Origin of the sequence: Mesorhizobium sp. M9A.F.Ca.ET.002.03.1.2 (assembly GCF_003952365.1) — a bacterium.
Lineage (GTDB): Bacteria > Pseudomonadota > Alphaproteobacteria > Rhizobiales > Rhizobiaceae > Mesorhizobium.
Genome location: NZ_CP034443.1, coordinates 563,522 through 670,000, shown reverse-complemented (window position 1 = coordinate 670,000; position 106,479 = coordinate 563,522). Strand labels below are relative to the sequence as shown.

Here is a 106,479-nt window from a genome sequence, read left to right as displayed (position 1 = left end):
GGGAAAGGATGTGAGGATCCCAAAACAACCAGGATGTTGGCTTAGAAGCAGCCATCATTTAAAGAAAGCGTAACAGCTCACTGGTCTAAATAAGGGTCTTTGCGCCGAAAATGTAACGGGGCTAAAGCCATACACCGAAGCTTAGGGTTCGTAGCAATACGAGCGGTAGCGGAGCGTTCTGTAAGCTGATGAAGCCATACCCGTGAGGGGTGGTGGAGGTATCAGAAGTGCGAATGCTGACATGAGTAACGTAAGGGGAGTGAGAGACTCCCCCGCCGAAAGTCCAAGGGTTCCTGCTTAAAGCTAATCTGAGCAGGGTTAGCCGGCCCCTAAGTCGAGGCAGAAATGCGTAGACGATGGGAACCACGTTAATATTCGTGGGCCTGGAGGAAGTGACGGATCATTGAGGTAGTCCAATCTTATCGGATTGAAAGGGCTGCTGCGTGGTTCCAGGAAATAGCTCCTCCTTATAGACCGTACCCGAAACCGACACTGGTGGACTGGTAGAGTATACCAAGGCGCTTGAGAGAACTATGCTGAAGGAACTCGGCAAATTGCACGCGTAACTTCGGAAGAAGCGTGACCCTTTCATGCGCAAGCATGGGAGGGTGGCACAGACCAGGGGGTAGCGACTGTTTATCAAAAACACAGGGCTCTGCGAAGTCGCAAGACGACGTATAGGGTCTGACGCCTGCCCGGTGCTGGAAGGTTAAGAGGAGGGGTGCAAGCTCTGAATCGAAGCCCCAGTAAACGGCGGCCGTAACTATAACGGTCCTAAGGTAGCGAAATTCCTTGTCGGGTAAGTTCCGACCTGCACGAATGGCGTAACGACTTCCCCGCTGTCTCCAGCATAGACTCAGTGAAATTGAATTCCCCGTGAAGATGCGGGGTTCCTGCGGTTAGACGGAAAGACCCCGTGCACCTTTACTATAGCTTTACATTGGCATTCGTAGTGGCATGTGTAGGATAGGTGGTAGGCTTTGAAACCTGGGCGCCAGCTCAGGTGGAGCCATCCTTGAAATACCACCCTTATCACTATGGATGTCTAACCGCGGCCCGTTATCCGGGTCCGGGACAATGTATGGTGGGTAGTTTGACTGGGGCGGTCGCCTCCTAAAGAGTAACGGAGGCGCGCGATGGTGGGCTCAGAACGGTCGGAAATCGTTCGCTGAGTGCAATGGCATAAGCCTGCCTGACTGCGAGACTGACAAGTCGAGCAGAGACGAAAGTCGGTCATAGTGATCCGGTGGTCCCGCGTGGAAGGGCCATCGCTCAACGGATAAAAGGTACGCCGGGGATAACAGGCTGATGACCCCCAAGAGTCCATATCGACGGGGTTGTTTGGCACCTCGATGTCGACTCATCGCATCCTGGGGCTGGAGCAGGTCCCAAGGGTATGGCTGTTCGCCATTTAAAGCGGTACGTGAGTTGGGTTCAGAACGTCGTGAGACAGTTCGGTCCCTATCTGCCGTGGGTGTAGGAATATTGAAAGGATCTGTCCCTAGTACGAGAGGACCGGGATGGACGGATCTCTGGTGGACCTGTTGTGGCGCCAGCCGCATAGCAGGGTAGCTATATCCGGACGGGATAACCGCTGAAGGCATCTAAGCGGGAAACCCACCTTAAAACGAGTATTCCCTGAGAACCGTGGAAGACGACCACGTTGATAGGCCGGGTGTGGAAGAGCGGCAACGCTTGAAGCTTACCGGTACTAATAGTTCGATCGGCTTGATCGTTCTCATTCCTTATGCCCATTTCTAGTGACAATCCTTTGGATTGCGCCGAGATGGATGGCACAGAAAACAGCTTCTCGAGCAACGTGCGTTTTGCCGACCTGGTGGTTATGGCGGAGCGGCTGCACCCGATCCCATTCCGAACTCGGCCGTGAAACGCTCCAGCGCTGATGGTACTTCGTCTCAAGACGCGGGAGAGTAGGTCGCTGCCAGGTCTGCCAAGCGCACGTTGTTGAAATCTTCTCCTTACGAACAGGCCCGCCACCGGGATTTCGGGCCGCGCAAGCGGCCCTTTCATTTGGCGAAAGCTTGAATCCAGTAAGTAAAGGCTTACTTCTAAGGTTGACGCGGGGTGGAGCAGCCCGGTAGCTCGTCAGGCTCATAACCTGAAGGTCACAGGTTCAAATCCTGTCCCCGCAACCAAAATCCAAAAAACGGCCCGCCCTGTGCGGGCCGTTTTTGTATTTGGGCTGTGCTGGCCGTTTGATTCTTGTCCTGGTCGGAAGACCTACAGGAGGCCAAGCCAACGCAGCGGACAGAGAAAGTCAAATCCCGTCCCCTGCAACCGGCCTCGACACAACCCCCAGCAAATCTCAAATGGTTGCTGGGGTTTGTTTTGGCGCCCCCCTGTGTAGACTGCTTGCATGGAGATGGACACCGACAAGATCGACGATGCCGTTCTGGGCCTGCTTTGGCTAACGCTGCATGATGAGCGGCGCGCCTGGAAGGGGTTGGACTGGGATGCTCTGGATCGCTTGCACCAGAAGGGGCTGATCGCCAATCCTGCAAGCAAGGCGAAGTCGGTGGTCCTGTCAGATGAAGGCCTGCGGCGTACGGAGGAGCTGTTCCGCACCCTGTTCACGCGGCCGGCGCCGTGAGCGCTGGGTTGCGTTGCTGTTTCACGGCAAGAGTGGCGCAGACAAAATCGATAGCTTGAACCGCAGGTCCACCTTGCAACAATTGCGAGTTTGGCAAGCGACCGCCGACCACTATCTGGCGATCTCTAGAGCGGGATTGCGTTCAAATTGAGCTGCGCATCCCACTCTATCTATCTGTTTTCGCAGCAGTTCTGCGACGCCAGGCGATTCCACTTGGCTACAAAATGCTCTAGCGGCCGAGTTTCAAGACGAAATCGTACCGTCGGCGCCGCCATGCGGGGGACCGATCAATTCACACGGTTTTCCGACCCCGCCGTCAGCGGTATCTCAAGCCCCCGCCGCAATCCCGTGGCAACGACAGACACCCTGAATTTTCCTGCCAGCGCCTTGTCGAAAATAGCACCGACGATGATATCTGCATCGGCGTCGACTTCCTCGCGGATGCGGGTGGCGGCCTCGTCGACCTCGAACAGCGTCATGTCGGTGCCGCCCGATATCGAAACAAGGACACCCTTGGCGCCCATCATGGACGCTTCGTCGAGAAGCGGATTTGCGATTGCCGCTTCGGCCGCTTTCCTGGCGCGCTCCTCCCCGGTGGCTTCACCGGTCCCCATCATCGCGCGACCCATGTCGCGCATCACCGACTTCACATCGGCAAAGTCGAGATTGATCAGCCCTTCCTTGACGATGAGATCGGTGATGCAGCCGACGCCAGAGTAGAGGACGCGATCGGCCATCGCGAACGCATCCGCGAACGTCGTCTTGGCATCGGCGATCCTGAAGAGGTTCTGGTTCGGGATGACGATGACGGTATCGGCGCTTTCGCGGAGCCGCTCGATGCCCTCGTCGGCCGCATGCATTCGACGGTTGCCCTCGAAGACGAACGGCTTGGTGACGACGGCCACGGTCAGTATTCCCGCGTTCCGCGCGGCCTGCGCTATGATCGGCGCGGCACCGGTTCCAGTTCCACCTCCCATGCCCGCGGTCACGAAACACATATGCGTTCCCGCGAGATGGTCCATGATTTCATCGATCGATTCCACGGCCGCGGCATGGCCGACCTCGGGCAGGGATCCTGCCCCAAGGCCTTCCGTGACGTGAGCTCCCAATTGGATCAGCCGCGTTGCCTTCGACATGGTGAGCGCCTGGGCATCGGTGTTGGCAACGATAAACTCTGTGCCCTGCAAGCCTTCCGCGATCATGTTGTTGACGGCGTTACCGCCTCCGCCGCCAACCCCGATGACGGATATCTTGGGCCTCATCTCCGAGATTACCGGCCTCGTTGCGGTGTTCATTTGCCGTCTCTCCCCTTGATGCGCCAGCGCAGCGGTCGGTGGAAGGCTTGTTCCCGGCGCACTGCAAAGACTTTGGACAGTGAGCGAATCAGGACAGCCGAGCGTGACCAAGGGAATCAGACGGTTGACTCGGCTGCAAGTGCACTATGCGCACTTACCGCGTGTTACGCGGGCATTGGCTCGCCGTGCACACGAAAAACGCCGAGCATCGCCGATGAGGCCGATGCGTGCCGGCAAAGCGAATGCCGACACCTCATGACGGAAGTCGCGCGACCAACCGGTCCAGGCTGTCGGCATGGACTCTCCACAATTGACGCGGATCAAGGTGGTCGCAGCCGGTCTCTGTTTGGGTCCGGGCGGATCAAGACGACGAAACGGTGTTCACTGGTACCAAAGGCCAATGATGAAAATCTCACAGAGGACGTGGCCGATCGTTGGCCTTCTAATCGCTCTTGGCGCGGGCGGTTATTATGCATGGCAGCAATCCAGGGATGGCGATCTGCCGGAAGGCATAGCCAGGGGGAATGGCCGCATAGAGGCGGTCGAGATCGACGTGTCGACGAAAGCGCCGGGGCGGATCAAGGAAATCCTTGTCGGTGAAGGCGATTTCGTCAAGGCCGGCGACGTGCTTGCCCGCATGGACACCGCGCAGCTCGAGGCTCAGCGCCGGCAGGCCGAAGCGCAGTCGCAACGCGCTATAATTGGCGTGGAGACAGCCAACAGCCTGGTCACGCAGCGCGAAGCCGAAAGAACGGCCGCGGCCGCTGTCGTCGCGCAGCGCGAAGCCGAACTGGATGCCGCGGAGCGCACGCTGGTGCGCACCAAGCAGCTTGCCGCGAACAACACCATTTCCCAACAGATTCTCGACAACGACCGGGCAGCCGAGCAGGGCGCAAAGGCTACGGTGGCCGCGGCACAAGCCCAGCAAGCGGCAAGCGATGCCGCCATCAGCGCTGCAAAGGCACAGATTATCGACGCCAAGGCGGCAGTCGCTGCGGCCCACGCTGCGATCGAGGCCGTCGACGCCGACATTGACGACGCCACGCTCAAGTCTCCACGCGATGGACGTGTGCAGTACCGGGTGGCAGAGGCTGGAGAGGTATTGTCCGCCGGCGGGCGCGTGCTCAACCTCGTCGATCTCGGCGACGTCTACATGACCTTCTTCCTGCCGACGGCCCAAGCAGGCCGCGTGGCCATCGGCACGGAGATCCGGATCGTGCTCGATGCGGCGCCGCAGTACGTGATCCCTGCCAAGGCCAGTTATGTCGCCGCCGTCGCCCAGTTCACGCCCAAGACGGTCGAGACCGAGGAAGAACGCCTCAAGCTCATGTTCCGGATCAAGGCGCAGATCTCGCCGGAATTGCTCCGCAAATACATCCAACAGGTCAAGACCGGCCTGCCGGGCGTTGCCTATGTCCGGCTTGATCCGCAGGCCGCGTGGCCGGCCAGCCTCCAGGGAAAGCTGGTGCAATGAATGCTTGGTCCGCGGGCGTTGCAAATCTAGCGCCGCAGCCCGTCGCACGTCTGGAGAAGGTCGGCCATAGCTATGGAAAAGCACGGTCGCTGGACGCCGTTACCCTCGAAATACCTTCCGGCTGCATGGTTGGCCTGATCGGGCCGGACGGCGTCGGCAAGTCCAGCATGCTGTCCCTGATCGCCGGAGCGCGGGCGCTGCAGGAAGGACACATCGAAGTGCTTGGCGGCGATATGGCCGACGCCCGCCATCGGCAGACCGCGTACCCCAGGATTGCGTATATGCCGCAAGGCCTGGGAAAGAATCTCTATCCGACGCTTTCCGTCTTCGACAATATCGACTTCTTCGGCCGTCTGTTCGGGCATGACCGGGATGAGCGGGAACGCCGCATCGGCGAACTTCTGCAAAGCACAGGACTCGCACCCTTCGCGGATCGGCAGGCTGGCAACCTCTCCGGCGGCATGAAGCAGAAGCTCGGTCTCTGCTGTGCCCTCATCCACGATCCCGACCTCCTCATCCTGGACGAGCCAACGACCGGCGTTGATCCTCTGTCACGCCGTCAGTTCTGGGAGCTCATCGATCAAATCCGCGGCAATCGTGGCGGCATGAGCGTCATCGTTGCTACCGCCTACATGGAAGAAGCAGCCCGCTTCGACTGGCTGATCGCCATGGACGGGGGGCGCGTGCTGGCCTCGGGAACGCCGGCGGAGCTGCTTGAACGGACTGGCGCGCCCGACATCGACGCTGCCTTTATCGCACTGCTTCCGCAAGAAAGGCAGGACGGACACGAGCAGGTGGTGATCCCGCCCCGGTCCGCGGGCGTCAACGGCGAAGTTGCCATAGAAGCGGATCATCTCACCAAGCGCTTCGGCGATTTCGTTGCCGTCGACGATGTGAGCTTCCGTATCGGGCGTGGCGAGATCTTCGGCTTCCTGGGCTCGAACGGCTGCGGCAAGACGACCACCATGAAGATGCTGACCGGGCTGCTTCAGGCAAGCGAAGGCAAGGCCCGGCTCTTCGGGCGCGAGATAGACCCGAATGACATCGAGGTTCGGCGGCGCGTCGGCTACATGTCCCAGGGATTTTCCCTCTATTCCGAGCTGACAGTGCGTCAGAACCTCGAACTCCACGCCCGGCTCTTCGGCATGGATGCAGCCGCCATACCGCAAAGGGTCGAGGACGTGGCGAAGCGCTTCGGTCTCGTCGGCGACATGGACACGCTTCCCGATGCCCTGCCGCTCGGCATCCGGCAGCGTCTGTCGCTCGCGGTGGCGATGATCCACTCCCCCGATATCCTGATCCTCGACGAGCCGACATCCGGCGTCGACCCGGTCGCCCGCGACGGATTCTGGCAAATACTCTGCGAACTCTCCCGCAAGCAGAACGTGACGATCTTCGTCTCGACACACTTCATGAATGAGGCGGAACGTTGCGACCGCGTCTCGCTCATGCATGCGGGCAAGGTTCTTGCCACCGACATGCCGGCCGCGATCGTCCAGAATCGCTCCGCGGCAACGCTGGAAGAGGCTTTCATAGGCTATCTGGAGGATGCCATCGGCACGCGGCAGACCGAGCTCCCGAAAGCCGGCGAGGAGAGCCTAACCGCCGCCGCGCATGCCCGAGGGAAACCGGGCAGGTTGAAGCGGTTCTTCGATCCCCGGCGCATGTTCGCCTACACGCGGCGGGAGGCGCTCGAACTTCTGCACGACCCGATCCGTGCCACGCTCGCCACGGTCGGCACTCTCATCCTGATGTTCGTCGTGGGTTACGGCATCAACATGGACGTGGAGGACCTCTCCTTCGCCGTCCTCGATCACGACGACACGGCAATCAGCCGTGACTACGTGCTGCAAATTGCCGGTTCGCGATATTTTATAGAGAAGGCGCCCATCTTGGACCACGCCGATCTCGACCGGCGCATGGAGAACGGCGAACTCAGCCTGGCGATGGAAATCCCGCCCGGATTCGGACGCAACCTGGCGCGTGGCCGCGACGTCACTATCGGCGCATGGATCGACGGTGCCATGCCGACGCGCGCCGAGACCGTGCTCGGTTACGTCGAAGGCATGCATGCCGGCTGGCTGACGCAGAAGGCACGCGAAATCTACGGCAATGCCGCAGCAGCTCCCGATTTCCAGCTGGCGATCCGCTACCGCTACAATCCCGATGTCCGGAGCCTCGATGCCATCGTGCCGGCGGTGATCCCGATGCTTCTCCTGTTGATACCGTCGATGCTCGCCGTGCTGAGCGTCGTGCGCGAAAAGGAACTCGGCTCGATCATCAATTTCTACGTCACGCCGGTCACCAGGTTCGAATTCCTACTCGGCAAGCAGATCCCCTATGTCGTGCTTGCGATGCTGAACTTCCTGCTGCTGACAGCCTTCGCCGTCTTCGTTTTCGGCGTGCCGTTCACCGGCAGTTTTGCAACGTTCGCCGCTGCCGCCTTTCTCTATGTCATTGTCACGACGGGGATGGGGCTGCTGCTCTCGACCTTCATGAGCAGTCAGATCGCGGCGATCTTCGGAACCGCATTGATCACCATGATCCCGGCATCTCAGTATTCGGGCATGATCAATCCGGTATCGTCGCTCGAGGGCGTGGGCGCCTTCATCGGCCAGATCTACCCGATGACCTATTTCGTCATCGTCTCGCGCGGCACCTTCTCGAAGGCACTCGGCTTTGGCGATCTGTCCAGCGCATTCTTGCCGCTCCTCATCGCCATTCCCGTATTGCTGGGCCTCGGAATAGTCCTTCTCAGGAAGCAGGCTCGCTAAAATGCGTTTCGTCAATATCTTCCAGCTTGGTCTCAAGGAACTGCGCGGTCTCGCCAGGAATCCGATGCTGATCGTGCTGATCGCCTATGCCTTCACGTTGGCGATCTACACAGCATCCAAGGCGATGCCCGAAACCCTCAACCGCGCTCCGATCGCGATTGTCGACGAAGACCAATCGCCGGTATCCTCGCGCATCGTAACCGCGTTCTACCCTCCCTACTTCACGGCGCCGCGGCTTATCTCTCAGCCCGAAATGGACAGCCGCATGGATTCCGGCTCGGATACATTCGCACTCGACATTCCTCCGAACTTCCAGCGTGATCTTCTGGCCGGCAGATCGCCTATGATCCAGCTCAATGTCGATGCGACCCGCATGTCGCAGGCTTTCGCCGGCGGGGGATATGTTCAGTCTATCGTATCGGGGGAAGTGAGCGAATTCCTCGATCGCTACCGCTCCGAGACTTCCCTACCGGTCGCTCTCGACTTGCGTGCGCGGTTCAATCCCGAACTCAACAAAGGCTGGTTTGGCGCAATCTCCGACATGATCGATTCGATCACGATGCTGTCGATCATCCTGACCGGCGCCGCACTCATCCGCGAGCGCGAGCATGGAACGATCGAGCACCTGCTGGTCATGCCGGTAACGCCGTTCGAAATCATGCTGAGCAAGGTCTGGTCGATGGGTCTCGTCGTGCTGGTGGCTTCCGGCCTCTCGCTGGGCTTCGTCGTGCAAGGCCTGCTCGCCGTGCCGACGAACGGATCCGCACTGCTGTTCATGACAGGAGCGGCGCTGGACATATTCGCCATGACCTGTCTGGGGATATTCCTCGCGACCATCGCGGGCTCGATGCCGCAATTCGGGCTGCTGCTGATGATGGTGCTTCTTCCGCTTCAGTTGCTGTCCGGCGGCGTCACGCCGCGTGAGAGCATGCCCGAGATCATCCAGGCCATCATGTTCGTCGCGCCAAACACGCACTTCGTCATGTTGGCCCAGGCCGTCCTGTTCCGCGGCGCGGGCCTCGACGTTGTCTGGCCGCAGCTTGCGGCGCTGCTGATTATCGGAACGGCGCTGTTTGCTTTTTCGCTTCGCCGCTTCCGTCAATTCCTGAAATAGACGCTAACCGCTCAAACGTGGCGCAGGCGCTACCTCACGCCGATACCGGCAGTCAGGCCGCCATCGATCCTGTAGTCCGCACCGGTGCAGAACCCGGCTTTCGACGAACAGAGGAAGGCGATGAGTTCCGCTACTTCTTCCGGCTCGCCGATGCGCCCGATGGGATGGGCTTCGCCGAAGCGCCTGTAGGCCGCCTCGACATCGGCATCGGTGCCATTCTCGCCGCGGGCTGCCTTTTCCAGGATCGGGGAGCGGATCGAGCCTGGGCTGACGGAATTGACGCGGATGCCGGAGCGCGCATAGTCGAGCGCCAGAGAGCGCGTCAGCGTGTGGATAGCGCCCTTCGTCGTGGCATAGGCGGCGACGTTCTGCTGACAGGCAAAGCCCTGCACCGAAGCCACGTTGACGATCGCCCCGCCGCCCCGCATGATCATTTCGGGGATGCCGAAATGCGTGGTCAGGTAGATCGAGCCGACATTGACGGACATCGCCTGGTTCCAGGTGTCGAAATCGGTGCTGGTCGCGGTTCCATACGGATGGATTGCCGCGGAATTGACGATGATATCGAGGCCGCCGAAGCGCTCGACGCCGGCCGCGACCGCGTCGCGAACCTGATCCTTTACGGAGACGTCGACGGCCATGACCAGCGCCTCGGCGCCGGAGCTTTCCAGTTCCGCTCTCATCGCCGCATTGGCCGCGCGGTCGATGCCGCAGGCGATGATCGCCGCGCCGCCTGCCGCGAGACGTCTGGCGGTTGCCAGCCCGATCCCGGTCGTCCCCGTCACCAGAGCGATCTTGCCGTCGAAATCCTGCATTGCTCAAACTCCCTCATTGGCCGTCGGAAGCCGGCTTTGGTTTGACTTCCATTGTGGCCCAACAATACGGTTCTGTTTTATCGCAAAGGGAAAGCCTCAATGGAACAATGTTGGCGATGGTATGGACCGGATGATCCGGTGACGCTCGATCATGTCAAGCAGGCGGGCGCGACGGGTGTGGTGACGGCCTTGCACGACATCTATGACGGGCGCGCGTGGCCGCTCGACAGCATACTGGAGCGCAAGCGGATCATCGAGGCCGAAGGGCTGACGTGGTCTGTCGTGGAGAGCATTCCCGTCCACAATTCGATCAAGACCGGTTCGGCGGAAAGGCAGCGTTACGCGGACTGGTACAAGGATACCATCCGCGCGCTGGCGAAAGCCGGCATAAGGACCATCTGTTACAACTTCATGCCTGTGGTCGACTGGACCCGCACCGATCTTGCCTATCGACTTCCAACGACGGGCTACGCCCTGCGTTTCGACGCGATCGATTTTGCGGCATACGACCTGTTCGTCCTGAAGCGCAGGAATGCCGAGGCCAGCTACAGCGCGGCACGTATCGCGGAAGCGGAATTGCGTTTCAAGGCGCTGAGCGACGAGCGGATCGACAGGATCGAGCGCAATCTCATTGCTGGCCTGCCGGCGACAGCGCAGCTATAATCGTGACAGTTTTCGCGAGGCATTGGCGGAATATGACTCGATCGGGCCGAGGGAGTTGCGCGACAATCTTGCCTGGTTTTTGCGCGAGATCATTCCAGTGGCCGAGCAGGAGGGAGTGCGCATGTGCATCCATCCCGACGACCCGCCATTCTCGCTCTATGGCTTGCCACGGATCGTTTCGACCGCCGAGGACGCCCGTTTCATCCTCGGCGCCGTCGACAGCCCGGCGAACGGCCTGACATTCTGCACCGGCTCGTACGGTACGCGTGCAGACAACGACATTGTCGGCATGGTCAAGGAATTCGCCGACCGGATCCATTTCGTCCATCTGCGCAATGTAACCATTGAGGATGACGGCTCCTTCTATGAAGCCGAGCATCTGGAGGGCGGCACCGACATGGCGCATGTCATCCTCGCTTTGATGCAGGAAGAGACGCGTCGCCGCAAGGAAGGCCGCGCCGACTGGCGGATCCCCATGCGTCCCGATCATGGCCATCTGCTCGCCGACGATATCGGCAAGACCAGGATCAATCCCGGATACTCGTTGATCGGCCGCCTGAAAGGCCTCGCCGAGCTGCGCGGCATCATGCGCGCCGTGGAGCGTTTCGGGCTGGCCTGAGGATCGCCAACCGGGAACGAGAACTTGGGATTTTCGTATGTAACCGGTGCCCACTTTTGAGTCTGATGTTTGGGCGTCACGCCCGTGTCGGGTGGTGCTAAGGTCGATGGCTTGATGAAACAAGCTCGGCCTTGCGCCGTGCCGTCTCCAGCCCGATGGCGATGAAGCGGCGCGCATGCCGGGCCAGCTCCATATTGTCGGTCCACAGATTGCGCCAGATGGCGGTTTTCTTCGACAGCTTCTCGTCGACGATCTCCGACGAGAAGGACTCGAAGCTGAGGTCGTCGCCATAGCCGACCGCCGTCAGCGCATCGAAGATCGCAGCGAAGTCGATGTTGCCGGTGCCGAGGAAGCCGCGATGGCTCTCGCCGATATGGACATAGCCGATCTTCTTCGCGGCGTGGCGGATGGCCAGTCCGACATCGGCCTCCTCGATGTTCATGTGGAAAGTGTCGAGATGCAGGAAGATGTTGTCGGAGCCGGTGTCCTCGATGAAGGCCAGCCCTTGCGCGGCGGTGTTGAGCAGATTGCTTTCGAAGCGGTTGACGATCTCGAGGTTGAGCGTGACGCCGGCGGCCTTGGCCGTCTCCGCGACCTGGGCAAGCGTGCCTGCACTGCGGTTCCATTGATCGCGCGTCGGCGCCTCAGTCTGCAATCCGTGGCTGGTCGAGAGGATGCCGGCGACCTTCCGGCCGCCGAGATCGCGGGTGAGCGCGATCGTGCGTTCCAGGATTTCGACGCCGTGCGCGGCAATCGCCTTGTCAGCGCTTGAAATGTCGCCGTCGGCCGGTAGCCCGATGCTGATCGCCACGCCGAGATCGAGGTCGTCGATGCGCTTGGCCAGCTTGGCGATGTCGACATTGGCAGGGTCGAGGTAGGAGAATTCTATCAGGTCGAAGCCGGCCTCTTTGGTGTTGGCCAGCGTGCGCTCGAGGTCGCCTTGCGCCGAACTCGCCGACCAGACGAAAGAATGGATTCCAATGCGCGACATGATCGTCTCCACGTGCTGCAGGTGAGAGCATCGGATGTGAACCGATTCCGATGCTCAAACAAAAAGTGGTGCGGCCGGTCCTCCCGGCCGCACCAGCCTTGGGAGGCTTAGCGGGCCGCGGTCCAGCCCTTGTAGTCCTTCAGGTTCTCGGCTGTGATCAGCTGCGGGTCGAGCAGCACCGTCGCCTCGGCCGGCTTTTTGCCGGCGAGCACTTCAGCCGCCATCTGCAGCGACTGGCCGGCCATCACATAGGGGTCCTGCGAAGCCGAGGCCTTGATCATCGATGTCCCGGACGAGAGTTCCTTCTCGATGTCGGGCGCGCCGTCGACCGCGGTGAAGATGAATTCGGAGCGGTTGAGCTGCTTGGCCGCAAGCTGGGCGCCGATCGCCGTCGGATCATTGATGGCAAACACCGCGTCGATCTTGTCGAAACGGGTCAGCAGCGACTGGAATACCTTCAGCCCGCCGTCGCGCGAGCCTTCAGCATTCTGGTCGTCGGAGAGGATCTTGATATCCGGGTGCTGCGCAAGCACGTCCTTGCAGCCTTTCACTCGCTCCAGGATCGACGACGATGCCGGGCCGTTCAGGATGACATAGTCACCCTTGCCGCCGGTCTGGTCGACCAGATACTGGCAGGCCGCTTCGCCGGCCTTGACGTTGTTGGTCATCACGGTGACGTCGGCACCAGGCGCCGAAACGTCGAAGGCGGCAACCACGATGCCCGCGGCTTGCGCCTTCTTCACCGCCGGCGCGATCGCCTTGGCATCGACGGCGTTGAGCATGATCACGTCGACGCCGGCGGCGATGAACGAATCGACTTGCGAGACCTGCTTGTTGAGGTCGTAGTCGGCCGACACCGACGTCACCTCGACATTCGGATTGATCTTCTTGGCGGCGTCCTCGATGCCCTTGATGGTGGCGACGAAGAAGGGGTTGCCGAGCAGGCCGACCGAGATGCCGACCTTGTTCAGATCCTTGGCCGAAGCCGGTGCGATGGCGACGGCCGCGAGGACAACGCCGCAGAGCAGTTTAACGATAGTCTTCATTGCTTTCCTCCTGATGCCCCGCGCCTCTCACGGTGCGTTACATGAAACCGGGTCGTTGACGCCGGCGACTAAGGCCAATCACGTTCTTGCTCCTGCTTGGAGCCTGTAGCGGTCGAGGGCGACCGCCACGATGATGACCAATCCCTTGATGATGTACTGCCAGATGTCCGAAACACCGGCCAGGATGAGCCCGTTGGAGAGCACCGCTATGATCAGGCCGCCGATCAGCGTGCCCCAGATCGAGCCGACGCCGCCGACGAAGCTGGTGCCGCCGAGAATGACCGCGGCAATGGCATCGAGTTCGTAGGACTGCCCAAGCTGCAGCCCGTTGGCCGCGTAGAGCCGGGCCGCCGACATGGCGCCGCCAAGGCCGGCCAGGAGGCCGGAAACGCCATAGACGAAGAGCAGCACCAGCGGCACCTTGATGCCGGTGAGGCGGGCGGCCTCGGCATTGCCGCCGACGGCGTAGATCCAGGTGCCGAGCACGGTGCGCTTGAGCACCAGCCAGGACAGCACCACGACCGACAAAGCGATGATGACCAGCCAGGGGATGCCGAACAGCGAACCGTTGCCGATGAAGTCGAACGGCAGGTCCGAGTTGAACACCGTGGTGTCCTGGCCGAGCAGGCGGGCGACGCCGCGCACGGCGGTCAGCGAACCCAGCGTGACGATGAAGGGCGGCAGCTTGATGTAGGCGACGAGCAGCCCGTTGATGACGCCGAAGCCGAGGCCGACCAGAATGGCCGCCGGCACGCCGAGCATGCCCCACTCCGGCACCAGCGACACAATCACCGCCACCATCGCCGACGCGGCAAGGATCGAGCCGACGGACAGGTCGATGCCGCCGGTGAGGATGACGAAGGTCATGCCGGCCGCAAGCACGATGTTGATCGACGATTGCTGCGTGACGATCAACAGGTTGGTCTCGGTGAGGAAGCGCGGGTTGATGAACTGGAAGCCGGCCGCCAAAAGCATCAGGACCGGCAGCATGCCAAGGGCGGCGAAGGCGGTGCGCAGCCGCCGGTTCCTGCCGACAGCCTGGTCGCTCATCTCGGTTGCCTTGTCGGTCATCCCTTGGCCGCTCCCGTTGCAAGTTCCATGATTTTCTCCTGACTGAGCGGCTGGCCTTCGGATGCCGTCACCTTGCCGGATATGGTGCCGTCGCGCATCACCAATACGCGGTCGGCGACGCCGATCACCTCCGGCAACTCGCTGGAGATCATCAGGACGGCGATGCCTTTCTTGGCGAGATCGTCGATCAGCCGGTAGATTTCCGACTTCGCCCCGACATCGACGCCGCGGGTCGGTTCGTCGAGGATGAGGACCCGCGGCTCGGTTTCGAGCAGGCGAGCGAGCAGCACCTTCTGCTGGTTGCCACCCGACAGCGAGCCGGCATTGGCCTGCACCGACCTGGTGCGGATGGAGAGGTCGGAAACGGCCTTGGCGGCTCGCCTCTCTGCCGTCGCGAAGTCGCGCCAGCCGCCGGCCCGTGCGTCCTTTGCGAGCACGCCGACGTTGATATTGTCTGAAATCGACATGTCGAGGAACAGGCCGAGTTCCTTGCGGTCCTCGGTGAGATAGGCAATGCCGGCATCCAGCGCCTCGCGCGGCGAGCCGATGGCGATCGGCCTGCCGTCGAGTTCCAGCGTGCCGGCGGTGCGTTTGTCGGCGCCGAAGATCAGCCGTGCGAGCTCGGTGCGGCCCGAGCCGACCAGGCCCGCCAACGCCAGCACTTCGCCCTTGTGCAGGTCGAAGGTACAGTCCTTCAGGAGATTGCCGTCCGACATGCCCCGCACCGATAGCGCGATCGCGCGCTTCTCGTCCGGCGGGCGGTGGTCCTTCTTGTAGAAGGCGGACAGGTCACGGCCGACCATCATCGAGACGAGACGCGAGGCGTTCAGGTCGGCGCGGTCGAGCGTGCCGACATAGCCGCTGTCGCGCAGCACGCTGACACGGTCGGCAAGCTGATAGACCTCTTCCATGCGGTGGCTGATGTAGATGATGGCGATGCCTTGCGACTTCAGCGTCGCGATGACCTCGAACAGCCGGTCGGTCTCGCGTGAGGTCAGCGAGGTGGTTGGCTCGTCCATGACGATGATGCGTGCGCTGGTCGACAGCGCGCGAGCGATCTCGACCAGCTGGCGTTCGCCGAGCGACAGGCTGGAGACGGAGGCGCGCGCCGAGAAGGAGACGCCGAGCCGCGCGATGATCTCCTTGGCGCGCCGGTTGCACTGGTCGCGGTCGACGATGCCGAACCGTCTCGGCTCGTTGCCGAGGAAGATGTTCTGCGCAACCGTCAGGTTGGGCGCCAGCGACAGCTCCTGATAGATGACGGCAATGCCGTTGGCGCGTGCCTTGATCGGGTCGCCGGTGGCGGCTGGTATGCCGTCGATCAGGATCTCGCCGCCGGTATCAGGCCGATAGGCGCCGGACAGCACCTTCATCAGCGTCGACTTGCCGGCGCCGTTTTCGCCCATCAGCGCATGCAGTTCGCCGGCGTGGACGGTCAGCGACACATCCTGCAAGGCGCGGATCGGGCCGAATGTTTTCGAGATGTGCCGCATCTCCAGCACCGGCTGGCGCGCCGTCTCGATTTGGGCCGCGGCGGTCATCGCGCATCTCCCGCTGCTACGCCGGCGGCGCCCCGATCGGCGGCAAGGCCGCGCCAGCTGTCGCGATACCGGGCAAGTCCGGTGAAGCTCGATGCACGAACAGGCTCCGGCGCCTCGGCGGCAAATTCGTGTCCGACGCTCTCGAAGGCAAGAGCCGCCGCTCCGGTGGCGCTGCCCTCCAGCGTGGCGCCTTGCATGAAGGCCTGGCCGGGGCGAAGCTCAGCCAGCAGGCTGGCAAGCATTCCGCCGCTGTTCAGCCCGCCATCGACGATTACGGTGTTGCTCGAGTGGATCAGGTCGAGACACAGATCGACCATCAGCGCGACATAGAGCAGCGCCACAGCCGCACGCTCGTTCGCGCCGGGTGTGCGTCCGACCAACTCGCCGGGATGGCCAGGCATCGGCCCACCCGGCGCGAAGCTCGGCAGCGCCATGATGCCGGCGTCGATCACCTGCTGAAGCGTGGAGCGGGCGATCGCGCCCTGCCAGCCGGCGCTGATCGTCGCGAATTCACGCCCGCCCATGAAGCGGATGGTCGGCACCGGGTCGCCATCGACATCGACATTGACGAGCATGTCGCGGTCACGATCGAGCGCGTCGAGAGGGCAGTCCGGATTGAGCACGACGACCCAGGTGCCGGTCGAGACGACGGTGACCGGGCCAAGCTCCTGCCGACGATAGGCATGGAGCGCCGCATTGCTGTCATGGACGCCGTTGTGGACAGCGATCGGCCGTGTCGACTCGCCGAAGCGCTGCTCGCCGATGACCGCGCCGGCACGCTCGAAGGCGGGCATCTGGCCGCGCCAGCCCTCGGCGTCGACCAGCGAACTGAAATCACTTTTGCGCGGCGCCCACAGATGCGAGTGGCAGCCGAGATAGGACACTTCCGAGACTGCCCGGCCGGCAAAGCGCCAGCTCCAGTATTGCGGATAGCCGAGGATCGATTTCGCCGCAGCGAACGCGCTGGGTTGCACCGTCTTCAGCCACAGCATGTGGCGACCGTAGTTGAAACCGAGCGGCAGGAGCGGCGAGAAGGTTTCGGCAAAATCCGGAATGCGGCGATCGATCTGCGCGGCAATCTCAGCCGGCGGCTCCTGCTCGTAGTCAAGGATCGGATGCGTCAGCGACGCATCGTCAACCAAGGCAAAGGTGCAGCCATGGCCCGAAACCATCAGCCCCTCTACGCCATGGATGTCGACCGCCTCGCCGACGGCGCGAGCCGCCCAATCGTGAAGCGCCGTCTCGTCGAGCACGCTGAAGCCGCCCTTGCGCGTCCAGTTCGGCTGGGTCCGGCGCTCGCAGAGGATACGCCCGTCCTGACCGAAGACGAACAGCTTCGAATTGGTCTTGCCGAAGTCGAGGACGGCCACCTTCACTGGAGGGCTCCCGAGGAGGAGGCGATCCGCACCGTGACGCCGGCGTCTTCCAGCATGCGTGCGTCGGCATCGGACAGGTCGTCGTCGGTCACCAGCGTGCCGATGCGGGACAGGGGCAGCGCGACATTGCGCGCGTGGATCGACAGTTTGCGGCTGTCGGCCAGCACCACGATCTGGTCGGCGCAGAGACTGAGTTCGACGATGGAGCGGACCAGCAGCGGATGCGATTCCAGCACGCCTTCCTGGCCGATGCCTTGCGCGCCAAGAAAGAACTTCGATGCGTAGAAGGGCACGGCCTGGGTAAGCGAATGGATGATGCCAGGCTCGCGATGCAGTTCACCGCCGGCAACCGTCAGGCTGCAATGGCCGTGGTCGCTCAAATAGGCCACGAGCGGCATCGAGTTGGTATAGAGCCGGATGTTGCGGTCGGCGAGCTTGGCGCCGAGATGGAAGCAGGTCGAACCGCCATGCACGATGACGGCGTCGCCATCGCGTACCAGGGTCGCGGCGAGAGCGGCGATCTGCCGCTTGGCCTCGACCGCGAGATCGCGGTTCTCGTCATAGGGTCTGGCATAGGCGACACTGGCCTGTGAAGCGCCATCGAGCGCCGAGATGCCGCCGTAGACCTTCCGTGCTTCGCCGGCCTCATCGATCTTGTCGATATCGCGACGCACCGTCGCAGCCGACACGCCGAGCCGCTCCTGCAACTCGCGCACCGAGGCGAAAGGGCGATCCCGCAACAACTCGACGATCTGACGCTGGCGGCCGGAGTCGCTCAACGGATACCCTCCCGGAATGCCATTTTGCCACGGCAATTGGTGCAACTTACTCAACACATCGCAGATTGCAAGCTCGATTTGACGGGATAAGATCACTGTTGACGTAACTTACTCGTATCTGCGATACAAGCGTCAGTCGTTATCCCGGCAACGGGACATCCAAAGCCGTGGCCACGCGGCCGGTTTGTGGAGGAATTTCGATGGCAACCTATGCGGATGCGCAGGAACTGGCTGCCTTGCGGTCGCTCTCGGCCAGCATCGGACGCGACCCGCATTTGACCCAGGCCGCTGGCGGCAACACTTCGCTGAAAGCTGGCGAAACGCTTTGGATCAAGGCTTCCGGTACTTGGCTGAAGGATGCGCTCGCGCAGGATATCATGGTTCCCGTGGCGATCCCCCGCTGCTGAGCGCCGTCGAACAGCGCGACCCGGCCGCCGATCAGCCGCAGGCCTTCGCCATCGAGAACCTCAACATCCGCAAGCTGCGTCCCTCGATCGAGACCACGGTTCACGCCCTGATGCCGCAGCGCGTCGTTCTGCATGTCCACTGCGTCGACACCATTTCGCTCGCCGTACAGGCCGACTGCGAGGCTCAGGTCGCCAAGCGCCTCGATGGCCTCGAATGGGCGTATGTCCCTTATCGCCGACCGGGCCTGCCGCTTGCCCAGGGCATTGCCGAACGCCTTCGGCAGGGGGTCGATGTGCTGATCCTTGCCAATCACGGCCTGGTCGTCGCAGCCGAGACCGTCGCCGGCGCCGAGGCGCTGCTCAATCGCGTCACACGACTTCTGGTGCGGCCGCCGCGCGAGGTGGCGGAGCCCGACATTGCGGCATTGACGGCGCTCGCCGGTAACCCCGGCTACAGACTGCCGATGGACGTCGAAGCGCATGCGGCCGCGATCGATCCCGAAAGCTGCCGCATGGCGTCTGGGGGCAGCCTCTATCCCGATCACGTCATCTTTCTCGGCCAGGGTTCGGTCGTGGCGAGACCCGGCGAGGACGTGAAGCGCGTCACCGAACGGTGCGGCACGGCACCCGTGGCGATCCTGTTCCCCGGGCTTGGCGTTCTGATGCGCGGCGACGCCAGCGCCGGCGCAGACGCCATGCAACGCTGCCTTGCCGACGTGACGGCACGGGTCGACGTCGCGGCCAAGCTGAACTATCTCACCGCCGCCGAGAATGACGAACTGGTCAACTGGGACGCCGAGCAATATCGCCAGAAACTCAATGCAGCCGGCAGCTGACATGGCGCTTTCGGTCGGCCCGCTTTCGATCGGCATCGACATCGGCACATCCGGTGCGCGCGCCGTCGCCATGCGCCCGGACTTTTCGATTGCCGCGCATTCCGCCGTTCCACTCGACAGATTTGGCCAGAACGCCCGCGATCCCTCAGCGTGGTGGTCAGCGGTCGGCGCGGCGCTGACGGAACTGCTTTCGCGCATCGATCGGGCGGCGGTGCGGTCGATCGCCGTCGACGGCACTTCGGGCACGCTGCTGCCGGTCGACGGCGCCGGGCGGCCGCTGGCCGAACCGCTGATGTACAACGACAAGGTTGACGACGACGCCATTCTGGCCGTGATCGCGCGCGAGGCGCCGGCAGCGAGCGCAGCTCTTGGGGCGACGTCCGGTCTCGCCAAGGCGCTGTGGTTCCAGCGCCTGCCTGGCGTCGCCGCGGTGCTGCACCAGGCCGACTGGATCGCGGGGCAGTTGTCCGGTCGCTTCGACATCAGCGACGAGAACAATGCCCTGAAATCCGGCTACGACGTCGAGGCACGTCGCTGGCCGGACTGGATCGCGGCGACCGGCATGCGCATGGCATTGCTGCCTGGTGTCGTCAGGCCGGGCGATGTCGCCGGCACGCTAACCGCAAGCGCCGCTGACCTGTTCGGCCTGGCGCGCGACGTCGCTGTGGTCGCAGGGACGACGGATGGTTGCGCCTCGTTCCTGGCGACGGGTGCCGCAGCAGTTGGCGACGGCGTCACCGCGCTGGGGTCCTCGCTGACCATCAAGATCCTGTCCGACCGGCCGATCTCGGCACCGCAGTTCGGCATCTACAGCCATAGGCTGGGAGATGCCTATCTGGCGGGTGGCGCGTCGAATTCCGGCGGCAAGGTGCTGGCACAGCATTTCCCTCTCGCGCGCATCATCGAGTTGAGTGCGACGATCGACCCCATGACGGAGACGGGCCTCGACTACTATCCGCTTCCTGCGGTCGGCGAACGCTTCCCCGTAGCCGATCCTGCCCTGCCGCCACGACTGACGCCGCGGCCTGCTGACGACGCCGACTATCTGAAAGCGATGTTGGAGGGCATTGCTGGGATCGAGGCGCTCGGCTATCGCCGGCTTGCCGAGCTCGGCGCGCCTCGGCTGATCTCGGTCAGAAGTGTCGGCGGCGGTGCGGCAAATCCCGTCTGGACCGCGATCCGGCAGCGCAAGCTGGGCGTCGGTTTTCTACCTGCGCTTTCGGACGAGGCCGCCGCCGGCACCGCGCGGCTGGCGCTGATGGGCGCAATCGAAGCGGGGCTTTTGTGAGCACGAAAACAATTGAACATCTCGACGGCATCGGAGCGCTAGTTGAGCGCTATCAGGTGTTCCTGCTCGATCAGTTCGGCGTGCTGCACGACGGCACAAGCCCCTATCCAGGCGCTGTGGAGGCCTTGTCGGCGCTGAAGCGTGCAGGCAAGACGATTGTGCTGGTCTCGAACTCCGGCAGGCGTGCGCGGCCCAACGAGACTCGCCTGCAGAAGCTCGGTTTCGAACCGGGAAGCTGGGATCACTTTGTCTCTTCCGGCGAGATCGCGTGGCGCTCCTTTCAAGAAATGGCGGTATCCGGAAAGCTGCGCCCAAACACAAAGTGCCTGTTGATCAGCCGTGAAGGCGACCGCTCGGCGATTGAAGGTCTGCCTATCGCGTTGACCGGCGACGGCGACGATGCCGAGCTGGTGCTGATCGCCGCCAGTGAGGGCGACCGCTACGACATCGACCACTATCGCAGACTTTTTGCACCGGCAGCGGCGCGGCAGGTGCCATGCTTCTGCACCAACCCCGACAAGATCATGCTGACGGCAGTGGGGCCTCGCTTTGGCGCCGGCCGATTGGCGGATCTCTACGAGAGCCTCGGTGGCAGCGTCACCCGCATCGGCAAGCCCTACGCGCCGATCTTCGGCGCCGCGCTGGCGGTGGCGGGCAACCCTGACCGCAGCAGCGTGGTCTGTGTCGGCGACAGCGTCGAACACGATATCGCCGGTGGGATTGGTGCCGGCGTGGCGACGGCGCTGGTCTTGTCCGGAATATTGGCGGACACCCCTGACCTGGCCGGCCTTTTCGACAGTCTGGACGCATACCCGGACTACACCACGGATCTTTTCAAATTCGCTGATTGAGCCCGGAAATTTACAAAGGGTCTAGCGCCGCCACGGTGATCGTGCTGTCGGTCATGCTGCCCGGTGGCACAGCTCTTTGGCCGCCGCCGCCAGTTCACATCTGCTTCATCGGAGGCTATTGATCCTGCATGCGTGATTTTCAATTCCCCGGACGGTCGCCGGTTCGTGCGACGGAAGCAATGGCCGCGACATCGCACCCGCTGGCGACGCTGGCGGCGGTCGAGATGCTGCGGTCCGGCGGCAACGCGATGGACGCAGCCGTGTGCGCGGCTGCGGTGCAGGCAGTCGTCGAACCGCAATCAACCGGCATCGGCGGCGACTGCTTTGTCCTCTACTGTCCAAACGGCCAGGGCGAGGTCGTCGCTTTCAACGGCTCGGGCCGTGCACCCGCCGCGGCGACGGCTGAATGGTATCTGGAAAGGGGGCATGACGCGCTGCCCGAATCCGGGCCGCATGCGGTCACCGTGCCGGGCGCCATCGACGCCTGGTGCCGGCTGCTCGAGGATTATGGCAGAAAGGGCATCGACGCCGCGCTCGCGCCCGCCATTCGCTACGCCGAGCAGGGCTATGTCGTCCAGGACCGCGTGGCCTTCGACTGGGCCGAAAGTGCTGCCTTGCTTGCCGCCGACGAACATGCCGCGCGGATCTTCCTGCCGGATGGCAGGGCGCCGCTGGCCGGCGAGCTGCACCGGCAGCCGCAACTGGCCGATACGTTGCGCATCGTCTCACGCCGCGGTCGCGCCGGGTTCTACGAGGGTGAGGTCGCCGATGACATCGTATCGCGTCTGCGTGCGCTTGGCGGGCTGCATGCGCTCGAAGATTTCGCGGCCACCAAGGGCGACTATGTCAGGCCCGTCGGCACGTCCTACCGAGGCTACGACATCCATCAGATGCCGCCGAACAACCAGGGGCTGACGGCACTGATCATGCTGAATGTGCTGTCGGGCTTTTCGCTCGGCTCGCTGGAACCGAACGGCGCCGAGCGGCTTCACCTCGAAATCGAAGCCGGGCGGCTTGCCTATCAGGATCGTGACAATTTCATCGGCGACCAGGATGTCGTCCATGTTCCCGTGGAGCAGCTGCTGTCCAGATCCCATGCGGACCGGCTACGCGCCGAGATCGATCCGGCGCGCGCGATGACGCATCTGCCTCGCCTCGAGCTTCAGCCGAGCGACACCGTCTACATCTCCGTGGTCGACCGCGACCGCAATGCGGTCAGCTTCATCAATTCCACCTTTGGTTCGTTCGGCAGCGGCGTTGTCGGCCCCAGGACCGGGGTCGTCCTGCAGAACCGCGGCAGCAGCTTCCGCCTGGCGGCGGATCACCCAAACCGCATCGCACCGGGAAAGCGCCCGATGCACACCATCATGCCGGGCATGATGACAGCCAACGGCCGGGCGGTCATGCCGTTCGGCGTGATGGGCGGCGGCTATCAGCCTTTTGGCCATGTCCATCTGCTCACCAACATGATCGATTTCGGCATGGACCCGCAGGAGGCGCTGGATGCGCCGAGGGTGTTTTACAGACAGGGCATGGTGGAGGCCGAGCGTGGCGTTTCGGCCGATGCGATCGCCGGCCTGCGCGAGCGAGGCCATCAGCTGTCCATCGCGGACGAGCCGCATGGCGGCGGCCAGCTGGTGCTGATCGACTGGGACAAGGGTACGCTTACCGGCGCGTCCGATCCGCGCAAGGATGGTTGCGCGCTGGGTTACTGACGATCAGCCGCGTCTGAGCTTCACGAGGTTTCCAACCCGCTTGTCCTGGTCAGCTTTGGCGCTGCCGCCACCAGCGCCTTGCCGATCGCCGACTGCGGCGCGTCGATGACAGTACGGGCATCGCCGCTCTCGGCGATCCGCCCTGCGTCGAGGACGACGATACGATGGGCGATGGCGCTGATAACGCCGAGATCATGCGAAATGAACAGATAGGCGATCCGTTCCTCGCGCTGCAGATCGAGCAGCAGTTTGAGGATCTGCCCGCGCACCGACACATCGAGCGCCGACACCGCCTCGTCGAGCACGATCAGCGACGGCTTGGTCGCGATGGCGCGAGCAATCGCGATGCGCTGGCGCTGGCCGCCTGAAATCTCGTGGATGGCGCGGCCGGCGAGATCGGCGCTCAGGCCGACGCGCTCCAGCAAGGCAGCGATGCGACGCGGGCGCTCTCGCCGGGATGTGACGCCATGGATGCGCAGCGGGTCGTCGAGAACGCGCTCAACGGTGGCGCGCGGGTTGAAGGCTGCGAGCGGATCCTGGAACACCATTTGCAGATGCGCGCGCCGGGCACGCAAGGCGGCGCCGTTCAAGGCCAGGAAGTCGCCGCCTTCGAATTCGATCCGGCCGGCGTCTGGTTCGATCAACCGCAGCATCAGCCTTGCGATCGTCGATTTGCCGCTGCCGGAAGGCCCGGCCAGCGCCAGTGTCTCGCCGGGCTCGATGTGGAAGGAAACGTCATCGACAGCGGCGATGGTCTTGCCGCCGCGCCGGTATCGTTTGGTCAGCCCCGAGACAGTCAGCAATGGACCGCTCATGGCGACGTTCCAACCCGCAGCAGCGGTTCGACATCGAGGCCGAGATGGGCGTCGAGCAGCGCTGTTGTATAGGCGTTGCGCGGGGTATTGATAACCTGCGCGGTCGTTCCGGTTTCCACCAGGTCGCCATGCCGGAACACGGCGATGCGTTCGGCAAGTTCTGCGGCCAGCGCGATGTCGTGGCTGACGAACAGCAGCGTCATGCCGTCCTCGGCCACCAATTGCCGGATCAGTGCTGCGATCTCGGCCTGCACGATGGTGTCCAGCGCGCTGGTCGCCTCGTCTGCTATGAGCAGTCTCGGACCGGCCGCGATCGCCGCGGCGATCGCCACGCGCTGCTTCTGGCCGCCGGAAAGCTGATGCGGATAGGCGCGCATGGCGACGTCCGGGTCGGGCAGGCGGACGCGATCAAGCAGGGTTTTTGCCTTGGCATAAGATTCTGTCCAACCAAGGCCGAGATGCGTGCGCGCGACTTCCGCGATCTGTTTGCCGACCGTCATTACCGGATCGAGGCTGGCTGAGGGATACTGGAAGACGAAGCCGATGTCGCGGCCACCGAGGGGCGTGAATTTGGGTTTGGCAGCAGCGGATTCGGACCTGGGCTGGCGCTCCGTCACACCCCCCTCTGTCCTGCCGGACATCTCCCCCCTTGCGCGGGAGGTGTCCGGCAGGACAGAGGGGGATGCCTTGGCACCCGAAGGCGACTGCAAAAACCAATCGATGCGGCCGTCAATCCTGGCGGAAGCCGGCAGCAGCCCGGCAATGGCCAGCGCCAGCGTACTCTTGCCCGAGCCGCTCTCGCCGATGATAGCGAAACGTTCGCCGGCGGCGACATCGAGACTGATATGTTTCAACGCCGCCACCTCGCTTCCGTCGCGGCGATAGGTCACCGTCAGATCGCGGATCGAAAGCAGCGCCGTCACGACAGGCTCCTTCTGACCGCCGTCGTCTCGACGACGCCTTCGCCGGCGAGATAGACCCCGAGCACGGTCAGCACGAGTGCGACGCCCGGAATGATCGACAGGAACGGCGCGGTGCGCAGCACGGCGCGGCCTTCGGCGATCATGCCGCCCCAGGTCACGCGGTTGGGATCGCCGAGGCCGAGAAACGAAAGTGCCGCTTCGGTAAGGATCGCGGCGGCGACGATCACCGACGACAGTGCCAGCACCGGCGGCAATGCGTTGGGCAGCACTTCGCGAAAGGCGATCTCCAGCGGATGCATGCCGATGACGCGGGCGCCGGCGACAAAATCGCGCTCGCGGATCGACAGCACTTCGGCGCGGGCGACACGTGCCGGCCCGGTCCAGGCGCCGAGCGCGATCGCCGCGACGACGACGCCGAGCGACGGCCCGACGACACTGACGAAAGCCAGCGCCAGAAGGAAGCTCGGTACGGTCTGGAAGGCGTCGGTGACGCGCATCAGCACTTCGTCGAACAGGCCGCCGGCAAAGCCGGCCAGCGTGCCGATTATCGCACCTATGACAAGGGCCGCGGCTGCCGCCGCGAGCCCGACCGCTAGCGAGGTGCGGGCGCCGTGGAAAAGCTCGGCCGTTACGTCGCGGCCGAGCCGGTCGGTGCCGAGCGGCAGCAACCAATCCTGGAAAGGCGGCAGCAGCGCCGGCCCGGCAATGGCTTGCGGGTCGCCGGGAAAGAACAGCGGCGCTGTCAGCGCCATGGCGAACAGCGCTACCAGGATGATCGCGCCGGCGACCGCTTCCGGCGTGCCAAGAAAGCGACGGAGCGTGTTCACGGGCTCGCCTCGCTGGCGCCGACGCGCGGATCGAGGACAGCGTAGGCGATGTCGACGAGAAGGTTGATGACGATGACCAGAACGGCGCTGACGAGGATGATGCCGAGCAGCAATGGTGTGTCCCGCGCGGCCACCGCTTCCTGCGCCAGCCGGCCAAGGCCGGGAACCGAAAAGACGCTTTCGATGACCACGCTGCCGCCCAGCATCTGCGCCGATTGCAGGCCAAGCATGGTGACCAGCGGCAACAGTGCGTTGCGGGCGACGTGAGCGAGCACGATGCGGCGGCGGGACAGTCCCTTGGCGCGGGCGGCGAGGACAAAATCCTGTCGCCAGACCTCGGCCATGCCGGCGCGCATCATGCGCAGATAAAGTGCCAGATAGATGAAGCCGAGTGCCGACACCGGCAGGACGAGATGGCGGGCGACATCGGCGGCACGGTCGAGGCCGGCCTTACCCGAGGCGATGCTTTCGATGCCGCCGATCGGAAACCAGCGCAGGTCGACGGCAAAGACGATGATCAGCACCAGCCCGAGCCAGAAGCCCGGTACGGCATAAAGCGCCAGCGAGCCGAGCGACAGGAAGCGGTCGCGAAAACTGCCGGGCCTGGCGCCGGCATAGATGCCGAGCGCCGAGCCGAGCCCGAAGGAGAGTGCAGTGGCGCTGCCCATCAGAAGCAGCGTGTTGGGCAGGCGTTCGAGGACCACGTCGCGGATCGGCCGCGAGAAGGTGACGGACTGACCGAGGTCGAGATGCAGCAGCGCCCAGAGATAGTTGGCCAGCCGCGTCAGCGCCGACTGGTCGAGGCCCCAACGATGGCGCAGCAATTCGATCATGCCGGCATCGCCGCCGGTCGAGACGATATAGGCGTCGACCGCGTCGCCGGGTGCGGCTTCCAGCAAAAGAAAGGTGCCGATCACGACGATCAGCAGCACGAAGATGCTGCCGACGAGGCGACGGCGGATGAGGGTGAGGGCGCGGGTCATGGGGGCGCCGACTGCTTGGAACTGAACCAATTAGGAGAAAAGTCGCGCTTGAGCACCCCCCTCTGTCCTGCCGGACATCTCCCCCTCAAGGGGGGAGATCGGCCCTCACATGCCGTTGTGCCAATCGCAAAAATTGCTGAAGGAAAAGCCGGAGTCAAAGCAAGCCAATCTCCCCCCTTGAGGGGGAGATGTCCGGCAGGACAGAGGGGGGTATCGTCGAGCACGGACATTACCAACTTCACCTGTTGGCGAAGGTCAATCTCAATCTACCGCAGCTTCAGCCCACCAGATATGTGTCCGCCCAGTTCGAAACCGCCCAGCGCGGGTTGTCGGCGATATTCTTGACCGTGTCGCGGGCGACGCTGATGAAGCTCCATTCGGCGACGTTAATCAGCGGCAGGTCTTCAGCAACTTGTCTCTGGAACTCCTTGTAGAGTTCGGTGCGGGCCGCCGTATCGAGTGTCTCGGATGCCTTGGCGATGAGGGCGTCGAGTTCGTCGTTCTTGTAGCTGCCCTGGTTGGAGAAAGGCACGCCGTCCGGAATGCCGCTCTGCACCAGAATGGTGGTCGAGATTGCCGGATCGCCGCGAAACACCGGCGGCCCGACCGCAAGGTCGAAGGCGTGGTCGGTGTAGACGGCCTTGATGTGCGCGGCCGAGTCGTTGTTGACCAGCTGGGCATCGATGCCGATGGCGGCGAGCGCCTGGCGCAGATAGTCGCCGAATTGCTTGGTCTCGTTGAAATAGGGCGCCGGCAGCAGCTTCAGCGAGAAGCGCTTCCCGTCGTCGCCTTTGCTGTAACCGGCTTCGTCGAGCAAAGCGTTGGCCTTGGCCACGTCGAAGGCATAGGTCGGCACATCGGCCGTATAGAACTGCGGGTCGTTTTTCGGCACCGGGCCGGTGGCCGTGGCGGCGTAGCCGAGGAACACTGTCTTGACGACGAAATCCTTGTCGACGGCGTGAGCGATCGCCTGGCGCACTTTCAGGTCGGCCAGCTCCTTGCGGCGATGGTTGATTTCGACGACGAGCTGATAGGTCAGCCCCTCATAACCCTTGGTGATCACCTTGAGGCCTGGTACCTTGGAGATGCGGTCGAGATCGGCCAGGGGCACGGCGGAAAAGGCGGCGAGCTGGATTTCTTCGGCCTCAAGCGCGCTTGCTGCCGAGGTGCGGTCCGGCAGCACCTGATAGATGATCTCGTCGAGGTAGGGTTCGTCCTTGCCCCAATAGTCGGCATTCCTCGCCAGCCGGTAATATTCGCCGGGTTTGTGTTCGGCGAATTTGAACGGGCCGGTGCCGACCGGCGCGTTGTTGGCCAGGTTCTCTTCGACCTTTCCGGTCTCGTAGATGTGCTTGGGCACCACACTGCTCAGCGCCGGCAAGGCGTTGCGGATCAGCTGGAACGGCGTCGGCTTGGCGAATTTGAACACGGCCGTCAGTTCGTCCGGCGTGTCGACCGCCTCCAGATCCTTGAACACCGTGCGGCCGAGATTTTGCAGCGGCTTCCAGATCTGCAGCGCCGAGAAGGCGACGTCGGCGGAGGTGAAGGGTTTGCCGTCATGCCATTTGACGCCCTCGCGCAATTTGAATGTCACCGACCGGCCGTCGGCAGCGCCTTCCCAACTGAGCGCGAGGCGCGGGTCGAGCCCGTCCTTGCCGTCGAAGGAGGCCTCGGCCAGCGTTTCCACGATCTTGCTCGAGATGAAGAACACGCCGTTGGAGGCGACGATTGCCGGATTGAGGTTACGCGGCTCGGAATCGGCGGCGACGACCAGCCGCCCGCCTTTCCTCGGCGTCTGCGCCAGACCTATGGTCGGCAGCGCCGTCGAGGCCAGAAGCAATGCCGAACCGGCAAGCACCGTGCGCCTGGAAATCGTGAACTCTGACATGCTCGAACTCCGTCCCCCTCAGCCACCCGGTCGGGGTGGGCCGATACCCTCGGATGCCAGACAGCATCCTTACAAGAGTGATTATGAGCCTTGCCGAGGGTTTCGCCAGAGACGGATTTGGCGCATCCTCTTGTGGCTTTGAAAATTTCGTCCGCTGGACCAGTTACAGGAAAGCGGTTCAATCCGAACTTATTTGGTAGGACCAGATTGGGCTGAATGTTGCGGTGTATGACGACGGACTGCGCTGACGCCGCCGTTCCACCTATTTCTGGCTGGACCAGACTGGAAAAAATAGTGCAGATTTGACCGATGCCAGAAGATCAGCATCGAAAATAACCGGCGATCCGACCGACCGGCCAAGGAATTCAGGGAGAGAGAAAGATGAACGTCGCCCCGGGCAAGAATGCCGTCAGCGCCATCCCGTTCGATCATGCCAGGGTCGATCGGCTGATGGAGGAGGCCGGCATCGATGTGCTGCTCGCCACCTCCAAGCACAACACGCAGTACCTGCTTGGCGGCTACAAGTTCATCTTCTTCGCGGCCATGGATGCGATAGGCCATAGCCGCTATCTGCCTGTTGTCGTCTACGAGAAGGGCGGGCCGGACCACGCCGCCTATATCGGCAACCGAATGGAGGGAGGCGAGCACCAGAACCACCCGTTCTGGACGCCGACCTTCCACGCCGCCTGCTGGGGCACGCTCGACGCCGCCAACCTTGCCGTCGAGCATCTGAAGAAAATCGGCAAGGGCGAAGCCCGCATCGGCATCGAGCCTGCCTTTCTGCCTTCCGACGCCTATATGCTGATCCGCAAGGCGCTGCCCGACGCCACGCTGATCGACGCGACCGACATGCTGGAGCGGATGCGGGCCATCAAGACGGACGAAGAGCTTGCCAAGCTGCGCGCCGCCTCCGAGTTGATCACCGATTCCATGCTGGCAACCATTGCCTGGGCGCGCGAAGGCACGACCAAGAGCGAGATCATCGAGCAGTTGCGGCGCGAGGAGACCAATCGTGGCGCGCATTTCGAATATTGCCTGTTGACGCTGGGCTCCAGCCACAACCGGGCCGCCTCGCCGCAGGCGTGGAAGAAGGGCGAGGTGTTATCGATCGATTCCGGCGGCAATTATCACGGCTATATCGGCGACCTCTGCCGCATGGGCATTCTCGGCGAGCCGGACGCCGAGTTGGAGGATCTGCTGTCCGAGGTCGAGACGGTGCAGCAGGCGGCCTTTTCCAAGGTCAGGGCGGGCACGTTGGGGGCCGACATGATCTCCCACGCGGAAGGCGTGCTTAGGAAATCCAAGGTCGCGCCCTATACCGATTTCTTCGCCCACGGCATGGGACTGATCACGCATGAAGCGCCGTTCCTGATGACCAACCATCCGGTGACCTATGAAGGCACCTATGCCGAAAGGCCGCTGGAGAAAAACATGGTGCTCTCGGTCGAGACGACGATGCTTCACCCGACGCGCGGCTTCATCAAGCTCGAGGACACACTGGCGATAACCGATAGCGGCTATGTGATGTTCGGCGACCGGGGCAGGGGTTGGAACAGGGGTGGGGATTCATAATCGGATGGTAGACGCTGCCCCTCATCCGCCTGCCGGCACCTTCTCCCCGTATAGTGACGGGGAGAAGGGTGGACGGCCGCACCCTCGACGCGGCTTGCAACGTCGAAAATTGGCGAAAGCGTTGATGACAGCGTCTTTCTCCCCGCCACTATACGGGGAGAAATGTCCGGCAGGACAATGAGGGGCGGCGCTGCTTTCGACGAAGAATCAAATTCACCCTTTACCTGGCGGCAGCAGCCTGAAATCCGGTAACTCCCGCAACGCCAGCTCAGGCCCGGCCGGCGAGTAGACGACGAAAAGCTGCATGGGCCCGTCACCTGTGTTCAGTGTCGAGTGGAAGCGGCTTTCCGGCACGTAGATGGTGCAACCGGGCCCGACCTTCTCAACGACCGGATTGCCGTTCTCGTCCTCGACCATCTGCTCGCCATTGCCTGATATGACGAAGATGATCTCTTCCGCGCCCGGATGGTTGTGGCGCGTGTGGCCCTTGCCGGACGGCAGGTCGACGACGCCGCCGGAAAAGCGCGTCGCGCCGTTCACTTCGGGAGCCACTGTCAACGACAGCCTGCCCCAGTCGAAGCCGAAGGCGCTGACGTCCTTCGGATACACGAACACCTTGCTCTTGTCGGTCATCGTCTCATCCCTTCTTTTTCTTTGCACTCATTTGGGCGCCAAGTGTCACGGCCTTGAAATCGGCCGTCTGCCTGGCGATCGCCGCTTCCGCCGGCAGCCGCTCCATCGAGCTGGCGCCATAGAAACCGTGCAGGCCCTTGCAGCGTTCGAGGATGTAGCGGGCGTCGTCCGGCATCGAGATCGGTCCGCCATGGCAAAGCAGGATGACGTCCTTTCGCACCGAGCGCGCTGCCGCGGCGATGGCGTCGATTTCCGTCACGCAGTCGTCCAGTGACTTGGCCGATGTCGCGCCGATCGAGCCGCCGGTGGTCACGCCCATGTGCGCGACGATGATGTCGGCGCCGGCCTTGGTCATGGCGCGCGCCTCGTCGGGGTTGAACACATAGGGCGTCGTCAGGAGGTCGAGCTTGTGCGCCTCCGCGATCATGTCGACCTCAAGCCCGAAGCCCATGCCGGTTTCCTCGAAACTCTGCCGCATCTGGCCGTCGAACAGGCCGATGGTGGGAAAGTTCTGCACGCCGGAAAAGCCCATCGTCTTCAGTTCGACCAGCAGCAGCGGCATGATAACGAAGGGATCGGTGCCGTTGACGCCGGCCAGCACCGGCGTCTTCTTGACCACCGGCAGCACCTCGTAGGCCATTTCCTTGACGATATCGTTGGCGTTGCCATAGGCGAGCAAGCCGGCGGCCGAGCCGCGGCCGGCCATGCGGTAGCGGCCGGAATTGTAGATAATGATCAGGTCGATGCCGCCGGCCTCTTCGGCCTTGGCCGACAGGCCGGTGCCGGCGCCGCCGCCGACGATCGGCACGCCGCCGGCAATCATCTTGCGGAATTTTTCCAGGATCTTCTTGCGCGGTATGGCGGGCATGATCTCGTCTCTCACTGTCTGGCGATGTCAAGGAAAGCCGCAACCGCAGCCTTGGCGAATTCGGGATCGTTGATGTGCAGCGGCAGGCGCGTCACGCGCCGCGTGTCGTTGGGCATGATCGTGCGCTCGATGGCCTCGAAGAGTGCTGCATCGGCTTCTGGGTCGAAGAAGGCGCCGCCTTCGATGTCGAGCGCCGAGACACCCTTTTCAGGAATGAGGAACCGGACCGGTCCCTCGCAGAGGCTCAGTCTTGTGCCGATCCATTCGCCGATCCTGCGGCTTTCGTCAGGGGTCGTGCGCATCAGCGTCACGTTCGGATTGTGCTCGTAGAACAAGCGTCCGCGATAGCGTTCCGGAACGGTTGGCCGCGCCCAGAAATTCACCATGTCGAGCGCGCCGACCGAGCCGACATAGGGCAGCTTGGTGCGGGCGATCGCGCCGAAGCGGTCTTCGGTCGCCGGCAGCACGCCGCCGAACAAGAGGTCGCAGACCTCGGTCGTCGTGATGTCGATGACGCCGGACAGCAGGCCGCTGTCGGCCAGCTTTTCCATGGTGCGGCCGCCGGTGCCTGTGGCGTGGAAGACCATGCAGTCATAGGTCGAGCGAAGCTCATTGGCGATGGAAGTCACGCATGGCGTGGTCACGCCGAACATGGTGAGGCCGATCGACGGTTTGCCGTCGGGCGGCGGCGCCGGTTTCGCAGCCATGCCCGATATCGCCTGGGCGGCATTGTGCAGCACGATACGGGACAGCCGGTTCAGGCCGGCCATGTCGGTCACCGACGGCATCATGACGATGTCGGAGACATCGACATAAGGAGCCGTGTCGCCCGAGGCGAGCGTGGAGATCATGATCTTGGGCAGGCCGAGCGGCAGAGCGCGCATGCCTGATGTGACGATCGAGGTTCCGCCGCCGCCGCCGATACCGATCATGCCTGACATGTCGGTGCGCGATTGGACAAACCGGGTGAAGGCGATGGCCATTGCCGCGACGGCGGTGCCGCGGTCGTCGATGCCCAGCACGGCACTGCCGCCATTGGGATGGTGGCCGGCGACCTCTTCGGCCGAGACATCGACCGACACGGTCGCGCCACGCGTTCCGATATCGACGCACGTAACAATGGCACCGGTGGCTGCGACCGCATCGGCAAGAAAGGCGAGTTCTTCGCCCTTGGTGTCGGCGGTGCCCACCACATAGATGCGCTTCATTGCGTTTCCCCGGTCTTCGGCGCGCTCGGCGTTGCCGCCTGCCGCTCTTGCCCGGCCGTTCGGCAGCGCCAAGGCCATTGCAATTTTTTGAGACGCGCGTATCGTATTGATATGGATGTCTCACGTCAACAAGCGGTGAACGATGACGCCGACCCCGGAGCCGCGCGTGGGGGAGCCGCACGCGGGCCGCGCGCACGTACAAGGCGGCTGATGCTGGAGACGGCGACAAGGCTGATGCAGGCGGGCGCCACGCCCTCGGTCAGCGAGGTCGCGGAAGCGGCACAGGTTTCCCGCGCTACCGCCTATCGCTATTTTCCGAGCCAGGCGGCGCTGGTGCAGGCGGTGGTCGACGAAGGGCTGGGGCCGATCCTCACCTGGCAGTCGAGCTCCGCCGATGCCGAACGCCGGGTCGCCGAACTGTTCGACACGGCCATGCCGCGTATCGAGGCTTTCGAGGCGACCTTCAAGGCGGCGCTGAAGCTGTCGCTCGACCAATGGGCGCGGCGGCAGGCCGGCACGCTGGGCGGCGAGCCGGCCTTCACGCGCGGCCATCGCGTCGATCTGCTCAAGGACGCGATCGCACCGCTCAAGGACCGGCTGCCGCCACGCGAATTCAAGCGCCTGGCGCAGGCCCTGTCATTGATCTTCGGCGTCGAAGTGCTCATCGTGCTGAAGGACATATGGGGGTTGGACAGCCGCAAGATGATGTCGGTGGCGCAATGGGCAGCCGGCGCCCTGGTACGGGCTGCAGTGGTGGAATCGATGACCGAAGGAGACAGAAGCGCACGGGCGACAGCCACGGAATAGTATCGATCTGGTTCGACCAGATGAGGATGCCGACTACTGACAATAGTCGCAATGCTGTAGCGCAAACAAGGCCCTTGCGTATCAAGGAGTAGGAAAATTTAGGAAAAACAGGCAGATGTTGCTGGAATCCGCTTGTCTAGGGCTCCGCTATCGTCCAAGAAAGAGCTTGACGTGCGTCCGAAATTGGTAATACCAGATCAGGACAATAAAGCGGATTAAAAGTGAGGGCTGCGATCCATTCTGGCCGGGCGAGGAGGCTCCCGGAACGATGCCATCACGGGAGGAATTACCCGGGCCCGCCTCGCCGCTGGCTCGCATGACACGGTAGAATGAGCACAAGGGAGGAAATCATCATGCGCAAGACAATGACCAGCATGCTTGCTGGTATCGCGATGACGCTTGCCAGCGGAACGGCGGCGTATTCGCAGGAGCTTACGATTTTCTGGGCGGAATGGGATCCGGCCAATTACCTGCAGGAACTCGTCAACCTTTACGAGGCCGAGACCGGCGTGAAGGTCACTGTCGAAACCACGCCTTGGTCCGACTTCCAGACCAAGGCATTCACTGAGTTCAACGCCAAGGGCAGCGCCTACGACATGGTGGTCGGCGACTCGCAGTGGATCGGCGCCGCATCCGAGGCGGGACACTATGTCGACCTCACCGACTTCTTCAACAAACACAATCTGAAGGAGGTGATGGCGCCAGCGACGGTCAAGTACTACGCCGAATATCCGTCGAATTCTGGCAAGTACTGGTCGATCCCGGCCGAGGGCGACGCGGTCGGCTGGTCCTACCGCAAGGACTGGTTCGAGGACCCCAAGGAAAAGGAAGCCTTCAAGGCCAAGTATGGCTACGATCTCGACGTGCCGAAGGATTTCAAGGCGCTGCGCGACATCGCCGAATTCTTCCACCGTCCCGACGAGAAGCGCTACGGCGTCGCCATCTACACCGATAACTCGTATGACGCGCTGGTGATGGGCGTCGAGAACGCCATCTTCTCCTTCGGCGGCGAGCTAGGCGATTACGCGACCTACAAGGTCGACGGCGTCATCAACTCTGAGCAGAACGTCAAGGCGCTCGAGGCCTACAAGGAGCTCTATTCCTTCACCCCTCCTGGTTGGGCCAAGAGCTTCTTCATCGAGGACAACCAGGCGATCACCGAGAACCTGGCGGCGATGAGCATGAACTACTTCGCCTTCTTCCCGGCGCTCATCAACGAAGCCTCTAACCCGAATGCCAAGGTCACCGGCTTTTTCGCCAACCCTCCAGGACCGAACGGCGACCAGTTCGCCGCGCTCGGCGGCCAGGGCATCTCCGTCATCTCCTATTCCCAGAATCAGGAAGAGGCGATGAAGTTCCTGGAATGGTTCATCAAGGACGAGACGCAGAAGAAATGGGCGGAGCTCGGCGGTTACACGGCAAGCGCCAAGGTGCTCGAGTCGCCTGAATTCCAGAACGCCACGCCTTACAACAAGGCCTTCTACGAAACCATGTTCAAGGTGAAGGACTTCTGGGCGACGCCGGAATATGCCGAGCTGCTTATCCAGATGAACCAGCGCGTCTATCCCTACATCACCGGCAATCAGGGCACGGCCAAGGAAGTGCTTGATTCGCTGGCCGCGGACTGGAACGCGACGTTCAAGAAATACAACCGCGCGAAGTAAACGGCACTAACGCTCGGAGGGGGCGGGAGCCCGCCCCTTCCGTTTTCTTTTCCGGACCAAAGAGGAACGGGCCTTGGCCACTGCAGTCATGACCACGCTGGATCCCAACTCGCGCTCCGCCGCCCGCGGCATGAGCGACCTCACGATCCGCAATCTCTTCATCATTCCGACGATCGTTTTCCTGATCGTCTTCAACATCTTTCCGCTGCTCTATTCGCTCGGCTATTCGTTCACCGACTTTCGAGCGTCGAGCCCCGCGGCGGCCAATTTCGTCGGACTGCAGAATTACCGCGAGCTGCTCAACGACCCGTTCATCTGGTCGAATTTCGCCATCACCGCCAAATATGTCATCGTCTCCGTCGTCGGCCAGGTCATCGTCGGCTTCGGCGTGGCGTTGCTGCTCAACCGCGATATCCCGTTGAAGGGCCTGCTGACGACACTGCTGCTGTTGCCAATGATGCTGTCGATGGCCGTCGTCGGACTGTTCTGGAAACTGCTCTACGATCCGTCCTTCGGCATCATCAACTATACGCTCGGCCTCGGCTCCTTCGAGTGGCTGTCCAACCCCGACATGGCGCTCTACGCGGTTGCCATCACCGACATCTGGATGTGGTCGCCCTTCGTGATGCTGCTGTCGCTTGCCGGCCTGTCGGCAGTGCCGAAGCACCTTTACGAGGCGGCGGCGATCGACCGCGCCGGCTCGTTCTATACCTTCTTTCGCATCACGCTGCCCTTGGTCGCGCCGATTCTGATGATTGCGATCATCTTTCGCACCATGGAGGCGTTCAAGACCTTCGATCTCGCCTACATCCTGACCAGCCAGCCAACCACCGAGGTGATCTCGATCCGGCTCTACAAGATGGCGTTCCAGGAATGGCAGACTGGGCGCTCCTGCGCGCTCGCCTACATCGTGCTGATCATGATCCTGGCGATCACCAACATCTACGTCAAATACCTGAACAAGGTGAAGGAGCGCTAGAATGGCCGCTGTCACCACCTCTACCGAGCGTTCGCTCAACAAGCTCGCCATCGTCGGTGTGCTGATCGTCACGATCATCTTCCTGGCGCCGATCTACTGGATAGCCTCGACGGCGTTCAAGCCGCGCAACCTTGCCACCACCATTCCACCGACGGTGATGTTCCAGCCTGAGATATCGCCCTTCGTAAAGCTCTTCACCAAGCGGTCGCAGTTGCGCACCGCGCCGACGCCGGAACAATACGCCGCCGCTCCGTGGTGGGAGCGGCTGGTGTTTGACGGCGGCGAGAAGGTGGTGCGCTCGGGCAGGGGCGAGGTGCAGTGGTCCGGCTATCCGAACCGCTTCATGAATTCGCTGATCGTCGCCATCACCTCCACCGTCCTGGCCGTCGGCATGGGCACCTTCACGGCTTACGGCTTCTCGCGCTTCAAGATAAAGGGGGAACAGGACCTGCTCTTCTTCATCCTGTCGACGCGCATGCTGCCGCCGGTGGTGGTGGCGATCCCGATGTTCCTGATGTACCGGGTCGTCGGCCTCAACGACACGCATTGGGGCCTGATCATCCTCTACACCGCCTTTAACTTGTCCTTCTCTGTATGGCTGATGAAAGGGTTCATGGACGAGATTCCGAAGGAGTACGAGGAGGCGGCGCTCGTCGACGGCTATACGCGCATGGAGGCCTTCTTCAAGATCGTGCTGCCGGAGGCCGCCACCGGCATCGCCGCGACCGCCGTGTTCTGCTTCATCACGGCTTGGAACGAATATGCCTTCGCGCTGATCATGACCAATCGCCGCGCCCAGACGGCACCGCCCTTCATCCCCAGCCAGGTCGGCTCCGGCCTGCCGGACTGGACGGTGATTGCCGCCGGAACCTTCCTGTTCCTGCTGCCGGTCGCCATATTCACCTTCCTGCTCCGCAACCACCTCTTGCGCGGCATGTCCTTCGGAGCGATCCGCAAATGATCCGCCATGCTACAATCCAGCGCACGGCCGAGATCGTGATGGTGTGCGGCATCATCGCGCTCTGCCAGCCGTGGAATCTCTTCCTGCACCGCTATGGGGTGACGATCATCTTGATCGGGCTCGTCACCTTCCTGTGCACCAACTGGTTCGGCAAGCCGGACGATGGAACCGAGAGAACAGACGGGGTCTTCGACGTCTCCGACCATAATGAGGGCCGCACGTGACCCAGATCGAGCTTCGCGGCGTCCAGAAATATTTCGGCGCCGTCCAGGTCATCAAGGACCTCAACCTCAAGATCGACGACAACGAGTTCATCGTGCTGCTCGGCCAGTCGGGCTGCGGCAAGACGACGACGCTTCGCGCCATCGCCGGGCTGGAGACTATCGACGGCGGCGATGTCCTCATCGACGGCAAGCCGGTCCAGCATCTCAAGGCGGCCGACCGCGACATCGCCATGGTCTTCCAGTCGTTCTCGCTCTATCCGCATATGAGCGTCTACGAGAACATCGCCTTCCCGCTCAGGGCGACGCGCAAGAGCAGGGCCGAGATCGACAGCGAGGTGCGCTCGGTCGCCAAGACGCTGCAGATCACCGATCTTCTCGCCAAGAAGCCGTCGGCGCTGTCAGGCGGCGACATGCAGCGCGTGGCCATCGGCCGGGCGCTGGTGCGGCGGCCGAAGGCGATGCTGATGGACGAGCCGATCGGCGCACTCGATGCCAAGCTGCGCGAGGAGATGCGGGCCGAGATCAAGCGCCTGCACATCAAGCAGGGCTCGACCACCATCTATGTCACCCATGACCAGATCGAGGCGATGAGCCTCGCCGACCGCATCGTCATCATGCATGAAGGCGTACTGCAGCAGGTCGGTTCGCCGGACGAAGTCTATTCGCGGCCGGCCAATCTGTTCGTTGCTCAGTTCGTCGGCAGCCCGGTGATGAACGTCGCCGACGCGGCGGTGGCGGAAAAAGCCTCGTCGGCCTCGGTGACGGTCGGAGGGGTGGCTACCGGCTTTGAGTTTCCGCGCGCGTTGCTGTCGAAGCTCAACGGCCATGCCGGCGACAAACTTGCTCTCGGCATCCGGCCGGAAGGCGTCATCGTTCGCCGCGAAGCGGCGGAAGGGTTCTTGCCGGTCGAGGCGCAGATCGTCGAGCCGCTCGGATCCTTCGACATCGTCGACCTCAAAGTCGGCTCCAAGATGCTGCGCGCCCGCACCAAAAGCGGTTTCATCAGCGGGCCCGGCGTGAAGGTCTTTGCCAGGATCGATCCGGCCCAGGCGCACTTCTTCGATACGGCGAGCGGCAAGTCACTGGGGGTGAGACTCTGATGGCCCATATCCAGCTCAAGAATATCTCCAAGACATTCGGCAATCACACCGCATTGACCGGGCTCAATCTCGACATCGCCGACGGCGAATTCTTCGTGCTGCTCGGCGAGACGGGCGCCGGCAAGACGACGACGCTGCGCATGATCGCCGGCCTGGAGAAGCCGACCGAAGGTCAGGTCTTCATCGACGGCGTCGATGTCGCCAGCTGGGGTGCGGCCGAGCGCGATGTGGCGCTGGTGCTGCAGCAATATTCGCTCTATCCGCGCTACACGGTGCGCGAAAATCTCGAATTTCCGCTGAAGCCGAAGATACGCCGGCTGCCCGACGCCGAGATCAAGGATCGCGTCGACCGTGCCGCCAGGACGCTGCGCATAGAGCATCTGCTCGACCGCAAAACCGACCGGCTTTCGGGCGGCGAGATGCAGCGCGTCTCGATCGGCCGCGCCATCGTGCGCAAGCCGCGCGTGTTCCTGATGGACGAGCCGCTGTCGGCGCTCGACGCCAAACTGCGCGAGGCGCTGCGTACCGAGCTGAAGAACCTGCAGATGCAGCTCGGCGCGACCTTCCTGTTCGTGACGCACGACCAGATCGAGGCGATGTCGATGGGCGACAAGGTCGGCGTGCTCAACCATGGCCACATCGTCCAGACCGGCACGCCGTATGAGATCTACAACAATCCGCGCGACACCTATGTGGCAAGCTTCGTCGGCTCGCCACCGATGAATCTCATCGACGGCAAGCTCGTCGACGGCCGCGCTGTGATGGCGCCGCTGAATTTCGAGCTGCCTTTCGCGGGGGGTGCCAAGACGGGCGGTGCGACCGACGGTCGCCCGCTCGTCTTCGGTATTCGTCCCGAAGACGTCTATCTCGAGAGCGGGGCGCCGGTGGAAGCACGCATCCACGATGTCGAAAACCATGGCGTCGAAAAGATCCTGACGCTGCGGGTCGGCGACGCCATGCTGCGAGCCACGGTGCCGGCCAGAACCGATGTCGAGATCGAGCAGCCGGTGCGCTTTGCCTGGGATCCGGACAAGGTGGTGCTGTTTGACAAGGGCAGCGGAATCAATCTCCGCCACGCCGGATGAGGTGCGTCGGTGCATGCCGCAAGAGCACTGCCGGCTCGGCCTGAATCACCGAGAAATGAGTATCTTGGCCAGGCTTAGCCAGCTTGACGGACCTCAGCCTGTTCTTCGGCGCGAAAATGGCTAGGAGCCGATCCGATGACGCGCTTGAACGCGCGACTGAAGGACGCGTCGGATTCATAACCCAGGCGTGCGGCGACGACGGAAATCTTGAGCCGGTCGCGGACCAGCCATTGCCGTGCCTGGTGCATTCTCACCTGGGTGACATATTTCGCCGGCGTTTCGCCGACGATCGTCGCGAAGCGTTCGGCAAAACCCGATCGCGAGGCGCCCATCATCCTGGCCAGGGTCTCCACCGTCCAGTCGCGGTTCGGTTCGAGATGGATCGCAGCCAGTACGCGTCCGATCTCACGATCTCTCACCGCAGCGATCCATCCGGACGAGTCGCCGCAGCCGCGCTCGACCCATGACCGGATGACGATGGCGGCCAGCACATCGGCAAGCCGTGCCAGAATGCCGCCGGAGCCGACGCGCTCCATAGTCACTTCGCGCGCCATGCTCTCCAGCAGATGCGGAATGCCCGGCTCATACGCTTCCAGTTCGTGGGTGCGCATCACATCCGGCATCATGCCAAGCAGCGGGTGCAAGCCGTCGAGATTGAAATACATGCTGCCGAAGAATAGCAGCGTTCCCGGGCGGCAGCCTTCGTTGGACATGCAATAGACGCCCTTGCAGACCTCCGCGACCTGGTAGCCTTGGATCGGCGAAGCCTCGATGCCTGGCTCGCTTGCCAGGACGTGTTCGGCGCCGCGCGGCAGCAGCACCGCGTCGCCTGCGTTGAGTTCCACCCATTCGCCGGACGGCTGCAGCAACCAGCATCCTTTGCGGCCGATAAAATGAAACCGCGCCGCCGGCTGAGCCGGGAACTGGATGCCCCAGGGCTCCTTCATTTCGCACCGGCCATACTCGACGCCATCAAGACGCAACCCGCGCAATATGTCTGTCAGCGGATCGCCGGTGATCGGAACTTTGGACGAATGGTCAAGCATGATGGTGTTTCTAGCATGGAAACTCCAGATGGTCACTCCCTATGTTGCACTGCAGCCAAATGTTGCGCTGCAACCAGACCGGAGACACATCATGACCGAACCCGCGACAGGCGTCATCGACGCCGCTGTTCTCGACTCCTCCGAATCCGAAGAACGATCCGAGCCGGCATGGGGGGCGGTCGTATCGCTAGCGCTTGGCGTGTTTGGACTGGTGACCGCGGAATTCCTGCCCGCCAGCCTGCTGACGCCGCTGGCGCAGGATCTCGGTGTCACGGAGGGCACTGCCGGGCAAGCGGTGACGGCGACGGCCGTTGTCGGCGCGATAGCCGCCCCGACCATGGCCATCGTCACCAGACGACTGGACCGCAGGCTGGTCATGTGGGCGCTGACGGTGTTGCTAATCCTGTCAAATCTGCTGGCGGCGTTTGCCTCTTCGCTTCCGGTTCTTCTGATCGCCCGCATCATGCTCGGGATCAGCCTCGGCGGCTTCTGGTCGATGTCGGCGGCCATGGCGATGCGGCTTGTTCCGATGCGGCTGATGCCACGCGCCATGTCGATCATCCTCACCGGCGTTTCGGTAGCGACCGTGTGCGCAGCCCCGGTCGGAGCCTATGTCGGCGACATCTGGGGATGGCGAACGGCCTTCATGATCGCGGCTGTTGTCGGCGCTCTGGCGCTGCTGGTGCAGGTCGCCACCATTCCGAGGCTGCCGCCGGCCGGCGTGGCAAGCTTTCGTACCTTGCTGGAGGTGCTGAAGCGACCGATGATCAGGGTTGCGCTTCTGGTGGTCCTGCTGGTTGCCTCGGGACACTTTGCCGGCTTCACCTATGTTCGACCGTTTCTCGAGAAGGTGCCGGCACTGGATATCGAAACGATCTCGCTTGTGCTGCTTGCCTACGGCATCGGTGGCTTCTTCGGCAATTTCGCCGGCGGCTTCATGGCCGAGCGCAGCCTCAAGACCGCCGTGGGCATGGCGCCTCTGCTGATTGCGGTGGCGGCGCTCTTGCTGCTTAGTGTCGGCGCCTCGCCGGTGGTGGCGGCGATAGCCGTGGCCGCCTGGGGCTTTGCCTTCGGCGCGGTGCCGGTCGGGCTGCAAACCTGGCTGGTGCGGGCCGCTCCCGACCAGGCTGAAAGCGCCGGCGGGCTGATGGTCGCCACGTTCCAGGTGGCCATCGCGCTGGGCGCCGTTTTCGGCGGCCTGCTGGTCGACAATGCCGGCGTTGCCAGTGCTTTCGCCTATTGCGGGATCGCGACGTTGCTGGCGGCCTTGGCGGCGTTCCTGCTTGGCCCAAAGGCAACCGACAGTTGAGGGCCCGTCAAACCGCGCGGCCGTCGAAGTCGAAAATCGGCACCGTGGCGAGGTCCAATCCGTCGATGCAATGGATATTGACGTAGGCGCTTCGTTCGCTCCCTTCGCTGACGTCCTCGGCGAAGGGGTGAATGCCGCAGGCTCGGCAGAACCGGTGGGCGATGACATGATTGCCGAAAGTGTAGCTACCAAGATCGTCGCGCCAGGCAAGCACTCGCAACGCCCCATGCGGCACGGCCCATAGCAGCGCGCCCTTGCGCGAGCAGATCGAGCAATTGCATCGCACGGCGCCGGTCAGGTCGCCTTCGACCTCGAAGGCGACCTTGCCGCAGTGGCAGCTGCCTTTGTAGAGCATCGGGTCTCCTCCCTCGGTCCAGCAGGGGTGCAAATCCGCCCATACCGGGTTATGTGTTCGCGGGCCACGTGATGGCTTCCAACTGTAAGACGTTGCAGCCGTCCGGAGTCCGACACCGAAATGCAATCCACCCGCGACCGCCTTGAAGCTGTTCTTTCCCGTCTCGCTGTCCGAGCGGGCGACCAAAGCGTGTTCACAAAACTCTATCCGGAAGCTGCGCGGGCGGCGGCGGACGCCGCTGATGCACGGCGCAAGGCCGGCGTGACGCTCGGGCCGCTCGACGGTGCGATCGTCTCGATCAAGGATCTGTTCGATGTCGCCGGCGAGCCGACCACGGCCGGTTCGCTGTTGCTCAGCACCGCGGCGCCGGCGCTGCGAGATGCCGTCATCGTGCGGCGGCTGCGGCAGGCGGGCGCCGTCATCTTCGGCAAGACCAACATGACCGAGTTCGCCTTCACCGCGATCGGCGTCAACCCGCATTACGGCACGCCCGGCAATGCCACCGACGCCAGCCGGATTGCGGGCGGTTCATCCTCCGGCGCCGGTGTTTCCGTTGCGGAAGGCACGAGCGAGATCTCGATCGGTTCCGACACCGGCGGTTCGGTGCGCATCCCGGCATCGCTGAACGGTGTCGTCGGCTTCAAGCCGACGGCACGGCGCGTGCCGCGTGACGGCGTTTTCCCGCTGTCGGCCACGCTGGACTCCATTGGCCCGCTTGCCCGCACGGTCGCCGAATGTGCCGTGGCCGACGCGGTGATGGCGGGCGAGGAGCCTGCGGCGCTTATTCCGCTTCCGCTTGCCGGACTGCGCATCGGCGTGCCACGCGGCGTCCTCTTCGAGGATACGGAAGAAGAGGTCGCGGCGGCGTTCGACAGATGTGTTCGCAAGATAGAGCTTGCCGGTGCCCGCTTCGCCGATCTGTCCATCGATGACCTCCTGACCGATTTGCGCGCGGTGACCAAGCGGGCCTCGATCGCGGCAATGGAAGGCGCCGAGGTCCATGCGGATTGGCTGGCGACAGGCGCGACGACGCCGGTCGATCCGCGGGTGAGCGAGTCGTTGTCGCGCGCTGCCGCCGTTCCGGCCACGGCCTATATAAGGGCAGTTCGCCGCCGCACGGCGCTTCTGGCGGCCATGGATGAGCGGCTGGCGTCGGTCGATATGCTGGCTCTGCCGACCACGCCGGTCACCGCGCCGACCATCGTGTCGATGACCAGCGACGAGGGTCTGTGCGACAGGACGGAAGGCCTTCTGCTGCGCAACACGCAGGTTGCCAACCAGTTCGACCTCTGCGCGATCTCCTTGCCGATGCCGGGAATGGCCCGCCCTGCCGGGCTGATGCTGGTGGCGCGCAACGGCCACGACCACCGTCTCCTGCGCATCGCGGCGGAAGTCGAGGCGCTGCTTGGCCGTTGATGATGAGAACGTTCAGTGCGATGAGCAGTGGCCGCGTTCGCTGTCCCTGGACGCGCGTTCGATACCGGCCGCGACCAGCCAGGGCAGAGTGTATTGCTTGCCGTTGAGGGTCTGGGTCTGGTTCTCGATGGAGCCGGCAACGACGACCTTGCCGGCGTAGAGCTTGTCCGAGAGACCGAGCGCCTTCTCTTCCTGCGGCAACCCATCGATGTCGATCGACACGCCCTTGATGATCTTGCCGGTGGCAAGATCGAGCGCGCTGTTCGACGGACAGGGCGCCATCACGCAGCGCAGGCCGTTGTCGCAATAGACATAACTGCTCTCGGCCGCAGCGACCGAGGGCAGGGCGCCGATCGAACAGATGGCAACAAGCAGCGGCGTGCGGCGAAGAACGAGCATGGGGCCAGCGTCGTGGAGAAATGGGGCGAAACGGCGGTGGCGCTATACGTCGGCCGGAAACCGCCGCCGGTAGTGCTCGACCACTTCGGGATTGCGCAGATTGACCGGCAATTTGTTGGCCAGCACCAGCAAGGTTTCATCAGCCGAGCCGACGCCCATGCGCATCATCGATTGCTCGGTGATCCCTGCCATGTGCGGGGTGACGATGACATTGTCGAAGCCGAAATAGGGATGATCTGAAGGCAGCGGCTGCGTTGCAAAGACATCGAGCGCGGCACCGCCGATACGGCCCTTTTGCAGCGCTTCGATCAAGGCGTCGTCGTCGATCACCGGCCCGCGCGAAATATTGATCAGCATCGCATCCGGCTTCATCCGGGCGATGCGCTCGCGGCTGATCAGTCCGCGCGTCTCCGGCGTCAGCGGGCAGCACAGGACGATGATGTCGCTCTGCTCGACCAGCGCGTCGATCGACAGGAAGCCGACCCTGTCCGGCGCCGGCCTCATGCTGCGCGTGGTCGCCACCACGTTCAGGTCGAAACCATGCGCCGCGATATGGCCGACGGCCTGTCCGATGGCGCCAAAGCCGACGATGCCGAGCGTCTTGCCGGCGAGCTCGCTGCCGAGAATAGTGTGGTCACGGCCGGCCAGCCAGCCCTTCGCCCGCAAATCGCGGTCCACCATGCGGAAACGCCGAAGCAGCGCCAGGGCCGCGAACATCACGTATTCGGCGACCGACCGTGCATTGACCGCCGGCACGTTTGCCACCAGCACGCCGGCTGCGTTGGCCGCTTCCATCGGCACCATGTCGAGCCCGGCGCCGTGGCGGATTGCGGCCCTGAGCTTCGTCTGGCCTTCGAAAAGCGCTGATGGCAGCGGGGCGCGAACGATGATGATATCGGCGTCCCGCGCCTCAGCGGCCAGCGTGTCCGCGTCGAGGGCGGAGGCGACAACGAGGTCGCCGGCACCAGTCAGCATGGCGGAGGCGCGCGGGTGCAGCGTGTGCGTCGACAGGATTTTAGGCATATCAGGCCTGTTCGAGCGCTGGGTTGTGAGGTTCTGGCCCGCCGCCCTCGATCAGGCCTTTCCAGTAGCTCTCCGCACCTTGCAGATGGGCGTTCATCAGCGCCTGGGCGAGGTTGCCGTCGCGGCGCAGCAGCGCCTCGTAGATCTGGATGTGCTCGGCATGCGAGCGCACGTTGCGCTCGGGATCGTTGAAATAGATCGGCAGGCGTTGCTCGCCCATCATGTAGTAGACGCTGCATATGTTGTGAAAAACGCTGTTCTTGGTTGCCCGCACGATCTCGAGGTGAAATTCGCGGTCCTCCTTGGCGAGGCCCTCGCCCGCCGCAATGCGCTCTTCCGAAGCCTTCAGGATTTCGCGCAGCCGCTCGAAATTTTCCTCCGTGGCGCGCGAGCAGGCAAGCTCGGCGGCCTTGATCTCGTGAATCTTGCGCAACTCGACCGTCTCGTAGATCTGGATCGGATCGAGCGGCAGGCCGGCCCTGGCAAAAAGCGCCATCGCCTCGACGCTGGCCTGCTTGGTGTCGATGTAGATGCCGGATTTGGCCCGGCGCTCGACGATGCGCATGGCTTCGAGGATGGCCAGCGCCTCACGGATCTGGCCGCGGCTGACGCCGAAGTGCTCCGCCAGCTCACGCTCCGACGGCGTTCGACCCGTCCCCTTGTCGGAGTGGGAGAATAGATAGGCGGCGAGTTCCGCGAGAAGGTTCTTTTCTTTCATGATCAGCCGCGTTGCGCGTGCGCCTCCAGAAACCGTTCCGAAAGGGTGAATCCCAGCCCGGGCTTCTCGGGGATCGCTATCATACCGTCCCTTGCTTCGACAGTCTCCTCGATCAGATCGTGGATCATCGGGTTGGCGCCGAGCGAATATTCGACGGTAAAGCTAGCCGGCGAAGCAGCGCAGACATGCAGCCCGGCAAAGAAGCAAGGCGCGCCGGCCCACAGATGCGGCGCGAAGCGCAGATTGAACGCGCTGGCGATGGTGCCGATCTTCATCGCCTCGCTGATGCCGCCGCAGAAGGCTGGGTCGGGCTGGAAGATATCGGCCGCCTTGAGCGTGGCGAGGTCGCGAAAGGCATAGCGCGTCGCTTCGCTTTCGCCGGTGGCGATCGGGATCGAGCCGGACGCCCGCACTTCGGCCATGCCGGGCTTGTCGTCGGCGATGACCGGCTCCTCGAACCAGGCCAGGTCGAGATCGCCGGCGAGATGGATGAAGCGTTTGGCTTCCGCCACCGTATAGGTGCCATGCGCATCGGCCATCAGCTCGACGTCGGGGCCGAGCGCCTGTCTTGCAGCGCGGACGCGGGCGGCGGAAATGTGCGGCGCGCCGTCCATTGCGCCGACGCGCATCTTCAGCGCCTTGAAGCCGCCCTTGGCGATATAGGATTTCAACTGGTCGCCGATCGCCTCGGTGGAAGCCCAGCCGCCGGAAGCATAGGCCGGCATGCGGTCGAGCTTGCGGCCACCGAGCAGCCGCCAGACCGGAACCCCCAGCGACTTGCCCAGAATATCCCACAGCGCGATGTCGACGGCGCTGATCGCGGCGACGCTGATGCCGCGCCGCGCCAGTTGCGGCATGGCATGGCCGTTTTGCGCGGCACTGTCATGGCGCACGCCATTGTAGAGCATCTCCCAGATCACCCCGATGTCGGCCGGATCGCAGCCGACCAACTGTGGGCCGACTTCGTTGTTCAGCATGTGGACGAGGGCGCCATAGCTGCCGGCGCTGCCGGCGGCATTCTTGCCTTCGCCCCAGCCGACCAGCCCGTCATTGGTCTCTATGCGCAGGATGGCAGCGTCGAACGTCGTCACCTGACCGAAGTCGCTGCGGTGCTGCTTCGCGGCCTCGATCGGTATGCGGACCCACCAGGCTTGGACCGTCTTGATGCGCATGTTCATCCCCGGCCCTGCCGCCGGTCAGGGCGGAAGAGCTCATTCCCAGAGGTCGACTACTTGATCAGCGGCAGCAGCGTTTCGGCGTTGATGCGCATCTGATCGGTGTAGAATTTCTCCGTGAGCACGCTGGAACCGTGGTCCTGGATGAATTTGAGCTGCTCCGGCGAGATGTCGACCGGATTGCGATCGACCATGTCGGGATAGGGAGCGGCCGGCGTGCGATCGACAGGGGCGACGAACTCGTTGGTCAGCGCGCCGTCGTAACCGACCTCCTTCAGCGTGCCGACGATCTTCGGCCAGTCGATCTGTCCGAGACCGGCGGCGAAGCGGTTGTTGTCGGCCACATGGAAGTCGAACAGGCGCTTACCGACCTGCCGGATGGCGTCGTAGACGTTAAACTCTTCCATGTGGATGTGGTAGGCGTCGAGGCAGACGCCGCATTCGGGGCTGACCGCGTCGGCCAGCGCCAGCGCCTGGGCGCCACGGTTGAACAAATAGGTCTCGAAGCGGTTGAGCGGCTCGACCGCGATCTTGACGCCCACTTTCTTGGCATGGGTGAAGCATTCCCTGGTGGCGTCGACCACCCATTTCCATTCTTCCGCCTCGGTGCCGTCCGGCACCACCTTGCCGACGGTGGCGGGAACGAGCGTGATGATCTCGCCGTCGAGCTCGCTCACCATCGTCAGCACGTCCTTGACATACTGCACGGAGCGCTCGCGCTGGCCCTGATCCTTGGCGGCCAGGTTGCGCTCGCCCAGCATCAGCGTCACCGCCCCCCAGCAGCGAATGCCGTGCTCCTTCAAGAGCGCACGCGTCTCATTGGTCTTGTACTGCTCGGGTTCACCGGAAATCTCGATCGATTCATAGCCGAATTTCTTGATGCGCCTGAGCGTCGTCTCCAATGGTTCCGCCCGCATCCAGTTGTGCGTTGAAAGATGCATGGTCTGTCCTTCCCAGAATTCGCCTATGACACACGCCAGCAGAGTGTGTCGCATGAGTCCTCCCCAAGGCGCTCCAGCATTTTTGTAAACTGGTTCGACCAATTGGGCCTGTAAGGAGGTCTACAGCAATTTCATCTGGACGGCAAGAAGCGCTGGAGTGCTGCTCCGATTCCTGTTTACAGCATTGATTATATTGCAATATGCGGGATAACCCGGCATAGTTGCAGGCTTCGGAAGGCAAGTCAGATGACTTGACCAGATTTTGACATTTGGTAATACCAGAATAGCGGTGCGCAATGCACTGTACGAAAAGACCAAAGAGGCTGGCCCTGCTTTCAATCGGCGCTATGCTTGGTCGTGGATGATTAGGGAGGATATCGATGCCATCGACGATGAAGGGTCCCGGACTGTTTCTGGCGCAGTTCGCGGGCGATGCCGCACCGTTCAATTCGCTGCCATCGATCACCAAATGGGCGGCCGGGTTGGGCTACAAGGGCGTGCAGATCCCGACCTGGGACAGCCGGCTGTTCGACCTCGAGAGGGCGGCGTCTTCCCAGGCCTATTGCGACGAGGTGAAGGGCATCTGCACGGACGCCAGCGTCGAGATCACCGAGCTGTCGACGCACCTGCAGGGGCAGTTGGTGGCGGTGCATCCGGCCTATGACGCGCAGTTCGACGGCTTCGCGCCGCCTGCGGTGCACAACAACCCGAAAGCCAGGCAGAAATGGGCGGTCGAGCAGATGCAGTTCGGCGCCAAGGCTTCGAAGAATCTGGGCTTGAAGGCGTCGGTATCCTTCTGCGGAGCGTTGGCCTTTCCCTACCTTTATCCGTGGCCGCAGCGGCCGGCGGGATTGATCGAGGAAGCGTTTTCCGAACTGGGAAAACGCTGGAAGCCGATCCTCGATGTCTATGAGGACAATGGCGTCGATCTTGGTTACGAGATCCATCCGGGCGAGGATGTGTTCGACGGCGCGACCTTCGAGATGTTCCTCGATGCGGTTGGCGGCCACAAGCGCTGCAACATCAATTACGATCCGTCGCATTTCCTGCTGCAGCAGCTCGATTACCTTGAATTCATCGACATCTATCACGAGCGGATCAAGGCGTTCCACGTCAAGGATGCCGAGTTCAACCCGACCGGCCGGCAAGGCGTCTATTCCGGCTACCAGAGCTGGACCAACCGGGCCGGGCGTTTCCGCTCGCTCGGCGATGGACAGGTGGATTTCGGCGGCATCTTCTCCAAGCTTGCCCAGTATGACTACGATTCATGGGCGGTGCTGGAATGGGAGTGCTGCCTGAAGCATCCGGAGGACGGGGCGGCCGAAGGCGCTCCGTTCATCCAGCACCACATTATCAGGGTGACGGAAAAGGCATTCGACGATTTCGCCGGCGGCGCGACAGACAAGAAGGTGCTGCGCGCCATGATGGGAATTTGAAACGGCTTTCCCTCCCCCTTGAGGGGAGGGTGGCCCGAAGGGCCGGGTGGGGTCGGTTCATGCCGAGCGCTGCGCCCGGCGACCCCACCCGATCCGCTGCGCGGATCGACCTCCCCTCAAGGGGGAGGTAAGCAACAACGAGGGAGAAAATCATGGTCGGCGCATCGAAGTCGGAAACGGGAGGCGGCCCGATCCGCTACGGCATGGTCGGCGGCGGGCAAGGCGCCTTCATCGGCGCGGTGCACCGGATCGCGGCGCGCATGGACAATGAGTTCGTGCTGGTCGCAGGTGCCCTGTCGTCGGATCCGGGGCGTGCCAAGGCATCGGCCGCGGAACTCGGGCTCGATCCCACGCGCAGCTACGGCTCCTTCGCCGAGATGGCCAAGGCCGAGGCCAAGCGGCCGGACGGCATCGAGGCGGTGGCCATCGTCACGCCCAACAATGTGCACGTACCGGCGGCGAAGGCCTTTCTCGAGGCCGGCATCCACGTCATTTGCGACAAGCCGCTGGCGACGACGCTGGCGGAAGCGAAGAGACTGGCGGCGCTGGTCGAAAAGACCGGCAAGGTGTTCGTGCTGACGCACAATTACACCGCCTATCCGATGGTGCGGCAGGCGCGCGAGATGGTGGCCAAGGGGCAGCTCGGCGACATCCGCATCGTGCAGTCGGAATATCCGCAGGACTGGCTGACCGAAGACCTCGCCGCCACCGGCCAGAAACAGGCGTCCTGGCGCTCCGACCCCAAGCAGGCCGGTGCCGGCGGTGCTTTGGGCGACATCGGCACGCATGCCTATAATCTGGCGCGTTTCGTCTGCGGGCTCGAGCTCGATTCGCTGTCGGCCGATCTCGATGCCTTCGTGCCGGGGCGGCTGCTCGACGACAATGTCAACGTCCTGATGCGCTTCAAGCCGGTTGGCAAGTCGCACCCAGCCAAGGGCATGTTATGGGCGAGCCAGGTGGCGCCCGGCCACGAGAACGGGCTGAAGCTGCGTATCTACGGCACGAAGGGCGGGCTCGAATGGGTGCAGGCCGACCCGAACTATCTCTGGTACACGCCGTTCGGCCAGCCGAAGCAGTTGATCACTCGAAATGGCGCCGGTGCGCTGCCAGTGGCGGGGCGCGTCAGCCGCGTTCCCTCAGGCCACCCGGAAGGCTATCTCGAAGGCTTCGCCAACATCTACCAGGAGGCGGCCCGCGCCATCCGCGCGGCGCGCCGCAAAGGCGGCAAGCCGGCTAGGGATGTCATCTTCCCAACCATCCAGGACGGTGTCGAAGGCATGGCTTTTATCGAAGCCTGCGTGAAATCGTCGAAGAAGAACGGAGCGTGGACGAAGCTCTGATCGGGGTGCTGATCTTCAGGTGATGCCGGCCTGCAAACGGCAGTTTCCTGCGCTTCCGGTACTCACGTACGAGAAGTACGCTCCGCTCCGGTTCTCGGAAACTACCATTTTCGACTCGGCCTGACCTGAATCTCAACACCCCGGCAGGGCCAATAGGAGGGAGGGGCGTCGATGAAAATCGGCATGTGCATGCTCTTGTGGACAACGGACGTGTCGAAGAAACACGAGCCGTTGCTCAGGGATATCAAGGCGACCGGCTTCGATGGCGTCGAGATACCGATCTTTGCCGGCACGCCGGACGATTACAAAAAGCTCGGCGCGCTGCTTGACCGCATTGGGCTGGAACGCACCGCCGTCTCGGCCATGGGCGATCCGGCGATGAACCTGATCTCGCCGGATGCCGCGACGCGCAAGACCGGCATCGACTACATGAAATGGGCGATCGACTGCTCAGCTGCGCTTGGCGCCAGCGCGCTGAGCGGCCCGCTGCATTCGACGCTCGGCGCCTTCTCCGGCAGCGGGCCGACAGCGGCGGAGAAAAAGCGCTCCGTTGCCTCGCAACGCGCCGTCGGCGACCATGCCGGCAAGAAAAGCGTCACCATCGGGCTGGAGGCGCTCAACCGCTTCGAATGCTATCTGCTCAACACGATGGACGATCTGTCGGAGCATATCGACGCGATCGACCGGCCGCACATCAAGGCGATGTATGACACCTTCCATGCCAACATCGAGGAGCCCGACCCGATCGGCGCCTATACGCGCAATGCGGGGAATGTCGTCCACATCCATATTTCGGAAAACGATCGCGGCGTGCCTGGGCGCGGCCACGTCCCGTGGCAAGAGACGTTTTCGGCTATCCGTAAGAGCGGCTATGACGACTGGCTGACGATCGAGGCCTTCGGCCGCTCGCTGAAGGATTTGGCGGCGGCCACCAAGGTCTGGCGCGACTTTTCGGAAAGCCCGGAAGCCGTCTATCGCGACGGCTACAAGCACATCGAGAACGGCTGGAAGAAGGCAGGTGCCTAGAGCATTTGCACCAAGCCCTCGCTGTCAGGCGATCTGAGCCGCCGGCGGCAGGCGCGCGCGCCGCTCGTCATTGCCGTTTGCAATGGTCCCCATCAGTTTGCGGCGCAGATAGCTGGAGATGTTGTCGAAGATAAAAACCACAAGCAGGATCAGCAGGACCATGTAGAAAACATTGGCCCAGTTGGTGTTGGTGCGCATGGCCTCCCACAATTTCAGGCCGATGCCGCCGGCGCCGACCGCGCCTATGATCGTCGCCGACCGTGTGTTCGATTCCCAGAAATACAGGGATTGGCTAAGGAATACCGGTAGAACCTGGGGCAGCACGCCGTATCGCTGCACCATTGCCGGCGTGGCGCCAACCGAGCGGATGCCCTCGCGCTGCTTGTCGTCGATGTTTTCCAGCGCCTCGGAATAGAGTTTGCCCAGGGTCCCGGTGTCGGTGAAGAAGATCGCCGACATGCCGGCCAGCGGCCCCGGGCCGAAGCCGCGCGTGAAGAACAGCGCCCAGATCAGCATGTCGACAGACCGCTGGAAATCGAAGAAGCGCTTTGTTACCTGGTTGGCTATCCGGCTCGGCGTGACGTTGCGCGCAGCCAGGAAGGCGAGCGGAAAGGCGACGATCGAGGCCAGCACCGTGCCGACAAAGGCCATGACGATGGTTTGCAGGAGTTTCAGCCAGACGTCGCCGTGCTGCCACTCGGCGTTGTTGAGGATGTTGCCCCAGGCGAGCGCCGCGTTCGACCGCGACGGGTCGAGGCGTGCCCCGGAAACGATCAGCGAGGCGACCTCGCCGAACGACTTTCCCCAGAATGGCGAATTCGTGTCGAACACGAAATTGGCCCAGCCGAAGAAACGTCTCCAGGCGACCACTTCGTCATCTTGCACCTCGGCGCGACCGAGAAATCCGAACGAGACATAGGCGGTCGAGCCCGGCCTGCGTTGCTCGATCCAGTTTGGCAGCGGTGTGCGCGGCGTGACAGAACTGTCCTTGGCTATGTCGAAGATGACGCTTTCGCTGCCGCGTGTCACGGTGACAAGGTTTGGCGTGATGGCGATCCGGCCATTGCCAAAGACGACGTCCGCCGCCACGACGGCCTTTTCACGCACCGTTTCAGGCGCGGCCGGAACCGATTGCCCTGGCGCGGCGGCCGGGTTCTCGGCGGTTGGCGCGCCAGGCGCCATGAACGAGTCCTGCGACGACTTGTTGGTCGCGATCGCCGGTGCTGGTGCTGCGTCGACCCGCCGCTCGATCACGGCCATCTGCTTGGTCACCCAGTCGGGATCTGGATTGGATCCCAGTTTGGAGAAGCGGGAGTAGTCAATCGTCAGATAATTGTCCTTGAACTCGATGTCGGGCCGGATTTCGTAGGACACCCAGTCGGCGAGATAAGCGCCGGCAAGGTTCCAGTTCGCCTTTTCGAGAACGGCGCCGACCGAGAAAAACCAGGCGCAGTAAAAGGTGTAGAGAATGCACAGAAGAACACCGAGCGGGGTGGCGTAGCGCTTCCACAGGGAGCGTCGGAACGCGTCCGGATGGCGGGTGGCGATATCGTCGATAGCGTCGGCGTTCATTGCGTTATTCTCCGCGCCCGTATGCGAACGCCTGTCTGCCGACCAGACGGTGTCTCAGCCACGCCGAAAACTGGTCGACGGCGACAATCGTGCAGAACAGCAGGAAGACGATGGCAATGGTCTTGGCCTCATGGCCCCGGCCGATCGAAAGGCGCAGGGTTTCGCCGATGCCGCCGGCGCCGACGGCACCGAGAATGGTCGAAGCGCGCACATTGATCTCGAAGCGAAGCAGGAAATAGCTGATGAAGTTGGGCAAAACCTGGGGCACGATGCCGAACCACACCCGCTCGACCCAGTTGGCGCCGACGGCGCGCAAACCCTCTTCAGGCTTCATGTCGGCATTCTCGACCACTTCGAAGAACATTTTTCCGAGCGCGCCGACGGTGTGGATGCTGACCGCGAGGATCGCCGGAATGGGTCCAAGCGAGAAGATCGCCAGAAAGAAGCCGGCAATGACAATTTCGGGAAAGGCGCGGACGATTTCAAGGAAGCGGCGCGTGGCGAAACGGAGCCAGCGGTTGGCCGTGATGTTGCCTGCCGCCAAGAAGCAGAGCAGGAAACCGAATGTGGAGCCCACGAGCGTCGAAAACAGGGCGATGTTCAGCGTCTCGATCATCCGGTGGAAATACTCCGGAATGTAGATGCTTTGGGTCAGGTAGACCCGGCCTTCAGGGTAGTCGAACTTGAGGCTGCCATCGTCGTAGGGCGACGGCAGGTCGAACAGCGCGCGCACCGGGTCGAACCAATCGCGTGGCTTCAACTCGGTGAAAAAGTCGGCGATGTAGGGTAGACGGTCGAAGAACTTTCCGGCGTTGGTTTCATTTGCGAACCAGAGCGAGCCGGAAAGCGCAAGAAGCAGGAAAACCAGGCCTCCGATCGTGTAAAGGCGCCGGCGGGCGGCGAGGTCGCGCCAGTGCCGCTCGACCGTGGCCCCCTCCGGTGAAAACGCAGGCGCGCGGTAAACGTCGGTCGCACTCATCGATAGATCCCCGGCCCATGATGCGGCAACGCCGCCGGCGGCACATGGCCCCGGCGGCGTTGTGGCAGTCTACTTACGAGCCGATCTTCGCTTTACGGGCGTCGATGATCGCCTGATAAAACTCCGGGGTGACTGGCGAATAGGCTTTGAAGTCGCCGCCTTGTATCGCCGAGAAACACGCCGGATCGGTTTCCGGAAGCTTGGTCAGGAAATCGGTGATCTTCTGCTTGGCGTCGGCGTCGATCGACGCACGCAAGACCAGCGGACCGTTTGGGATCAGCGGCGACTGCCACAGTTCGACGAGGTCGTCCATTTTGAGGACGCCCTTGTCGACCATCTTGCGCAGATTGCCCGAGCTGTAGCCGTCCTTGAAATCGCCGACGCCGGAGGCCCAGGTGGCGCCGGCATCGAACGTGCCCTTCAGGACTTCAAGGACAAGCTGCTCATGGCCGCCGCCGAAGCCGGTCGACGCGAAGTAGTCCTTCACATCCATGCCGATGTCCTTGGGCAGCGACGTGACCGGGATCAGGTAACCAGACGTCGAATCGGGATCGGCGAAACCGAGTTTCTTGCCCTTCATGTCGGCGAGCGTCTTGATGCCGGAATCAGCACGGGCGACCATGACCGAATGGTAGCCGGTGGAACCGTCGGTCTGGACCGTCGTCAGGATCGGCTCAACCGCGTCCTTGTTCTCGAGATAAACCTTGGCGTAGGCGGAAGCGCCAAGTTCGGCATAGTCAAGCGTGCCGCCGAGCAGGCCCTGGATGACGCCGTCGTAATCGGCGGCCGGGAACAGCGAAACTTTCTCGACGCCGAGGACGTCCTTGATGTGGTCGGCGAAGCACTGGTAGTTGCGCAGACGGTCGGCTTCGTTCTCGCCGCCCAAAATGCCGACGCGGAACTCCTTCAGGTCCTGTGCCTGGACCGCGCCGATCGCCATGGCTATGATGGAAACGGCACCGAAAAGTATCTTTCTAAACATTCGCGTCTCTCCTGTTGGTTCCGGCATCGCGCCGGCAGCGTTCGAATTTTGACAGCGTCCTTGACGCGGGCTGGCGATCCAGGCGCTCTTTTTGTCTGTCCATGATCTCCACCGTATACCGGTATCCACTTGTCGGGATCATGGACTAGTAGCCAGGAAATGCGGGCTCGAGCGGTCCGGCGGATGCAGTGATTTTTTGCTTGATGGTGACGCTGGTCGAGGTGATGGCCTCGGAGATTTCGCCGCCATTGCTGTCGGCACCGTAGACCATGCGCACGGCCTCGCGGTTGAGGTCTTCGGGCGGGCCGTCGAACACGACCTTGCCGGCGGCCATGCCGATGATGCGGTTGCAATAGGTGCGCGCGGTATCCAGCGTGTGCAGATTGGTGACGACGGTGAGGCCCTCGCGCAGATTGATGTCCTGCAGGGAATCCATCACCACCTTGGCGTTGAGCGGGTCGAGCGAAGCGATCGGCTCGTCGGCAAGGATGACTTTCGGTTTCTGCATCATGGCGCGGGCAATCGCGACGCGCTGCTGCTGGCCGCCCGACAAGGTGCCGGCCGGCTGCAGCGCCGTGCGGGCGATGTCGAGACGCTCGAGCGCCGCGATCGCCTCGGCCCGCTCCTCACGGGAGAAGACGCCGAGCAGATTGACAAGGGTCGAGCGGTGATTGAGCCGGCCGAGCAGCACGTTGGTCAGGACGTCGAGGCGCGGCACCAGGTTGAACTGCTGAAAGATCATGGCGCAGTCGCGCTGCCAGCGCCGGAGCGGCGAGCCGCGCAACCGCGAGACTTCAGCCCCGTCAAAAAAAATCGACCCCTGGCTCGGATCGATGAGACGGTTGATCATGCGCAAAAGCGTCGACTTGCCGGCGCCGGACCGACCGATGATGCCGACCATCTGACCGTGCGGGATCGAGATATCGACATTGCTGACGGCGGCATTCTTGCCAAACCGGCGGGTAATGCCGCGGATATCAAGCGTGGCTGAGGTTGCCGGCAGGGGGGCTGACATAGGCAAATTCCAGTCCAGTCGCGCTTGAAGGTCTGTTAACCTTCGCTAGCGCAGCCACGTGAACCTGCGGTGTCGGATTGATGTCAGTTTTGTTACCGCCCACAGGCCAGGGTGGTGAATAGTGAATGGTGAATAGTGAATGGTGAATGGTGAATGGTGAATGGTGAATGGTGACAAGAAAGGCTTCACTGAGCCTCGAACACTATCGTTAGCCATTCACTATTGACCATTCACCATTCACCGTCTTCAGCCGCCGTATTTTTCCAGAAACGCTTCCGCCGAAAGCGCGCGAAAATCATCGAGCGCGGCGCGCAGGCGGGCATGGTCCCAATCCCACCAGGCGAGTGCCTGGTAGCGCTCGGCCGTGCGGCGGTCGAAGCGTTCGCGGATCGGCTTGGCCGGCACGCCGCCGACGATGGTGTAGGGCGCGACGTCCTTCGACACCACCGCGCCGGCGCCGACCGCCGCGCCATCGCCGACGGTGACGCCGGGCAGGATGGTCGAGCCGTGGCCAAGCCAGGTGTCGTGGCCGATGGTGACGCGCCTGGCGCGGCGCTGGGCGAAGAATTCGCTCTCGTGCTCGGCGTCGTCCCAATAGTCCGAAGCGCGATAGGTGAAATGGTGCAGTGTCGGCCGCCAGGTCGGGTGGTTGGTGGCATTGATGCGCACATTGGCGGCGATGTTGGCGAACTTGCCGATCGTCGCGCACCAAACACCGCAGTCCTGCATCATGTAGGAGTAGTCGCCCAACGTGCTTTCCGAAACCCGGCAGCGGTCGGCGATCTCGGTCCAGCGGCCAAGCGTCGAGCCCTCGACTTCCGCCGTCTCGTGGACCAGCGGCGCCTCCGACAGGTTTCTGGTCATGCGGCGATTTTCCCGGCGGCGAAGGCGGTCACGTCGATGGTGCGGTCGGCCACCGCCTCGCGCACGTCGTGGTCGTGGAAGATGCCGAGCAGGGCGACGCCCGCCGCCTTCTTGGCCGCGATCAGCGCAATCACCACGTCGCGGTTCCTGGCATCGAGCGAAGCGGTCGGCTCGTCGAGCAGCAGGATCGGATGCTCGGTGATGAAGCCGCGCGCGATGTTTACGCGCTGCTGCTCGCCGCCGGAAAACGTCGCCGGCGGCAGCGCCCAGAGCTTTTCCGGCAGGTTGAGCTGAGCCAGCAAGGCGCGTGCCTTGCCGCGCGCAACCTCACGGTCCTCGCCGCGTTCGACCAGCGGTTCGGCGACGACATCAAGGGCGGAGACACGCGGCACGGTGCGCAGGAACTGGCTGACATAGCCGATCGTGAGCCGGCGCACGGCAAGCACTTTGCGTGGGCTGGCCGTCGCGAGGTCGATGAGCCCGTCCTCATGCTGGACGATGATCTGGCCTTCATCGACGGCATAATTGCCGTAGAGCATCTTCAGGATCGAGCTCTTGCCGGCGCCGGACGGGCCGCCGAGCACGGTGCATTCGCCGGCCCTTAGCGAGAACGACACGCCGGCGACAACAGGCAATTTAATGCCGTCGCGCAGATGCATGGTGAAGCTCTTGGCGACGTCGGAGACCACGAGAGGGGTTGCCATGGTCACACCTGCAATATCGAGGAAACAAGAAGCTGGGTGTAAGGCGCGCGCGGATCGTCGAGCACGCGATCGGTGAGGCCGCTTTCGACGACGTGGCCGTCCTTCATCACCATCATGCGCTGCGACAGCAGACGCGCCACCGCCAAGTCGTGGGTGACGACGATCGCCGCAAGGCCGAGATCGGTGACCAGCCCGCGCAGCAAATCGAGCAGGCGCGCCTGCACCGAGACATCGAGGCCGCCGGTCGGCTCGTCCATGAAGACCAGCCGCGGCCCGGTAACGAGGTTGCGGGCGATCTGCAGGCGCTGGCGCATGCCGCCGGAAAAGGCGCGCGGTTCGTCGTCGATGCGATCCTCGTCGATCTCGACACGCGACAGCCAATCGACCGCCGTGGCCCGGATTTTCCCATAGTGGCGGTCGCCGACCGCCATCAGCCGTTCGCCGACATTGGCACCGGCCGACACCGTCATGCGCAGGCCGTCGGCAGGGTTCTGGTGGACAAAGCCCCAGTCGGTGCGCATCAGGAAGCGGCGCTCGGCCTCGCTCATGCGGTAGAGCTCGCGGAGCTGGCCGTCGCGCATGCGATAGCTGGCGCTGCCGGAGCTCGGCAGCAGCCGGGTCGACAGGCAGTTGAGCAGCGTCGTCTTGCCGGAACCGGACTCACCGACCACCGCCAGAACCTCACCGGGCCACAGGTCGAAGGTGACGTTCTCGCAGCCAACGCGCGAGCCGTAGAACTTGGAGAGCGCGCTGACGCGCAGCAGTGGTTCGTCGGTCATTGCGCTGGCTCCATCGTCTCAGGTGCGAGATGACCGCGATGGCCTTCTTGGCGCCGCTTCTCGCAATGATCGGTGTCGGAGCAGACGAACATGTGGCCGCCATGATCGTCGAGGATGACCTCGTCGAGATAGACGTTCTCGGCCGCGCACAGGGCGCAGGGCTGGTCGAAGGTCTGCACCTCGAACGGATGGTCCTCGAAGTCGAGGCTGACCACCTCGGTGAAGGGCGGCACCGCGTAGATACGCTTCTCGCGGCCGGCGCCGAACAGTTGCAAAGCCGGCGAATTGTGCATCTTCGGATTGTCGAATTTCGGCGTCGGCGAAGGGTCCATCACATAGCGGCCCTCGACCTTTACCGGGTAGGCGTAGGTGGTGGCGATGCGGCCGTACTTGGCAATGTCCTCGTAAAGCTTCACATGCATGAGGCCGTATTCCTCCAGCGCGTGCATCTTGCGCGTCTCGGTCTCGCGCGGCTCGAGGAAGCGCAGCGGCTCGGGGATCGGCACCTGATAGACCAGCACCTGGCCCGATGTCAGCGGATGCTCGGGGATGCGATGGCGGGTCTGGATGATGGTCGCCTTCGCCGTCTCTGTGGTTACGGCTACATTGGCGACCTTCTTGAAAAAAGCGCGGATCGAAACGGCATTGGTGGTGTCGTCGGCGCCCTGGTCGATGACCTTCAGCACGTCGTCCGGGCCGATGATCGAAGCGGTCACCTGGACGCCGCCGGTCCCCCAGCCATAGGGCATCGGCATTTCGCGCGAGGCGAACGGCACCTGATAGCCGGGAATGGCGATGCCCTTGAGGATAGCCCGGCGGATCATCCGCTTGGTCTGCTCGTCGAGATAGGCGAAGTTGTAGGTGGCGATGTCGGTCATGGTGATCACATCCGTGCTGTGCTATTGGACCGGTTTCCAAGATGCGGGAACCGGGCCAAACTCAAATGACCCCTGCCGGATGGTTGCACGTTGGCATCCTGACGCTTGTATTCGTCGGCACTGTCATCTTTTTCCTTCGCCCTAAGAGGTTGTCCGGACCAAGAGACGGTTCGGGGAATGACTTCTTTTCCAACGGACAGGATGGCAGCAGCACCGGCTATGATGGGCATAGCAGCCATTCCAACGGTCAAGGTGATGGAGACGGCTGAAATCATTCGGCTGCCTCCCTTTTCTCCTCGGCCTTGCCGGCGTTTTCGCGGGCGTCGTGCTCGGCGCGCATGCGGCGCACCAGGTCGAGCTCGGCCTGGAAGTCTACATAATGCGGCAGCTTCAAATGCTCGACGAAGCCGGTCGCCTGGACATTGTCGGAATGCGAGATGACGAACTCCTCGTCCTGCGCGGCGGCGACGACATCCTCACCGAATTCCGAGGCGCGCAGCGCCCGGTCGCACAGCGCCATGGCCATCGCCTTGCGCTCGCTCTGGCCGAAGACGAGGCCGTAGCCGCGGGTGAATTGCGGCGGCGCCTTGGCCGAGCCCTTGAACTGGTTGACCATCTGGCACTCGGTGACGCGCACGCTGCCGAGCGGCACGGCAAACGGCAGTTCCGGCACGTCCAGTTCCAGCTCGACCTCGCCGATGCGGACCTCGCCGACGAAGGGATGGTTGCGGGCGTAGCCGCGCTGGGTGGAGTAGCCGAGCGCCAGCAAAAAGCCCTCGTCGCCGCGCGACAGCGCCTGCAGGCGGATATCGCGCGCCATCGGGAATTCCAGCGGCTCGCGGGTGATGTCGCCGGGAACATGGTCCCCGGGCATGTCGCCGTCCGGCTCGATCAGGCCTTCGCGGGCAAGGATCGCCGAGACGCGCGGCATGGCCTCCGCCTCGCTTGCACGCTGCAGCGGCTCGGCGACATCGCCGCCCGCGGCAAGCTCGGGATCGAGCAGCCGGTGGGTGTAGTCGAAAGTGGGGCCGAGCAACTGGCCGCCGGGCAGATCCTTGTAGGTTGCCGACACGCGCCGCTCGACCAGCATCGCGCCGGTGTCGATCGCCCTGGTGTAGCCGAAGCGTGGCAGCGTCGTGCGATAGGCGCGGATCAGGAAGATCGCCTCGATCATATCGCCGCGTGCCTGGACGATGGCGAGCGCCGCCAATTCACGGTCGTAGAGCGAACCTTCGCTCATCACCCGGTCGACGCCGAGCGCCAGTTGCTCGACGATCTGGTCGAGGCGAAGCGCCGGCACCGAGCGGTCGCCGCGCCGGCGGTCGGCGAGCAGGGCATGGGCGTTGGCAATGGCCGCTTCGCCGCCTTTAACTGCGACATACATATCACGCCTCCATCGTCTTGATGCACGTCGTGCGCGGCAGGCAAGTAACGCCGTCGGGGGTGGCGAGGACGATGTCGACGCCACGCGGAAAGCGCTGGTTGTTCTGCTTCCACTGTTCGACGAAATGGCGCGGCATCTGCGCCGGCGCTATGGTTGCACTCGTTTCGATGCCGGGACCTTCGAGCAGCAGAGGGGCACCTGAAACAAGATCGCCGATTTGCAGGATCAGCGTCGTGGAGCGGTCGGGATAGTCCTGGGTGCCTTGTGAAAAGCCGTCGAGCGCCATCATTTCGGCAGGTGCTGCGATCAGCGCGAAATGCGCGTCGGCCGGCGTATTGGCGAGTGGCGCGCCGGTGTGGAAGCCAAGCCAGGATTTCACCGCTGCTGGAGCCTGCAAAACGGGGTCGAGCCAGAGCGGCGTGTCGTTGTCGCACAGCGCCAGCGCGATGGCGCCTACGGTTGCCGACAGCGGCGCCGGCGGGCGGGCGAAGACCGGCAGGGGCTGCAGGGCGCCTGGCCGCGCCATCGCGTCCATCACGGCGCGGAACACCGTCTGCGCGTCGAACACCGGATCGGCAAAGCCGCCCTCGATCGCTTGCGTTGCGATATCCATCAGTCTTCTCCGCGTACCATGGTGAAGAAATCGACCTTCGTTGCCGCCGTCTCGGCGCGCCGCCGTTCACGTGCGCTGGCTTGTGCCGTCTGAAGGGGCGCGATGAGTTTGGTCTCGACCTCGTTACGATGGTTGGGGTCCTGCCAGAGCGCGTCGGCGATCGCCGCCAGCTTCGCCTTTTGCTTGTCGCGGCCGAGGGCGTAGCAGTGGCCGACCTGCCCAGATGCAAGCCGGACGGTGGCGCGGGTGACCGTCGCCTCGCCGACATTGAAGGGCGCGCCGCCGCCGCCGATGCGGCCACGCACGGTGACCAGGCCGGTTTCTGGCCCGCGTAGGAGTTCCGCTTCCGAAGGCAGGCCGGCTTCGTTCCAGAGGCGCACGATATCGTCGCCGGTCGATTGCGCCAGCGTCGCCATGACGGCCTTGCGCTCAGCCTGATCGCGCGCTTCCTGTCCTCGCATGGCCGCCTTTCCTTTTTGCTGCAAATTTGTCTATTGATTTAGACAATTATACAAATTATGCCTATTCCCTAATGCCTGTCCATGACGGATGGATGACAGGGGCGAAAAGTCCCCGGGGGCAACGTATGATCGGGCAGCAGATTGCCAGCAGCTTGGAGCGGCGCAGCGGCGTCTCGCTGTGGCGGCAGATCGCCGACCAGATTCTGCATTCGATCGCGATCGGCGATTTCGCCGAGAATGCGGCGCTTCCGCCGGAAATCGCATTGGCCGAACGCTATGGCGTCAACCGCCATACGGTGCGCAGCGCCATCGCAGCACTTGTGCAGGATGGCGTGCTCAGGGCCGAACAGGGGCGCGGCACCTTCGTGCTGTCGCGTAAGCGGCTTTCCTATCCGATCGGCACGCGCACGCGCTTTTCGACCGGTCTGCAAGGACAGGCATCCGAGCGTCGCAGCGTGTTGCTCGAAGCCACGGTCGAGCCAGCCAGCCGTCGCGTCGCCGATGCCTTGAAGCTTGCCATAGGGGCCGATGTGATACGTCTGGAGGCGCGCGGTGAAGCCGACGGACAGCTGGTGTCACGCGCCACGAGCTGGTTTGACGCCAGGCGTTTTTCCGGCATCGAGGCTGCCATGGCCGAAACGGGGTCGATCACCGCCTCTCTCGAGCGCTTCGGCGTCAGCGATTATCTCAGGCAGTCGACGGTGTTGTCGGCGCGCCATGCCGATGCCGCCGATCTCGCCGATCTCGATCTGCAGCCCGGCGCCATCGTGCTGGTCACGGTCGCCGTCAATGTCACGCCGGACGGCCAGCCGATCCAATTCGCCGAAACGCGGTTCCCGGCTGAGCGGGTCGAACTCAAATTGTCGGCGAGCGATTAGCTTTTAACGTCGTCATCCTTGGGCGAAGCAGGAGCGAAGCGACGTCGCGGAGACCCTAGGATCCATGCCGTAACATTGGTCGAGGGGTGAAGCGAAGCAGAATTCTGCACCGTCGCGATACTTCAAGGTCACGGCATGGATACCATGTCTGCGCCGCGTCGCTTCGCTCCTTGCTTCGTCATAGGATGACGAAGCGATGGATGTTTCGGCTAATCGCCAAAGCATGCGATCTGCCAAAGTTCGCACTTATCGACCGCCGAATTTTCGTGTCAGAATCGGCGTCTCACCCAACCTGGATGACGGCCTTGATCAAGCCGGATTTCTCATGCGCCCAGCGGGCGAGGTCGCGCGGTGTGTCGCCAAGCGTCGTGCGATGGGTGACGAGCTTTGCCAGCGGCACCACACCATCGCGGATCGAGACAGCGACATGGTCGAAATCGGCGCGCAGGGCGTTGCGGCTGCCGACAAGCGTCATCTCGCGCTTGTGGAATTCGGGATCGGAAAAGACGATGTCGTCCTTGACGACACTGACCAGGACGAGCGTCCCGCCATGCGCGACATGGGCGAAGGCCGACTGGACGGACTGGGTGTTGCCGGTCGCGTCGAAGACCACGTCGAAGCCTTCGTCGCCGGTCGCGTCCCGCACCAGATCGGTTGCCGATCCCTCCGAACCGTCGAGAGTCGCGAAGCCGAGTTCGCTTGCGGCGAAGCCCAGCCTCTCGGCACTCATGTCGAGCAGCGTCACATCGAGCCTGGCTATGCGGGCAAACAGCGCTGTACCAAGCCCGATCGGCCCGGCGCCGATGACCAGCGTGCGCGCGCCGGGATCAGCCCGCGAGCGCCGCACGGCATGCGCTCCGATCGCCAGGAATTCGACGGCGGCGGCATCGGCCAGCGACAGGCCGTTGGCAGAATAGAGATTCTGCGCCGGCACCAGGATCCGTTCGCACATGGCGCCGTCGCGGTAGACGCCGAGCACCTCGATCTTGACGCAACAATTCGGCTTGCCATGACGGCAGGCGATGCATTTGCCGCAGGCGAGATAGGGGTTGATGATCACCGGTTCGCCGATTGCGAGATCGACGCCGTCTCCAACCTCGATCACGGTGCCGGAAACCTCGTGGCCCATGATGCGGGGATAGGCGAGGAACGGATGCTTGCCCTCGAAGATGTGATAGTCGGTGCCGCAGATGCCGACATGGCTGACCGCGACCAGCGCCCAGCCGGAGGGTGGTGGGCCTGGCGCCGGGCGCTCTTCCAGAACAAGATCACCGGGCGAACGGCAGACGACGGCTTTCATGCTTCGATCCAGTCGGTTCCCCGCCGGCCCCGCCGGCGGTTGTTAAGATGGTCTACTTGCCGCGGCGGCGCAGGCCGTCGAAATAGACGATGACGATAATCAGCACGCCGGTGATGATGCGTTGCCAGAAGGCGTTGACGTTGAGCAGATTGGCGCCATTGTTGATGGTGGCGAGGATGAAAGCGCCGAGCAGCGGCCCGTGCACCGAGCCGACGGCGCCGAACAGCGAGGTGCCGCCGATCACCGACGAGGCGATCGCCTGCAACTCCCACCCCTCCGCCTGCGTCGGATTGCCAATGCCGATGCGCGACGCGAGCAGCACGCCAACAAAAGCAGCGCACAGGCCCGACAGCGTATAGGCCATGTAGATGGTACGCTGGACATTGACGCCGGACAGACGCGACGCCTCGGCATTGGAGCCGACCGAGAACAGATAACGGCCCCAGCGGCTATGATGCAGGAAGACATAGGCCGGGATACCGACGAGGATCACCATCCAGAACAGGTTGGGGATGCCGAGGAAGGAGCTACGCGAGAAAAGCTGGAAGGCATCGTTGTTGATCGAGATCGAGTTGCCGTTGGTCATCAAAAGGCCGATGCCGCGCAAAGATGTCAGCGTCGCCAGCGTGATGATGAAGGGCGGCAGGCCCATCTTGACGATGCCGAAGCCGTGGAACACGCCGATAGCGACGCCGACCAGCAAGGTGATCAGGATGGCGAGAATAACCGGCACCCCGGCATTGATCAGCATCGCCGCGACCACGGTTGCGAAGCCAACGACGGCGCCGACGGAAAGGTCGATGCCACCGGTGATGATGACGAAGGTCTGGCCGACCGCCAGGATCGCGATCATCGAACCTTGCCGTAACAGGTTCGAGATGTTGTTGGCGGAGGCGAAGCTCGGCGTCGCCACCGACAGGATGACCCACAACAGCACCAGCAGCGCCAGCAGCGTCAACCCGAACAGTGCGTTGTAGTTCCGCTTCGGTTTTTCGGCAGCAATCGCCTCGGTGCTCATATCTGTCCTCCCAGCTTTTCTTGTTTCTCGGCGAGCGCCTGTGTGAGAATTTCCTCATGATCGGCGGTATGGAAACCATGAGTGGCCACCAGTTTGCCGCGCCGGAACACATGCAGCGTGTCGGCCAGCTCATAGACCTCGGGCAGATAGGACGAGATCAGGATGATGCCGGCGCCCTTGGACAACAGTTCGCCGAACAGGCGGTAGATCTCCGCCTTGGTGCCGACATCGACGCCAACCGTCGGCTCGTCGAAGATGAACAGCCTGGCGCCGTGCGCCAGCCATTTGCCGATGACGATCTTCTGCTGGTTGCCGCCGGACAGGCTGGAGGCGAGCGCGTTGCGCGTCGGCGTCTTGATCCTGAGATTGGCGATCTGGCGATCCGCCTCGGTCTTCTCCTGTGCGCTGGAGATCAGCAGATTGCTGGAGATGCGCTTGTAGATCGGCAGATTGAGGTTGAGGCCGACCGGCAGGTTGAGGCAGAGGCCCTGATCGCGGCGGCTTTCCGGGGCCAGCGCCATGCCGAGCCTGATAGCGTCATGCTCGGAGTTGACCTGAACCTCCTTGCCCTCCCAGAGGATCTGGCCGGCCGACTTGCGATGACGGCCGTAGAGCGTGGTGACGAACTCGCTGCGCCCGGCACCGATCAGGCCGTAGAGGCCGACGATTTCGCCGGCACGAACCGTCATCGAGACATTTTCGAAGCCCTTGCCGGAGAGATTTCTGGCTTCGAGGAGCGTCGCACCCGGGGTAAAATGCTCCTTGTGATAGACTTGCTCGATCGAGCGGTTGATCATCATCTTGACCAGCTCGGCGTCGTTGGTCTCGGCGATGTTCCTGGTGCCGACAAGCGTGCCGTCGCGCAGCACCGAGACGCGGTCGGCGAGCTCGAACACCTCTTCCATGCGGTGGCTGATGTAGATGATGGTGACGCCTTCGTCCTTCAGCCGGCGGATCAGCATGAACAGCTGGTCGGCCTCCTTCCGAGTGAGATAGGCGGTCGGTTCGTCGAAGATCAGGAACTTGGTGCCGCGCACGGTGGCGCGGGCGGCGGCGATCAGCTGCTGCTGGCCTATGGTCAGGTCACCCAGCACGACATGCGCCGGCAGATCGAAGCCGAGATCGTCGATGATCTTCTGCGCTTCCCTGACCATGGCCCGCTGCTGCAGGATGCCGAAGCGGGAATCCTCCTCGCCGAGGAACATGTTGGCCGCAACAGTGAGATGGCGGCACAGAACGACCTCCTGATGCACGGCATTGATGCCGAGCGCCATCGCCTCGTGAGGAGTTGCCAGCGCTGCCGGCTTGCCCTCCCAGATGACGTCGCCGGAGGTGCGCGGCATGACGCCAGTCAGAAGCTTGATCAGCGTGGATTTGCCGGCGCCGTTCTCGCCGACGATGGCGTGGATTTCACCGGACTTGAAGGCGAGGCTTACCGGCTTCAGCGCGTGCGTGCCGGGATACTGCTTTTCCAGCCCTTTGAGTTCGAGGATCGTCCTGCCGGGCTCCAGCGTTGGGGCTGGATGCAGTTCCTGCGCCGTCGACGTCATGACAATCCTTCCAGATTGGCCTCACCATTGGCACTTGGTTGGAGTGTTTCCGGAGCAGAAAGGCCCCGGAAACAATGCACCTACGCCGATGCTCAGTCGAGCTTCGGATTGAGCAGCGCGTCGATCTTCGGATCCTTCATATTGGCCTTGGTGACTAGGTTGGCGCCGGTGTCGACATTGGCCTCGACCTTCTCGCCCTTCGAGGCGGCGAGCGCCGTCTTGATGCCGTCATAGCCCATCCGGTACGGGTCCTGGACGACGAGAGCCGAAATGACGCCGTCGTTGAGGAACTTGATCAGCTTCTCGTCGCTGTCGAAGCCGACCAGTCCGACCTTGCCGGCCAGGCTGTTCTCGGCGATCGCCTGACCAACGCCCTGCGCCATGATCAGGTTGGAGGCGAAGATGCCCTTGAGGTTCGGGTTGGCGGTGATCAGGTCGGTCGCGATGTTGAGGCCGGTGGTGGCCTGGCCGTCGGCATATTTGTCGGCAATGAGCTTGAGGCCGGGATATTTGGCGGCAAGCTGTTCCTTGAAGCCTTGGGCGCGCTGTTCGAGCGAGCCGGCGCCCGGAAGTGCGGTGATCAGGGCGACGTCGCCCTCGATCTTGCCGCCATTGGCCTCGCCGATGGCTGCCGCCAGGCCGTCGGCGGCGACGCGACCGCCCTGGATGTTGTCGGTGGTCAGGAACGAGGTGAAGGCCTTGGAGTCGGCACCGGAGTCAATGCCGATGATCTTGACCTTGGTGGCAGCCTCGTCGATCGGCTTGCCGAGCGCCTTGGCTTCGGTCGGCGCGATGACGACCGCGGCCGGATTGCCGGCGACGGCATTCTCGAGGATCGATATCTGGCCGTTGACGTCGGTCTCGGCCTGGGCGCCGAGCTCCGGCACGTCGACGCCGAGGTCCTTGCCGGCCTTGCGGGCGCCGGCCAGAACGATCTGCCAGTAGAAAGAGGTGGTGTCCTTGACGATGATCGGAATGGTCGCGTCCGCCGCCGAAGCCGGCGCCGAATGCATCACACCGGCAAGCATCGAGGCGGCTGCTAGGGCCGCGAAGGTGCGGCGGTTGAGAATGCTGGTGACGAATTTCATTAGGTTTCCTCCCTAAGTCGCCCGGTGAACGTTACGGTAGCTCCATTCGGATAGGCGCTGCCCAAACAGAACTTTATCAATAAAAAACATTTGCCGCATTTTGATAGTGCATCGGTCCGGTCGATGCAAGCGGTGTTTCGTATCGGTCTCCGTATGGCTCCTCCTGCCGAGCCGGCGAACAGAGAAGGCCGAAGCGCATCAGCCGAGCTGCTGAACGATCGTGTAAGGATCGTATTTGGCGAAGTCGGTTTCCGGCACCTGGACGCCGAGCAGTTCAAGGTTACGCGTCAGGTTGGTGGGCTTGGCCGTGCCCGTCAGCACGGAGGCTACGACTGGCTCGTGCAACGGGAACTGGAACGCCGCCGCTGCAAGCGGATAGCCGCCCTCGGCGGCGATTTTTTCCATCGCTCCGACGCGGCCGAGAATGTCCGCGGTGGCCGGCCTATAATCGAAATGGGCGCCCGGCACCGGGCCTGTTGCCAGGATGCCTGAATTGAAGACGCCGCCGATGATCAGCGAGGTCTGGCGTTGTCGGCAAAGCGGCAGCAGTTCGGCTTCGGCGGTGCGGTCGAGCAGTGAGTAGCGGCTGGCCAGCAGGATGCAGTCGAGCGGCGCTCGATGCAGCACATCGAGGCAGATCTGCACCTCGTTGACGCCAAGGCCGTAGGCGGAAATGACCCTGGACGACTTCAGCTCTTCCAGCGCCTTCAGCCCGCCATCCATCAACTGGCGGAAATGCAGCTTCGTCTTCTCGACTCCATGCGTGTAGACGCCGATGTCGTGGACGAACAGGATGTCGATCCGATTGAGGCCAAGCCGCGCATAGCTGAACTCGACCGAGCGCATGATGCCGTCGTAGGAATAGTCGTAGTCGAGCGCGAAGGGCAGCGGGTCGACATAGGAATGATCCGGAACCTGGTCTTCCGGCACCGGCCGGAACAGGCGCCCGACCTTGGTGGACAGCACGTAGGATGAGCGCGGCTTGTCGCGCAGGAAATCGCCGAAGCGGCGTTCCGAGAGGCCGAAGCCGTAGAAGGGCGCCGTATCGAAATAGCGCAAGCCGGTGTCCCAGGCGACCTGCAGCGTCTCAATCGCCGCCTCGCGCGGGCAGGCTCGGTAGAGGCCGCCGATCGCCGCGCCGCCGAAGCTGACCTCGGTTATTTCCAGCGCGGTGCTGCCGACACAGCGTTTCTTCATACGAAGCCTCCCACCGGCCAATATCCGGCCTGTCTATTGTCTTGCCGGTTAGCGGTCGGGCTAGAGGGTCGCTCCGAGGTGCCAGGGCACGAACTCGTTGTCGCCGTAGCCGAACTCCTCGCTCTTGGTCTTGCGGCCGGAAGCCGTCTCGACAACCAGTTCGAAGATCTCGCGGCCCATGCCGGCGATGGTCTTTTCGCCCGAGGCGATGACGCCGCAATTCACATCCATGTCCTCTTCCATCTGGTGATACATGGTCGAGTTGGTGGCGACCTTGATCGACGGCGTCGGCCGGCAGCCGAAGCAGGAGCCGCGGCCGGTGGTGAAGACGATGACGTTGGCGCCGCCCGCAACCTGGCCGGTGGCGGAGACCGGGTCGTAGCCGGGCGTGTCCATGAACACCAGCCCGTGTCCGGTGACCTTCTCGGCATAGCCGAAGACGCCGTTGAGCGGCGTCTGGCCACCCTTGGCGACTGCGCCAAGCGACTTCTCCAGGATGGTGGTCAGGCCGCCGCGCTTGTTGCCGGGCGACGGATTGTTGTCGATGGAGGCGCCATGCTTGGCGACATGGTCTTCCCACCACTTCACATAGCCGTCGAGCTTGGCGGCGATCTCCGGGCTTGCCGCGCGATAGGCGAGCAGATGCTCGGCGCCGTAGATTTCCGTCGTCTCGGAGAGGATGCCGATACCGCCGACGCCGGCCAGGATGTCGACGGCGGCGCCCAGCGCCGGATTGGCTGTTATGCCGGACATGCCGTCGGAGCCGCCGCATTGCAGGCCGACGACGATCTCGCTGACGGGGATCGGCTCTCGCTCAAGCTTGCCGACCTCTTCGGCGATCTCGGCCAGCACCAGCATGGCCTTCTCGACCGATTTGCGCGAACCGCCGGCTTCCTGGATGTTGAAGTGGCGTTTTCCCGCGGCGACGCCCTTCTGGCCGTAGAGGGTAAGCTGGTTGACCTCGCAGCCGAGGCCGACCATCAGCACGCCGCCGAAATTCGGGTGGCGGGCATAGCCGGCAAGAGTGCGGTGCAGCACCATCATGCCGTCGCCGGTGGCGCTCATGCCGCAGCCCTGGCCGTGGACGATGGGAACGAAGCCGTCAATGCCGGGATATCTGGGCAGGAGCGTGCGGTTCGCCTCGTCGGCAATGGCGTGGCAAACGGTGGCCGAGCAATTGACGCTGGCGAGAATGCCGATGAAGTTGCGCGTGCCGGCACGGCCGTCGGCGCGACGGTAGCCCATGAAGGTGCGGGCGCGGTCGGCCTCGGTCGCGTGCACGGCCTCGCTCGGCGGCACCACCGGCAAACGCCCGGACTCGAAGACCAGATTGTGCGAGTGAACATGTTCGCCGGGCGCGATGTCCTGCGTGGCGCGGCCGATCGCCTGGGCATATTTGACCACGGCCTCGCCGGCAGGGATCGGCTTGATCGCCACCTTGTGGCCAGGCTCAATAAGTGCCGTGGCGATGGCGCCGCCCGGCAGCACCGTACCGATCTCGATGCGGCCATTGGCGACTGCGACATTGTCGGCGGGAGACAGAAGAATGCTGTTTGCGGCGTTCACGGGCAGTTTCCTGGGTGATCCTGGGATGCGCGAGCGGATTGACACGCGCTTGTTAACCTATAATGTCTTTTATCGTGAAAAAACATTTTTGCGTCAATTGTTTTTTCATGACAAAGCCGCGCGTTCTTATGGATGCGCAGAGGACCGGACACTGGAACCAGGCCTGACTTCGAAAAGCGATTCTGCTTCTTGGGGGCATGCGCTAGGAGCATCTGTCATATCGCGCTTTAAGCCGGCCGCCGCAAGCGCCGGTGCGCAACGGGGCAGGGGATGTCGAAGAGCAACAACGTCTACAAAGACGCCTACAATCGCGGTCTGCAGCTGCTCGACGAAACGAAAAGCTTGCCGTCGGAGCCGGAACTCGGCGCGCTGCTCGGCGTCAGCCGCACGACTATCCGTAGCATTCTTGCGCGCATGGAAGAGACGGGGCTGATCGCCTGGAACAAGCGCAGCAAGACGGTTTTGCGCGCGCCGCGGCCGAATGATTTCTTCCCCGAGGAAGAGACCGACACGCTGTCGCAGATCATCGAGCGCTCCTTCATGCGGCGGCTGCTTGCCGGCGGCGCCGAGCCCGGCATGCAGATCAACGAGCTCGAGCTGGCGCGCGAGATCGGCGTCGGCACCACCAGCGTGCGCGAGTTCCTGATCCGCTTTTCCCGCTTCGGGCTGATCGAGAAACGCCGCAACAGCCACTGGGTACTGAAAGGTTTTACCCGCGCCTTTGCGCTGGAGCTGACCGAAATCCGCGAGATATTCGAACTGCGCTCGGCCGCCGCCTTCGCCGCCTTGCCGCAAGACAGCCCGGTCTGGGCCGACCTCGACCTCCTGGAAGAGGAGCATCACTTGCTGGCGCGCGAGATCGCCACGCGCTTCAACGAGTTTTCCGAGCTCGACGAGCGCTTTCACCGGCTGATCCACCGCGCGTCGCACAACCGCTTCATCGTCGATTTCTACGACGTCATCGCCATGATCTTCCACTACCACTACCAGTGGAACAAGGCGCAGGAGCGCGAACGCAACGAAGTGGCGGTGGCGGAACACCTGGCCTATATCGCGGCGCTCAAATCGCGCGATCTCGGCAAGGTCGACGCCGCCTGCCGCAAGCATCTGAAGTCGGCGCGCCATACGCTGTTGACCTCCATCCCCGATCGCGCCGCGTTGCCGCAGCAGTGATTTGGCGATTTTCCGCCAGCTGAGCCCGTGCTAGATATCGGGTCGTTGCTGCGTGAAGAGGCAGGTCTTTGAACATCCGGCGGAGACGATGGAGCATGCCGGCCGCGCTGGTCGCGGCCTATTTGCTCGTGCTCCAGTCGGTAGTCGGTGCACTCGTTTTCGGCACCGGGCCGAATGCTTCGCAACTCGACGCCTTCGGCAATGTCATCTGCACCCATGAGGGTGTGGCTCAGCTTCCCGGCGGTGATCCGCACGAGCAGCACATGCCGACTTGCTGCGTGCTCGGCTGCGGCGTGGCCTCGGCTGCTTATGCACCGCCGCCCGTTGCCGGCACGGTATCCGGCAATTTTTCCGTCGAAACCGTCGCCTTTGTGCTCCCGGCGTTCCGACACCTCGATTTCACTCGCGACCGCTCTCCGTCGAATCCGCGCGCGCCGCCGGCGACGGCCTGATCCGTTCCAGTCCGCCTTGCGGAGACCTTTCGCGGGCGCGTCCATCCACAATCGAAACTGTTCGCGACCGGCCAACGGCGCGATCTCTCAGTTCCTGGAGCTATCATGTCTCACTCTTTCCGCGCGCGGTTCGGCCGCAACAGCCTCTTCCTGCGCCACTTCGAGGAGCGTCTGGGCATCACGGTGTTCGTCCTCGCCCTCCTGTTCGTCAGCGCCCAAGCCGTCTTCGCGCATGAGTTCAAGGTCGGCGATCTCGAGATCGGACATCCCTGGTCGCGCGCAACGCCGCCCGGCGCCAAAGTGGCCGGCGGCTATTTCACCGTCACCAATACCGGCAGTTCGCCGGACCGGCTGCTGTCGATCTCCTGCGACATTTCGGCCAAGGCCGAACTGCATGAGATGGGCGTGAGCGATGGCGTCATGACCATGCGGCCGGTCACCGGTGGCCTTGAAATTCCGGCCGGCGGCAAGGTCGCGCTGGCGCCCGGCGGTTATCATCTGATGTTCGTCGGGCTGAAACGGCAACCGAAGCAAGGCGAAGAGTTCTCCGCCACGCTGACCTTCGAGAAGGCAGGCACCGTCACCGTCGACTTCGCGGTGGAAGGGATGGGCGAGATGGGCGGCATGGACGATCACGCCAACTGACCCGTCCAGATCCGCACATCGAAATTGAGGGATCATCATGAACAGGTATCTTTTGTCGGCCGGTGCGTTATTCGCCTTAGGGACAAGCGTTGGCTTCGCCCACGTCACGTTCGAAACGCAGGAGGCGGCGGTCGGTTCGACCTACAAGGCGGTCCTGCGCGTGCCGCATGGCTGCGACGGCAAGGCGACGACCACTGTCCGCGTGCAGATCCCGGAAGGGGTGATTTCGGTGAAGCCAATGCCGAAGCCGGGCTGGACGCTGCAGGTCAAGAAAGGCAAATACGAGAAATCCTACCAGCTCCATGGTCAAGCGGTGACATCAGGCGTCAAGGAAGTGGATTGGAGCGGCGGCAGCCTGCCGGACGAGTTCTACGACGAGTTCGTCTTCCGCGGGACACTGACGGCGGATCTGCTGGCCGGCCAAGCGCTCTATTTCCCGGTGGTGCAGGAATGTGACGGCGCCGCCGAACGCTGGATCGAGATTCCGGCGGCCGGCCAGGACGAGGATGCGCTGGAATATCCGGCGCCCGGCCTCAAGCTTGCACCGCAGGAGTGACCTTTGCGGCGCGCTTTGTTCGAAAGAGCGCGCGCCGCTGTTTCTGTGGCGGTGACATGAGCGCGGCATCCATCCTGCGAACGGTCTGCACAACCGGCCAGCTTGCTATCGGACTGCTGGCTGCGATCGTGCTGCTTGCCGCCATTGCCGCGCCAAACCGAGCCTTCGCCCATGCGGCGCTGGTCACAGCCGATCCGGCCGATGGCGTGGTGGTGGGACAGAGCCCGGCGCGCTTTTCGCTGACCTTCAGCGAGCCGGTGTCGCCGCTGACGCTGACGCTGGTGCAGCCCGACGGGACATCGGTTTCGCTGATCTCCTTTCGGCTCAGCGACCAGACGGTCGAAATCGACAATCCGCAAACGCTCGGATCCGGCACGCATGTGCTGAGCTGGCGGGTGATTTCCGCCGATGGCCATCCGGTCGGCGGCTCGGTGCTGTTTTCCATCGGCGCGCCGAGTGCTGCGCCGGCCGTCTCCGAAGCTGTCGACCGGGGTCTGCGGTCGGCGATCTGGATCGGCAAGGTCTTTCTCTATGTCGGCCTCTTTCTCGGCGTCGGTGGCGCCTTTGCCATCGCCTGGCTGGCGAAGAGCGGACGTTCCGGCCGGCGCTTCGTCATCGCCGCGATCCTGTGCGGCCTTGTTGCAGCGCCCTTGTCGCTCGGCTTCCAGGGACTGGACGCGCTCGGTGCGCCGCTCGCCCGGCTGGCGCAGCCGGGCGTATGGCAGGCCGGGCTCGCCACCAGCCTCAGTTGGACGGTGCTGATCGCGCTGGTGGCGCTCGGGCTTGGTCTTTTGTCGCTGGTCGGGTCGCGCGGCGGCGCAAAACTGTTCGCCCTTGCCGGCTTGGCCGGTGTCGGTGCCGCCCTCGCCGCCAGCGGGCACGCAAGTGCCGCCGAACCGCAATGGCTGACGCGTCCGATGGTGTTCCTGCACGGCGCCGGCATCGCCTTCTGGGCTGGGGCGCTGGCGCCGCTCGGTCTGGCCATCAGGCGGAAACCGGCCGAGGCCGCGGCTTTCCTGCGCCGGTTTTCCCAAGCGATCCTGCCCGTCGTGGCCGTGCTCGCGACCACCGGCATTGTGTTGGCTATCATCCAGGTGCAGGCGCCCGCAGCGTTGCTCGGGACCGCCTATGGCCGGCTGCTGCTGGTCAAGCTGGCGCTGCTGTTCTTTCTGTTCACGCTCGCCGCGACCAACCGCTGGAAACTCACCGGTCCGGCCGAAGCGGGAGAGACGGAAGTACAGAGGAGGCTGGTCCGTTCGATCGGCATTGAAATGCTGATCGTTCTGGCGATCTTCGGCGTTGCCGCCGGCTGGCGCTTCACGTCGCCGCCGCGCGCCCTGGCGATCGCGGCAACGCAGCCGGCATCGATCCATATCCACACGCCAAAAGCGATGGCCGACCTCAGCATCGCGCCCGGCCATGCTGGGCCGGTTGCCGCCTCGATGGTCATCATGACCGGCGATTTCGGCCCGCTCGACGCGGCCCAAGTGACGCTGGTGCTGTCAAAACCCGACTCCGGCATCGAGCCGATCAAGCGTGCGGCGACAAAGCCGGGCGACGGCACCTGGCGCGTCGACAGTCTCGTCATCCCGGTCCCCGGCCGATGGACAGCGCGGCTCGATATCCTCGTCTCCGACTTCGAGATGGTAAAGATAGAGGCACCGATCGATATCCGCGCTGAGTGATATTCAGGTGATGCCGGCCTGCGAGCGGCGGTTTCCTGCGCTTCCGGTGCTCACGTACTTCAAGTACGCTCCGCTCCGGTTCTCGGAAACCACCGCTCTCGGCGCGGCCTGACCTGAATCTCACTCAGCGCGACCTCGACACAATTCGGCGAGGCGGTTGACGTAGGCGCCAAGGCCCGTCAATCATCGCCGCAAAACGCGATCCCAACAAAATCCGGAAGCAGGGAAGAAACGATGGAAAAAGCCGAAATCGGCCTGATCGGCCTTGGCACGATGGGCTCCAACCTTGCGCTCAACATCGCCGAGCACGGGCATCGTATCGCCGTCTTCAACCGCACCAGGGCGCGCACCGACGCCTTTGTCGAAAACGCCGGCGCGCTGAAGGACATGGTCGTTCCCTGCTACAGTCTGGAGGAGCTTGCCGCCGCCATCCGGCCGCCGCGCCCGATCATCATCATGGTGCTGGCCGGCAAGCCGGTCGACGAGCAGATCGCGTCGCTGCGCGGCGTGCTGTCGGCAAACGACATCGTCATCGATGCCGGCAACGCCAATTTCCGCGACACGATGCGGCGTTTCTCCGAACTCTCCGGTTCGGGCCTGACCTTCATCGGCATGGGCGTGTCCGGTGGCGAGGAGGGCGCCCGCCACGGTCCCTCGATCATGGTCGGCGGCACCGAGGAGTCGTGGAAGCGCGTCGAAAACGTGCTGACCGCGATTTCGGCCAAGTTCAAGGACGAACCTTGCGCGGCATGGCTCGGCACCGACGGCGCCGGGCATTTCGTCAAGACCATTCATAACGGCATCGAATATGCCGACATGCAGATGATCGCCGAGATCTACGGCATCCTGCGCGACGGCCTGGGCATGGGGCCGAAGGAGATCGGCGAGGTGTTTGCCGGCTGGAACAAGGGCCGGCTCAACTCCTACCTGATCGAGATTACCGCCAAGGTGCTGGCCGCCGACGATCCGAAGACCGGCAAGCCGGTGGTCGACATCATCCTCGACCGCGCCGGCCAGAAGGGCACCGGCAAATGGTCGGTGATCGAGGCGCAGCAGCTCGGCATTCCGGCCACCGCGATCGAGGCCGCGGTGGCGGCGCGCGTGCTGTCGTCGATCAAGGACGAGCGCCTGGCCGCCGAAAAGGCCTATGGCAATGGCAGCGTGACCAGGATTTCCGCAGACAAGGACGCGCTTCTCAGGGATCTCGAACTGGCGCTGTTCGCCGGCAAGATCGCGGCCTACGCGCAAGGCTTCGCGGTGATGGCCGGCGCCTCGAAGGAGTTCAACTGGAACCTGCCGATGCCGACCATCGCCAAGATCTGGCGGGCCGGCTGCATCATCCGCTCGCAATTGCTGGACACGATGGCGGAAGCCCTCGGCAAGGGCGGCGCAACCACCAATCTCCTGATGGCGCCGGCCTTCATCGCGATGATGCAGGAGGCGCATCCGTCGCTGCGGCGCATCGTGGCAAGGGCGTCGGAGGCCGGCTCGCCGGTGCCGGCGCTGTCGTCGGCGCTGGCCTATTTCGACAGCTACCGCCAGGGCCGCGGCACCTCGAACCTGATCCAGGCGCAGCGCGATTTCTTCGGCGCGCACGGCTTCGAGCGTATCGACGGGCCGGGGGCGTTTCACGGACCGTGGGGCAGCGGGGCGGCGGGTTAGCGCCGCGACTTGGACCTAGAGCATCGGACCCAAAAGTGCGAAGCGGTTTTGGGAAAATCCGATGCTCAAACAAAGAGATAGAGCGGCGGTACGATTCGACTTGAGAATCCGCCGCTCTAGAGTCCAATCTTGCGGTTGCCAGAAAGCAAACATCTCCAGCCACCAGCTGGGGGTCGGGTCGCGCCAGGAACGTGCTATGCCGGTAGAGACGATTGACGGTCTGATCGGTATCGGCGGAGCCGCGAATCTGTGGTAAGCCGCCGCTCAACCAACCAAAGGACGACACCTGTGAGCGAACCGACCGTGGCCCAGGCGACCGAAAGTATCTATGCCTCCCTCCGGGCGGACAATGCCGACATCGATGCGCATATCGCGACGCTTAAGGCGGCGATGACACGAGAAGGGATAAAACAGGCGGTGTTCGATCCGACCAAGTTGGCGCAGAACAACCGCTCGGGGCGCAAGTTGATGCAGGCCTATTTTCGGCAGCGCGGCGTGAGCGTGAGGTTTTCGGACTAGTAGAGCCGCGCGGGTGATCTCAAGCGCGCCGTTGGGAGTTCTCGGGCCGGTCCGGCGGTTCGCCATCTGGGCGTCGGGACTGCGCCTCATTTCGGCCCAACAGGCAAAGATCGTCGTTGCCCTGAAGCGGACACCTTTAAGCTGAGGGTCGTGGTTGCGACTCTCCCCGATCAGGGAAACATTCCCGTCTATCCAAGCCCCATGGAAGGCGACCATGAGTGGGACGGTTCAGCCCATACCAAGACGCAAGAATTTAGGTTACCTTTCTGGGACTGAGCTGTCGCGACTTATGGTCGGGTCGCATCATGTGGGAGACCTTTCTCCAATCTCAAAGCCGCTTCCATGCGTCGATCGCTATTTCAGAAGTATTTTCTAGTCTTGTTCGCGGCGGTCGTTTTTCCGATGGCTGCTAGTGGCATCAGCGACACGTGGTTCAGCTATGTCGACCACCGTGCGATCCTCAGTGCCCTGCTGCGGTCCGAGGCAGCATCGGCGGCTGAGAAAATTGAGAGCTTTCTTGACGGCATCAAGGTTCCGCTCGGCTCCACGATCCCCCAGGACGGGACCAAGGCCAGCGTGAAACAGGTACGGCTCCTTGTCGTACGAGCGATGCACCAGGTCCCGGGAATTCTCAGCATCAGTCTTGTCGACGGTACTGGCGCGGAGCGGCTGCACATCTCTCGCACTGGCTCAAACAGGACGGAAGGCGGGGCGGATCGCTCAGGCGATCCTGCTGTCGTGGGCGCCAGGACCGCGAAGGTCTGGTACGGCCCAGTCATTTATCGCCAGGGTTCCGAACCATCCATAACTATGGCGATGGCCAATTACCACGATACAGTCGTCATCGCCGAAATCAGTCTGAAGCCTGTCTGGCTCATCGTTTCCGAAATCCGCGTGGGCCGTAGCGGCCAGGCACTTGTCGTCGACCAGACCGGCCACCTCATCGCTCACCCCGCGATCAGCAAAGTGATGCAGGGCGCCGACGAGAAAGCAGCTTTGGCCCTGCGCGGATTGCGGGATGCGATCGCCGCAGCGGGCGGCACTGCGATTGCAAACCGCAACGCCGAGAATGAACGCGTTGTGACCGCTGGCGCGCCCGTTGCCGCGGCCGGGTGGACGGTATTTGTCGAGCAGTCGCAGGCAGAGGCTTTTGCACCCCTATACGCTTCATTGTGGCGGACCGGCGGGTTGTTCCTCGCCGCCACAGTCCTCGCGACGGTACTCGCCTATTGGCTTGCCAGACGGATGAGCGGGCCCATCCGATTGCTGGAAGAAGGCGCCCTCAAGATCGGTGCCGGACAGTTCGATCACCGGATCAACATTGTCACTGGAGACGAACTTGGGCGGCTGGCTGCGCGGTTCAACCAAATGGCGCAGGAACTCGCCATATCGCGGGACCGCGATGAGCGAATGATGCGTTTGAAGCGCTTCCTGGCACCACAGGTGGCGGAGCTCGTAGAGAAGGCTGGCGACGAGAAAATGCTCGCCGGACAGCGCGCGGAAGTGGTCGCTGTTTTCTGCGATTTGCGTGGCTTCACCGCATTTTCGGCGCACGCTGAGCCTGAGGACATCATGCAGCTCCTGCGTGAGTACTACGAGGCGCTCGGCGTGATCATCACCCGGTATGAGGTGACGTTGACCAGTTTTTCTGCGGATGGATTGATGATTCTCGTCAACGCCCCGGTTCCATGTGAAGAGCCGGCGCTTCATGCCGTAAAAATGGCTGTCGACATGCAGGATTCCACACAAGAGCTCATATCTGGGTGGCGGCAGCGTGGTTATGAGATTGGCTTCGGCATGGGGCTCGCTATGGGGTGGGCAACGGTGGGTCGAATTGGCTATGAGGCCCGCGCTGACTACACGGCAATTGGCAATGTCGTGAACTTGGCATCGAGGCTGTGTTCGTCCGCTGAAGATCGACAAATCCTTATCGATTATTCCGTGGCGCGCCATTTGCCTGGCAACATGCCGATCGTTGACCTCGGTACTCGCCAGTTCAAAGGCCTCGAAGGGCACGTTCGCGTCTACAATGTTGAGACGCAAGGGATCGAGCGGCCGAATTTAGATCCTGCTGCGAATGTCGCCACGGCAAAGGGCTAGGCTCCTCTGCATCGACGTCCGCTATCTTCTTCCCTGCACCACAAGCGGACCTACTGCTATCGGCCCAAGGCTGCCAGTCAGCAGCGCGCATTTTGCAGCCAAGTGGAATCATTTGGCGTCGCAGAAATGCGGCTAACACAAATAGATGGAACGGGATGCCCAGTTCAATTTGAACGTATCCCGCTCTGGTCGGAGCGGCGATAGGCCAGAACCTCGGTCGGCGCGCTCAGGCTCTGCAGTGAGCCAGGTGCGGCGCCGCCGATCCAGCCCAGCACGGAGCGGGCGAGCTCGGCGCCGGCCAGCCGGAAGTCCTCGTTGACGACCAGCAGTTCCCTGCGGAACAGATGCAGCAGGTCCGACGATTGCTTGGACACCACGTCGACGTCCCGGCCGAGCTTGAGGCCAGCGTCCTCGATGCCGGCGACGATGGCGAGGGTGGCTGCGGCGGCGCTGCTGACGAAGCCGTCCGGCCTGACGTCGCGACGCATCAGCTGCGCGGTCCTCATCCTGATCTGTTCGATCGAGTGGTCGATCGAAACGGTGTTGAACGGGATCTCGCTGGCGCCGACCTCGCTCAGTGCATCGGTAAAGCCGTTCAGCGCATGGCGGTGATAGGTCAACTCGACCGGCGGCGCCAGCAGCGCCAGCCTGCGGCGGCCGATGCCGGCCAGGTGGCGCACGGCCTCGGTCGCGAACGCGTAATTGTCGAAATCATGGTAGGGATGGATCAGCCCCATATCGGTGCGGCCGTGCGTGGCAAAGGGGATGCCACGCTCCAGCATGTAGCGGGCCCTGGGGTCATTTGGCTGGGTGCGCGAAATGATGACGCCGTCGGCGGAGCCGGTTTCCACCAGATAGCGTATCGGGTCCAGCGGATCCTGCGAGCGCGAATAGGGCGTGACGATCAGGTGATAGGGCGTGTCGGCGATGACCTCCGAGACGCCGTAAATGATGTCCGAGACAAAGCTCATGATCTCGTGCTCGGTGTTGAGCACGAGGCTGATGACGTTGGTCTTGCCGGTTCTGAGGCGCACGCCGGCACGGTTGGGCCGGTAGCCGATCTGCTTGGCGACGAGCTGGACGCGCCGCCTGGTCTCGGCGCCGATCTCGGGCGCGTCCTTCAGCGCCCGCGACACGGTGGTGACGCCCAGCCCGGTCATGAAGGCAAGCGTCTTCAATGTCGGCCGGCCCTGTTCCGACGCCTCGTCGTCCTTTTCCGTCTGCTGTCTGTCCATTCATCCCGCCCGTCAGGCGCATAACAGTTGCCGTGCAGGCCGGCAATCGGCGAATTGCGGCTCGCCCGCGATTTTCGCCTGATGAACACCCTATATCCTGAAACGTTACAGATTGTCACTTGCCATCGCCAACGGCTGATGGAAAGGTACTCTGCACGAGCGACGCTGCATTCGATGCCAGTCGTTGGAGCGCCGGCAAGGGCCTGCACGGCGGAACGAGATTTCGCCCAATTTCATGCATTGCAGCATCATTCTTGCAATGCAACCTACCTTGTTGCGGTGCAACGGAAGACAATTGCGTGGGCGAATTTGTTCGTGACTCGAAGAAATCTTGAGCGGCTCCCATTCGAGGGGTTGCGTGCCCCTCGTAATTGCCTTATCGAAAATCTGTAACGTTTCAGATTCTGGGAGGAGCCGAAATGCGATACCAATTCATGACCGCTGCGCTGGCGGTGACAGTCGCGCTGCCGTTCGCCGGCCCGGCGGCGGCGACGGATCTGGAAGTCACCCATTGGTGGACTTCGGGCGGCGAGGCGGCGGCGGTCGCCGAATTCGCCAAGGCGTTCGACGCGACGGGTAATCATTGGGTCGACGGCGCTATCGCCGGCTCCGGCGGCACGGCGCGGCCGATCATGATCAGCCGCATTACCGGCGGCGACCCGATGGGCGCGACCCAATTCAACCACGGCCGGCAAGCGGAAGAACTGGTGCAGGCCGGCCTGATGCGCGACCTGACCGATCTCGCCACCAGGGACAAATGGTTGGAAATCGTACAGCCGAAGAGCCTGCTCGACGGCTGCACCCTCGACGGCAAGATCTATTGCGTGCCGGTCAACATTCACTCCTGGCAGTGGCTGTGGCTGTCGAACGCGGCCTTCGAAAAGGCCGGCGTGCCGGTGCCGAAGAATTGGAATGAATATGTCGCAGCCGCCCCCGCGCTGGAAAAGGCAGGCATCATACCGCTCGCGGTCGGCGGACAGCCGTGGCAAGCCTCCGGCGCCTTCGACGTGCTGCTTACGGCGGTCGGCGGCACGGAGACCTTCTTGAAGGTCTATCGCGACAAGGACGCGGAATTCGCCGCCGGGCCAGAGGTCGCCAAGGTGTTCAAGGCCGCGGACGATGCCCGCAAGATGGCGAAGAACACCAATGTGCAGGACTGGAACCAGGCCACCAATCTGGTCATCGCCGGCAAGGCCGGCGGCCAGATCATGGGCGACTGGGCGCAGGGCGAGTTCCAGGTTGCCGGCCAGACCGCCGGCAAGGACTATACGTGCCTTCCCGGCCTTGGCCTGAACGAGGTCATCGCCACCGGCGGCGATGCCTTCTACTTTCCGCTGCTGCAGGATGCTGAAAAGTCCAAGGCGCAGGAAGCGCTGGCCGAAACGCTGCTCGATCCCAAGACGCAGGTCGCCTTCAACCTCAAGAAGGGTTCGCTGCCGGTGCGCGGCGATGTCGACCTCGAGGCGGCGAATGACTGCATGAAGAAAGGGCTCGACATCCTGGCCAAGGGCAGCGTCATGCCCTGGACGGACCAGTTGCTGTCGCAGGACACCCAAAAGCAGAAGGAGGACCTGTTCTCCGAATTCTTCGCCAAGCCTGACATGACCGTGGAAGAGGCACAAAAGCGCTTCGCCGAGATCGTCGCTTCGGCGGACTGACTATCGACGGACCGCTCGCTCCCGGCCCGCGACCGCGGGGCCGGGAGCTCAGGGTCAGGATCTTGACCCTACCGCCCTTACCCGATCCGGCCGGCTGTGCAGATGAGCAAGAGCAAACGCCCCAACCAACTCTTCCGCAACCTTAATGCCAAGGTCGCCTCCATTCCGATGGTCCTTACAGCACTGGTGATCTTCGTCGGCGGCAGCGCGTGGACGGTGCTCTATTCCTTCACCAATTCGAAGCTCCTGCCGCGGCTGAACTTCGTCGGGCTCGACCAGTATTATCGGCTGTGGTCGACGCCGCGTTGGCTGGTCTCGATTGAGAACCTCCTGGTCTACGGCGTGCTGTCGCTGGTGTTCTCACTCGTGATCGGCTTTATGCTGGCGGCGCTGCTCGACCAGAAGATCCGCTTCGAGGATACGTTCCGCACCATCTTCCTCTATCCGTTCGCGCTCTCCTTCATCGTCACCGGTCTTGTCTGGCAGTGGCTGCTCAACCCGGAGTTCGGAATCCAGGGGGTGGTGCGCGGGCTCGGCTGGGAAAGCTTCAGCTTCGATCCGCTCTACAATTCCAACATCGTCATCTACGGCATATTGATCGCCGCGCTCTGGCAAGGCACCGGGCTCATCATGTGCCTGATGCTGGCGGGCCTGCGCGGCATCGACGAGGATATCTGGAAGGCCGCGCGGGTGGACGGGATACCCATGTGGAAGACCTATCTTTTCATCATCATCCCGATGATGCGACCGGTCTTCATCACCGCGCTTGTCATTATCGCTGCCGGTATCGTCAAGGTCTATGACCTGGTCGTCGCCCAGACCAGCGGCGGTCCCGGCATCGCCTCCGAAGTGCCGGCCAAATATGTCTACGACTACATGTTCTTCGCCCAGAACCTCGGCCAGGGCTTCGCCGCCTCGACCATGATGCTGCTGTCGGTGGTGATCGTCATCGTGCCGTGGGCCTATCTCGAATTCGGAGGCAAGAAGCGTGTCTGACCATGCCGTTTCCCTGCCTGCCGGTAAGGGCCCTTTCAGGCTTGAGGCGTCCGGGCCGCGAGGACCGAAGCCGCGGCATGTGTTCTCGCGCCGCAACATCTTCCTCTACGGCACGCTCATCGTGGTGGCGCTGTATTATCTCCTGCCGCTCTATGTGATGGTGGTGACGTCGCTCAAGGGCATGCCGGAGATACGCCTCGGCAACATCTTCTCACCGCCGCTCGAGATCACCTTTGAGCCTTGGGTGAAGGCCTGGTCCAGCGCCTGCACCGGCCTCAACTGCGACGGGCTCTCGCGCGGCTTCTGGAATTCGGTGCGCATCACCGTCCCGTCGGTCATCCTGTCGATCGCGATCGCTTCCGTGAACGGCTACGCGCTTGCCAACTGGCGCTTCAAGGGGGCCGACACTTTCTTCGTCATCCTGATCGTCGGCGCCTTCATCCCCTATCAGGTGATGATCTATCCGATCGTCATCATCCTGCGCGAGATCGGCCTCTACGGCAGCCTAAGCGGTCTGGTGATCGTCCATTCCATTTTCGGCATGCCGATCCTGACACTGTTGTTCCGCAACTATTTCGCTTCCATGCCGGAGGAACTGTTCCGGGCGGCGCGCGTCGACGGCGCCGGCTTCTGGGGCATCTATTTCCGTATCATGCTGCCGATGTCGCTGCCGATCTTCGTCGTCGCCATCATCCTGCAGGTGACCGGCATCTGGAACGACTTCCTGTTCGGCGTCGTCTACACCCGCCCCGACACCTATCCGATGACGGTGCAGCTCAACAACATCGTCAACTCGGTGCAAGGCGTGAAGGAATACAACGTCAACATGGCCGCCACCATCCTGACCGGCCTCGTTCCGCTCGTCGTCTACTTCATTTCCGGCAAGCTCTTCGTGCGTGGCATCGCCGCCGGCGCGGTGAAAGGATGATGATGACAAGAATCGGAAATCCCAGTGGTTCAATCCAGAATCCCAGTGTCTCAATCCAGGACCTGTCGCTGAATTTCGGCGCGATCTCGGTGCTGGAGACGCTCAATATCGATGTCGCCGAGGGCGAATTCATCGTGCTGCTCGGTCCGTCCGGCTGCGGCAAGTCGACCTTGCTCAACTGCATCGCCGGCCTGCTCGACGTTTCGGACGGCCGCATCTTCATCAAGGGCAAGAACGTCACCTGGGAAGAACCCAAGGACCGTGGCATCGGCATGGTGTTCCAGTCCTATGCGCTCTATCCGCAGATGACGGTGGAGAAGAACCTGTCCTTCGGGCTGCGCGTCGCCGGCATTGCCAAGGACGAGATCGCCAAGCGCATCGCACGCGCCGCCGAAATCCTGCAGATCGAGCCGCTGTTGCAGCGCAAGCCGTCGGCGCTTTCGGGCGGCCAGCGCCAGCGCGTGGCCATCGGGCGGGCACTGGTGCGCGACGTCGACGTCTTCCTGTTCGATGAGCCGCTTTCCAATCTTGACGCCAAGCTGCGCGCGGAACTGCGTGTCGAAATCAAACTGCTGCACAGCAAGCTGCAGAACACCATGATCTATGTCACCCACGACCAGATCGAAGCGATGACGCTGGCCGACCGCATCGCGGTGATGAAGGGCGGCGTCATCCAGCAGCTCGACGCGCCGCAGACCATCTACAATCGCCCGGTCAACCGCTTCGTCGCCGGCTTCCTCGGCTCGCCGGCGATGAATTTCCTCGACGGCAGGCTGGAAAAGCACGATGGCAGCTGGCACTTTGCCGTCGAGGATGTGCGCATCCCGCTTGCCACCTACGCTTTCGAAAAGGAGCCCGTGCCGGGAGCGGCCGTGTTCGGTATCCGGCCCGAGCATGTCGCGTTCAACAGCGGCGCTGGATGGCCGTTCACAGCCACGGCAAATGTCGTGGTCGTCGAACCCATGGGTTCCGACACGCTGGTCTGGCTGAAGCTCGGGAACCAGAATTTCACGGTGCGGGTGACATCGGAGCGCACGCCAAACAATGCCGACACCGTGAGCATCGGTTTCGACCCGATGCGCGCTTCGCTGTTCGACGCCGCAACCGGCAACCGCCTGTAACTCCCCAGAATCTCATTCCCAAGAAACTTCACCTCAAGCACATCCATCCCCCAGAGAACGGACACAGAGACGATGAACTGGTCATTCCAACTTTACAGCGCCCGCAATTTCCAACCTTGGGAAGGCGTGCTCAAGATGCTGGGCGAGCTCAGCTACGCGCAGGTCGAGGGGTTCGGCGGCGTCTATGACGACCCCAAGGCATTCCGCGCCGAACTCGACAAGAACGGGCTCGCCATGCCGACCGGCCATTTCTCGATCGATGCGCTCGAAAAGGATTTCGACGGCGTGCGCAAAATCGCCGACGCGCTCGGCATCACACTGCTCATCTGCCCTTATCTGGTCGCCGAACTCAGGCCGACCGACACGGCCGGCTGGCGCGGCTTCGGCGAGCGCCTAGCCAAGGTCGGCGAGACGGCTGGCAAAGCCGGCTACGGCTTTGCCTGGCACAACCATGATTTCGAGTTCAAGACGCTCGCCGACGGCTCGGTGCCGCAGGACCACATCCTGTCGACAGCGCCCGACATCGGCTGGGAGATGGACGTGGCCTGGGTGGTGCGCGGCGGCGGCGATCCGCTGCCCTGGATCGAGAAGTATGGCAAACGCATCGCCGCCGTCCATGTCAAGGACATCGCCAAGCCCGGCGAGGGCCTCGACGAGGACGGCTGGTCGGATGTCGGCCACGGCACGGTCGACTGGGCCGGCCTGATCAAGGCGCTGCGCGCCAAGAGCGCCGCCAAATACTACGTCATGGAGCAGGACAACCCCAATGACATCGAGCGTTTCGCCCGCCGCTCGATCGCAGCCGCCAAGACCTATTAGGAGCAACCAGCATGGCAAAAAAACTTGGGATCGGCGTCATCGGCTGCGGCAACATCTCGAAAGCGTATCTCTCGTTTGCGCCGCTGTTTCGCGGCATCGAGATGCGCGCCTGCGCGGATATCAACATGGATGCGGCCAAGGCGCGGGCGAAGGAGTTCAAGCTGCGCGCCGAGACCGTCGAAGGGCTGCTCAAGGCCGGCGACATCGACATCATCGTCAACCTCACCGTTCCGGCTGTGCACTACGAGGTGTCGAAACAGATCCTCGATGCCGGCAAGCACGTCTATTCGGAAAAGCCGTTCGTGCTGTCGGTCAAGGAGGGGCTCGACCTGAAGAAGCTGGCGGAGAGAGACGGACTGCGCATCGGCTCGGCGCCCGACACTTTCCTCGGCGGCGCGCACCAGCTTGTCCGCAACCTGATCGACACTGGCAAGGTCGGCAAGATCACCAGCGGCACATGCCATGTGATGAACCACGGAATGGAGCATTGGCATCCCAATCCGGACTTCTTCTTCCAGCCTGGCGCTGGTCCGGTGCTCGATATCGGGCCCTATTACATCACCAATCTGATCCAGCTGATCGGGCCGGTGAAGCAGGTGGCGGCCTTCGCTTCGATCCCGACGACGGAACGCACGATCTCGTCCAAGCCTCGCGCGGGCGAAAAAATCCTGGTCGCCACGCCGACGACGATTCACGGTTTGATGGAGTTCGAGAATGGCGCCGTGGTGACGCTCAATACAAGCTGGGACGTGTGGGGCCATGGCCATGCGCCGATGGAACTCTATGGCGAGTTGGGTACTGTGTTCTTGCCGGACCCGAATTTCTTCGGCGGCGACGTTCGCTTCACCGACGCCGCCAAGCCGGTCAAGAAGCTGCCGAAATGGAAGCATCCGTTTGGCGTGGCCAACCAGATGCATTCGCATGGCATGATGGCCAACTACCGCACCGCCGGTCTCGCCGACATGGCGCTGGCGATCGCGGAAGGCCGGCCGCATCGGTGCTCGATGGAACTGGCGCTGCACGCCGTCGATGTGATGACCGGCATGTTGCGGTCTGGCGCGAGCGGAAAGTTCGTTGCCATGCAGACCACCTGCGAACGGCCCGCGGCACTGGGCGTCAAGGAGGCGAAGGAGCTGTTGGCGAAGAAGAAATAGGGTGCGCGCTTCAGCGATTGCGACAAATGTTGTTTACCGTCGACCCCTCTCCCCGTTTCGGCGGGCAGAGGCTAAAGGGTGAGAGGCAGAGCCGACTCACCCTTTTACGGTGGCAACTGCCGGGCTCGCTTTGATCCAAAGGATTTCCCATGCCCTATGTCCCCGCCGAAAACCGCTACGAGAAAATGGTCTACAATCGCTGCGGGCGATCCGGCCTGAAATTGCCGGCAATCTCGCTCGGGCTCTGGCACAATTTCGGCGGCGACACGCCGCACCGGACCAAGCAGGCGATCGCGCGCAAAGCCTTCGATCTCGGCATCACGCATTTCGACCTCGCCAACAATTACGGCCCGCCGCCCGGTTCGGCGGAGACGGCTTTTGGCGAAATCCTGCGGACGGATTTCTCCTCCTATCGCGACGAGCTGATCATCTCGACCAAGGCCGGCTACGAGATGTGGGCCGGGCCCTATGGCGAATGGGGCGGGCGCAAATATGTGCTGGCCAGCCTCGACCAGAGCCTGAAGCGGATGGGGCTCGACTATGTCGACATCTTCTATTCGCACCGTTTCGACCCCGACACGCCGCTGGAAGAAACGATGGGCGCGCTCGATCACGCGGTACGCTCCGGCAAGGCGCTTTATGCCGGCATCTCCTCCTACAATTCGCAGCGCACGCGCGAGGCCGCCGACATATTGAAGCAGCTCGGCACGCCATGCGTCATCCATCAGCCGAGCTATTCGATGCTTAACCGCTGGGTCGAGGACGACGGTCTTCTCGACACGCTGGAGGGGCTCGGCGTCGGCTCGATCGTGTTCACGCCGCTGGCGCAAGGCATGCTGACCGACAAATATCTCGGCGGCATCCCTGAGGGCAGCCGCGCCAGCCAAGGCAAGTCGCTGAAGCCGGCTTTCATCAATGACAAGACCATCGCCAACATCAAGGCGCTGAACGCCATTGCCGGACGCCGCGGGCAGACGCTGGCGCAGATGGCGCTGGCCTGGGTGCTGCGCAAGGGCCGGGTGACCTCGGCGCTGATCGGCGCCAGCCGGCCGGAACAGGTCGAGGATTGCGTCGGCGCGCTGAAGGCGCTCGACTTCAGCGATGCCGAGCTCGCCGAGATCGACACGTACGCACGCGAAGCCGACATCAATCTGTGGGCCGCCTCCGCGGAGCGCAAGGGTCCGCCGAGGAAGTGATCCACCGCGGAAGCGACTGGCAACGCATAGCCGAACAGGTGCGGCGGGAACGGCTCCCGCCGTTTTCATTGACTCGGCCGCTAATGCCCGGTCGGAGTTCGGTACTGCTGGGAGTTGGCCGGCTTCTGGGCCGTGCCGACACGGAAACAGTGGCAAAAAAGTCCGTTCGTCGCTATCTGGATAGGACTGGAGCCGCTTGCATGCGGAAATGACATGCAATTGGCGCAAGACGAGTTGGAAACAGGATCATGGCGGCAAGGGATGTGCTGACGAAAAACCAGTTGTGCGTGCTCGAGAAACTCGAGGCCGCCAGCGGGCCACTCAGCGCCTATACATTGCTCGACCAGCTTCGCGAGCGGGGCTTCCGCGCACCGCTGCAGGTCTATCGCGCACTCGACACGCTGGTGAAGTCCGGTTTCGTGCACAGGCTCGAAAGCCTCAATTCCTTTGTCGCCTGCGCCGAGCCGCACGACCACAGCCATTCGATGACCGCCTTTGCCATCTGCGACACATGCGGGCAGGTGACGGAGTTCTCCGACCACGATGTCGGACACCGGCTGGACGAGTGGGTGCGCTCGACCGGCTTCGCCGCCAAAAAGGCAGTGATAGAGTTCCGCGGCACCTGTGCGAAGTGCCGGGCTGAGGCGGCTTAGATCAGGAAGCCTGAGGGCAAAGCTCGAAATACAGGGTAAGGAAGCGGATCGGTCTTGGAAGCCTCGTCGAGTGCCAATGATGAGTACCTAGCTGTGGAGCCTCAACAGGTTGTCCTCGGACAATCCGAGGCGACTGATGGGTGTTTTGGATTTTAGGCTGCCATGCGGGCGGTGCCAATTGTATCGGTGCAGCCAGACGGGCAGCTCGGCAGCACGGCGATCTGAGGTCGTGTAGGCTCTTGCGTAGGCCCATTCTCTGAGCGCGGTCTGGATGAAGCGTTCGGCCTTGCCGTTGGTCTTGGGCGTGTAGGGCTTGGTTCGGATGTGTTTGAGGCCGAGGGCTTTGCAGGCGGCGCGGAAGGCGCGGCTTTTATAGCAGCCGCCGTTGTCGGTCATGACCCGTGAGGTGGTGACGCCAAGGCTGGCATAGTAGGCGATGGCGGCGTTGAGGAAGGCGACGGCGCTTTCCTTTTTCTCGTCGGGCAGGATCTGGCTAAAGGCGATGCGGGAGGCATCGTCAATGCAGACGTGGACGAACTCCCAGCCCGCGCCGCCTTTACGGGAAGTCCGGCCATTGCTTTGGCCGGTGCGATCGCCGGTGATGCGATGGCCGATGCGGTCGAAACGGCCGAGCTTCTTGATATCGATGTGGATCATGTCGCCCGGCTCGTCACGCTCATATCGACGCACCGGCTCTGCTGGCTCAAGGTCCTTCAGCCGCGACAGCCCGGCCCGCGCCAGCACCCTGCTCACCGTCGCCGGCGAGACGGCGACCACACTTGCAATGTGCTTGCCCGTGAGGCGCTGGCGCCGCAGCGCAACGATCCGATCGGCCACAGCCCGTTCGGTCGCATTCGGACTGCGCCTGGGTCGCGACGAGCGGTCGACCATGCCGGCACGGCCTTCGGCCTTGTAACGCTCGACCCATCGCTTCACGACCTTCGCCGTCACCGCGAATTTCAACGCTGCTTGGGCTTGGGAAAGGTCGCCTTCCATGACCGCAAGCGCCATCTCCTCTCGACGAAGCGGCGTGAGACGGGCATTCTTATGAATGTTCATTCGGGTCCTCCGACGAATCTGAAGTGTGGTAACTCCAGTCTCCTCGGTCGGGCCCGAATGGACAACCTTCTGGAAACTCACAACTAGATAGAGCGGGATGCGTTCAAATTGACTGGGCATCCCGCTCTATCTATTTGTTTTTGCCGCATTTCTGCGACGCCAAGTGATTCCACATGGCTGCAAAATGCTCTAGGAAACGGGCCTTCTTGAGGTATGCCGGATGTGCAGGATTTCGATTGCATCGGCACGGGCGCGGCAGAAAACTTTGTAAGGATAGTGGCCTATGAAGAGAACGCGAACGTCAGGGATGTTGGTCGCGTGGCCACTTTCTGGGAATTCGGCAAGTCGCGAAATCCCAGCTTGAATCCGGGAAATGACTGAATAGGCACCCTGAGGCGACCGCTCTTCGAGGTAGTTGAAAATCGCTTCGCGTTCGGCAAAGGCTTGCCTCGTGAATCGGACCTTCATAGCCTGCGGCGAATGTCGGCAGCGCGAACCGTATCCTCATCTACGAAAGTGCCGTGATCGGCCTCTGCGAGTCCTGCTGTCACGGCGCGGCGCTCTGTTTCCGACGTGGCATACAGACCGATTCGGCGCGCCTCGATGACGCGGGCATAGTCGGCGAGTTCCTCTTGGTCTTCGTGAGGCCAAGCTTCCGCGTGCTTTACCAGGTTCTCAAGTGTCTTGGTGATCATTGGGATAATATAGCACACCGCTGCTTCTCGTGAACCTTGAACCGAAATATGGCTCAACGGCAGGCGCACAACCTGAGGAAAGTGAGCCACACCAGATACTGCCTTCCTAAACGGGAAGTCGATAGCGGCCCCGAACTAATGCGCCTCTTCCCAGTTGTTGGCCGCCCGCGCATCGACATGCAGCGGCACCGACATCGATACCGCCGGCATCGCGGCGTTCTCCATGACGTGGCGCACGACGGGGATTGTCGCCTCGACCTCCGCTTCGGCGGTCTCGAAGACCAGCTCGTCATGCACTTGCAGCAGCATGCGGGCGGAAAGCTTCGCCTTTTCCAGCGCATCGTCCATGCGCACCATGGCGCGGCGGATGATGTCGGCCGCGGTGCCCTGCAGGCGGGCGTTGATCGAGGCGCGCTCGTTGAAGGCGCGGACCGAAGGGTTCGACGACCGTATCTCCGGATAGTGGATGCGGCGGCCGAAGATGGTTTCGACATAGCCGTATTCGCGGGCATAGGCTTTGGTCGCGTCGATATAGTCGCGGATGCCCGGGAAGCGTTCGAAATATTTCTTGATGTAGGCACCGGCCTCCTCGCGCGGGATCGACAGCTGGTTGGCGAGGCCAAAGGCGGAAATGCCGTAGATGATGCCGAAATTGATCGCCTTGGCGCGGCGGCGTATCTCCGCCGGCATGCCTTCGACCGGCACGTTGAACATTTCCGACGCGGTGATGGCATGGATGTCGGCACCGTCGGCAAAGGCCTGCGTCAACTGCGGGATCTCGGCGACATGGGCAAGCACGCGCAGCTCGATCTGGCTGTAGTCGGCGGAAACCAGCTTATTGCCGTTGTCGGCGATGAAGGCCGTCCTGATCTTTCGCCCCTCGACGGTGCGCACCGGAATGTTCTGCAAATTGGGATCGGAGGACGACAGCCGTCCCGTTGTGGTCGCGGCGAGGGCGTATGAGGTGTGGACGCGCTTCGTATCGGGATGGACGAAACCGGGCAGGGCATCGGTATAGGTCGATTTCAACTTGGTCAGCTGACGCCAGTCGACGATCTTGCGCGGCAGCTCGTGGCCTTCCGCGGCAAGGTCTTCGAGAAGTTGCGCTGAAGTCGACCACTGGCCGGTCTTGGTTTTGGAGCCGCCGGGCAGGCCCATCCTGCCGAACAGGATGTCGCCGAGCTGTTTTGGCGAGCCGATGTTGATGCGCTCGCCGACGAGCTGGTAGATTTCATCCTCCAGCCGCGCGGCGCCCTGTGCCAGCTCGCCGGAGAGCCGCGACAGGATCTGCCGGTCAACCGAGATGCCGCGCTGTTCCATCCTTGCCAGCACCGGCACGAGCGGCCGTTCCAGTCGCTCGTAGACCGAGACGAGGCCCTTGGCGGCAAGTCTTGGCTTCAGCACCCGCCAGAGCCTGAGCGTCACATCGGCGTGCTCGGCGGCATAGGCCGTTGCCTTGTCGATATCGACCTGATCGAAGCCGACGAAGCTTTTTCCCGAGCCGGCCAGTTCCTTGAGGGGAATGGTCGAATGGCCGAGCCACTTCTCCGACAGAGCCGCCATGCCGTGGCCGCCGGATGTGCCGGCGTCGAGCACGTAGGAAATCAGCATGGTGTCGTCGAAGGGGGCGACATCGATGCCGTGGCGGCTCATGACGACGAGGTCGTATTTCAGCTCCTGCACGATCTTGAGAACAGACCTGTCCTCCAGCAACGGCTTCAGGACGCCAAGCGCCTCACGGATCGGAATCTGGTTTTCGACCACACCGCCTCCGAGCAGGTCGCCGTTGCCGCTTTTATGAGCGAGCGGCACATAGGCGGCGCGCCCGGGCGCGGTGGCCATGGAAAAGCCGATCAGCTCGGCCTGCATCGGATCGGTCGAGGTGGTCTCGGTGTCGAAGGCGACGATGCCGGTCTCCATCGCCTCGGCGATCCAGGCCTTCAGCGTGGCTGTGTCGCGGATGGAGACGTAGGCGCTGGTGTCGATTTTCCTGGCGGTGGCGTCCTCGAAGCGAAGCGCCGACAGAAGGGAAGGGGTATCGCCTTCCCTGGGCTCTGCCTTGGCGGCGGTCGGCGCCGCTCGCCCGGCTTCGTCTGTCACGGCGCCCGCCGCGCTTTCGGCGGCTGCCGGCATTCCAAACCCCACATCGGGACCATGCGCGGTGTCGGCGCGCTCGATTGTAACGGCGACGGCCTGGACATCAGCCGGCTCCGTTCCGGTCGCTTCCGCCACGCGGCGGGTCAGCGACGAGAACTCCATGGTCTTGAGGAAGCCGATCAGCTTTGGCCCGTCGGGCTCGTGCAACGTGAAATCGTCGAGCCCCTCGATCACCGGCACGTCGTTCTTCAGCGTCACCAGTTCACGCGAAATGCGCGCCTTGTCGGCATTGGCGATGATCGATTCGCGGCGCTTCTCCTGCTTGATTTCGCCGGCGCGTGTAAGCAGTCCATCGAGGTCGCCGAACTGTTCGAGCAGTTGCGCCGCCGTCTTCGGGCCGATGCCGGGCACGCCCGGCACGTTGTCGACCGAATCGCCGGTCAGCGCCTGCAGGTCGATCATTTTTTCCGGCGTCACGCCCCATTTCTCGACGACTTCGGGAATGCCGATCTGGCGGTCCTTCATCGGGTCGTACATGCCGACGGTTGCGCCGACCAACTGCATCAGATCCTTGTCGGAGGAGATGATGGTGGTGTCGCCGCCGGCTTCGCGGGCAAGCCGGCAATAGGTGGCGATCAGGTCGTCGGCCTCGAACCCTTCCATCTCGATGCAGGGCAGGTTGAAGGCCTTGGTCGCCTGGCGGATCAGGCCGAATTGCGGGATCAAATCCTCCGGCGGTGCCGAGCGGTTGGCCTTGTATTCGGGGTAGAGATCGTTGCGGAAGGTTTTCGACGAATAGTCGAAGATCACGGCGAAATGCGTCGGCACCACGCCGACATCGGTGTTGCGGGCGTCCTGCGTCAGCTTCCAAACCATGTTGCAGAAGCCGAGCACGGCACTGACCGGCAGGCCGTCGGATTTACGGGTCAGTGGCGGCAGCGCGTGATAGGCGCGGAAGATGTAGCCGGAGCCGTCGATAAGGAAGAGATGATCGCCTTTTTTCATGGGACGAAGGGATAGCGCGGCGCGATGCTGCGGTCCATGCCAAAGGCGGCTTCAGCCACCGGTTCCGGCAACACCCTGACAGAGCCGGCATCCCGATAGACTTGGCCGCCACAGAACTGGCCGCTCACGCGTATGTTACAAAAGTGTAATTTTCGCGCCCTTGAATCGCCACGTTCGAAGACACAGATAAACGCCATCGGCATTTTTCGCCGAAGTCCGGAGCAAGGCCCGTCCCCCGCCTATCCCGGACACTTGCGGCAGCCTATCCCCCCTCTCCGGGCTGCCGCATCGTTTCGAGTAAAGGCCGCCGTGGTTCCCCCTCCACCACGGCGGCATTTTTTTGCCTTTCGATGCCCGTGGTCCAACGCCGGGCAATCGGGTGAACCCGATTGCCCTTCTTTTTTGCTGCCTCAAACGCCGGCGGTCGCATCCGCGACCTTGGCTTCACGCGCCAAAAGGCGCGACGGCCGGTCGGCCTTGCCATTTTCGCTTCGCAAAAATGGTTTCCACTGCCGATGCAGGGCAGGAACAGGACTTTTTCCTTCACCCGATTGCCCTGTGGCCCAACGCCGCCGGCTTTTCGTTTCTGCCTCGCAGCTTTAGGGTTGCCGCTCAGAATCGAAAGGCCTGATAAAAATGTCCAGAATTTCCCCCGTCCTCGACCGCCTCGACAAAAACCTCGACGAGAGCCTGGAGCGCCTGTTCGGCCTGCTCGGGATCAAGTCGATCTCGACCGATCCGGCCTATGCCGCGGATTGCCGCAAGGCGGCGGAATGGCTGGTGGCGGAGCTCAAGCTGATCGGGTTCGACGCCAGCGTGCGCGACACTTCAGGCCATCCGATGGTGGTCGCGCAGCATGACGGGCCGGCGGGCGCACCGCATGTCTTGTTCTACGGCCATTACGACGTGCAGCCGGTCGACCCGATCGAACTCTGGGATAGCGACCCCTTCGCACCTTCGGTCAAGGAGATCGAGCCCGGCCATCAGGTGATCACGGGACGTGGTTCGGCCGACGACAAGGGGCAACTGATGACCTTCGTCGAGGCTTGCCGTGCCTGGAAGCAGGTGCATGGCGCGCTGCCGTGCCGCATCACGATCCTGTTCGAGGGCGAGGAGGAGTCCGGCTCGCCATCACTGAAGCCGTTCCTCGAGGCAAACGCGGCGGAACTCAAGGCCGACTTCGCGCTTGTCTGCGACACCGGCATGTGGGACCGCGATACGCCATCGATCTGCGTCGCGCTGCGCGGGCTGGTCGGCGAGGAGATCACGGTGAAAGCCGCCGACCGCGACTTGCATTCGGGTCTTTATGGCGGTGCCGCCGCCAATCCAATCCGCATCCTGGCCAGGATCCTGGCCGACATCCACGACAAGGATGGCCATGTCACCATTCCGGGTTTCTACGACGGTGTCGAGGAGACGCCTTCGCAGGTCCTGAAGTCATGGGAGACTCTCGGCGAGACTGCCGAAACGTTCCTTGGGCCTGTCGGCCTGTCGATCCCGTCCGGCGAAAAGGGCCGCTCGGTGCTCGAACTCACCTGGGCGCGGCCGACGGCCGAGTTCAACGGCATTACCGGCGGCTATACCGGCAAGGGGTTCAAGACGGTGATCGCGGCGGAAGCCTCGGCAAAAGTGTCCTTCCGTCTCGTCCACAAGCAGAATCCGGAAAAGATCCGCGCCGCTTTCCAGGCCTTCGTCAGGGAGCGCATCCCGGCCGACTGCTCAGTCGATTTCCATCCGCATGGCGGCTCGCCGGCGATCCAGCTTTCCTACGACTCGCCGTTTCTCGCCAAGGCCAAGGACGCGCTGTCCGACGAGTGGCCGAAGCCGGCGGTGACGACCGGAAGCGGCGGCTCGATCCCGGTGGTCGGCGATTTCCAGACCTATCTCGGCATCGAATCCTTGCTGGTCGGGTTCGGCCTCGACGATGACCGCATCCATTCGCCGAACGAGAAATACGAGATGAGCTCCTTCCACAAGGGACAACGCTCCTGGGCGCGCATTCTCGATGCGCTGACACGCTGATAGGACAAGAATTCAACTTTCTGTTGATTTTTCATCGGATCGCGGCGAGGACGGAGCACGCCGCGACCGGAGAAGACGATGAGCGATATCCGTTTCCACAAAAACGACCTGCCCGGGCTGTTGCATTACGACGTTGGGGCGGTCGCCATCGACACGGAGACGCTGGGCCTCAATCCGCATCGCGACCGGCTTTGCGTGGTGCAGATCTCGCCGGGTGACGGTACCGCCGACGTCATCCAGATCGCGCCCGGCCAGAACAAGGCGCCGAACCTCGTCAGCCTGCTCAAGAACCGCAGCATAACCAAGCTTTTCCATTTCGGCCGTTTCGATCTCGCCGTGCTCTATAACGCCTTCGGCGTCATGCCGGAGCCGGTGTTCTGCACCAAGATCGCCTCGCGGCTGACCCGAACCTACACCGACCGGCACGGGTTGAAGGACATCTGCCTTGAGCTTCTTGGCGTCAGCCTGTCGAAGGTGCAGCAATCGTCGGACTGGGCGGCGGAGACGCTGTCGCCCGAACAACTCGAATATGCCGCCTCCGACGTGCTCTATCTGCACCGGCTGCGCGATGTGCTGGCGGCGCGACTGGCGCGCGAGAAGCGGACCAAGGAGGCAGAGGCCTGCTTCCGCTTCCTGCCGACGCGTGCGAAACTCGACCTGATGGGCTGGGGTGAGGCAGACATCTTCGCCCACAGTTAAGGTGGAACCAGGTGTTCGCTGCGACGTTCTGTCGGTCCATGGAGAGGATGAAATGGCTGCCAGAAAACCCATCGAAACGGCGCCGAAGGATGGCTCCAAGGTCACCGTCACCTGGAAGGACAGCGACGGCGTGATCAACGAATCCATTGCGCAATACCGGTCGCTCGACCGGCTGAAGGCGGCCGGCGGCGACTGGGATGAGAACGACGCCGGCTGGTGGGCCTATACGGACGGCCATACGCAAAAGAAGATCGAGCCGATCAGCTGGCGGCCCGCATCCGGGGATGATGACGACGAATGACGCCGCTGGGACGAATGACGCCGCTGGCGGGGCCGGCTACTTTCCAATAGCTTGGGCCAATTGCAACCGGAGATCGATTCGGAGCTTCCTGCTCCGCGACCGTCCGCTCAGGAGGGATTTGCAAATGGGTGTTGAGAGCCTGCTTGTCTTCATCATCATCGGTGCCATCGCCGGCTGGCTCGCCGGCCTGATCGTCAAGGGTTTCGGCCTCGGCTTGGTCGGCAATATCGTCGTCGGCATCGTCGGCGCGTTGATTGCCGGCTGGCTCTTCCCAAGGCTGGGGTTCGCCATAGGCGGTGGCATATTTGCCTCCATTATCCACGCCACGATCGGCGCGGTCATCCTACTCGTGCTGATCAAGCTGGTGAAGCAGGCCTGATCCATCGAAGGACATCAAGGGCGCGCCATGAAACAGAACATGCTCTATCTCATCATCGGCGCGCTCGTCGTCGTGGTCATCGCGCTCGGCACCTACGTCTATCGCGAGCAAACCAAGCCGAAGGGCGTCGAGCTCAAGATCGACGACAAGGGTATTTCGATCCAGGAGAACTGAGTGCGCCGGGTCTGGCGCGGCAAAAGGTGCCGATGACCACCCATATCGACTATTCGAGCCCTTCAGGTCACACTCTCAGGTGATAGCCCGGATCGACTTCAAAGCCAGCGATGCCGTACGAGCCGCGCTCTCGACCATCGGACGCACGGAAGATTTGCGCTTTTCGCCGGACAATCGGCTGCTGGCAATTGCGGGATATGCGCGAAGGCGCTGTTTGATCCTGCGGGTCGACGTCGATGCGGCGCCGAGTGGTCCGCAAGTCACCGTCCATGACTTCATGGAGTTGACGTCGAAAAGCTTGGGCGAGGTCCACGGTCTCGATTTCATCGATGACCGAACCCTGGTGATCGCCAATCGCAATGGGCTTGTTGCGATATTTGCCCTGCCATCGGGAGAACCAGCCGGCCGCCAGTGCGACATTGTACCCATTCGCGAGATCAAGGGCGGGCTGTTTTGCAAGCTGAAAACGCCAGGTTCGATCGTGGCCAGGCAGGAGTCGCGTGGCCGGGTCAGCCTCCTGGTCTGCAACAACTACAGGGACAGGGTCACGCGCCACGTCGTCGACCGGTGGGGCTACCGCGCGTGGAAAAACCACCCCCTTCTGAAGCGCGGCCTGACCATACCCGACGGCATAGCCGTCAGCCATGATGGCCAATGGATCGCCGTCAGCAGTCACGGCACAAACGATGTGAAGATCTACAGAATGTCCGCGCCGCTGGGACCGGATACCGAACCCGTCGGAATCCTGCAGAACGCCAATTATCCGCATGGCCTGCGTTTTACGGGCGATGACCGGCAGATCCTTGTCGCCGATGCAGGCAGTCCACTGCTTCACGTCTACGACCGTGACGCGGGCTGGAGCGGTAGCCGTATGCCCTCTCGCTCCGTTGCCGTCCTTGACGACGAGACATTCGGGCGCGGCAGGGCCAGTGTCGAAGAAGGTGGTCCGAAGGGTCTCGACATCGATCGTTCGAACAGCGTCGTGGCGGTGACCTGCGAAGAGCAGACGCTGGCCTTCTTCTCGCTGGCATCGATAACCGGTCGACCGGCTGCGGCGCTCGAGCCAGACTTAACCTGCCTTTAAACCGCCGCATCTACTCTTCACCCCGAACGCCATAGGCACGGGGACAGACGGCACAGCGCATGGCGAACCGCAGAGACAACCGCATCGAACCCAGCTTCGAGGGCCCGCCACGGGCGAAATCCTCGGCCGGTTTTTCGGTGAGCGAGGAGGATCGCGTCGTGCCGAGCAACCGCAAGACCTCTGCAAAGCGCCAATCGGCCAAGGCGAAATCGTCGCGCCGCAGACGCGGCAAAAGCCGGCGCGGCCTGTTTGGCGTGCTCGGCCGGCTGTTCTACTGGTGCTTCGTGCTGGCCATCTGGGGTGGCATCGCCACCGCCGGCATCGTCGTCTACTACGGTGCGAAAATGCCGGCGGCCACCACCTGGGCCATACCCGACCGCGCGCCCAACATCAGGATCGTCTCCGTCGACGGAAAGCTGCTCGCCAATCGCGGCATGAGCGGCGGCGAAGCCGTCGGCCTGCATGAAATGTCGACCTATATTCCCGAGGCCGTCATCGCCATCGAAGATCGCCGCTTCTATTCTCATCTGGGCATCGATCCCATCGGTCTGTCCAGAGCCATGGTGGCCAACGTTCTCGGCGGCCGTTTTTCGCAGGGCGGCTCGACGCTGACCCAGCAATTGGCGAAAAACCTGTTCCTGACGCCCGATCGTACGCTGGAACGCAAGGTGCAGGAGGTGCTTCTGGCGCTGTGGCTCGAGCACAAGCACACCAAGGACCAGATCCTCGAAATGTATCTCAACCGGGTCTATTTCGGCTCCGGCGCCTATGGTGTCGAAGCGGCTTCGCGCCGCTATTTCGGCAAGAGCGCGCGCGATGTCACGCTGCCCGAGGCCGCGCTCCTCGCTGGCCTGCTGAAGGCGCCGTCGCGACTGTCTCCGGCGCGTGACCCGAAGGCGGCCGAGCAGCGCTCGCAGCTTGTCCTCGCCGCCATGCGCGACGAAGGCATGATCAACGGCAAGGAACTGACCACGGCGATGAGTGGGCCGGCGACGCGGGTGGCATCCTACTGGACGGGCTCGGAAAATTATGTCGCCGACACGATCATGGAAGAACTGCCCGAACTGATCGGCGACGTGCGCGGCGACATCATCGTCGACACCACCGTCGACCTCACGCTGCAGAAGCTCGCCGAACAATCGATCCGCCGGCTGGTCGACGGGAGCGGCAAGAAGCTCAATGCCAGCCAGGGCGTGCTGGTGTCGATCGACAATTCCGGTGCGGTACGTGCCATGGTCGGCGGTTACGATTATTCGACCAGCCAGTTCGACCGCGCCTCAGAGGCGCGCCGCCAGCCGGGTTCGGCGTTCAAGCCCTTTGTTTACATGGCGGCACTGGAAACCGGCCGCACGCCTGACAGCGTGCGCAATGACGCGCCGATCAGAATAGGCAAATGGACGCCAACCAATTACGGCGGCAAGTATTTCGGCAAGGTGACGCTGGCGACGGCGCTGGCGAAATCGCTGAACTCAGTGGCCGCCCAGCTGACCATGGAAGTCGGGCCTGACGCCGTCATCGAGGCGGCGCACCGCATGGGCATCCAGACCGACCTCACGGCCAACACCTCGATCGCGCTCGGCACCTCTGAAGTGACGCCGCTGGAATTGACGTCGGCCTATGTCCCCTTCGCCAATGGCGGCTACCGGCCGGAAGTCCATTTCATCCGCCGCGTGACGACAGCCGGCGGCAAGGTGCTCTACGCCAACAATGGCGGCGGCGCCCCGCGCGTCGTCAAGCCGGAAGTCGTCGGCATGATGAACTCGATGATGACAGGCACGGTCGAAATCGGCACTGCCAGGAAGGCGGCTTTTGCCTGGCCGGCCGCCGGCAAGACCGGCACCAGCCAGAATTCGCGCGACGCCTGGTTCATCGGCTATACAGCCAATCTCACCACCGGTGTCTGGTTCGGCAACGACGATGGAAGCCCGATGAAGAAGGTCACCGGCGGCGCGCTGCCGGCGCAGGCCTGGCATGAGTTCATGGTCGCCGCCCATGAAGGCGTGCCGGTGCGGCCGCTGCCCGGGACATGGAGGTCGACGCCCGCGGATACGATCGTGCAGGACGAAATTCCGTCCAACACGCCGCAACCGGTTCCGTCCGTCTCGGTTGGCCAATCCGCGCCGTCCGCCCAAAAAACGTCGCCTGCCCGCGCCGCGCGTCCCGCCGAAACGGTCGATGCCGGCGGCTTCGGCATGCCGGGCGGTGACGGCACCACCGCATCGATCAAGCACCCGGTGCCGCCCGGCGATGTCGGCGGCCCGGTCAAGAAGCGGCAGACCTCGATCCTCGACATCCTCACCGGCGGCTGAGCCCTCGCCATCGCGACGGTGTTCGGCTACATCTCCAGTTTGGAGACCGCGACATGGCCGAAACCGACACCAGAAAAACAATCGTGCTGACCGGCGCCAGCCGCGGCATCGGCCATGCCACGGTCAAGCGGTTCTCGCGCGAAGGCTGGCGCGTCATCACCTGCTCGCGCCAGGCCTTTGCCGAGGACTGCCCGTGGCCGGCCGGTCCCGAGGACCATATCAAGGTCGACCTCGCCGACCAGGAGGATGTCGGCATCGCGATCTCGGAAATCCGCCATCGGCTGGAGGCGCATGGCGGCCAGCTTCATGCGCTGGTCAACAATGCCGGCATTTCGCCGAAGCTCGAGGGCGACAACAGCCGCATGAATTCGATCGACACGCCGATGCATGTCTGGCGCGACGTGTTCCAGGTCAATTTCTTCGCGCCGATCATGCTGGCGCGAGGATTGTTCAGGGAACTGGCGTCGGCCAAAGGCTCGATCGTCAACGTCACCTCGATCGCCGGTACCCGCGTGCATCCCTTCGCCGGCACCGCCTATGCGACGTCGAAGGCGGCGCTCGGCTCGCTGACGCGCGAAATGGCGCATGATTTCGGCCCGCACGGCATCCGCGTCAACGCGATCGCACCCGGCGAGATCGACACAGCGATCCTGTCACCGGGCACGGAAAAGATCGTCGAGACGATCCCGCTGCGGCGGCTGGGCACCACGGCCGAAGTCGCCGACATCATCTTCTTCCTGTGCTCGCAGCAGGCGTCCTATGTGACCGGTTCGGAAATCCACATCAACGGCGGCCAGCACGTGTGAGCGAACGCTGGCGAGTTAAGCAACCGCCGCCTTCGGCTCTGCCCCGCCCTCCATCACCTCTTCCACAATCCCACGGGCGATCTCGCGCTCACCCATGATCACCGTATCGGCTCCGAGCCCCTTGAGATGCTCGACCTCGGCATCGGAATGGGCGCGGGCGATGACGTCGATCTTCGGGTTGGCGGTGCGGGCTCGGGTAGCCGCGAGGCAACCCGCAATGCCATGAAATCGGCGACAAAGATCGCAGAAGGCGAGCCGCCTCGGGGCTGGCATGGTTGCTGCAAAGAAGAAACGGTTTGCGCCTGATGCCCGCTATCAGGCCGCCTGCAGCAGGTTCTCGATGTCGACGATGGTGTGGTTGGTCAGCGTCTTCGGAATTTCCACTGTTATCTTCTCGGCAACTTCCTTGTGCAGTTTTCTGCGGATCTCGCCCAGCACCTGCGGCGGTGCGATCAGCACCATCTCCTTGAAGGCGCCGCGATGCGCGAGCTTGTACAGCCGCTCGGCAATTTCATCGGCGAAACGCTCCTTGCCGAGACGATGCCAGTCAGTGTCCTCGACCGCGCTGCGGTGGATGGAAGGGCCGTCGCTGTAGCGGCCGGGGCGGTCCGAGCCTTGCTCTCGCGTCGCCGGGTTCACCTGCTCCATCTCCTGCACGACCTGAAGGTCGGGATATTGGGTGTCACCATGGTTCTCGAGGAATAACGCCTTCTCGCCGTCGGCTACCACGACCCACAGACCATGTTTCAGCTTGAGGTTGTTCACGGAGCGCTCCTTTTTCCTGGTTTTTCTCATGGTTTCTTGGCCCGTCTCTGGAGCCGTTGCCGCAGCCGAGCAGCCAGGCTCCGGTTCGCATGGCAAACGCGCGCCGAGGCAGGAATGTTCCGGTGACGACAAGAACAGCGAGCGAGCCAGCCAACTAACCGGGGATGACGGTATTCAGTGCATGGTGGCTTTAATCTACCAGATTAGTAGAATTTAGAAAAAAGTGTTTTGTGATACACCTCGATTGCCGGTAGAACGGCCGCAGATCAAGGCCGGCAACAGCGGCCTGGATCCGCTCCACTCATGGGTGTGGAATTTTTTTCTCCTGCCTCTGGTGCTTGCGGAAAAGCGATTGCTTCGCACGAAGCGATGCGCGAGTGCGTTCCTTCTGCTTTTTCGCGCTTGCGCGTAGAACCGACAGCGTATTTTAGGATTCAGCTCGCCATGCCGCAGGCCACCTCCAAGCTCAACGCCTTTCCCGTCTTCATGCGGGTCGAGGGGGAAGCCGTGGCCATCGTCGGCGGCGGCCAGGAGGCTCTGGCAAAGGCGCGGCTGATCGGCCAGTCGACTGCCGTGCTGCGCATCATCGCCGATGCCGCCGAGGCCGAGTTGCTGGCCTTTATCGCCGCGAATGGCGCCGCGCACATCGCTGCCGCCTACGACGCCGCGCAGATCGATGGCGCGGTGATGGTGTTTGCCGCCAGCGCCGACGAGGCGCTCGACCGCCGCGTTGCCGAGGATGCGCGTCGGCTGGGTATCCCGGTCAATGCCGTCGACCGGCCGGACCTGTGCGATTTCTTCACGCCGGCGCTGGTCAACCGCGCGCCGGTCGCCATTGCCGTTGGCACGGAAGGGGCCGGCCCGGTGCTTGCCCAGATGCTGCGCAGCAGGATCGACCGCATGCTGTCGCCGTCGCTTGGGCCGCTTGCTTCGCTTGCTGCCTCGTTGCGCGGTGCCGCCGAGAGATTGCTGCCGAAAGGCAATGCCCGGCGACGCTTCTGGAGCGACTTCTTCGGCGGCGCACCGGCCCGCGCCATGGAGGCCGGCCAGTTTTCGCAGGCGCATGATGCCGCCGTCGACCTGTTGCTCTCGAATGCACCGTCGTCGGGCCACATTGCCCTGGTGGGGGCAGGCCCGGGCGCCGAGGACTTGCTGACGTTGCGCGCCCACCGCCTGCTGATGGAAGCCGATGTCATCGTCCATGACGCGCTGGTGCCGGAGGCGATCGTCGCCATGGGCCGCCGCGACGCCGAGCGCCTGCCGGTGGGTAAGCGAAAGGGCTGCCACACCAAGAGCCAGGCCGAGATTAACGCGCTGCTGATCGAACTCGGCCGCGACGGCAAGCGCGTCGTGCGGCTGAAATCCGGCGATCCGCTGGTGTTCGGGCGCGCGGGCGAGGAAATGGCGGCACTTCGCGATGCCGGCATCGCTTATGAGGTGGTTCCGGGCGTCACCGCGGCCTTCGCCGCCGCCGCCGATTTCGAGCTGCCGCTGACGCTGCGCGGCGTGTCGTCGTCGATGGTGTTCACCACCGGGCACGACCTCAAGGGAAATTCGCTGCCCGACTGGGCCAAGCTCGCCATTTCCGGCGCCACGGTCGCCGTCTATATGGGCCGCTCGGTCGCGGCCGAGGTTGCCGGCCGGCTGATCGAGGCGGGCCTGTCGCCGGATACGGCGGTCGCCGTGGTCGAGAATGCCAGCCTTGCCAACCGCCGCCGTTTCCATGGCACGCTCGCCGACCTGCCGTCGCTGGAGGTTCGCGCCGATCTTGCCGGCCCGGTCATGACGATCATCGGCGATGCAGTCGCCGGCGCCAACTTTGAACGTTCCGAGCCGCTCGCGGCACACAGGCATGAAGGCGCGGCCCAAACAGCCGCCGAAGGAGCCAAACGATGAAAGTTCTGACCGCAAACCGCCTCGCCGATGGCGAAGCAGTCTGGTACGCCAATGGCGGCTGGGCCGAGACCATCGACAATGCCGATCTCGCCGACGACAAGGCGGCCGAAGACCGGCTGGAGGCGATCGGCGCCACGGCTCTTGCCAACAATGAAGTGGTCGACCTCAACCTGATCGACGTGACCGTCGCCAATGGCGTGGTCGTGCCGGTTCGTCTGCGTGAAAAAATCCGCGCCGCCGGCCCGACCAACCGCAACGATCTGGGCAAGCAGGCCCGCCCGCAAGCTGCCCGGGCGGCGTAGATCGCGACATTGATTTAAGCGGGCGGACGCGCCCGGAAAGACCAGACATGTACCGTTACGATGAGTTCGATCACGATTTTGTCCAGGCCCGCGTCGCCGAGTTCAGCGACCAGGTCGCGCGGCGGCTTGCGGGCGAGATCACCGAGGATCAGTTCCGGCCGCTGAGGCTGATGAACGGCGTCTACCTGCAGCTCCACGCCTATATGCTGCGCATCGCGGTGCCTTACGGCACGCTGAACAGCAAGCAGTTGCGCATGCTCGGCCACATCGCCCGCAAATACGACAAGGGCTACGGCCATTTCACGACGCGCCAGAACATCCAGTTCAACTGGCCGGCGCTGTCGGACATTCCGGCGATCCTGGCCGATCTGGCGAGTGTCGAGATGCACGCCATCCAGACCAGCGGCAACTGCATCCGCAACGTCACCGCCGACCACTTTGCCGGGGCCGCCGCCGACGAGGTTGCCGACCCGCGCCCCTATGCGGAAATCCTGCGCCAATGGTCGTCGGTGCATCCGGAATTCTCGTTCCTGCCGAGAAAATTCAAGATCGCGGTGACCGGTGCCGAGCGCGACCGCGCCGCCATCCAGACGCATGACATCGGCCTGCATTTGAAGAAGAACGCAGCCGGCGAACTCGGTTTCGCCGTCTATGTCGGCGGCGGCCAGGGCCGTACGCCGATGATCGCCAAGAAGATACGCGACTTCCTGCCCGAGGCCGACCTTCTGTCCTACTGCACGGCGATCCTGCGCGTTTACAACCTCTACGGCCGCCGCGACAACAAATACAAGGCGCGCATCAAGATCCTCGTCCACGAGACCGGCGTCGAGGAGATCACCCGCCAGGTCGAGGCCGAATGGCAGGAGCTGAAGGATGCGGATCTGAAGCTGCCGGAAGCCGACATCCGCGCCATCGATGCCTATTTCGCGCCACCGGCGCTGGTCGAGCGGCCGGAAGGCGACGAAGCGGTCAAGCTTGCCCGCCTCGATTCCAAGAGTTTTTCGGAATGGCTCGACCAGAACGTGGTGACCCATCGCCATCCCGATTACGCCGCCGTGACCATCTCGCTCAAGGGTATCGGCGAAGCGCCGGGCGATGCCTCCGACAGCCAGATGGAAGCAGTTGCCGACCTTGCCGAAAAATATGCCTTCGACGAGCTGCGCGTCAGCCACGAGCAGAACCTGATCCTGCCGCATGTCGCGCGCGCCGACCTCAAGGCTATCTATGACGCTCTGGTCGACATCGGACTGGCGACGGCCAATTCAAACCTGATCACCGACATCATCTCGTGCCCTGGCCTCGATTATTGCGCGCTGGCCACGGCGCGCTCGATTCCGATAGCGCAGGAAATCTCGAACCGTTTCGCGTCGCTCGAGCGGCAGCGCGAGATCGGCGAACTGAAGCTGAAGATCTCCGGCTGCATCAACGCCTGCGGCCATCACCACGTCGGCCATATCGGTATCCTCGGTGTCGAGAAGAAGGGCGCCGAACTCTATCAGGTCACGCTTGGCGGTTCGGC

General features: G+C 63.0%; 95 protein-coding genes, 1 tRNA gene, 2 rRNA genes and 3 pseudogenes (2 of these 101 only partly in view). 53 read left to right on the top strand and 48 right to left on the bottom strand.

All coding sequences use genetic code 11. From position 1 onward, the window contains the following. The 4 genes from EJ066_RS03300 to EJ066_RS03285 all read left to right on the top strand — a co-directional run. Positions 1–1,736 (top strand): 23S ribosomal RNA (locus tag EJ066_RS03300); it begins 1,062 nt to the left of the window's first position. A gap of 97 nt (positions 1,737–1,833) precedes the next feature. Further along, positions 1,834–1,948, top strand: a 5S ribosomal RNA gene (rrf, locus tag EJ066_RS03295). A 131-nt stretch (positions 1,949–2,079) separates the two neighbouring features. Next, positions 2,080–2,156: transfer RNA gene (locus EJ066_RS03290), tRNA-Met, on the top strand. 221 nt (positions 2,157–2,377) lie between these two features. Further along, a complete protein-coding gene (locus EJ066_RS03285) occupies positions 2,378–2,611 on the top strand; it encodes a DUF6429 family protein (RefSeq protein ID WP_126034877.1) in 234 nt (77 codons plus the stop codon). Between the two features lie 287 nt (positions 2,612–2,898). Here the strand turns inward: EJ066_RS03285 and ftsZ are convergent, their stop codons facing one another. Next, the gene (gene ftsZ / locus EJ066_RS03280) at positions 2,899–3,906 is read right to left on the bottom strand and encodes a cell division protein FtsZ (protein WP_126034875.1); all 1,008 of its coding nucleotides are present in this window, start codon (positions 3,904–3,906) and stop codon (positions 2,899–2,901) included. Between the two features lie 403 nt (positions 3,907–4,309). Between ftsZ and EJ066_RS03275 the strand changes: the two genes are divergently transcribed. Genes EJ066_RS03275 through EJ066_RS03265 form a run of 3 tightly spaced genes read left to right on the top strand, consistent with a single transcriptional unit; the run spans position 4,310 to position 9,268 of the window. Then, complete coding sequence (locus EJ066_RS03275; RefSeq protein ID WP_126043731.1) at positions 4,310–5,380, top strand: HlyD family efflux transporter periplasmic adaptor subunit; 1,071 nt, start codon at positions 4,310–4,312, stop codon at positions 5,378–5,380. After that, positions 5,377–8,154, top strand: coding sequence for a ribosome-associated ATPase/putative transporter RbbA (gene rbbA, locus EJ066_RS03270; protein WP_126034874.1), 2,778 nt, complete (start codon positions 5,377–5,379; stop codon positions 8,152–8,154). The genes EJ066_RS03275 and rbbA overlap by 4 nt, the downstream gene beginning before the upstream one ends. A gap of 1 nt (position 8,155) precedes the next feature. Continuing rightward, positions 8,156–9,268, top strand: a complete 1,113-nt coding sequence (locus EJ066_RS03265; RefSeq protein WP_126034872.1) for an ABC transporter permease — start codon at positions 8,156–8,158, stop codon at positions 9,266–9,268. A gap of 29 nt (positions 9,269–9,297) precedes the next feature. On the opposite strand, the gene EJ066_RS03260 is transcribed toward EJ066_RS03265, so the two are convergent. Then, on the bottom strand, positions 9,298–10,083 hold the full coding sequence (locus EJ066_RS03260) for an SDR family oxidoreductase (RefSeq protein WP_126034870.1): 786 nt from the start codon (positions 10,081–10,083) through the stop codon (positions 9,298–9,300). Between the two features lie 99 nt (positions 10,084–10,182). On the opposite strand from EJ066_RS03260, the pseudogene uxuA reads away from it, so the two are divergent. Beyond that, positions 10,183–11,365 (top strand): annotated as a pseudogene (gene uxuA, locus EJ066_RS03255) (mannonate dehydratase). A 97-nt stretch (positions 11,366–11,462) separates the two neighbouring features. On the opposite strand, the gene EJ066_RS03250 reads toward uxuA, so the two are convergent. The 6 genes from EJ066_RS03250 to EJ066_RS03225 form a co-directional block, all read right to left on the bottom strand. Further along, positions 11,463–12,356 (bottom strand): sugar phosphate isomerase/epimerase, encoded by an 894-nt coding sequence (locus tag EJ066_RS03250; protein ID WP_126034868.1) that lies wholly within the window; start codon positions 12,354–12,356, stop codon positions 11,463–11,465. A 107-nt stretch (positions 12,357–12,463) separates the two neighbouring features. Continuing rightward, a complete protein-coding gene (locus EJ066_RS03245) occupies positions 12,464–13,402 on the bottom strand; it encodes an ABC transporter substrate-binding protein (protein ID WP_126034866.1) in 939 nt (312 codons plus the stop codon). Positions 13,403–13,480: 78 nt separating this feature from the next. Beyond that, complete coding sequence (locus tag EJ066_RS03240) at positions 13,481–14,473, bottom strand: ribose ABC transporter permease (RefSeq protein ID WP_126034865.1); 993 nt, start codon at positions 14,471–14,473, stop codon at positions 13,481–13,483. Then, positions 14,470–16,014, bottom strand: a complete 1,545-nt coding sequence (locus EJ066_RS03235) for a sugar ABC transporter ATP-binding protein (RefSeq protein WP_126034863.1) — start codon at positions 16,012–16,014, stop codon at positions 14,470–14,472. The genes EJ066_RS03240 and EJ066_RS03235 overlap by 4 nt, the downstream gene beginning before the upstream one ends. Next, positions 16,011–17,390, bottom strand: coding sequence for a carbohydrate kinase (locus EJ066_RS03230; RefSeq protein WP_126034861.1), 1,380 nt, complete (start codon positions 17,388–17,390; stop codon positions 16,011–16,013). Before EJ066_RS03230 ends, EJ066_RS03235 begins: the two co-directional genes overlap by 4 nt. Then, entirely contained in the window at positions 17,387–18,169 is a 783-nt protein-coding gene (locus tag EJ066_RS03225) for a DeoR/GlpR family DNA-binding transcription regulator (protein WP_126034859.1), read from the bottom strand. Before EJ066_RS03225 ends, EJ066_RS03230 begins: the two co-directional genes overlap by 4 nt. Before the next feature lie 200 nt (positions 18,170–18,369). Here EJ066_RS03225 and EJ066_RS03220 point away from each other — a divergent pair. The 4 genes and pseudogenes from EJ066_RS03220 to ggt all read left to right on the top strand — a co-directional run bounded on the left by EJ066_RS03220 (position 18,370) and on the right by ggt (position 23,266). Beyond that, a pseudogene (locus EJ066_RS03220) lies at positions 18,370–19,412 on the top strand (class II aldolase/adducin family protein). After that, positions 19,396–20,700, top strand: coding sequence for an FGGY-family carbohydrate kinase (locus EJ066_RS03215; RefSeq protein ID WP_245455064.1), 1,305 nt, complete (start codon positions 19,396–19,398; stop codon positions 20,698–20,700). Before EJ066_RS03220 ends, EJ066_RS03215 begins: the two are co-directional and overlap by 17 nt. Next, on the top strand, positions 20,697–21,551 hold the full coding sequence (locus tag EJ066_RS03210; RefSeq protein ID WP_126034857.1) for a TIGR01459 family HAD-type hydrolase: 855 nt from the start codon (positions 20,697–20,699) through the stop codon (positions 21,549–21,551). The genes EJ066_RS03215 and EJ066_RS03210 overlap by 4 nt, the downstream gene beginning before the upstream one ends. 128 nt (positions 21,552–21,679) lie before the next feature. Beyond that, positions 21,680–23,266 carry a gamma-glutamyltransferase gene (ggt, locus tag EJ066_RS03205; protein WP_126034856.1) on the top strand — a complete coding sequence of 529 codons (1,587 nt, stop codon included), beginning with the start codon at positions 21,680–21,682 and terminating at the stop codon, positions 23,264–23,266. A gap of 20 nt (positions 23,267–23,286) precedes the next feature. Here ggt and EJ066_RS03200 read toward each other — a convergent pair whose 3' ends face one another. The 5 genes from EJ066_RS03200 to EJ066_RS03175 all read right to left on the bottom strand — a co-directional run bounded on the left by EJ066_RS03200 (position 23,287) and on the right by EJ066_RS03175 (position 28,702). Further along, positions 23,287–24,081, bottom strand: a complete 795-nt coding sequence (locus EJ066_RS03200; protein WP_126034854.1) for an ATP-binding cassette domain-containing protein — start codon at positions 24,079–24,081, stop codon at positions 23,287–23,289. Continuing rightward, entirely contained in the window at positions 24,078–25,004 is a 927-nt protein-coding gene (locus tag EJ066_RS03195) for an ABC transporter ATP-binding protein (protein WP_189644420.1), read from the bottom strand. The genes EJ066_RS03200 and EJ066_RS03195 overlap by 4 nt, the downstream gene beginning before the upstream one ends. Beyond that, the gene (locus tag EJ066_RS03190; RefSeq protein ID WP_126034852.1) at positions 25,001–25,831 is read right to left on the bottom strand and encodes an ABC transporter permease; all 831 of its coding nucleotides are present in this window, start codon (positions 25,829–25,831) and stop codon (positions 25,001–25,003) included. The genes EJ066_RS03195 and EJ066_RS03190 overlap by 4 nt, the downstream gene beginning before the upstream one ends. Then, complete coding sequence (locus EJ066_RS03185; RefSeq protein WP_126034849.1) at positions 25,828–26,814, bottom strand: ABC transporter permease; 987 nt, start codon at positions 26,812–26,814, stop codon at positions 25,828–25,830. Before EJ066_RS03185 ends, EJ066_RS03190 begins: the two co-directional genes overlap by 4 nt. A gap of 277 nt (positions 26,815–27,091) precedes the next feature. After that, positions 27,092–28,702, bottom strand: coding sequence for an ABC transporter substrate-binding protein (locus tag EJ066_RS03175; protein WP_126034846.1), 1,611 nt, complete (start codon positions 28,700–28,702; stop codon positions 27,092–27,094). 381 nt (positions 28,703–29,083) lie between these two features. Between EJ066_RS03175 and EJ066_RS03170 the strand changes: the two genes are divergently transcribed. Beyond that, positions 29,084–30,274 carry a Xaa-Pro peptidase family protein gene (locus tag EJ066_RS03170; protein ID WP_126034845.1) on the top strand — a complete coding sequence of 397 codons (1,191 nt, stop codon included), beginning with the start codon at positions 29,084–29,086 and terminating at the stop codon, positions 30,272–30,274. 213 nt (positions 30,275–30,487) lie between these two features. Here the strand turns inward: EJ066_RS03170 and EJ066_RS03165 are convergent, their stop codons facing one another. The 3 genes from EJ066_RS03165 to EJ066_RS03155 are packed head-to-tail and all read right to left on the bottom strand — an operon-like array spanning position 30,488 to position 32,983. Next, on the bottom strand, positions 30,488–30,907 hold the full coding sequence (locus EJ066_RS03165; RefSeq protein WP_126034843.1) for a cupin domain-containing protein: 420 nt from the start codon (positions 30,905–30,907) through the stop codon (positions 30,488–30,490). Positions 30,908–30,911: 4 nt separating this feature from the next. Continuing rightward, the gene (locus EJ066_RS03160) at positions 30,912–31,775 is read right to left on the bottom strand and encodes a phosphoenolpyruvate hydrolase family protein (RefSeq protein ID WP_126034841.1); all 864 of its coding nucleotides are present in this window, start codon (positions 31,773–31,775) and stop codon (positions 30,912–30,914) included. Positions 31,776–31,786: 11 nt separating this feature from the next. After that, positions 31,787–32,983 (bottom strand): Tm-1-like ATP-binding domain-containing protein, encoded by a 1,197-nt coding sequence (locus EJ066_RS03155; protein ID WP_126034838.1) that lies wholly within the window; start codon positions 32,981–32,983, stop codon positions 31,787–31,789. Between the two features lie 111 nt (positions 32,984–33,094). Here EJ066_RS03155 and EJ066_RS03150 point away from each other — a divergent pair, with 111 nt between their 5' ends. From EJ066_RS03150 to EJ066_RS03120, 7 genes are all read left to right on the top strand, one after another. Further along, positions 33,095–33,790, top strand: coding sequence for a TetR/AcrR family transcriptional regulator (locus tag EJ066_RS03150; protein WP_126034835.1), 696 nt, complete (start codon positions 33,095–33,097; stop codon positions 33,788–33,790). 353 nt (positions 33,791–34,143) lie between these two features. Further along, a complete protein-coding gene (locus tag EJ066_RS03145; protein WP_126034833.1) occupies positions 34,144–35,454 on the top strand; it encodes an extracellular solute-binding protein in 1,311 nt (436 codons plus the stop codon). 73 nt (positions 35,455–35,527) lie between these two features. Beyond that, on the top strand, positions 35,528–36,433 hold the full coding sequence (locus EJ066_RS03140; protein ID WP_027153143.1) for a sugar ABC transporter permease: 906 nt from the start codon (positions 35,528–35,530) through the stop codon (positions 36,431–36,433). A 1-nt stretch (position 36,434) separates the two neighbouring features. Then, positions 36,435–37,394, top strand: a complete 960-nt coding sequence (locus EJ066_RS03135) for a carbohydrate ABC transporter permease (protein ID WP_126034829.1) — start codon at positions 36,435–36,437, stop codon at positions 37,392–37,394. Beyond that, entirely contained in the window at positions 37,391–37,618 is a 228-nt protein-coding gene (locus EJ066_RS03130) for a hypothetical protein (protein ID WP_126034827.1), read from the top strand. Before EJ066_RS03135 ends, EJ066_RS03130 begins: the two co-directional genes overlap by 4 nt. Continuing rightward, positions 37,615–38,718 (top strand): ABC transporter ATP-binding protein, encoded by a 1,104-nt coding sequence (locus tag EJ066_RS03125; protein WP_126034825.1) that lies wholly within the window; start codon positions 37,615–37,617, stop codon positions 38,716–38,718. The genes EJ066_RS03130 and EJ066_RS03125 overlap by 4 nt, the downstream gene beginning before the upstream one ends. Next, the gene (locus EJ066_RS03120; protein ID WP_126034823.1) at positions 38,718–39,803 is read left to right on the top strand and encodes an ABC transporter ATP-binding protein; all 1,086 of its coding nucleotides are present in this window, start codon (positions 38,718–38,720) and stop codon (positions 39,801–39,803) included. Before EJ066_RS03125 ends, EJ066_RS03120 begins: the two co-directional genes overlap by 1 nt. Before the next feature lie 74 nt (positions 39,804–39,877). Here the strand turns inward: EJ066_RS03120 and EJ066_RS03115 are convergent, their stop codons facing one another. Further along, complete coding sequence (locus EJ066_RS03115; protein ID WP_126034821.1) at positions 39,878–40,849, bottom strand: AraC family transcriptional regulator; 972 nt, start codon at positions 40,847–40,849, stop codon at positions 39,878–39,880. 91 nt (positions 40,850–40,940) lie between these two features. Here EJ066_RS03115 and EJ066_RS03110 point away from each other — a divergent pair, with 91 nt between their 5' ends. Next, positions 40,941–42,158: an MFS transporter gene (locus EJ066_RS03110; RefSeq protein ID WP_126034819.1), complete on the top strand. Its 1,218-nt coding sequence runs from the start codon at positions 40,941–40,943 to the stop codon at positions 42,156–42,158. A gap of 7 nt (positions 42,159–42,165) precedes the next feature. On the opposite strand, the gene EJ066_RS03105 is transcribed toward EJ066_RS03110, so the two are convergent. Continuing rightward, complete coding sequence (locus EJ066_RS03105; RefSeq protein ID WP_126034817.1) at positions 42,166–42,513, bottom strand: GFA family protein; 348 nt, start codon at positions 42,511–42,513, stop codon at positions 42,166–42,168. A 120-nt stretch (positions 42,514–42,633) separates the two neighbouring features. Here EJ066_RS03105 and EJ066_RS03100 point away from each other — a divergent pair, with 120 nt between their 5' ends. Next, positions 42,634–43,929: an amidase gene (locus EJ066_RS03100; protein ID WP_126034815.1), complete on the top strand. Its 1,296-nt coding sequence runs from the start codon at positions 42,634–42,636 to the stop codon at positions 43,927–43,929. Positions 43,930–43,941: 12 nt separating this feature from the next. On the opposite strand, the gene EJ066_RS03095 is transcribed toward EJ066_RS03100, so the two are convergent. The 5 genes from EJ066_RS03095 to EJ066_RS03075 are packed head-to-tail and all read right to left on the bottom strand — an operon-like array spanning position 43,942 to position 48,185. Next, positions 43,942–44,328, bottom strand: coding sequence for a hypothetical protein (locus EJ066_RS03095; protein WP_126034813.1), 387 nt, complete (start codon positions 44,326–44,328; stop codon positions 43,942–43,944). Between the two features lie 42 nt (positions 44,329–44,370). Then, positions 44,371–45,351, bottom strand: coding sequence for a hydroxyacid dehydrogenase (locus EJ066_RS03090; RefSeq protein ID WP_126034811.1), 981 nt, complete (start codon positions 45,349–45,351; stop codon positions 44,371–44,373). Position 45,352: 1 nt separating this feature from the next. Then, positions 45,353–46,069 (bottom strand): FadR/GntR family transcriptional regulator, encoded by a 717-nt coding sequence (locus tag EJ066_RS03085; RefSeq protein WP_126034809.1) that lies wholly within the window; start codon positions 46,067–46,069, stop codon positions 45,353–45,355. 2 nt (positions 46,070–46,071) lie between these two features. After that, on the bottom strand, positions 46,072–47,241 hold the full coding sequence (locus tag EJ066_RS03080; protein WP_126034807.1) for a mandelate racemase/muconate lactonizing enzyme family protein: 1,170 nt from the start codon (positions 47,239–47,241) through the stop codon (positions 46,072–46,074). Positions 47,242–47,297: 56 nt separating this feature from the next. Continuing rightward, positions 47,298–48,185: a sugar phosphate isomerase/epimerase gene (locus tag EJ066_RS03075; protein WP_126043728.1), complete on the bottom strand. Its 888-nt coding sequence runs from the start codon at positions 48,183–48,185 to the stop codon at positions 47,298–47,300. A gap of 380 nt (positions 48,186–48,565) precedes the next feature. Here EJ066_RS03075 and EJ066_RS03070 point away from each other — a divergent pair, with 380 nt between their 5' ends. The 3 genes from EJ066_RS03070 (at position 48,566) to EJ066_RS03060 (ending at position 51,987) form a co-directional block, all read left to right on the top strand. Next, on the top strand, positions 48,566–49,621 hold the full coding sequence (locus EJ066_RS03070) for a sugar phosphate isomerase/epimerase (protein WP_126034804.1): 1,056 nt from the start codon (positions 48,566–48,568) through the stop codon (positions 49,619–49,621). Positions 49,622–49,773: 152 nt separating this feature from the next. Then, positions 49,774–50,961 carry a Gfo/Idh/MocA family oxidoreductase gene (locus EJ066_RS03065; RefSeq protein ID WP_126034801.1) on the top strand — a complete coding sequence of 396 codons (1,188 nt, stop codon included), beginning with the start codon at positions 49,774–49,776 and terminating at the stop codon, positions 50,959–50,961. Positions 50,962–51,132: 171 nt separating this feature from the next. Beyond that, complete coding sequence (locus EJ066_RS03060; protein ID WP_126034799.1) at positions 51,133–51,987, top strand: sugar phosphate isomerase/epimerase; 855 nt, start codon at positions 51,133–51,135, stop codon at positions 51,985–51,987. A gap of 24 nt (positions 51,988–52,011) precedes the next feature. On the opposite strand, the gene phnE (EJ066_RS03055) is transcribed toward EJ066_RS03060, so the two are convergent. The 12 genes from phnE (EJ066_RS03055) to phnG all read right to left on the bottom strand — a co-directional run bounded on the left by phnE (EJ066_RS03055) (position 52,012) and on the right by phnG (position 62,218). Continuing rightward, on the bottom strand, positions 52,012–53,559 hold the full coding sequence (gene phnE, locus EJ066_RS03055) for a phosphonate ABC transporter, permease protein PhnE (protein WP_126034797.1): 1,548 nt from the start codon (positions 53,557–53,559) through the stop codon (positions 52,012–52,014). Between the two features lie 4 nt (positions 53,560–53,563). Then, complete coding sequence (gene phnE, locus EJ066_RS03050; protein WP_126034795.1) at positions 53,564–54,538, bottom strand: phosphonate ABC transporter, permease protein PhnE; 975 nt, start codon at positions 54,536–54,538, stop codon at positions 53,564–53,566. Positions 54,539–54,611: 73 nt separating this feature from the next. Then, complete coding sequence (gene phnD, locus EJ066_RS03045) at positions 54,612–55,520, bottom strand: phosphonate ABC transporter substrate-binding protein (RefSeq protein ID WP_126034793.1); 909 nt, start codon at positions 55,518–55,520, stop codon at positions 54,612–54,614. 145 nt (positions 55,521–55,665) lie between these two features. Continuing rightward, positions 55,666–56,535 (bottom strand): phosphonate ABC transporter ATP-binding protein, encoded by an 870-nt coding sequence (phnC, locus tag EJ066_RS03040; protein WP_189644419.1) that lies wholly within the window; start codon positions 56,533–56,535, stop codon positions 55,666–55,668. A gap of 246 nt (positions 56,536–56,781) precedes the next feature. Beyond that, the gene (locus EJ066_RS03035; protein ID WP_126034791.1) at positions 56,782–57,399 is read right to left on the bottom strand and encodes a DapH/DapD/GlmU-related protein; all 618 of its coding nucleotides are present in this window, start codon (positions 57,397–57,399) and stop codon (positions 56,782–56,784) included. Beyond that, the gene (phnL, locus tag EJ066_RS03030; protein WP_126034788.1) at positions 57,396–58,103 is read right to left on the bottom strand and encodes a phosphonate C-P lyase system protein PhnL; all 708 of its coding nucleotides are present in this window, start codon (positions 58,101–58,103) and stop codon (positions 57,396–57,398) included. The genes EJ066_RS03035 and phnL overlap by 4 nt, the downstream gene beginning before the upstream one ends. A gap of 2 nt (positions 58,104–58,105) precedes the next feature. Continuing rightward, positions 58,106–58,882, bottom strand: a complete 777-nt coding sequence (phnK, locus tag EJ066_RS03025) for a phosphonate C-P lyase system protein PhnK (protein WP_126034786.1) — start codon at positions 58,880–58,882, stop codon at positions 58,106–58,108. Continuing rightward, positions 58,879–59,760, bottom strand: coding sequence for an alpha-D-ribose 1-methylphosphonate 5-phosphate C-P-lyase PhnJ (locus EJ066_RS03020; RefSeq protein WP_126034784.1), 882 nt, complete (start codon positions 59,758–59,760; stop codon positions 58,879–58,881). The genes phnK and EJ066_RS03020 overlap by 4 nt, the downstream gene beginning before the upstream one ends. 5 nt (positions 59,761–59,765) lie before the next feature. Beyond that, positions 59,766–60,035 (bottom strand): hypothetical protein, encoded by a 270-nt coding sequence (locus EJ066_RS03015; protein WP_126034781.1) that lies wholly within the window; start codon positions 60,033–60,035, stop codon positions 59,766–59,768. Continuing rightward, a complete protein-coding gene (locus EJ066_RS03010; protein ID WP_126034779.1) occupies positions 60,032–61,144 on the bottom strand; it encodes a carbon-phosphorus lyase complex subunit PhnI in 1,113 nt (370 codons plus the stop codon). The genes EJ066_RS03015 and EJ066_RS03010 overlap by 4 nt, the downstream gene beginning before the upstream one ends. 1 nt (position 61,145) lies before the next feature. Then, entirely contained in the window at positions 61,146–61,757 is a 612-nt protein-coding gene (gene phnH / locus EJ066_RS03005; RefSeq protein ID WP_126034777.1) for a phosphonate C-P lyase system protein PhnH, read from the bottom strand. Further along, the gene (gene phnG / locus EJ066_RS03000) at positions 61,757–62,218 is read right to left on the bottom strand and encodes a phosphonate C-P lyase system protein PhnG (protein ID WP_126034775.1); all 462 of its coding nucleotides are present in this window, start codon (positions 62,216–62,218) and stop codon (positions 61,757–61,759) included. The genes phnH and phnG overlap by 1 nt, the downstream gene beginning before the upstream one ends. Positions 62,219–62,343: 125 nt before the next feature. On the opposite strand from phnG, the gene phnF reads away from it, so the two are divergent. Continuing rightward, on the top strand, positions 62,344–63,096 hold the full coding sequence (gene phnF, locus EJ066_RS02995) for a phosphonate metabolism transcriptional regulator PhnF (RefSeq protein WP_126034773.1): 753 nt from the start codon (positions 62,344–62,346) through the stop codon (positions 63,094–63,096). Between the two features lie 283 nt (positions 63,097–63,379). Here phnF and EJ066_RS02990 read toward each other — a convergent pair whose 3' ends face one another. The 6 genes from EJ066_RS02990 to EJ066_RS02965 form a co-directional block, all read right to left on the bottom strand. Continuing rightward, entirely contained in the window at positions 63,380–64,396 is a 1,017-nt protein-coding gene (locus EJ066_RS02990; protein WP_126034771.1) for a zinc-binding alcohol dehydrogenase family protein, read from the bottom strand. A gap of 52 nt (positions 64,397–64,448) precedes the next feature. Continuing rightward, the gene (locus EJ066_RS02985) at positions 64,449–65,414 is read right to left on the bottom strand and encodes an ABC transporter permease (RefSeq protein WP_126034769.1); all 966 of its coding nucleotides are present in this window, start codon (positions 65,412–65,414) and stop codon (positions 64,449–64,451) included. After that, positions 65,411–66,964: a sugar ABC transporter ATP-binding protein gene (locus EJ066_RS02980; protein ID WP_126034767.1), complete on the bottom strand. Its 1,554-nt coding sequence runs from the start codon at positions 66,962–66,964 to the stop codon at positions 65,411–65,413. The genes EJ066_RS02985 and EJ066_RS02980 overlap by 4 nt, the downstream gene beginning before the upstream one ends. Before the next feature lie 92 nt (positions 66,965–67,056). Beyond that, positions 67,057–68,052 (bottom strand): ABC transporter substrate-binding protein, encoded by a 996-nt coding sequence (locus EJ066_RS02975; protein WP_126034766.1) that lies wholly within the window; start codon positions 68,050–68,052, stop codon positions 67,057–67,059. A 198-nt stretch (positions 68,053–68,250) separates the two neighbouring features. Next, entirely contained in the window at positions 68,251–69,249 is a 999-nt protein-coding gene (locus EJ066_RS02970) for an aldo/keto reductase (protein WP_126034763.1), read from the bottom strand. A 60-nt stretch (positions 69,250–69,309) separates the two neighbouring features. Beyond that, complete coding sequence (locus EJ066_RS02965) at positions 69,310–70,815, bottom strand: altronate dehydratase family protein (RefSeq protein WP_126034761.1); 1,506 nt, start codon at positions 70,813–70,815, stop codon at positions 69,310–69,312. Positions 70,816–71,085: 270 nt separating this feature from the next. Here EJ066_RS02965 and EJ066_RS02960 point away from each other — a divergent pair, with 270 nt between their 5' ends. From EJ066_RS02960 to EJ066_RS02925, 8 genes are all read left to right on the top strand, one after another. Continuing rightward, positions 71,086–71,988, top strand: coding sequence for a GntR family transcriptional regulator (locus EJ066_RS02960; protein ID WP_126034758.1), 903 nt, complete (start codon positions 71,086–71,088; stop codon positions 71,986–71,988). Between the two features lie 95 nt (positions 71,989–72,083). Further along, on the top strand, positions 72,084–72,440 hold the full coding sequence (locus EJ066_RS02955) for a DUF2946 family protein (protein WP_126034756.1): 357 nt from the start codon (positions 72,084–72,086) through the stop codon (positions 72,438–72,440). 105 nt (positions 72,441–72,545) lie between these two features. After that, on the top strand, positions 72,546–73,085 hold the full coding sequence (locus EJ066_RS02950) for a copper chaperone PCu(A)C (RefSeq protein WP_126034754.1): 540 nt from the start codon (positions 72,546–72,548) through the stop codon (positions 73,083–73,085). A 37-nt stretch (positions 73,086–73,122) separates the two neighbouring features. Further along, positions 73,123–73,641 carry a YcnI family protein gene (locus tag EJ066_RS02945; protein WP_126034752.1) on the top strand — a complete coding sequence of 173 codons (519 nt, stop codon included), beginning with the start codon at positions 73,123–73,125 and terminating at the stop codon, positions 73,639–73,641. 56 nt (positions 73,642–73,697) lie between these two features. After that, positions 73,698–75,326, top strand: coding sequence for a copper resistance CopC/CopD family protein (locus EJ066_RS02940; RefSeq protein WP_126034750.1), 1,629 nt, complete (start codon positions 73,698–73,700; stop codon positions 75,324–75,326). 234 nt (positions 75,327–75,560) lie between these two features. After that, entirely contained in the window at positions 75,561–76,988 is a 1,428-nt protein-coding gene (gndA, locus tag EJ066_RS02935; protein WP_126034748.1) for an NADP-dependent phosphogluconate dehydrogenase, read from the top strand. A gap of 288 nt (positions 76,989–77,276) precedes the next feature. After that, positions 77,277–77,507 carry a hypothetical protein gene (locus EJ066_RS02930; RefSeq protein ID WP_126034746.1) on the top strand — a complete coding sequence of 77 codons (231 nt, stop codon included), beginning with the start codon at positions 77,277–77,279 and terminating at the stop codon, positions 77,505–77,507. A gap of 342 nt (positions 77,508–77,849) precedes the next feature. Then, positions 77,850–79,607, top strand: coding sequence for an adenylate/guanylate cyclase domain-containing protein (locus EJ066_RS02925; RefSeq protein WP_126034744.1), 1,758 nt, complete (start codon positions 77,850–77,852; stop codon positions 79,605–79,607). Between the two features lie 164 nt (positions 79,608–79,771). Here the strand turns inward: EJ066_RS02925 and EJ066_RS02920 are convergent, their stop codons facing one another. Further along, positions 79,772–80,842 (bottom strand): LacI family transcriptional regulator, encoded by a 1,071-nt coding sequence (locus EJ066_RS02920; protein WP_126034742.1) that lies wholly within the window; start codon positions 80,840–80,842, stop codon positions 79,772–79,774. Positions 80,843–81,261: 419 nt separating this feature from the next. On the opposite strand from EJ066_RS02920, the gene EJ066_RS02915 reads away from it, so the two are divergent. From EJ066_RS02915 to EJ066_RS02880, 8 genes are all read left to right on the top strand, one after another. Next, on the top strand, positions 81,262–82,500 hold the full coding sequence (locus tag EJ066_RS02915; protein WP_126034740.1) for an ABC transporter substrate-binding protein: 1,239 nt from the start codon (positions 81,262–81,264) through the stop codon (positions 82,498–82,500). Positions 82,501–82,602: 102 nt separating this feature from the next. Then, positions 82,603–83,496, top strand: coding sequence for a sugar ABC transporter permease (locus EJ066_RS02910; protein WP_126034738.1), 894 nt, complete (start codon positions 82,603–82,605; stop codon positions 83,494–83,496). After that, positions 83,489–84,424, top strand: coding sequence for a carbohydrate ABC transporter permease (locus EJ066_RS02905; protein WP_189644418.1), 936 nt, complete (start codon positions 83,489–83,491; stop codon positions 84,422–84,424). Before EJ066_RS02910 ends, EJ066_RS02905 begins: the two co-directional genes overlap by 8 nt. Further along, the gene (gene ugpC, locus EJ066_RS02900) at positions 84,424–85,545 is read left to right on the top strand and encodes a sn-glycerol-3-phosphate ABC transporter ATP-binding protein UgpC (protein WP_245455063.1); all 1,122 of its coding nucleotides are present in this window, start codon (positions 84,424–84,426) and stop codon (positions 85,543–85,545) included. Before EJ066_RS02905 ends, ugpC begins: the two co-directional genes overlap by 1 nt. A 72-nt stretch (positions 85,546–85,617) precedes the next feature. Further along, positions 85,618–86,364, top strand: coding sequence for a sugar phosphate isomerase/epimerase (locus tag EJ066_RS02895; RefSeq protein ID WP_126034736.1), 747 nt, complete (start codon positions 85,618–85,620; stop codon positions 86,362–86,364). An 11-nt stretch (positions 86,365–86,375) separates the two neighbouring features. Beyond that, on the top strand, positions 86,376–87,518 hold the full coding sequence (locus tag EJ066_RS02890; RefSeq protein ID WP_126034734.1) for a Gfo/Idh/MocA family oxidoreductase: 1,143 nt from the start codon (positions 86,376–86,378) through the stop codon (positions 87,516–87,518). A 149-nt stretch (positions 87,519–87,667) separates the two neighbouring features. Next, positions 87,668–88,714 carry an L-glyceraldehyde 3-phosphate reductase gene (gene mgrA, locus EJ066_RS02885; RefSeq protein WP_126034732.1) on the top strand — a complete coding sequence of 349 codons (1,047 nt, stop codon included), beginning with the start codon at positions 87,668–87,670 and terminating at the stop codon, positions 88,712–88,714. A 248-nt stretch (positions 88,715–88,962) separates the two neighbouring features. Beyond that, positions 88,963–89,367: a Fur family transcriptional regulator gene (locus EJ066_RS02880; RefSeq protein ID WP_126034730.1), complete on the top strand. Its 405-nt coding sequence runs from the start codon at positions 88,963–88,965 to the stop codon at positions 89,365–89,367. Positions 89,368–89,454: 87 nt separating this feature from the next. Here EJ066_RS02880 and EJ066_RS02875 read toward each other — a convergent pair whose 3' ends face one another. The 3 genes from EJ066_RS02875 to polA form a co-directional block, all read right to left on the bottom strand. Continuing rightward, positions 89,455–90,426, bottom strand: coding sequence for an IS481 family transposase (locus tag EJ066_RS02875; RefSeq protein WP_126034506.1), 972 nt, complete (start codon positions 90,424–90,426; stop codon positions 89,455–89,457). Positions 90,427–90,890: 464 nt separating this feature from the next. Beyond that, entirely contained in the window at positions 90,891–91,121 is a 231-nt protein-coding gene (locus EJ066_RS02865; protein ID WP_126034726.1) for a hypothetical protein, read from the bottom strand. Between the two features lie 135 nt (positions 91,122–91,256). Then, positions 91,257–94,223 carry a DNA polymerase I gene (gene polA / locus EJ066_RS02860; protein ID WP_126034724.1) on the bottom strand — a complete coding sequence of 989 codons (2,967 nt, stop codon included), beginning with the start codon at positions 94,221–94,223 and terminating at the stop codon, positions 91,257–91,259. A gap of 636 nt (positions 94,224–94,859) precedes the next feature. On the opposite strand from polA, the gene EJ066_RS02855 reads away from it, so the two are divergent. The 5 genes from EJ066_RS02855 to EJ066_RS02835 all read left to right on the top strand — a co-directional run bounded on the left by EJ066_RS02855 (position 94,860) and on the right by EJ066_RS02835 (position 97,798). Beyond that, positions 94,860–96,245 (top strand): M20/M25/M40 family metallo-hydrolase, encoded by a 1,386-nt coding sequence (locus EJ066_RS02855; protein WP_126034722.1) that lies wholly within the window; start codon positions 94,860–94,862, stop codon positions 96,243–96,245. 78 nt (positions 96,246–96,323) lie between these two features. Further along, positions 96,324–96,944: a ribonuclease D gene (locus tag EJ066_RS02850; protein WP_126034720.1), complete on the top strand. Its 621-nt coding sequence runs from the start codon at positions 96,324–96,326 to the stop codon at positions 96,942–96,944. Between the two features lie 52 nt (positions 96,945–96,996). Further along, complete coding sequence (locus tag EJ066_RS02845; protein ID WP_126034718.1) at positions 96,997–97,245, top strand: hypothetical protein; 249 nt, start codon at positions 96,997–96,999, stop codon at positions 97,243–97,245. 124 nt (positions 97,246–97,369) lie between these two features. Continuing rightward, positions 97,370–97,624, top strand: coding sequence for a GlsB/YeaQ/YmgE family stress response membrane protein (locus EJ066_RS02840; protein ID WP_126034717.1), 255 nt, complete (start codon positions 97,370–97,372; stop codon positions 97,622–97,624). Between the two features lie 27 nt (positions 97,625–97,651). Beyond that, a complete protein-coding gene (locus EJ066_RS02835) occupies positions 97,652–97,798 on the top strand; it encodes a hypothetical protein (RefSeq protein ID WP_126034716.1) in 147 nt (48 codons plus the stop codon). A gap of 67 nt (positions 97,799–97,865) precedes the next feature. Here the strand turns inward: EJ066_RS02835 and EJ066_RS31720 are convergent, their stop codons facing one another. After that, a complete protein-coding gene (locus tag EJ066_RS31720) occupies positions 97,866–98,453 on the bottom strand; it encodes a hypothetical protein (protein ID WP_245455062.1) in 588 nt (195 codons plus the stop codon). A gap of 48 nt (positions 98,454–98,501) precedes the next feature. Here EJ066_RS31720 and EJ066_RS31715 point away from each other — a divergent pair, with 48 nt between their 5' ends. Genes EJ066_RS31715 through EJ066_RS02820 form a run of 3 tightly spaced genes read left to right on the top strand, consistent with a single transcriptional unit; the run spans position 98,502 to position 101,997 of the window. Further along, the gene (locus tag EJ066_RS31715) at positions 98,502–98,882 is read left to right on the top strand and encodes a hypothetical protein (RefSeq protein WP_245455061.1); all 381 of its coding nucleotides are present in this window, start codon (positions 98,502–98,504) and stop codon (positions 98,880–98,882) included. A gap of 59 nt (positions 98,883–98,941) precedes the next feature. Continuing rightward, positions 98,942–101,191, top strand: coding sequence for a transglycosylase domain-containing protein (locus EJ066_RS02825; protein ID WP_126034714.1), 2,250 nt, complete (start codon positions 98,942–98,944; stop codon positions 101,189–101,191). Positions 101,192–101,244: 53 nt separating this feature from the next. Further along, complete coding sequence (locus EJ066_RS02820) at positions 101,245–101,997, top strand: SDR family oxidoreductase (protein WP_126034713.1); 753 nt, start codon at positions 101,245–101,247, stop codon at positions 101,995–101,997. 15 nt (positions 101,998–102,012) lie between these two features. On the opposite strand, the pseudogene EJ066_RS02815 reads toward EJ066_RS02820, so the two are convergent. Both EJ066_RS02815 and EJ066_RS02810 read right to left on the bottom strand, forming a co-directional pair. Then, positions 102,013–102,192 (bottom strand): annotated as a pseudogene (locus EJ066_RS02815) (NAD-binding protein); the annotation flags it as partial. 120 nt (positions 102,193–102,312) lie between these two features. Then, on the bottom strand, positions 102,313–102,762 hold the full coding sequence (locus tag EJ066_RS02810; protein WP_126034712.1) for a host attachment family protein: 450 nt from the start codon (positions 102,760–102,762) through the stop codon (positions 102,313–102,315). Between the two features lie 444 nt (positions 102,763–103,206). Here EJ066_RS02810 and cysG point away from each other — a divergent pair, with 444 nt between their 5' ends. The 3 genes in view from cysG to EJ066_RS02795 are tightly spaced (at most 47 nt apart) and all read left to right on the top strand, a layout consistent with a single transcriptional unit that may run on beyond the window. Continuing rightward, positions 103,207–104,658, top strand: coding sequence for a siroheme synthase CysG (cysG, locus tag EJ066_RS02805; RefSeq protein ID WP_126034711.1), 1,452 nt, complete (start codon positions 103,207–103,209; stop codon positions 104,656–104,658). Further along, positions 104,655–104,960, top strand: a complete 306-nt coding sequence (locus EJ066_RS02800; RefSeq protein ID WP_126034710.1) for a DUF2849 domain-containing protein — start codon at positions 104,655–104,657, stop codon at positions 104,958–104,960. The genes cysG and EJ066_RS02800 overlap by 4 nt, the downstream gene beginning before the upstream one ends. A gap of 47 nt (positions 104,961–105,007) precedes the next feature. Further along, positions 105,008–106,479 carry the 5' portion of a nitrite/sulfite reductase gene (locus EJ066_RS02795; RefSeq protein ID WP_126034709.1) on the top strand. The gene runs 199 nt beyond the window's last position, so the window shows 1,472 of its 1,671 coding nt (coding positions 1–1,472); its start codon is at positions 105,008–105,010; its stop codon lies beyond the right edge, outside the window.

Coding starts and splice junctions, on each gene's coding strand:
- EJ066_RS03285 (WP_126034877.1), top strand. CDS start 2,378: ATGGAGATGGACACCGACAAGATCGACGATGCCGTTCTGGGCCTGCTT.
- ftsZ (WP_126034875.1), bottom strand. CDS start 3,906: ATGAACACCGCAACGAGGCCGGTAATCTCGGAGATGAGGCCCAAGATA.
- EJ066_RS03275 (WP_126043731.1), top strand. CDS start 4,310: ATGAAAATCTCACAGAGGACGTGGCCGATCGTTGGCCTTCTAATCGCT.
- rbbA (WP_126034874.1), top strand. CDS start 5,377: ATGAATGCTTGGTCCGCGGGCGTTGCAAATCTAGCGCCGCAGCCCGTC.
- EJ066_RS03265 (WP_126034872.1), top strand. CDS start 8,156: ATGCGTTTCGTCAATATCTTCCAGCTTGGTCTCAAGGAACTGCGCGGT.
- EJ066_RS03260 (WP_126034870.1), bottom strand. CDS start 10,083: ATGCAGGATTTCGACGGCAAGATCGCTCTGGTGACGGGGACGACCGGG.
- EJ066_RS03250 (WP_126034868.1), bottom strand. CDS start 12,356: ATGTCGCGCATTGGAATCCATTCTTTCGTCTGGTCGGCGAGTTCGGCG.
- EJ066_RS03245 (WP_126034866.1), bottom strand. CDS start 13,402: ATGAAGACTATCGTTAAACTGCTCTGCGGCGTTGTCCTCGCGGCCGTC.
- EJ066_RS03240 (WP_126034865.1), bottom strand. CDS start 14,473: ATGACCGACAAGGCAACCGAGATGAGCGACCAGGCTGTCGGCAGGAAC.
- EJ066_RS03235 (WP_126034863.1), bottom strand. CDS start 16,014: ATGACCGCCGCGGCCCAAATCGAGACGGCGCGCCAGCCGGTGCTGGAG.
- EJ066_RS03215 (WP_245455064.1), top strand. CDS start 19,396: ATGCAGCCGGCAGCTGACATGGCGCTTTCGGTCGGCCCGCTTTCGATC.
- ggt (WP_126034856.1), top strand. CDS start 21,680: ATGCGTGATTTTCAATTCCCCGGACGGTCGCCGGTTCGTGCGACGGAA.
- EJ066_RS03200 (WP_126034854.1), bottom strand. CDS start 24,081: ATGAGCGGTCCATTGCTGACTGTCTCGGGGCTGACCAAACGATACCGG.
- EJ066_RS03185 (WP_126034849.1), bottom strand. CDS start 26,814: ATGACCCGCGCCCTCACCCTCATCCGCCGTCGCCTCGTCGGCAGCATC.
- EJ066_RS03175 (WP_126034846.1), bottom strand. CDS start 28,702: ATGTCAGAGTTCACGATTTCCAGGCGCACGGTGCTTGCCGGTTCGGCA.
- EJ066_RS03170 (WP_126034845.1), top strand. CDS start 29,084: ATGAACGTCGCCCCGGGCAAGAATGCCGTCAGCGCCATCCCGTTCGAT.
- EJ066_RS03165 (WP_126034843.1), bottom strand. CDS start 30,907: ATGACCGACAAGAGCAAGGTGTTCGTGTATCCGAAGGACGTCAGCGCC.
- EJ066_RS03160 (WP_126034841.1), bottom strand. CDS start 31,775: ATGCCCGCCATACCGCGCAAGAAGATCCTGGAAAAATTCCGCAAGATG.
- EJ066_RS03155 (WP_126034838.1), bottom strand. CDS start 32,983: ATGAAGCGCATCTATGTGGTGGGCACCGCCGACACCAAGGGCGAAGAA.
- EJ066_RS03150 (WP_126034835.1), top strand. CDS start 33,095: ATGGATGTCTCACGTCAACAAGCGGTGAACGATGACGCCGACCCCGGA.
- EJ066_RS03145 (WP_126034833.1), top strand. CDS start 34,144: ATGCGCAAGACAATGACCAGCATGCTTGCTGGTATCGCGATGACGCTT.
- EJ066_RS03135 (WP_126034829.1), top strand. CDS start 36,435: ATGGCCGCTGTCACCACCTCTACCGAGCGTTCGCTCAACAAGCTCGCC.
- EJ066_RS03130 (WP_126034827.1), top strand. CDS start 37,391: ATGATCCGCCATGCTACAATCCAGCGCACGGCCGAGATCGTGATGGTG.
- EJ066_RS03120 (WP_126034823.1), top strand. CDS start 38,718: ATGGCCCATATCCAGCTCAAGAATATCTCCAAGACATTCGGCAATCAC.
- EJ066_RS03115 (WP_126034821.1), bottom strand. CDS start 40,849: ATGCTTGACCATTCGTCCAAAGTTCCGATCACCGGCGATCCGCTGACA.
- EJ066_RS03110 (WP_126034819.1), top strand. CDS start 40,941: ATGACCGAACCCGCGACAGGCGTCATCGACGCCGCTGTTCTCGACTCC.
- EJ066_RS03105 (WP_126034817.1), bottom strand. CDS start 42,513: ATGCTCTACAAAGGCAGCTGCCACTGCGGCAAGGTCGCCTTCGAGGTC.
- EJ066_RS03100 (WP_126034815.1), top strand. CDS start 42,634: ATGCAATCCACCCGCGACCGCCTTGAAGCTGTTCTTTCCCGTCTCGCT.
- EJ066_RS03095 (WP_126034813.1), bottom strand. CDS start 44,328: ATGCTCGTTCTTCGCCGCACGCCGCTGCTTGTTGCCATCTGTTCGATC.
- EJ066_RS03090 (WP_126034811.1), bottom strand. CDS start 45,351: ATGCCTAAAATCCTGTCGACGCACACGCTGCACCCGCGCGCCTCCGCC.
- EJ066_RS03085 (WP_126034809.1), bottom strand. CDS start 46,069: ATGAAAGAAAAGAACCTTCTCGCGGAACTCGCCGCCTATCTATTCTCC.
- EJ066_RS03080 (WP_126034807.1), bottom strand. CDS start 47,241: ATGCGCATCAAGACGGTCCAAGCCTGGTGGGTCCGCATACCGATCGAG.
- EJ066_RS03075 (WP_126043728.1), bottom strand. CDS start 48,185: ATGCATCTTTCAACGCACAACTGGATGCGGGCGGAACCATTGGAGACG.
- EJ066_RS03070 (WP_126034804.1), top strand. CDS start 48,566: ATGCCATCGACGATGAAGGGTCCCGGACTGTTTCTGGCGCAGTTCGCG.
- EJ066_RS03065 (WP_126034801.1), top strand. CDS start 49,774: ATGGTCGGCGCATCGAAGTCGGAAACGGGAGGCGGCCCGATCCGCTAC.
- EJ066_RS03060 (WP_126034799.1), top strand. CDS start 51,133: ATGAAAATCGGCATGTGCATGCTCTTGTGGACAACGGACGTGTCGAAG.
- phnE (WP_126034797.1), bottom strand. CDS start 53,559: ATGAACGCCGACGCTATCGACGATATCGCCACCCGCCATCCGGACGCG.
- phnE (WP_126034795.1), bottom strand. CDS start 54,538: ATGAGTGCGACCGACGTTTACCGCGCGCCTGCGTTTTCACCGGAGGGG.
- phnD (WP_126034793.1), bottom strand. CDS start 55,520: ATGTTTAGAAAGATACTTTTCGGTGCCGTTTCCATCATAGCCATGGCG.
- phnC (WP_189644419.1), bottom strand. CDS start 56,535: ATGTCAGCCCCCCTGCCGGCAACCTCAGCCACGCTTGATATCCGCGGC.
- EJ066_RS03035 (WP_126034791.1), bottom strand. CDS start 57,399: ATGACCAGAAACCTGTCGGAGGCGCCGCTGGTCCACGAGACGGCGGAA.
- phnL (WP_126034788.1), bottom strand. CDS start 58,103: ATGGCAACCCCTCTCGTGGTCTCCGACGTCGCCAAGAGCTTCACCATG.
- phnK (WP_126034786.1), bottom strand. CDS start 58,882: ATGACCGACGAACCACTGCTGCGCGTCAGCGCGCTCTCCAAGTTCTAC.
- EJ066_RS03020 (WP_126034784.1), bottom strand. CDS start 59,760: ATGACCGACATCGCCACCTACAACTTCGCCTATCTCGACGAGCAGACC.
- EJ066_RS03015 (WP_126034781.1), bottom strand. CDS start 60,035: ATGATTTCAGCCGTCTCCATCACCTTGACCGTTGGAATGGCTGCTATG.
- EJ066_RS03010 (WP_126034779.1), bottom strand. CDS start 61,144: ATGTATGTCGCAGTTAAAGGCGGCGAAGCGGCCATTGCCAACGCCCAT.
- phnH (WP_126034777.1), bottom strand. CDS start 61,757: ATGGATATCGCAACGCAAGCGATCGAGGGCGGCTTTGCCGATCCGGTG.
- phnG (WP_126034775.1), bottom strand. CDS start 62,218: ATGCGAGGACAGGAAGCGCGCGATCAGGCTGAGCGCAAGGCCGTCATG.
- phnF (WP_126034773.1), top strand. CDS start 62,344: ATGATCGGGCAGCAGATTGCCAGCAGCTTGGAGCGGCGCAGCGGCGTC.
- EJ066_RS02990 (WP_126034771.1), bottom strand. CDS start 64,396: ATGAAAGCCGTCGTCTGCCGTTCGCCCGGTGATCTTGTTCTGGAAGAG.
- EJ066_RS02985 (WP_126034769.1), bottom strand. CDS start 65,414: ATGAGCACCGAGGCGATTGCTGCCGAAAAACCGAAGCGGAACTACAAC.
- EJ066_RS02980 (WP_126034767.1), bottom strand. CDS start 66,964: ATGACGTCGACGGCGCAGGAACTGCATCCAGCCCCAACGCTGGAGCCC.
- EJ066_RS02975 (WP_126034766.1), bottom strand. CDS start 68,052: ATGAAATTCGTCACCAGCATTCTCAACCGCCGCACCTTCGCGGCCCTA.
- EJ066_RS02970 (WP_126034763.1), bottom strand. CDS start 69,249: ATGAAGAAACGCTGTGTCGGCAGCACCGCGCTGGAAATAACCGAGGTC.
- EJ066_RS02960 (WP_126034758.1), top strand. CDS start 71,086: ATGTCGAAGAGCAACAACGTCTACAAAGACGCCTACAATCGCGGTCTG.
- EJ066_RS02955 (WP_126034756.1), top strand. CDS start 72,084: ATGCCGGCCGCGCTGGTCGCGGCCTATTTGCTCGTGCTCCAGTCGGTA.
- EJ066_RS02950 (WP_126034754.1), top strand. CDS start 72,546: ATGTCTCACTCTTTCCGCGCGCGGTTCGGCCGCAACAGCCTCTTCCTG.
- EJ066_RS02945 (WP_126034752.1), top strand. CDS start 73,123: ATGAACAGGTATCTTTTGTCGGCCGGTGCGTTATTCGCCTTAGGGACA.
- EJ066_RS02940 (WP_126034750.1), top strand. CDS start 73,698: ATGAGCGCGGCATCCATCCTGCGAACGGTCTGCACAACCGGCCAGCTT.
- gndA (WP_126034748.1), top strand. CDS start 75,561: ATGGAAAAAGCCGAAATCGGCCTGATCGGCCTTGGCACGATGGGCTCC.
- EJ066_RS02925 (WP_126034744.1), top strand. CDS start 77,850: ATGCGTCGATCGCTATTTCAGAAGTATTTTCTAGTCTTGTTCGCGGCG.
- EJ066_RS02920 (WP_126034742.1), bottom strand. CDS start 80,842: ATGGACAGACAGCAGACGGAAAAGGACGACGAGGCGTCGGAACAGGGC.
- EJ066_RS02915 (WP_126034740.1), top strand. CDS start 81,262: ATGCGATACCAATTCATGACCGCTGCGCTGGCGGTGACAGTCGCGCTG.
- EJ066_RS02910 (WP_126034738.1), top strand. CDS start 82,603: ATGAGCAAGAGCAAACGCCCCAACCAACTCTTCCGCAACCTTAATGCC.
- ugpC (WP_245455063.1), top strand. CDS start 84,424: ATGATGACAAGAATCGGAAATCCCAGTGGTTCAATCCAGAATCCCAGT.
- EJ066_RS02895 (WP_126034736.1), top strand. CDS start 85,618: ATGAACTGGTCATTCCAACTTTACAGCGCCCGCAATTTCCAACCTTGG.
- EJ066_RS02890 (WP_126034734.1), top strand. CDS start 86,376: ATGGCAAAAAAACTTGGGATCGGCGTCATCGGCTGCGGCAACATCTCG.
- mgrA (WP_126034732.1), top strand. CDS start 87,668: ATGCCCTATGTCCCCGCCGAAAACCGCTACGAGAAAATGGTCTACAAT.
- EJ066_RS02880 (WP_126034730.1), top strand. CDS start 88,963: ATGGCGGCAAGGGATGTGCTGACGAAAAACCAGTTGTGCGTGCTCGAG.
- EJ066_RS02875 (WP_126034506.1), bottom strand. CDS start 90,426: ATGAACATTCATAAGAATGCCCGTCTCACGCCGCTTCGTCGAGAGGAG.
- EJ066_RS02865 (WP_126034726.1), bottom strand. CDS start 91,121: ATGATCACCAAGACACTTGAGAACCTGGTAAAGCACGCGGAAGCTTGG.
- polA (WP_126034724.1), bottom strand. CDS start 94,223: ATGAAAAAAGGCGATCATCTCTTCCTTATCGACGGCTCCGGCTACATC.
- EJ066_RS02855 (WP_126034722.1), top strand. CDS start 94,860: ATGTCCAGAATTTCCCCCGTCCTCGACCGCCTCGACAAAAACCTCGAC.
- EJ066_RS02850 (WP_126034720.1), top strand. CDS start 96,324: ATGAGCGATATCCGTTTCCACAAAAACGACCTGCCCGGGCTGTTGCAT.
- EJ066_RS02845 (WP_126034718.1), top strand. CDS start 96,997: ATGGCTGCCAGAAAACCCATCGAAACGGCGCCGAAGGATGGCTCCAAG.
- EJ066_RS02840 (WP_126034717.1), top strand. CDS start 97,370: ATGGGTGTTGAGAGCCTGCTTGTCTTCATCATCATCGGTGCCATCGCC.
- EJ066_RS02835 (WP_126034716.1), top strand. CDS start 97,652: ATGAAACAGAACATGCTCTATCTCATCATCGGCGCGCTCGTCGTCGTG.
- EJ066_RS31715 (WP_245455061.1), top strand. CDS start 98,502: ATGTCCGCGCCGCTGGGACCGGATACCGAACCCGTCGGAATCCTGCAG.
- EJ066_RS02825 (WP_126034714.1), top strand. CDS start 98,942: ATGGCGAACCGCAGAGACAACCGCATCGAACCCAGCTTCGAGGGCCCG.
- EJ066_RS02820 (WP_126034713.1), top strand. CDS start 101,245: ATGGCCGAAACCGACACCAGAAAAACAATCGTGCTGACCGGCGCCAGC.
- cysG (WP_126034711.1), top strand. CDS start 103,207: ATGCCGCAGGCCACCTCCAAGCTCAACGCCTTTCCCGTCTTCATGCGG.
- EJ066_RS02800 (WP_126034710.1), top strand. CDS start 104,655: ATGAAAGTTCTGACCGCAAACCGCCTCGCCGATGGCGAAGCAGTCTGG.